Annotated in this window: 112 protein-coding genes and 1 tRNA gene (2 of these 113 cut by a window edge); 56 read left to right on the plus strand and 57 right to left on the minus strand. The window is 63.2% G+C overall.

What is annotated here, in order from left to right; genetic code table 11:
- From rplI to LB536_RS06415, 10 genes are all read left to right on the plus strand, one after another.
- Positions 1-210 carry the 3' portion of a 50S ribosomal protein L9 gene (rplI, locus tag LB536_RS06370; protein ID WP_140765429.1) on the plus strand. Its footprint begins 375 nt before the window's first position, so only the last 210 of its 585 coding nucleotides appear in the window; its start codon lies off the left edge, out of view; it ends in the stop codon at positions 208-210.
- A 152-nt stretch (positions 211-362) separates the two neighbouring features.
- Positions 363-1,673: an SAM-dependent methyltransferase gene (locus LB536_RS06375; RefSeq protein WP_140812535.1), complete on the plus strand. Its 1,311-nt coding sequence runs from the start codon at positions 363-365 to the stop codon at positions 1,671-1,673.
- A gap of 90 nt (positions 1,674-1,763) precedes the next feature.
- Positions 1,764-2,087 carry a YnfA family protein gene (locus tag LB536_RS06380; RefSeq protein WP_140509840.1) on the plus strand — a complete coding sequence of 108 codons (324 nt, stop codon included), beginning with the start codon at positions 1,764-1,766 and terminating at the stop codon, positions 2,085-2,087.
- Positions 2,088-2,090: 3 nt separating this feature from the next.
- Positions 2,091-3,056 (plus strand): small ribosomal subunit Rsm22 family protein, encoded by a 966-nt coding sequence (locus LB536_RS06385; protein WP_224590504.1) that lies wholly within the window; start codon positions 2,091-2,093, stop codon positions 3,054-3,056.
- A gap of 246 nt (positions 3,057-3,302) precedes the next feature.
- Entirely contained in the window at positions 3,303-4,793 is a 1,491-nt protein-coding gene (locus LB536_RS06390; protein WP_127871426.1) for a replicative DNA helicase, read from the plus strand.
- Between the two features lie 95 nt (positions 4,794-4,888).
- Positions 4,889-6,292 carry a DNA repair protein RadA gene (gene radA, locus LB536_RS06395; RefSeq protein WP_140812534.1) on the plus strand — a complete coding sequence of 468 codons (1,404 nt, stop codon included), beginning with the start codon at positions 4,889-4,891 and terminating at the stop codon, positions 6,290-6,292.
- A gap of 47 nt (positions 6,293-6,339) precedes the next feature.
- Positions 6,340-7,005 (plus strand): CvpA family protein, encoded by a 666-nt coding sequence (locus LB536_RS06400; protein ID WP_224590505.1) that lies wholly within the window; start codon positions 6,340-6,342, stop codon positions 7,003-7,005.
- A gap of 105 nt (positions 7,006-7,110) precedes the next feature.
- On the plus strand, positions 7,111-8,580 hold the full coding sequence (gene purF / locus LB536_RS06405) for an amidophosphoribosyltransferase (protein ID WP_140765443.1): 1,470 nt from the start codon (positions 7,111-7,113) through the stop codon (positions 8,578-8,580).
- Positions 8,581-8,628: 48 nt separating this feature from the next.
- On the plus strand, positions 8,629-9,369 hold the full coding sequence (locus tag LB536_RS06410; protein ID WP_140765445.1) for an SDR family NAD(P)-dependent oxidoreductase: 741 nt from the start codon (positions 8,629-8,631) through the stop codon (positions 9,367-9,369).
- 248 nt (positions 9,370-9,617) lie between these two features.
- Positions 9,618-9,836, plus strand: a complete 219-nt coding sequence (locus LB536_RS06415; protein WP_140765447.1) for a hypothetical protein — start codon at positions 9,618-9,620, stop codon at positions 9,834-9,836.
- Between the two features lie 50 nt (positions 9,837-9,886).
- Here the strand turns inward: LB536_RS06415 and LB536_RS06420 are convergent, their stop codons facing one another.
- Positions 9,887-10,390: an OsmC family protein gene (locus LB536_RS06420; protein ID WP_224590506.1), complete on the minus strand. Its 504-nt coding sequence runs from the start codon at positions 10,388-10,390 to the stop codon at positions 9,887-9,889.
- Between the two features lie 192 nt (positions 10,391-10,582).
- Between LB536_RS06420 and LB536_RS06425 the strand changes: the two genes are divergently transcribed.
- The 3 genes from LB536_RS06425 to LB536_RS06435 all read left to right on the plus strand — a co-directional run bounded on the left by LB536_RS06425 (position 10,583) and on the right by LB536_RS06435 (position 14,555).
- Positions 10,583-12,100, plus strand: coding sequence for a S10 family peptidase (locus LB536_RS06425; protein WP_224590507.1), 1,518 nt, complete (start codon positions 10,583-10,585; stop codon positions 12,098-12,100).
- A 182-nt stretch (positions 12,101-12,282) separates the two neighbouring features.
- Positions 12,283-13,389 carry an agmatine deiminase gene (aguA, locus tag LB536_RS06430; RefSeq protein WP_224590508.1) on the plus strand — a complete coding sequence of 369 codons (1,107 nt, stop codon included), beginning with the start codon at positions 12,283-12,285 and terminating at the stop codon, positions 13,387-13,389.
- Positions 13,390-13,451: 62 nt separating this feature from the next.
- Positions 13,452-14,555: a polyamine ABC transporter substrate-binding protein gene (locus LB536_RS06435; protein WP_224590509.1), complete on the plus strand. Its 1,104-nt coding sequence runs from the start codon at positions 13,452-13,454 to the stop codon at positions 14,553-14,555.
- A gap of 13 nt (positions 14,556-14,568) precedes the next feature.
- Here LB536_RS06435 and LB536_RS06440 read toward each other — a convergent pair whose 3' ends face one another.
- The 3 genes from LB536_RS06440 to LB536_RS06450 all read right to left on the minus strand — a co-directional run bounded on the left by LB536_RS06440 (position 14,569) and on the right by LB536_RS06450 (position 16,910).
- A complete protein-coding gene (locus LB536_RS06440; protein WP_224590510.1) occupies positions 14,569-15,276 on the minus strand; it encodes a response regulator transcription factor in 708 nt (235 codons plus the stop codon).
- 164 nt (positions 15,277-15,440) lie between these two features.
- Positions 15,441-16,301, minus strand: coding sequence for a glutathione S-transferase family protein (locus LB536_RS06445; protein WP_224590511.1), 861 nt, complete (start codon positions 16,299-16,301; stop codon positions 15,441-15,443).
- Between the two features lie 27 nt (positions 16,302-16,328).
- A complete protein-coding gene (locus LB536_RS06450) occupies positions 16,329-16,910 on the minus strand; it encodes a VOC family protein (protein WP_224590512.1) in 582 nt (193 codons plus the stop codon).
- Positions 16,911-17,248: 338 nt separating this feature from the next.
- Between LB536_RS06450 and LB536_RS06455 the strand changes: the two genes are divergently transcribed.
- Both LB536_RS06455 and LB536_RS06460 read left to right on the plus strand, forming a co-directional pair.
- The gene (locus LB536_RS06455; protein ID WP_224590513.1) at positions 17,249-18,136 is read left to right on the plus strand and encodes a DMT family transporter; all 888 of its coding nucleotides are present in this window, start codon (positions 17,249-17,251) and stop codon (positions 18,134-18,136) included.
- A 54-nt stretch (positions 18,137-18,190) separates the two neighbouring features.
- Positions 18,191-19,099 (plus strand): DMT family transporter, encoded by a 909-nt coding sequence (locus tag LB536_RS06460; RefSeq protein WP_224590514.1) that lies wholly within the window; start codon positions 18,191-18,193, stop codon positions 19,097-19,099.
- 240 nt (positions 19,100-19,339) lie between these two features.
- On the opposite strand, the gene LB536_RS06465 is transcribed toward LB536_RS06460, so the two are convergent.
- On the minus strand, positions 19,340-20,203 hold the full coding sequence (locus tag LB536_RS06465) for a LysR substrate-binding domain-containing protein (RefSeq protein WP_224590515.1): 864 nt from the start codon (positions 20,201-20,203) through the stop codon (positions 19,340-19,342).
- 112 nt (positions 20,204-20,315) lie between these two features.
- On the opposite strand from LB536_RS06465, the gene LB536_RS06470 reads away from it, so the two are divergent.
- From LB536_RS06470 to LB536_RS06485, 4 genes are all read left to right on the plus strand, one after another.
- On the plus strand, positions 20,316-20,723 hold the full coding sequence (locus tag LB536_RS06470; RefSeq protein WP_224590516.1) for a tautomerase family protein: 408 nt from the start codon (positions 20,316-20,318) through the stop codon (positions 20,721-20,723).
- Between the two features lie 101 nt (positions 20,724-20,824).
- Complete coding sequence (locus LB536_RS06475; RefSeq protein ID WP_224590517.1) at positions 20,825-23,047, plus strand: AMP-binding protein; 2,223 nt, start codon at positions 20,825-20,827, stop codon at positions 23,045-23,047.
- Between the two features lie 195 nt (positions 23,048-23,242).
- Positions 23,243-24,043 (plus strand): SDR family oxidoreductase, encoded by an 801-nt coding sequence (locus tag LB536_RS06480; protein ID WP_224590518.1) that lies wholly within the window; start codon positions 23,243-23,245, stop codon positions 24,041-24,043.
- A gap of 80 nt (positions 24,044-24,123) precedes the next feature.
- Positions 24,124-24,717 carry a TetR/AcrR family transcriptional regulator gene (locus tag LB536_RS06485; RefSeq protein ID WP_224590519.1) on the plus strand — a complete coding sequence of 198 codons (594 nt, stop codon included), beginning with the start codon at positions 24,124-24,126 and terminating at the stop codon, positions 24,715-24,717.
- On the opposite strand, the gene LB536_RS06490 is transcribed toward LB536_RS06485, so the two are convergent.
- A complete protein-coding gene (locus tag LB536_RS06490) occupies positions 24,714-25,532 on the minus strand; it encodes a CDP-alcohol phosphatidyltransferase family protein (protein ID WP_140759333.1) in 819 nt (272 codons plus the stop codon). The two genes, LB536_RS06485 and LB536_RS06490, sit on opposite strands and share 4 nt — an antisense overlap.
- A gap of 2 nt (positions 25,533-25,534) precedes the next feature.
- Complete coding sequence (locus LB536_RS06495; RefSeq protein WP_224590520.1) at positions 25,535-26,233, minus strand: phosphatidylserine decarboxylase; 699 nt, start codon at positions 26,231-26,233, stop codon at positions 25,535-25,537.
- 292 nt (positions 26,234-26,525) lie between these two features.
- Here LB536_RS06495 and LB536_RS06500 point away from each other — a divergent pair, with 292 nt between their 5' ends.
- On the plus strand, positions 26,526-27,392 hold the full coding sequence (locus LB536_RS06500; RefSeq protein WP_224590521.1) for an SMP-30/gluconolactonase/LRE family protein: 867 nt from the start codon (positions 26,526-26,528) through the stop codon (positions 27,390-27,392).
- 122 nt (positions 27,393-27,514) lie between these two features.
- Here the strand turns inward: LB536_RS06500 and LB536_RS06505 are convergent, their stop codons facing one another.
- The 4 genes from LB536_RS06505 to LB536_RS06520 all read right to left on the minus strand — a co-directional run bounded on the left by LB536_RS06505 (position 27,515) and on the right by LB536_RS06520 (position 31,709).
- Positions 27,515-27,868: an antibiotic biosynthesis monooxygenase gene (locus LB536_RS06505; RefSeq protein ID WP_181178640.1), complete on the minus strand. Its 354-nt coding sequence runs from the start codon at positions 27,866-27,868 to the stop codon at positions 27,515-27,517.
- An 89-nt stretch (positions 27,869-27,957) separates the two neighbouring features.
- Positions 27,958-29,841: an ABCB family ABC transporter ATP-binding protein/permease gene (locus LB536_RS06510; protein ID WP_140759327.1), complete on the minus strand. Its 1,884-nt coding sequence runs from the start codon at positions 29,839-29,841 to the stop codon at positions 27,958-27,960.
- Positions 29,842-29,866: 25 nt separating this feature from the next.
- A complete protein-coding gene (locus tag LB536_RS06515) occupies positions 29,867-30,214 on the minus strand; it encodes an ArsR/SmtB family transcription factor (protein WP_181178638.1) in 348 nt (115 codons plus the stop codon).
- 79 nt (positions 30,215-30,293) lie between these two features.
- On the minus strand, positions 30,294-31,709 hold the full coding sequence (locus LB536_RS06520) for a LysM peptidoglycan-binding domain-containing protein (RefSeq protein WP_140759325.1): 1,416 nt from the start codon (positions 31,707-31,709) through the stop codon (positions 30,294-30,296).
- Between the two features lie 128 nt (positions 31,710-31,837).
- On the opposite strand from LB536_RS06520, the gene LB536_RS06525 reads away from it, so the two are divergent.
- Positions 31,838-32,449 (plus strand): TIGR00730 family Rossman fold protein, encoded by a 612-nt coding sequence (locus LB536_RS06525; protein ID WP_140759323.1) that lies wholly within the window; start codon positions 31,838-31,840, stop codon positions 32,447-32,449.
- A gap of 53 nt (positions 32,450-32,502) precedes the next feature.
- Here the strand turns inward: LB536_RS06525 and LB536_RS06530 are convergent, their stop codons facing one another.
- Entirely contained in the window at positions 32,503-33,402 is a 900-nt protein-coding gene (locus LB536_RS06530) for a LysR substrate-binding domain-containing protein (RefSeq protein ID WP_224590522.1), read from the minus strand.
- Positions 33,403-33,519: 117 nt separating this feature from the next.
- Here LB536_RS06530 and LB536_RS06535 point away from each other — a divergent pair, with 117 nt between their 5' ends.
- The 3 genes from LB536_RS06535 to LB536_RS06545 all read left to right on the plus strand — a co-directional run bounded on the left by LB536_RS06535 (position 33,520) and on the right by LB536_RS06545 (position 35,859).
- Positions 33,520-33,810, plus strand: a complete 291-nt coding sequence (locus LB536_RS06535; RefSeq protein WP_224590523.1) for a muconolactone Delta-isomerase family protein — start codon at positions 33,520-33,522, stop codon at positions 33,808-33,810.
- A 159-nt stretch (positions 33,811-33,969) separates the two neighbouring features.
- Positions 33,970-34,752 carry a glucose 1-dehydrogenase gene (locus tag LB536_RS06540; RefSeq protein WP_224590524.1) on the plus strand — a complete coding sequence of 261 codons (783 nt, stop codon included), beginning with the start codon at positions 33,970-33,972 and terminating at the stop codon, positions 34,750-34,752.
- Between the two features lie 108 nt (positions 34,753-34,860).
- The gene (locus tag LB536_RS06545; protein WP_224590525.1) at positions 34,861-35,859 is read left to right on the plus strand and encodes a transporter; all 999 of its coding nucleotides are present in this window, start codon (positions 34,861-34,863) and stop codon (positions 35,857-35,859) included.
- Here LB536_RS06545 and rarD read toward each other — a convergent pair.
- The 8 genes from rarD to cysS form a co-directional block, all read right to left on the minus strand.
- Complete coding sequence (gene rarD / locus LB536_RS06550; RefSeq protein ID WP_224590526.1) at positions 35,837-36,763, minus strand: EamA family transporter RarD; 927 nt, start codon at positions 36,761-36,763, stop codon at positions 35,837-35,839. The two genes, LB536_RS06545 and rarD, sit on opposite strands and share 23 nt — an antisense overlap.
- An 83-nt stretch (positions 36,764-36,846) precedes the next feature.
- Positions 36,847-38,469, minus strand: coding sequence for a citramalate synthase (cimA, locus tag LB536_RS06555; protein WP_224590527.1), 1,623 nt, complete (start codon positions 38,467-38,469; stop codon positions 36,847-36,849).
- Entirely contained in the window at positions 38,466-39,416 is a 951-nt protein-coding gene (gene pip, locus LB536_RS06560) for a prolyl aminopeptidase (protein ID WP_224590528.1), read from the minus strand. The genes cimA and pip overlap by 4 nt, the downstream gene beginning before the upstream one ends.
- Complete coding sequence (locus tag LB536_RS06565; protein WP_140759309.1) at positions 39,413-39,889, minus strand: GFA family protein; 477 nt, start codon at positions 39,887-39,889, stop codon at positions 39,413-39,415. The genes pip and LB536_RS06565 overlap by 4 nt, the downstream gene beginning before the upstream one ends.
- Entirely contained in the window at positions 39,886-40,377 is a 492-nt protein-coding gene (locus LB536_RS06570; RefSeq protein WP_224590529.1) for a GFA family protein, read from the minus strand. The genes LB536_RS06565 and LB536_RS06570 overlap by 4 nt, the downstream gene beginning before the upstream one ends.
- A gap of 6 nt (positions 40,378-40,383) precedes the next feature.
- Positions 40,384-40,770 carry a VOC family protein gene (locus LB536_RS06575; protein ID WP_140759304.1) on the minus strand — a complete coding sequence of 129 codons (387 nt, stop codon included), beginning with the start codon at positions 40,768-40,770 and terminating at the stop codon, positions 40,384-40,386.
- Positions 40,767-41,117, minus strand: coding sequence for an endonuclease domain-containing protein (locus LB536_RS06580; protein ID WP_263488892.1), 351 nt, complete (start codon positions 41,115-41,117; stop codon positions 40,767-40,769). The genes LB536_RS06575 and LB536_RS06580 overlap by 4 nt, the downstream gene beginning before the upstream one ends.
- A gap of 259 nt (positions 41,118-41,376) precedes the next feature.
- The gene (gene cysS / locus LB536_RS06585) at positions 41,377-42,834 is read right to left on the minus strand and encodes a cysteine--tRNA ligase (protein WP_224590531.1); all 1,458 of its coding nucleotides are present in this window, start codon (positions 42,832-42,834) and stop codon (positions 41,377-41,379) included.
- A 415-nt stretch (positions 42,835-43,249) separates the two neighbouring features.
- On the opposite strand from cysS, the gene LB536_RS06590 reads away from it, so the two are divergent.
- Positions 43,250-43,405, plus strand: a complete 156-nt coding sequence (locus LB536_RS06590) for a hypothetical protein (protein WP_015318552.1) — start codon at positions 43,250-43,252, stop codon at positions 43,403-43,405.
- A 77-nt stretch (positions 43,406-43,482) separates the two neighbouring features.
- Here the strand turns inward: LB536_RS06590 and LB536_RS06595 are convergent, their stop codons facing one another.
- Positions 43,483-44,244, minus strand: coding sequence for an SOS response-associated peptidase (locus LB536_RS06595; RefSeq protein WP_224590532.1), 762 nt, complete (start codon positions 44,242-44,244; stop codon positions 43,483-43,485).
- 119 nt (positions 44,245-44,363) lie between these two features.
- On the opposite strand from LB536_RS06595, the gene LB536_RS06600 reads away from it, so the two are divergent.
- From LB536_RS06600 to LB536_RS06615, 4 genes are all read left to right on the plus strand, one after another.
- The gene (locus tag LB536_RS06600) at positions 44,364-44,786 is read left to right on the plus strand and encodes an NUDIX hydrolase (protein WP_224590533.1); all 423 of its coding nucleotides are present in this window, start codon (positions 44,364-44,366) and stop codon (positions 44,784-44,786) included.
- A gap of 111 nt (positions 44,787-44,897) precedes the next feature.
- Positions 44,898-45,275 (plus strand): TIGR02301 family protein, encoded by a 378-nt coding sequence (locus LB536_RS06605; RefSeq protein WP_140759298.1) that lies wholly within the window; start codon positions 44,898-44,900, stop codon positions 45,273-45,275.
- A gap of 352 nt (positions 45,276-45,627) precedes the next feature.
- Positions 45,628-45,885, plus strand: coding sequence for a hypothetical protein (locus LB536_RS06610; RefSeq protein ID WP_140759296.1), 258 nt, complete (start codon positions 45,628-45,630; stop codon positions 45,883-45,885).
- Positions 45,886-45,954: 69 nt separating this feature from the next.
- Entirely contained in the window at positions 45,955-46,743 is a 789-nt protein-coding gene (locus LB536_RS06615; RefSeq protein WP_181178634.1) for a hypothetical protein, read from the plus strand.
- A 50-nt stretch (positions 46,744-46,793) separates the two neighbouring features.
- Here LB536_RS06615 and LB536_RS06620 read toward each other — a convergent pair whose 3' ends face one another.
- The 3 genes from LB536_RS06620 to LB536_RS06630 form a co-directional block, all read right to left on the minus strand.
- A complete protein-coding gene (locus LB536_RS06620; protein WP_140759294.1) occupies positions 46,794-47,531 on the minus strand; it encodes a nucleotidyl transferase AbiEii/AbiGii toxin family protein in 738 nt (245 codons plus the stop codon).
- A gap of 61 nt (positions 47,532-47,592) precedes the next feature.
- The gene (locus tag LB536_RS06625; protein WP_140759292.1) at positions 47,593-47,820 is read right to left on the minus strand and encodes a hypothetical protein; all 228 of its coding nucleotides are present in this window, start codon (positions 47,818-47,820) and stop codon (positions 47,593-47,595) included.
- 63 nt (positions 47,821-47,883) lie between these two features.
- The gene (locus tag LB536_RS06630; protein WP_224590534.1) at positions 47,884-49,209 is read right to left on the minus strand and encodes a dihydroorotase; all 1,326 of its coding nucleotides are present in this window, start codon (positions 49,207-49,209) and stop codon (positions 47,884-47,886) included.
- An 81-nt stretch (positions 49,210-49,290) separates the two neighbouring features.
- Here LB536_RS06630 and LB536_RS06635 point away from each other — a divergent pair, with 81 nt between their 5' ends.
- The 3 genes from LB536_RS06635 to LB536_RS06645 are packed head-to-tail and all read left to right on the plus strand — an operon-like array spanning position 49,291 to position 52,987.
- Entirely contained in the window at positions 49,291-50,151 is an 861-nt protein-coding gene (locus LB536_RS06635) for a YgfZ/GcvT domain-containing protein (RefSeq protein WP_224590535.1), read from the plus strand.
- On the plus strand, positions 50,151-50,801 hold the full coding sequence (locus LB536_RS06640) for an HD family hydrolase (protein ID WP_224590536.1): 651 nt from the start codon (positions 50,151-50,153) through the stop codon (positions 50,799-50,801). Before LB536_RS06635 ends, LB536_RS06640 begins: the two co-directional genes overlap by 1 nt.
- A 50-nt stretch (positions 50,802-50,851) precedes the next feature.
- Positions 50,852-52,987 (plus strand): putative bifunctional diguanylate cyclase/phosphodiesterase, encoded by a 2,136-nt coding sequence (locus LB536_RS06645; RefSeq protein WP_224590537.1) that lies wholly within the window; start codon positions 50,852-50,854, stop codon positions 52,985-52,987.
- 16 nt (positions 52,988-53,003) lie between these two features.
- On the opposite strand, the gene LB536_RS06650 is transcribed toward LB536_RS06645, so the two are convergent.
- Positions 53,004-53,894, minus strand: a complete 891-nt coding sequence (locus tag LB536_RS06650) for a fatty acid desaturase family protein (RefSeq protein ID WP_224590538.1) — start codon at positions 53,892-53,894, stop codon at positions 53,004-53,006.
- Positions 53,895-54,007: 113 nt separating this feature from the next.
- Here LB536_RS06650 and LB536_RS06655 point away from each other — a divergent pair, with 113 nt between their 5' ends.
- Positions 54,008-54,922, plus strand: coding sequence for a LysR substrate-binding domain-containing protein (locus LB536_RS06655; protein WP_224590539.1), 915 nt, complete (start codon positions 54,008-54,010; stop codon positions 54,920-54,922).
- Between the two features lie 16 nt (positions 54,923-54,938).
- Here LB536_RS06655 and LB536_RS06660 read toward each other — a convergent pair whose 3' ends face one another.
- From LB536_RS06660 to rpoZ, 20 genes are all read right to left on the minus strand, one after another.
- Complete coding sequence (locus LB536_RS06660; RefSeq protein ID WP_263488893.1) at positions 54,939-55,085, minus strand: DUF3303 domain-containing protein; 147 nt, start codon at positions 55,083-55,085, stop codon at positions 54,939-54,941.
- Positions 55,082-55,216 (minus strand): hypothetical protein, encoded by a 135-nt coding sequence (locus tag LB536_RS31050; RefSeq protein WP_263488894.1) that lies wholly within the window; start codon positions 55,214-55,216, stop codon positions 55,082-55,084. The genes LB536_RS06660 and LB536_RS31050 overlap by 4 nt, the downstream gene beginning before the upstream one ends.
- A 17-nt stretch (positions 55,217-55,233) precedes the next feature.
- Positions 55,234-56,697, minus strand: coding sequence for a RimK family protein (locus tag LB536_RS06665; protein ID WP_224590541.1), 1,464 nt, complete (start codon positions 56,695-56,697; stop codon positions 55,234-55,236).
- The gene (locus LB536_RS06670) at positions 56,697-57,794 is read right to left on the minus strand and encodes a peptidase C39 family protein (RefSeq protein ID WP_140810241.1); all 1,098 of its coding nucleotides are present in this window, start codon (positions 57,792-57,794) and stop codon (positions 56,697-56,699) included. The genes LB536_RS06665 and LB536_RS06670 overlap by 1 nt, the downstream gene beginning before the upstream one ends.
- Before the next feature lie 207 nt (positions 57,795-58,001).
- Positions 58,002-58,793 (minus strand): anti-sigma factor family protein, encoded by a 792-nt coding sequence (locus LB536_RS06675; protein ID WP_140810211.1) that lies wholly within the window; start codon positions 58,791-58,793, stop codon positions 58,002-58,004.
- Positions 58,790-59,308: an RNA polymerase sigma factor gene (locus LB536_RS06680; RefSeq protein ID WP_224590542.1), complete on the minus strand. Its 519-nt coding sequence runs from the start codon at positions 59,306-59,308 to the stop codon at positions 58,790-58,792. The genes LB536_RS06675 and LB536_RS06680 overlap by 4 nt, the downstream gene beginning before the upstream one ends.
- A gap of 174 nt (positions 59,309-59,482) precedes the next feature.
- Positions 59,483-62,251, minus strand: coding sequence for a DUF2339 domain-containing protein (locus LB536_RS06685; RefSeq protein WP_224590543.1), 2,769 nt, complete (start codon positions 62,249-62,251; stop codon positions 59,483-59,485).
- 82 nt (positions 62,252-62,333) lie between these two features.
- A complete protein-coding gene (locus tag LB536_RS06690) occupies positions 62,334-62,852 on the minus strand; it encodes a PaaI family thioesterase (RefSeq protein ID WP_224590544.1) in 519 nt (172 codons plus the stop codon).
- On the minus strand, positions 62,849-63,625 hold the full coding sequence (gene recO, locus LB536_RS06695) for a DNA repair protein RecO (protein WP_224590545.1): 777 nt from the start codon (positions 63,623-63,625) through the stop codon (positions 62,849-62,851). The genes LB536_RS06690 and recO overlap by 4 nt, the downstream gene beginning before the upstream one ends.
- A 134-nt stretch (positions 63,626-63,759) precedes the next feature.
- Positions 63,760-64,932, minus strand: a complete 1,173-nt coding sequence (locus LB536_RS06700; RefSeq protein ID WP_224590546.1) for a porin — start codon at positions 64,930-64,932, stop codon at positions 63,760-63,762.
- 512 nt (positions 64,933-65,444) lie between these two features.
- Positions 65,445-66,335, minus strand: a complete 891-nt coding sequence (locus LB536_RS06705; RefSeq protein ID WP_224590547.1) for an aminoglycoside phosphotransferase family protein — start codon at positions 66,333-66,335, stop codon at positions 65,445-65,447.
- 40 nt (positions 66,336-66,375) lie between these two features.
- Positions 66,376-67,296 carry a GTPase Era gene (gene era / locus LB536_RS06710; RefSeq protein ID WP_224590548.1) on the minus strand — a complete coding sequence of 307 codons (921 nt, stop codon included), beginning with the start codon at positions 67,294-67,296 and terminating at the stop codon, positions 66,376-66,378.
- Positions 67,293-68,018 carry a ribonuclease III gene (gene rnc, locus LB536_RS06715; RefSeq protein WP_224590549.1) on the minus strand — a complete coding sequence of 242 codons (726 nt, stop codon included), beginning with the start codon at positions 68,016-68,018 and terminating at the stop codon, positions 67,293-67,295. The genes era and rnc overlap by 4 nt, the downstream gene beginning before the upstream one ends.
- Before the next feature lie 4 nt (positions 68,019-68,022).
- On the minus strand, positions 68,023-68,772 hold the full coding sequence (gene lepB, locus LB536_RS06720) for a signal peptidase I (protein ID WP_027144187.1): 750 nt from the start codon (positions 68,770-68,772) through the stop codon (positions 68,023-68,025).
- 78 nt (positions 68,773-68,850) lie between these two features.
- Complete coding sequence (gene acpS, locus LB536_RS06725; RefSeq protein WP_140810203.1) at positions 68,851-69,264, minus strand: holo-ACP synthase; 414 nt, start codon at positions 69,262-69,264, stop codon at positions 68,851-68,853.
- Positions 69,261-69,860: a DUF2062 domain-containing protein gene (locus LB536_RS06730; RefSeq protein WP_140810202.1), complete on the minus strand. Its 600-nt coding sequence runs from the start codon at positions 69,858-69,860 to the stop codon at positions 69,261-69,263. The genes acpS and LB536_RS06730 overlap by 4 nt, the downstream gene beginning before the upstream one ends.
- A gap of 254 nt (positions 69,861-70,114) precedes the next feature.
- Positions 70,115-70,495 (minus strand): VOC family protein, encoded by a 381-nt coding sequence (locus LB536_RS06735; RefSeq protein ID WP_224590550.1) that lies wholly within the window; start codon positions 70,493-70,495, stop codon positions 70,115-70,117.
- A gap of 13 nt (positions 70,496-70,508) precedes the next feature.
- Positions 70,509-71,087 carry an orotate phosphoribosyltransferase gene (pyrE, locus tag LB536_RS06740; protein ID WP_140759252.1) on the minus strand — a complete coding sequence of 193 codons (579 nt, stop codon included), beginning with the start codon at positions 71,085-71,087 and terminating at the stop codon, positions 70,509-70,511.
- A 24-nt stretch (positions 71,088-71,111) separates the two neighbouring features.
- Positions 71,112-73,340, minus strand: a complete 2,229-nt coding sequence (locus LB536_RS06745; RefSeq protein WP_140759250.1) for a RelA/SpoT family protein — start codon at positions 73,338-73,340, stop codon at positions 71,112-71,114.
- Between the two features lie 229 nt (positions 73,341-73,569).
- A complete protein-coding gene (rpoZ, locus tag LB536_RS06750) occupies positions 73,570-73,971 on the minus strand; it encodes a DNA-directed RNA polymerase subunit omega (RefSeq protein ID WP_224590551.1) in 402 nt (133 codons plus the stop codon).
- Positions 73,972-74,254: 283 nt separating this feature from the next.
- Here rpoZ and LB536_RS06755 point away from each other — a divergent pair, with 283 nt between their 5' ends.
- Both LB536_RS06755 and LB536_RS06760 read left to right on the plus strand, forming a co-directional pair.
- Positions 74,255-74,836, plus strand: a complete 582-nt coding sequence (locus tag LB536_RS06755) for an NYN domain-containing protein (RefSeq protein WP_027144193.1) — start codon at positions 74,255-74,257, stop codon at positions 74,834-74,836.
- Between the two features lie 11 nt (positions 74,837-74,847).
- Positions 74,848-75,504, plus strand: coding sequence for a uracil-DNA glycosylase (locus LB536_RS06760; RefSeq protein WP_224590552.1), 657 nt, complete (start codon positions 74,848-74,850; stop codon positions 75,502-75,504).
- A gap of 33 nt (positions 75,505-75,537) precedes the next feature.
- On the opposite strand, the gene LB536_RS06765 is transcribed toward LB536_RS06760, so the two are convergent.
- Entirely contained in the window at positions 75,538-76,011 is a 474-nt protein-coding gene (locus tag LB536_RS06765; RefSeq protein ID WP_140759246.1) for an Lrp/AsnC family transcriptional regulator, read from the minus strand.
- A gap of 146 nt (positions 76,012-76,157) precedes the next feature.
- Here LB536_RS06765 and LB536_RS06770 point away from each other — a divergent pair, with 146 nt between their 5' ends.
- Positions 76,158-77,081: a DMT family transporter gene (locus LB536_RS06770; RefSeq protein WP_224590553.1), complete on the plus strand. Its 924-nt coding sequence runs from the start codon at positions 76,158-76,160 to the stop codon at positions 77,079-77,081.
- A 63-nt stretch (positions 77,082-77,144) separates the two neighbouring features.
- Here the strand turns inward: LB536_RS06770 and LB536_RS06775 are convergent, their stop codons facing one another.
- The 3 genes from LB536_RS06775 to dapA form a co-directional block, all read right to left on the minus strand.
- Positions 77,145-77,855, minus strand: coding sequence for a GH25 family lysozyme (locus LB536_RS06775; RefSeq protein ID WP_224590554.1), 711 nt, complete (start codon positions 77,853-77,855; stop codon positions 77,145-77,147).
- A gap of 75 nt (positions 77,856-77,930) precedes the next feature.
- A complete protein-coding gene (gene smpB, locus LB536_RS06780) occupies positions 77,931-78,410 on the minus strand; it encodes an SsrA-binding protein SmpB (protein ID WP_027144197.1) in 480 nt (159 codons plus the stop codon).
- A 247-nt stretch (positions 78,411-78,657) separates the two neighbouring features.
- Positions 78,658-79,539 carry a 4-hydroxy-tetrahydrodipicolinate synthase gene (gene dapA / locus LB536_RS06785; RefSeq protein WP_224590631.1) on the minus strand — a complete coding sequence of 294 codons (882 nt, stop codon included), beginning with the start codon at positions 79,537-79,539 and terminating at the stop codon, positions 78,658-78,660.
- 290 nt (positions 79,540-79,829) lie between these two features.
- Here dapA and LB536_RS06790 point away from each other — a divergent pair, with 290 nt between their 5' ends.
- Together LB536_RS06790 and LB536_RS06795 are read left to right on the plus strand one after the other, a co-directional pair.
- Positions 79,830-81,860: a lytic transglycosylase domain-containing protein gene (locus tag LB536_RS06790; protein ID WP_224590555.1), complete on the plus strand. Its 2,031-nt coding sequence runs from the start codon at positions 79,830-79,832 to the stop codon at positions 81,858-81,860.
- Between the two features lie 100 nt (positions 81,861-81,960).
- Positions 81,961-82,860 carry an alpha/beta fold hydrolase gene (locus LB536_RS06795; RefSeq protein ID WP_224590556.1) on the plus strand — a complete coding sequence of 300 codons (900 nt, stop codon included), beginning with the start codon at positions 81,961-81,963 and terminating at the stop codon, positions 82,858-82,860.
- Between the two features lie 116 nt (positions 82,861-82,976).
- On the opposite strand, the gene LB536_RS06800 is transcribed toward LB536_RS06795, so the two are convergent.
- Positions 82,977-83,067, minus strand: a tRNA-Ser gene (locus tag LB536_RS06800).
- A gap of 447 nt (positions 83,068-83,514) precedes the next feature.
- Between LB536_RS06800 and LB536_RS06805 the strand changes: the two genes are divergently transcribed.
- The 8 genes from LB536_RS06805 (at position 83,515) to LB536_RS06840 (ending at position 91,728) form a co-directional block, all read left to right on the plus strand.
- Positions 83,515-84,627, plus strand: coding sequence for a pyridoxal phosphate-dependent aminotransferase (locus tag LB536_RS06805; RefSeq protein WP_140759233.1), 1,113 nt, complete (start codon positions 83,515-83,517; stop codon positions 84,625-84,627).
- Positions 84,628-84,922: 295 nt separating this feature from the next.
- A complete protein-coding gene (locus LB536_RS06810; RefSeq protein WP_224590557.1) occupies positions 84,923-85,207 on the plus strand; it encodes an acylphosphatase in 285 nt (94 codons plus the stop codon).
- A 66-nt stretch (positions 85,208-85,273) separates the two neighbouring features.
- Complete coding sequence (locus tag LB536_RS06815; protein ID WP_224590558.1) at positions 85,274-85,924, plus strand: TetR/AcrR family transcriptional regulator; 651 nt, start codon at positions 85,274-85,276, stop codon at positions 85,922-85,924.
- On the plus strand, positions 85,893-87,056 hold the full coding sequence (locus LB536_RS06820; RefSeq protein WP_224590559.1) for an isovaleryl-CoA dehydrogenase: 1,164 nt from the start codon (positions 85,893-85,895) through the stop codon (positions 87,054-87,056). The genes LB536_RS06815 and LB536_RS06820 overlap by 32 nt, the downstream gene beginning before the upstream one ends.
- 2 nt (positions 87,057-87,058) lie before the next feature.
- Positions 87,059-88,666 carry a carboxyl transferase domain-containing protein gene (locus LB536_RS06825; RefSeq protein WP_224590560.1) on the plus strand — a complete coding sequence of 536 codons (1,608 nt, stop codon included), beginning with the start codon at positions 87,059-87,061 and terminating at the stop codon, positions 88,664-88,666.
- Between the two features lies 1 nt (position 88,667).
- Positions 88,668-89,198: an O-acetyl-ADP-ribose deacetylase gene (locus LB536_RS06830; protein ID WP_224590561.1), complete on the plus strand. Its 531-nt coding sequence runs from the start codon at positions 88,668-88,670 to the stop codon at positions 89,196-89,198.
- A 120-nt stretch (positions 89,199-89,318) separates the two neighbouring features.
- Positions 89,319-89,693, plus strand: a complete 375-nt coding sequence (locus LB536_RS06835) for a hypothetical protein (RefSeq protein WP_224590562.1) — start codon at positions 89,319-89,321, stop codon at positions 89,691-89,693.
- A 49-nt stretch (positions 89,694-89,742) separates the two neighbouring features.
- Complete coding sequence (locus LB536_RS06840; protein ID WP_224590563.1) at positions 89,743-91,728, plus strand: acetyl/propionyl/methylcrotonyl-CoA carboxylase subunit alpha; 1,986 nt, start codon at positions 89,743-89,745, stop codon at positions 91,726-91,728.
- A gap of 81 nt (positions 91,729-91,809) precedes the next feature.
- On the opposite strand, the gene LB536_RS06845 is transcribed toward LB536_RS06840, so the two are convergent.
- Together LB536_RS06845 and LB536_RS06850 are read right to left on the minus strand one after the other, a co-directional pair.
- Positions 91,810-92,931: a branched-chain amino acid ABC transporter substrate-binding protein gene (locus LB536_RS06845; protein ID WP_224590564.1), complete on the minus strand. Its 1,122-nt coding sequence runs from the start codon at positions 92,929-92,931 to the stop codon at positions 91,810-91,812.
- Positions 92,932-93,361: 430 nt separating this feature from the next.
- Entirely contained in the window at positions 93,362-93,628 is a 267-nt protein-coding gene (locus LB536_RS06850) for an SEL1-like repeat protein (RefSeq protein ID WP_224590565.1), read from the minus strand.
- Positions 93,629-94,066: 438 nt separating this feature from the next.
- On the opposite strand from LB536_RS06850, the gene LB536_RS06855 reads away from it, so the two are divergent.
- The 5 genes from LB536_RS06855 to LB536_RS06875 all read left to right on the plus strand — a co-directional run bounded on the left by LB536_RS06855 (position 94,067) and on the right by LB536_RS06875 (position 97,741).
- Positions 94,067-94,408, plus strand: coding sequence for a DUF2147 domain-containing protein (locus LB536_RS06855; protein WP_140759217.1), 342 nt, complete (start codon positions 94,067-94,069; stop codon positions 94,406-94,408).
- 212 nt (positions 94,409-94,620) lie between these two features.
- The gene (locus LB536_RS06860; protein ID WP_181178630.1) at positions 94,621-94,776 is read left to right on the plus strand and encodes a hypothetical protein; all 156 of its coding nucleotides are present in this window, start codon (positions 94,621-94,623) and stop codon (positions 94,774-94,776) included.
- A 34-nt stretch (positions 94,777-94,810) separates the two neighbouring features.
- Complete coding sequence (locus LB536_RS06865) at positions 94,811-95,005, plus strand: hypothetical protein (protein ID WP_224590566.1); 195 nt, start codon at positions 94,811-94,813, stop codon at positions 95,003-95,005.
- Positions 95,006-95,122: 117 nt separating this feature from the next.
- Entirely contained in the window at positions 95,123-96,583 is a 1,461-nt protein-coding gene (locus LB536_RS06870) for an AMP nucleosidase (RefSeq protein WP_224590567.1), read from the plus strand.
- A gap of 147 nt (positions 96,584-96,730) precedes the next feature.
- Positions 96,731-97,741, plus strand: a complete 1,011-nt coding sequence (locus tag LB536_RS06875; RefSeq protein ID WP_224590632.1) for an endonuclease/exonuclease/phosphatase family protein — start codon at positions 96,731-96,733, stop codon at positions 97,739-97,741.
- Positions 97,742-97,776: 35 nt separating this feature from the next.
- Here the strand turns inward: LB536_RS06875 and LB536_RS06880 are convergent, their stop codons facing one another.
- Together LB536_RS06880 and LB536_RS06885 are read right to left on the minus strand one after the other, a co-directional pair.
- Positions 97,777-98,370 (minus strand): DUF922 domain-containing protein, encoded by a 594-nt coding sequence (locus LB536_RS06880; protein WP_224590568.1) that lies wholly within the window; start codon positions 98,368-98,370, stop codon positions 97,777-97,779.
- A gap of 161 nt (positions 98,371-98,531) precedes the next feature.
- A complete protein-coding gene (locus tag LB536_RS06885; protein WP_224590569.1) occupies positions 98,532-100,211 on the minus strand; it encodes an electron transfer flavoprotein-ubiquinone oxidoreductase in 1,680 nt (559 codons plus the stop codon).
- A gap of 221 nt (positions 100,212-100,432) precedes the next feature.
- On the opposite strand from LB536_RS06885, the gene LB536_RS06890 reads away from it, so the two are divergent.
- The 3 genes from LB536_RS06890 (at position 100,433) to LB536_RS06900 (ending at position 102,894) form a co-directional block, all read left to right on the plus strand.
- Entirely contained in the window at positions 100,433-101,077 is a 645-nt protein-coding gene (locus tag LB536_RS06890; protein WP_140759205.1) for a hypothetical protein, read from the plus strand.
- Positions 101,078-101,157: 80 nt separating this feature from the next.
- Positions 101,158-102,027: a uracil-DNA glycosylase family protein gene (locus tag LB536_RS06895; protein ID WP_224590570.1), complete on the plus strand. Its 870-nt coding sequence runs from the start codon at positions 101,158-101,160 to the stop codon at positions 102,025-102,027.
- A gap of 54 nt (positions 102,028-102,081) precedes the next feature.
- Entirely contained in the window at positions 102,082-102,894 is an 813-nt protein-coding gene (locus LB536_RS06900; protein ID WP_140759201.1) for a helix-turn-helix domain-containing protein, read from the plus strand.
- Here the strand turns inward: LB536_RS06900 and LB536_RS06905 are convergent, their stop codons facing one another.
- The gene (locus LB536_RS06905) at positions 102,895-103,860 is read right to left on the minus strand and encodes a DMT family transporter (protein ID WP_224590571.1); all 966 of its coding nucleotides are present in this window, start codon (positions 103,858-103,860) and stop codon (positions 102,895-102,897) included.
- A gap of 271 nt (positions 103,861-104,131) precedes the next feature.
- Between LB536_RS06905 and pepN the strand changes: the two genes are divergently transcribed.
- Together pepN and LB536_RS06915 are read left to right on the plus strand one after the other, a co-directional pair.
- The gene (gene pepN / locus LB536_RS06910; protein ID WP_224590572.1) at positions 104,132-106,777 is read left to right on the plus strand and encodes an aminopeptidase N; all 2,646 of its coding nucleotides are present in this window, start codon (positions 104,132-104,134) and stop codon (positions 106,775-106,777) included.
- Between the two features lie 203 nt (positions 106,778-106,980).
- Complete coding sequence (locus tag LB536_RS06915) at positions 106,981-109,302, plus strand: PAS domain-containing sensor histidine kinase (RefSeq protein ID WP_224590573.1); 2,322 nt, start codon at positions 106,981-106,983, stop codon at positions 109,300-109,302.
- Positions 109,303-109,347: 45 nt separating this feature from the next.
- Here the strand turns inward: LB536_RS06915 and LB536_RS06920 are convergent, their stop codons facing one another.
- Both LB536_RS06920 and LB536_RS06925 read right to left on the minus strand, forming a co-directional pair.
- The gene (locus tag LB536_RS06920; protein WP_140810174.1) at positions 109,348-109,821 is read right to left on the minus strand and encodes a hypothetical protein; all 474 of its coding nucleotides are present in this window, start codon (positions 109,819-109,821) and stop codon (positions 109,348-109,350) included.
- 50 nt (positions 109,822-109,871) lie between these two features.
- On the minus strand, positions 109,872-112,275 hold the 3' portion of the coding sequence (locus LB536_RS06925) for a bifunctional [glutamine synthetase] adenylyltransferase/[glutamine synthetase]-adenylyl-L-tyrosine phosphorylase (protein WP_224590574.1). Its footprint extends 557 nt past the window's final position; the window shows 2,404 of its 2,961 coding nt (coding positions 558-2,961); its start codon lies off the right edge, out of view; the stop codon is at positions 109,872-109,874.

Below are 112,275 nucleotides of genomic sequence, written 5' to 3' on the forward strand. Positions count from 1 at the left end.
ACCAATGTGGCGATCGCGCTGCATCCGGAAGTCGAAGTCACCATCACGCTCAACATCGCCCGCACGGCCGACGAGGCCGAACGCCAGGCCAAGGGCGAGACGCTGACCACTGCCGAAGCCATTTACGGCGAAGACATCAACGACAATGCGCGGCCGGAAAACTTCTTCGATCCGAACGCCGAGTTCGAAGGCGGCGAAGAAAACGCCTGATCGCACAGGTCCTCGGACCCGCTCTCCAGCCATTTCTGGACCAATGCCCGGGCCTCTCGCCCGGGCATTTTTGTGCCAAAAGGAACTTTTCGAAACCCTATATATTGATGCAGAGTAGGACAGTCTGTCTGACCGTGAGGGGACATCGGACCATGAATATTCTGTTGAAGCGCGTTCTCGACCGCCTGGTGCGCACGGGCAGTCTCAGTGTAACCGGGCCGAAAGGCTCGACATTCGTCTTCGGCGACGGCAGCGGCGAGCCGGTGCATATGCACATCAAGACCCGGCATGCCGAGCGCGCCATCGCCTTCGATCCGATGCTGGCGGTGCCAGAATCCTACATGGACGGCGAGCTCGACATTCTTGAAGGCGGCGTGCTCGGACTGATGCGCATTGCCTTCCAGAACATGGGCAGCGGCGGTATCGACGCCACCTGGTCGAAGGCGATCGAGGGCCTGCGCCATGCCTTCCGCCGCCTGCAGCAGATCAACACCGCCTCGCGCTCGCGCCGCAACGTGCAGCGTCACTACGATCTATCGGGCGAACTCTACCGGCTCTTCCTCGATGAGGACATGCAGTATTCCTGCGCCTATTTCGAGCAACCGGACATGACGCTGGACGAGGCTCAGGCAGCCAAGAAGCGCCATATCGCCGCCAAGCTCCGGCTGAAGGCCGGCCAGACGGTGCTCGACATCGGCTCCGGCTGGGGCGGGCTCGGCCTGTATCTCGCCAAGGCTTTCGACGTCGACGTGCAGGGCGTGACGCTGTCGACCGAACAGCATGGCGTCGCCACCGACCGGGCGCACGCGCAAGGGCTGGAAAACCACGTCCATTTCGAACTGAAGGATTATCGCGAACTCAACGAACGCTTCGACCGCATCGTCTCGGTCGGCATGTTCGAGCATGTCGGCGTCAACCATTACCGCACCTTCTTCGACAAGGCGGCGACATTGCTCAAACCTGACGGCGTCATGCTTCTGCACACGATCGGCCGTTCCGGCGTGCCGTGGGCGACCAGCGCCTTCATCCGCAAGTATATTTTCCCGGGCGGCTACATCCCGGCGATGTCAGAGGTGCTGCCGGCGATCGAGAAATCCGGCCTCGTTGTCACCGACGTCGAGATCCTGAGGCTCCACTATGCCGACACGCTGAAGCACTGGGGCCAGCGCTTCGCCGCCAACCGCGACAAGGCCAAGGCTATCTATGACGAACGCTTCTGCCGCATGTGGGAGTTCTATCTGGCCGCCTCGGAAGCCGCCTTCCGTTGGCAGGACCTGGTGATTTTCCAGTTTCAGATCGCCAAGAAGAACGACACGCTGCCGGTGGCGCGCGACTATATGGCCAAATGCGAAAAGGCGCTGGAAATGCGCGACATGGCGCACCGTGAAGATATGGGCCATCGCGAGGCGGCTCCGGTCGAGAAGCCCGCCAAGGCCGCCCGCCGACGCAAGGTGGCGGAATAGGAACGGCGCTGTCAGGACGCATTATTGGCGCTTGCCATTGCAGGCTCCTGCCCCGAAAAAGGCCTCGTGAATCGTCGCGAGGCTTTTTTCATGACCTATCTCCTCTACACAGCCGCGGCGCTGGCCGAGATCGCCGGCTGCTTTTCGGTGTGGGCGTGGTGGCGGCTGGAGAAGTCGCCGCTCTGGCTGCTGCCGGGCTTTGCCTCGCTGCTTGTGTTCGCCTGGCTTCTGGCATTGGTCGACATCAGTGCGGCCGGCCGCGCCTATGCCGCTTATGGCGGTATCTACATCGCTGCCTCGCTCGCCTGGTTGTGGCTGGTTGAGGGTGTGCGGCCCGATCGCTGGGACCTTGCCGGCGCGGCGCTCTGCATGGCCGGCGCCTCGATCATCCTGCTTGCGCCGAGAGGGGCATAGGCCGTGGAACTGCCGGCCACACTTCGACAGGCTGTCGATCGTATTTTGGAAAGGGTGCCGCTGCCGGACCTGAAGCAGGCCGCGAAAATCCTGTCCGACCGCTACCGCGCCGAACTGCGCGACGGCCGCCTGCACATGGCGCAGGACATGGCGGTCAAAGCCTATCTGACGACACGGATGCCTGCGACCTATGCGGCGGTCCGCGCCAGCCTCGATGCGCTCGCCGAAGCCCGGCCGGATTTCACGCCCGCGACCTTGCTCGACGTTGGCGCCGGCCCTGGTACGGTACTTTGGGCCACCAGCGGCCTCTGGCCCGAACTGGAATTGGCCACATTGCTGGAGGCGAGTGCCGCGGTGCGCAAGATCGGCGAGACGCTTGCCGCCAATGCAATCGCGGCCCGGACCGTCTGGCGGGCCGGCGATGTCACGACAGACCTTGGCGACCTGCAACCGGCCGATCTCGTCACATGTGCCTATGTGCTGGACGAGATCGTGCCGGCATCCCTGCCCAAAATGGTCGACCGGCTGTGGCAACTCACGACCGACACGTTGCTGGTCGTCGAGCCGGGCACGCCGGCGGGCTGGCTGCGAATTCTGGCGGTGCGCCAGCAGTTGATCGATGCCGGCGCGCATGTGCTGGCGCCTTGTCCGCACGAAGCACCCTGCCCGCTCAATCCGCCCGACTGGTGCCACTTTTCCCGCCGCGTCGCCCGCTCGCGCCTGCACCGGCTAGCCAAAGAGGCGGAGGTACCGTGGGAGGACGAGAAATTCATCTATGTCGCCGCTTCGCGCCAGCCGGCAGCCTCCCGCGCCGCACGGGTGATCGCGCCGCCGAAGTCAGGCTCCGGCAAGATTGCGCTGAAACTCTGCGAGGCAGACGGCAGCGCCGACGAAAAGCTCTTCACCAAACGCGACGGCGAGGCCTTCAAGGTGGCGCGGCGACTGGACTGGGGCGATACGCTGGCGTGAGATGAAACTAATACGCTCGCTCTGCAAACCGGTGTCCACCGTAGCTCCAGTTTCCTGTTTTGTTCTCTTTCGAGAAACGCTAAACTCGCAACCCTCGATTCGAGTCAATTGCGATTCTTTCCACGGAAAAATTTTGGCTGTGAATCGCGAGTATCAAAGTCGCTTCGACACGGGCTGTTGCAGATAAGTCAGCACCGACTTGTCCAGTTCTGATATCCAAAGGCCGGGATTTAAATCGGGGACATCATGGCAGAGGCAGCGCGAAAATTCGGCGTCGCGGAGCAACCGCTCTATCGCGAATCGCCCAACAACATCGAGGCCGAGCAGGCGCTGCTTGGCGCCATCCTCGTCAACAACGATGCCTTCTACCGAGTGTCCGACTTCCTGAAGTCCGGCCATTTCCACGAACCCCTGCACCGCAAGATCTTCGACGTCGCAGCCGAGTTGATCCGCATGGGCAAGGCGGCGACGCCGATCACGCTGAAGACCTTCCTGCCGGCCGACGAAAAGGTCGGCGACATGACGGTGGCGCAATATGTCGTGCGGCTGGCGGTGGAAGCCGTCACCGTCGTCAACGCCACCGATTACGGCCGCGCCATCTATGACCTGGCGACGCGCCGGGCGTTGATCACGGTCGGCGAGGACATGGTCAACATCGCCTATGACGCACCTGTCGACATGTCGCCTTCCGAACAGATCGAGGACGCCGAGCGCCGCCTGTTCGAACTGGCCGAAACCGGGCGCTATGACGGCGGCTTCGAGAGCTTCACCGACGCGGTCAAGACTGCGGTCGACATGGCCAATGCCGCCTATATGCGCGACGGCGGTCTGTCGGGCCTCGCCACCGGCATGCGCGATCTCGACCGCCGCATGGGCGGCCTGCAGCCCTCCGATCTGATCGTGCTTGCCGGCCGTCCGGGCATGGGCAAAACCTCGCTCGCCACCAACATCGCCTTCAACGTCGCCGAGGCCTATGTGCCGGCACAACAAGCCGACGGCTCGTTCAAGGCGGCCAATGGCGGCGTCGTCGGGTTTTTCTCGCTCGAAATGTCGTCCGAACAGCTCGCGACCCGTATCATTTCCGAACAGACGGAAATCTCCTCATCGAAGATCCGCCGCGGCGAAATCAGCGAAATGGATTTCGAAAAACTGGTCGCCTGTTCGCAGACCATGCAGAAGATCCCGCTGTTCATCGACCAGACCGGCGGTATTTCCATTGCTCAGTTGTCTGCCCGCGCGCGTCGCCTGAAGCGCCAGCGTGGCCTCGACCTGATCGTCATCGACTATATCCAGCTGATGCAGGGCTCATCTGCCAAGTCCTCGCAGAACCGCGTGCAGGAAATCACCGAGATCACCACGGGCCTGAAAGCACTGGCCAAGGAACTGACCGTGCCGATCATCGCGCTGTCGCAGCTCTCGCGTCAGGTCGAAAGCCGGGACGACAAGCGCCCGCAGCTCTCCGATCTGCGCGAATCTGGTTCGATCGAGCAGGACGCCGACGTCGTCATCTTCGTCTACCGCGAGGAATATTACCTCAAGAACCGCGAGCCGAAGCTCGGCACCGAGGAATACGTCAAGTGGGAAAACGAGATGAACGAGATGCGCGGCAAGGCCGAGGTGATCGTGGCCAAGCAACGCCACGGGCCGACGGGCACGGTCACGCTTGCCTTCCACGGCGAGTTCACCCGCTTCTCGGATCTTGCGGAAGAGCACCACATCGCGGAGAGGTTTGAGTAGCCTCTTGCCAGCGGTCGCAACAGAAATACGGAAGCAAGGCGCTCTACGGCGCCCGAAGGATCGCGGCGCCCGCAGGCGGACTGGAAGGTAGAAGCGTGGCCAAATCCCGCGTCCAGTTCATCTGCCAGAATTGCGGTTCGGTGCACCAGCGCTGGGCCGGCAAATGCGACGCCTGCGGCGAGTGGAACACGCTGGTCGAGGAAGGCACATCAGGAGGCATCGGTTCGGGGCCGGCCAACACGCGCAATGCCCGCAAGGGCCGGGCCGTGGTGCTGACCACGCTTTCGGGCGACATCGAGGACGCACCGCGCATCGTCTCGGGCATCGGCGAACTCGACCGCGCCACCGGTGGCGGTTTCGTGCGCGGCTCTGCACTTCTGGTCGGCGGCGATCCCGGCATCGGCAAGTCGACGCTGCTCACACAGGCGGCGGCCGCTCTTGCCTCCAAGGGCCATCGCATCGTCTATGTCTCGGGCGAAGAGGCGGTTGCCCAGATCAGGTTGCGTGCGCAGAGGCTCGGCGTCGCGTCGTCGCCCGTGGAACTGGCGGCCGAGACCAATGTCGAGGATATCCTCGCCACGATCGCCGACGGCAAGCGGCCGGATCTGGTCATCCTCGATTCGATCCAGACGCTGTGGACGGATCTTGCCGATTCGGCGCCGGGCACGGTGACCCAGGTACGCGCCGCCGCCCAGGCGATGATCCGCTATGCGAAATCCACGGGTGCCGCGATCGTGCTGGTCGGCCACGTCACCAAGGAAGGCCAGATCGCGGGTCCGCGCGTGGTCGAGCACATGGTCGACGGCGTGCTCTATTTCGAGGGCGAAGGCGGCCACCACTTCCGCATCCTGCGCACGGTGAAGAACCGCTTCGGACCGACGGACGAGATCGGCGTCTTCGAAATGTCGGACAAGGGTCTGCGCGAGGTCTCCAACCCGTCCGAACTTTTTCTTGGCGAACGGCACGCGAAATCGCCGGGAGCGGCGGTTTTCGCCGGCATGGAAGGCACAAGGCCCGTTCTGGTCGAGATCCAGGCATTGGTCGCACCCTCCTCGCTCGGCACGCCGCGCCGGGCGGTGGTCGGCTGGGACGGCGCGCGGCTGTCGATGGTGCTGGCGGTGCTGGAGGCGCATTGCGGTGTCCGTTTCGGGCAGCATGACGTCTATCTCAACGTCGCCGGTGGCTATCGCATCAGCGAGCCGGCGGCCGATCTCGCGGTCGCCGCCGCACTGGTTTCGTCGCTCACCGGCCTTGCCCTTCCCGCCGATTGCGTCTATTTCGGCGAAATCAGCCTTTCGGGCGCGGTGAGGCCGGTTGCGCATGCGCAGCAGCGCCTCAAGGAAGCCGAAAAGCTGGGTTTTGGTAGCGCGGTTCTGCCCTTGGGCAGCGAGGAACTTGCTGGGGGGATCGGGGCCGGCGCTTTCCAGCCCACCGAGCTTGCCGACCTCGTGGCGCGCATAGCCGGCTCACGGCGCAGCCGTGCCGACGATGAAGAATGACGCGGCTCGCCGAGCCGTGAAGATGAGATCGGAGTGGGGCCAAAGACATGCCGATTACGCTGCTTGACGGAATTCTCGTCGGCTTCACCCTGGTCTCGGCGATGCTCGCCATGGTTCGCGGCTTTTCACGCGAGGTGCTTTCGGTCGTTTCGTGGGCGGCGGCAGCGGCGGCGGCCTTCTTCTTCTACAAACCGGTCCTGCCCTACCTGAAGCCCTATATCGACAATGAGAAGATCGCCATGGCGGCTGCCGCCGGCGTGGTCTTCATCATCGCGCTGATCGTCGTCTCGGTCATCACCATGAAGCTCGCCGACTGGATCATCGATTCGCGCATCGGCGCGCTCGACCGCACGCTCGGCTTCCTCTACGGCGCCGCGCGCGGCATCCTGGTCGTCGCTGTGGCGCTGCTGTTCTTCAACTGGCTGGCCGGCGCCAAGGCCCCGGCCTGGGTGACGGAAGCCAAGTCGCGGCCGCTACTGGAACAGATCGGCGCCAAGATTGAGAGTCTGCTGCCCGCCGACACCGAGAACGCAATCCTCAAGAAGCTCAGCCCGAAAACAGGCGCCGAAACCCCGGCTGCCCCGGATGCGCCAGCGGCGGATACGCCGGCAACGGGTGACGATGCCAATGCGCCGGCGCCTGACGACAACGAAACGGCGCCGGCCGACAACGCCCCGGCTCCAGCCAATCCGGCGCCGGCGCCGGCGAACTGAGGCAGCAAACTGGGCGTCGGACGGTCGATCCATGTGAACGATCGCACGCAGTGCGTTGCTTTCGACGCGCGACAGCCTTATATGGCGATTTTAGCGGAGCTTAAAATGGCAGACGCAGACGACGTGCTTTCCGCTGAGGCTGACGATCATTTCCATGACGAATGCGGCGTCTTCGGCATCTTTGGCCGGCAGGATGCGGCAGCCATCGTCACACTCGGCCTGCATGCGCTGCAGCATCGCGGCCAGGAAGCGGCCGGCATCGTCTCCTACGACGGCACCCAGTTCCATGTCGAACGCCATGTCGGCCTGATCGGCGACACCTTCACCAAGCAACGCGTCATCGATAGCCTGCAAGGCAACCGCGCGATCGGCCACACGCGTTACGCCACCACTGGCGGCGCCGGCATGCGCAACATCCAGCCCTTCTTCGCCGAATTGGCCGATGGCGGCTTCGCCGTCGCCCACAACGGCAACCTCACCAACGCGATGACCGTGCAACGGGCCTTGCAGAAGCAGGGCGCGATCTTCTCCTCCACCTCCGACACCGAGACGCTTTTGCATCTGGTCGCGACCAGCAAGGAGCGCGACCTCAATTCGCGCTTCATCGATGCCGTGCGTCAGGTCGAGGGCGCCTTCTCGCTGGTGGCGATGACGGCCAAGAAGATGATCGGCTGCCGCGATCCGCTCGGCATCCGCCCGCTGGTGCTGGGCGATCTCGACGGCGCCTGGATCCTGGCCTCCGAGACCTGCGCGCTCGACATCATCGGCGCCCGTTTCGTGCGCGACCTGAAGCCCGGCGAGATGGTCGTCGTCACTTCCAAGGGCATCGAGAGCCTGTTCCCGTTCGAACCGCAGAAGACCCGCTTCTGCATCTTCGAATATGTCTATTTTGCCCGGCCCGACTCTTCGGTCGAGGGCCGCAATGTCTATGAGGTGCGCAAGCGCATCGGCGCCGAACTGGCGCAGGAGAATCCGGTCGAGGCCGACATCGTCGTGCCGGTGCCGGACTCGGGCACGCCGGCGGCAATCGGCTTCAGCCAGGCGGCGGGCATTCCCTTCGAACTCGGCATCATCCGCAACCACTATGTCGGCCGCACCTTCATCCAGCCCGGCGATTCGATCCGCCACATGGGCGTCAAGCTCAAGCACAACGCCAATCGCCGCATGATCGAGGGCAAGCGCGTGGTGCTGGTCGACGATTCCATCGTGCGCGGCACCACCAGCCAGAAGATCGTGCAGATGGTGCGCGACGCCGGCGCCAAGGAAGTGCACATGCGCATCGCCTCGCCGCCGACCAGCGCGTCGTGCTTCTACGGCGTCGACACGCCGGAGAAGTCGAAGCTGCTGGCATCGCGCATGTCGGTGGAAGAAATGGCCGAGTTCATCCGCGTCGATTCGCTCGGCTTCCTGTCGATCAACGGGCTCTACCGAGCCGTCGGCGAGGCCAGCCGCGACGACGAACAGCCGCAGTTCTGCGATGCGTGCTTCACCGGCCAGTACCCGACCCGCCTGCTCGACTTCGAAGGCCACGACAATGTGCGCACGCTGTCGCTGCTGGCGACGAGCGGGGCGTAGGATTGCCGGACCGTCACCAGCGCTAGTTAGATTTCCGGAAGCCATCGCATGACCCTCGATCTTACCGGCCGCGTTGCGGTCGTCACCGGCGCCTCGCGCGGCATCGGCTATTTCATCGCCAGGGAACTGGCGGCCGCCGGTGCGCACGTCATCGCGGTTGCCCGCACCGTCGGTGGACTGGAAGAGCTCGACGACCAGATCAAGGCGGCCGGCGGCCAGGCGACGCTGGTCCCGCTCGATCTCGCAGACATGGCCGGCATCGACCGGCTGGGCGGCGCCATCCATGAGCGCTGGGGCAAGCTCGACATCCTCGTCGCCAATGCCGGCGTGCTCGGCGTCATCTCGCCGATCGGCCATGTCGAGGCCAAGACCTTCGAAAAGGTGATGACCATCAACGTCACCTCGACCTGGCGGCTGATCCGCTCCGTCGACCCGCTGCTGCGGCTTTCGGATGCCGGCCGGGCGATTATTCTGTCTTCGAACGTCGCGCATTCGGCGCGCGCCTTCTGGGGGCCTTACGCTGCATCGAAGGCGGCAGTGGAGACCATGATGCGCTCCTGGGCGCATGAGACGCAAAACCTGCCGCTGCGCGTCAATGCCGCCGACCCCGGCGCCACCCGCACCGCGATGCGCGCGCAAGCCGTGCCCGGTGAAGATCCCGAGACGTTGCCGCACCCCTCCGAGATCGCCAAACGCATCGTGCCGCTGGCCAGCCCGGACCTTAAAGAGACCGGGCTGATCTTCCAGGCCAAGCACAACCGCTTCGTCGCCTACCGGCAACCGGAATAAAACTCGAGCCTTTGACGGTGCCGAAGAGGCGGCCATGATGTGTCATCACGACCGCACCGTTCTCGATGTTCCATTGCTTTGCGACCGATTGAATTGTGGCGGTTGCAACACGCCCGGCCCGAAAACCTGCCGAATCATGACGCGCCTGTGATCTAAGGCGGTGGTCATGCTTTCGTCATTTCCGAGGAGTTGTTAGCATTGGACGACTCCCACACCAAGCGCCCTGCTGGGCAGACAAGGAAAACTCCATGGCTACGACCGCAGCATTGGTCTGGTATCTGGTAATCGCCGGCCCGCAGGGCGGCATGGTCGTGCTGCCCAGCACCTTCGACAAGCGCGAACAATGCACCGCCGCCATCACCGAGTATCAGAAGCAGCCGACACCCGCCGGCTGGTCCGTGCAGTGCGTGCCGAGCGCCTCGCCCTTCACCGACGAAGGCGACGCCGAAGCACCGTCAGCTCAGTAAGCATCAGGAATCACAAGGCCCGCGGCCTCCGCCGCGGGCCTTGTGATTCATCACCGCGCGCTCACCGTCAGGTCAGGCTTCTGGTTGATGGTCTGGAACACCACGCAATAGCGCTCGGTCAGCTTCAGCAGCGAATCGATCCGCTCCTGCGGCTCATCCGTGTCGAGATCGAAATTGAGCCGGATGGCGCGAAAGCCTACCGGCGCGTCCCTGGCGACGCCGAGCGTGCCGCGAAAATCAAGGTCGCCTTCGGCCTCAACGGTCGCGGCGCCGAGCTTGAATTCGAGTGCCGTCGCCACCGCTTTCAACGTCACCCCGGCGCACGCCACCAACGCCTCGAGCAGCATGTCGCCGGAGCACAGTTCGAGCCCCGAACCGCCTGTTGCCGGATGCAGGCCGGCGAATGCCAACGCCCTGCCCGTCTCGACCTTGCAGGCCACCGACTGTTCGTCGATCGAGCCCTTCGCCCTCAGCGTGATCAGTGCTTGCGCGGCGTCGTCGCGGTAGGCCTGCTTCAGCGGCGCCTGGATGGCCTTGAGCTCGGTTGCGTCCATTTTCGTTCCTTTCGAACGGCTTTCTGCCTTGATAGCACGGTCGTGCAAGACGTGTGAGCCAATCCGAGCAGGGCGACCCGAGCTATCAGTAACTGGTGTCGGCGGGACAGCAGAGGGCTCGCCATCCCTATTCTTTTTTGACTTCATTCGCCTCGGCCATACCTATGCGGGAGTCGTTCCCGCGGAGGCCTCATGCATTCCAAGCTGAAACTCGTCCCCCTTGTCCTCTTCCTGCTTGCCAGCTTCGTGCAGCCACTCTTGGCCGAAACGCCAGAGCGGTCGGCGCCCGCGGGCGGCGTGCTGTCGCTGCTGCCCTCGCCCGGGATCACCGACCATTCGATCACCATTGCCGGGCGCAGTCTGCAGTACCAGGCAAAGGCCGGCACGCTTCCGCTGCTCTCCGGCAAGGGCGAGGTCACGGCGGAGATATTCTATGTTGCCTATACGCTGAAACCGCGGGAGAGCGTCGCGACGGAAGCGCCGCGGCCAATCACCTTCGTGTTCAACGGCGGCCCGGGTGCCGCTTCAGCCTATCTGCATCTCGGCGCGCTCGGACCGCGCATCGTGGCGACCGGAGCCGACGGGGAATTCCTCCCGTCGCCGCAAAAGCTCATCGACAATCCCGACAGCTGGCTCGACATGACCGATCTCGTCTTCGTTGACCCGGTGGGAACCGGCTACAGTCGCGAGGCGCCTGGCCAAGATACGCACGACTTCTGGGGCGTCAGCCAGGACGCCAGTTCGATCGGCGCCTTCATCCGGCTCTATCTCGCGCAAAACGGCCGCACGGGATCTCCGCTGTTCCTCGCCGGTGAGAGCTATGGGGGGTTCCGGGCGGCGCTGCTTGCCAGGACGCTGCAGGAAGATATCGGCATCAGCCCGAGCGGCATCGTGCTGATCTCGCCGGCGCTGGAATTCACCCTCGTCCAGCCCGACGAATTCGAGCCGCTTCATTGGGCTCTCGAACTCCCCTCGCTCGCGGCGGTCCGCCTGCACAGCGAGGGTGTCAGCGGCGATACACTGCGGGAAAAGCTCGCCGGGATCGAGCATTATGCACTTGGCGAGTACCTCACCGCGCTCAGCAGTGGGCTGGAGCAAGGGGGGCGGCTGGCGAGCGATCGCGTCGCCGAGATCACCGGTCTGCCGCCCGACCTCGTTCACCGCAACTTCGCCCGCGTCCCGACCTCGCTCTTCGCAAGGGAGTTTGCCCGTGCCACGGGCAAGGTGCTCAGCCCCTATGACGGCATGATCGCGACGGCGGACATCGCTCCCCAGAGCCCCCGCATCGCCGGTCCCGATCCGGTGCTGGACCGCAGTGTGCCGGCGCTGACCTCGGCCTTTGTCGGCTACGCGCGCGATGAGCTGAACTTTCGCACCGACATCAGCTACCGCTTGCTGAACGGCGATATCAGCCATAACTGGGACTATGGCACGAGCGCCTCGCGCCAAGGCTATGCCGGCGTGATGGACGATTTGCAACGGGCGCGGTCCTTGAATCCTTCCCTGGGCGTCGTCATCGTCAACGGCTACACCGATCTCGTCACTCCCTACCTGGCGTCGCGTTATCTGATCAGCCAGATCCCGTCGCTCGCCGGCGCCAGGCCGATCCGCCTCGACGTCGTTGAAGGTGGGCACATGATGTATCTGAGGCCGGACGGACGGCGCGCGCTGAAAGAGGCCGCTTCGGACCTTTATCAGGCGACGCAGTAAACGATAGCGCATCGAACTTGCGGGCAACCAAGGCCGGCGCCAATGGTGCTCGCCCCCAGCCGAACGCAGGTCCAGTGGCTGGCGCAGTGATCAAGCTATCCCAAATGGGACATTGACGGACAAGGCCCCAAAACCGTCTGATCCGGGAAAGTTTCGTCGTTCCATTTTTCCGGCAGTTCACAATGTCACACACGCTCTCGACCACACCGAGACAGGATGGGTTTCGCGCCCCTGGCGAATTCGAACCCAAATCAGGCTGTTGGCTGATCTGGCCGGAACGGCCGGACACCTGGCGTCTGGGCGCCAAGCCGGCGCAGAAGCTATTCGCCAACGTCGCCGCCGCGATCGCACAAAGCGAGCCGGTGACGGTGGCGGCATCCAGCCGCCAGTGGCAGAACGCAAGAGCGCGATTGCCCAGCCATGTGCGCGTCGTGGAGATGTCCACCAACGATTCCTGGCTCCGCGACAGTGGCCCCAATTTCGTCGTCAATGATCGAGGCGAAGTGCGCGGCGTCGATTGGATCTTCAACGCTTATGGCGGTTTCGACGGCGGCCTCTATTCGCCCTGGGATCTGGACGACCTCGCTGCACAAAAAGTACTCGAGGTCGAGAGAATGGATCGCTACCGCGCGCCGCTGATCGCCGAAGGTGGTGGTTTGCAATGCGATGGCCAAGGTACGCTCATCACGACCGAGCAGTGCCTACTCAATCGCAATCGTAATGCCCATCTCGGCAAGGCTGAGGTGGAAAGCCGGCTTGGCGACTATCTCGGCGTCGATCACGTCATCTGGCTGCCGCGTGGTTTTGCCTTCGACGAGACGGATGGCCATGTCGACGACCTCTGCTGCTTCGTGCGCCCTGGCGTGGTCGCGCTGAGCTGGACCGAAGACCGGGACGACCCGCAATATGAGATCGTGCGCGAAGCCGAAGAGGTGCTGCGTTCGGCCCGTGATGCGCGGGACCGCAGCCTGGAGGTGCATCGGCTGCATCATCCCCTGCCGATCGAGACGACGATGGAAGAGAGCGAGAGCGTGGACCGCGTCGATTCGACCTGGGCGCGGCCGGCCGGCAACAGGATCGCGGCGAGTTACATCAACTATTATCCAGGCAACAGCGTCGTGGTCGTGCCGGAGTTCGGCTGCGATCTCGACCGGCAGGCAAAGCAGCAGCTGGCCACGCTGTTCCCCGACCACAAGGTGGTCGGCATCGAGAACTCCCGCGAAATCCTGCTCGGCGGCGGCAACGTCGCCTGTATCACCTTACCCGTTTATGCGCCGCAACGGCGTTGAGCGGCAAGCGTGCCGAAGTTGAAATTGGAACGGTGCGCCGCACCTGCGAAAGGAGGATACCCATGCGCTCTCTGCCCTTCCCAATCCTGACTGTCGCGCTTGCCTGCGACATCTGCTTCGGCGTCGCTCGGGCGGACGATGAGAAGGTGGTCAACGTCTACAACTGGTCCGACTATATCGCGCCGGACACGGCCGAGAAATTCGAGAAGGAGACAGGTATCAAGGTCCGCTACGATGTCTATGACGGCAACGAGGTCCTTGAGACGAAGCTGCTCACCGGCGGCTCGGGATATGACGTGGTCTATCCCTCGGCCTTCCCGTTCCTGAAGAACCAGGTGAAGGCGGGCGTTTTCCTGCAGCTCGACGGATCGAAGCTTTCAAACCACTCGAAAATCGATCCGCAAGCCTTGTCGCTGATCGCGGGCGCGGATCCGCAGAACCTGCACGCCGTGCCTTACATGGCCGTCACGGACGGCATCGGCTACAATGTCGCTGCCGTCAAGCAACGGATGCCGGACGCGCCGACAGATTCCTTCGCCATGGTCTTCGACGTCGACGTCGTCAAAAAATTCTCCGATTGCGGCGTCGCCATGATCGATGCTCCGGCGGAGATCATTCCAATGGCTATGAACTATCTCCACATCGATCCCAGGTCGACCAGTCCGGGCGACCTCGCCAAGGTCGAGGACTTGATGGGCAAGGTGCGGCCCTATATCCGTTACTTCCACTCGTCGAAATACATCAACGACCTGGCGAATGGCGACATCTGTGTCGTGCTGGGGTGGTCGGGCGACATATTGCAGGCCAAGACCCGTGCGGCGGAATCCGCGAAGAAGCTGGAAATTGCCTATTCCATTCCCAGGGAAGGCACGCTGATAAACTTCGACACGATGGCGGTGCCGAAGGATGCGCCGCATCCGGAGAATGCCCAGGCCTGGATCGATTTCAACTTGCGGCCCGATATCGCAGCGGCCAATTCCAGTTATGTTTCCTATGCCAATGCGATCCCGGAATCCCTGCCGCTGATGGATCAGGCCGTCGCCAAGGATCCCGGCGTTTTCCCGCCCGATGACGTGAAGGCCAGGCTGTTCGTGGTCGAGAACAACGACGCAAAGTTGCTGCGACTGCAAAACCGCATGTGGACACGCGTGGTGACGGGACAGTGAAGCTGGCGAAACGTCAGTCGCGCGGAGCCTCCCAGCCGGCGGCCAGCAACTCGACCTGGGAGTGCACGCCGAGCTTGCGGTAGACCTGCTTGATGTGGTTGCGCACGGTGCCGGGTGAAATCGACAGGTTTCGCGAAATCGTCTTGGCGCTGCCGCCCTCGACCAAGAGCCGTGCGATCTGCCTTTCCCGGCCGCTGAGTTGCGACCCTGCGGCTTCGATTGCGGGCCCCTTGTCTCGAAGACGGCACAAATGAAGCAGCCTTTGCAGAATGAGCTTTGTCGCGCTGCTCGCCGCGCCGGCCACCGCCAGATCATGCTCGCCAAAACGCGGCGCGCCGTCGCGGCGCAGAAAGGTCACATAGCCGGCGGTCAGTCCGTCGAGGTTGAACACGCCGGTTATTTCATCGAAGCTGCCGGAAGGCCCATAGAATTCGCGATAATACGGAGTGCCCTGGAAATCGGCGTGGCTGAGAGCCGACAACGGCAGCAGGAAATCCTGTCTGGTGCTGGCGAACCTCTGAAAGAAGGGATCCTGGCGATAGATGCGTGCATCATAGTCGCGGTTCCAGCGATCGGGTCCGGCATCGTCGATGGTCACGGACGTTATATCGCGACGATAGAATCCAACATAGACACGATCCGAGCCAAGCAGCATGCTTGCCGCCGCGCTGAAGCGGGCCGACAAGTCTTCGGGCGTTGCCGCCAGGGCCGCGGCGGCCACGCCACCGCTCCAACGTTCAAGCCGGTCGAGAGAAAAATTCGACTGCATCCGCGCCCAGACTAACGCAAGCCCCGCCAACTTCAAGCTGGCGGGGAACCGCGACGCCACCGGTGAAATCAGTCCTGCGGCCGCCTCCGCGGCTCATGGCCCATCGATGGTTGGAATCACGCCTTGGCCTGCGACCTCACATGGGCGATGTAACCGCGCACGTCGCCGGCAGGGCCGGCATAGGCCTTGCCGAGCTTCTTCTCCATTGCCGCCATGTATTCGCTCGCCCATTTGGGCAACGCATAGTCGATGACGGCGAGGAACTCGAGGGTCGCTGCCAGGCGGATGTCAGCGATCGACGGGGTCTTGCCGCCGATGAACGGCTTGCCGTCGCGGAAGAAGGAATGGAAGACCTCGAGCGGTTCGGCAATGGCGGCGACCGCCGCCTTCTGCGCCTCCGATTTCCTGTCCGGGTGGGCGTCACTGTGACCAACCTCGCCGGCATATTGCGGGAAGCCGAGCGCCGGATAGGTGGCGCGCGCCACATAGGGATAGAGCGTGCCGATCAGATAGAACATGGCGCTGTCTATCATCGCCCGCTTGGCTGGCGCCTTGGGGTAGAATTTCTCCAACCCATGTTTGTTGGAAAGATATTGCATGATGGCGCAGCTCTCCCAAAGCACGCCGCGCGGCAGGCCCTTGTCCTCGATCATCGGCGTCAGATGGGCCGGATTGCGCGCCATGTATTCCGGCGAGCGCGTGTGTCCCCACGCATCGGTCTCGGCATGGTCGAGCCCGGCGGCGCGGGCAAAGACGCGAACGGTCATGTTGTTGACGCTCGGCTTCAGCATGCTGATGGTCAGTGCCGGTTTCTTTGCCGGTCTCGCCTTGGCCTTGGCCGCGGTCTTGCCGGCGGCTGCCTTCGACGCCGTCTTGGCCGCTGGTTTGGCCGCTGCTTTCGCTGCCGGCTTCGCGGCGGCTTTTGACGCTGGTTTGGCCGCCGGTTTCCTTGCGCTCTTCATCACTGCCTTTGCCACGTATTCCTCCCCTTGCCTGTTCAGTCTTCAGTATGGATTTTTGGGTGCCCGGTCGGCCGACAATGTCGCCCGCGCGCGTTCCACCAGCGCCTGGATGGCGTCAGCCAGATGCACTTCGGCGATGTTATAGTCGCCACGCGACACGCGAAGCTTATGCGCCTCCGTCAGGACGTCGGCATGGGTGAAGCCGGCAGGCGGCTCGAAACGGTAGGAGGCAAGCTCGATCAGCAGGCCGAGCGGATCCTCGAAATAGATCGAATCCATGAAGCCGCGATCCTTGACGCCGCTGTGCTTGATGGCGCGCTCGTCGAGCCGGGCGACCGCCTGCAGGAAGGTGACGCGCGACACCGCAAAGGCGATGTGATGAACGCAGCCCGGCTCGGTCGGGGTGCGACGCTTCTCGGCCGTGCGGGTCTCGTCGGTGAAGATGGTGATCAGGCGGCCGTCGCCCGGATCGAAATACAGATGGCTTTCGGTCGGCTTGTCGAGGTTGGGCTGCTCGAAGATGAAAGGCATGCCCAGCACACCTTCCCAGAAATCGATCGAGGTCTGGCGGCCGGCACCGACCAGCGTGATGTGATGGACGCCTTGCGACTGCAGTTTCTGCATCGGCCTTCTCCCCCGAAATATCCGCTCTGGCAGAGGCGGCCGGTCAGGCCGCGCCTGCGCATGCTACATCTGGCATGAGCTGAGCGCCAACTCCCTGTCCGTTCCCCGGCGTCTGCGCGCCTGCCCTTCGGTTTCCGCTTTATGAGACGATGCTAAACCAATCAGCCGTGCCGCGCCAGAAGCCGCATCCGGGACAGGCTGTATTTCGCGCCGCCGTTCCCTGTCCCAAACGCAAGCACGGCGCTGGAGCAGCGCCGTGCGGGATTTCGCCCGTATAGCTGGCAGGAGCGGAGCCGACTGGGGCTGGAGCCGCCTTCACTCAAGCAGGCGCACGCCTTATGGCCGATATCGCCATTCTCGACACACGCGAAAGGGTTCTCGCCGGCATCTTTTTGACCGGCGCCGCCTACTTGTTGTTTTCGACGCAGGATGCCTCGATCAAGCTGCTGGTCACCGGCATGACCGTCTGGCAGATCATGTTTTTCCGCAGCATCACCATTCTTGGTGCCTGCGCGGCCATCGGTGGGCGGGCGCTGTTCGCCGACACGGTGTGCTCGCCGATCGTGCGGCCGATGCTGGTGCGCAGTGCCTTCACGCTTGCCGCATGGCTTTGCTATTACAATGCCGCCCGCAGCCTGCAGCTCGCCGAACTGACCACCGTCTATTACGCGGCCCCGATCATCGTCACCGTACTTTCGGTGGCCCTGCTCGGCGAAAAGGTGCCTGTTCTGCGCTGGCTGGCCGTTCTGATCGGCTTTGCCGGCGTCTTCGTCGCCTGCGACCCCGCCCATCTCGGCCTGTCGGTACCCGTGTTGTTGGTGCTGACGGCGGCCTTCCTGTGGGGCATCGCCATCGTGCTCCTGCGCAAGACCGCGCTTGCCGAGCGCTCGATGATCCAGCTGCTCCTCAACAATTTCTATTTCCTGATGTTTTCGGCGGTGCCGGCCCTGTTGTGGTGGCATACGCCGGACCCGACGCAATTGCTGCTTCTTGCCGGCGTCGGTGCACTCGGCGGCTTGGCGCAATATCTTCTCTTCGAAGGCATGAAGCGCACGCCGGCATCGATCCTGGCGCCACTCGAATACACCTCACTGTTGTGGGCGTTCGCGCTCGGCTTCGCGATCTGGGGCGACGTGCCGCGCCGCGAGGTCTTTCTGGGTGCTGCCCTTATCGTCGCCGCCGGCCTGCTGATCGTCGGCGGAGAGCATTTCCGCAAGCGGCTTTGATGTTCGTTATTGCTGACGCTACGATGTCAGGATGGAGTGGCGTAGTCTTGCGGCATGACTGATCTGACAGCCACCACCGACACTGTCGCCGAGCGCACGCTGGGTATCATTCTCGTGTCATCCTCGGCGGCTGTATTCGGCCTGACCGGCGTGCTGACCAAGTCGATCCATGCCGATCCGCTGACGATCACCTGCTGGCGCGGCTTTGTCGGCGCGATCCTGATCAGCCTCTACGTGCTGTGGCGCCGCCGCCGTGCCGGCAACCGCGAACCGCTGCGGCTTGGCTGGCGCGGCTGGCTGCTGGCGGTAGAAGGCGCGCTGGCCAGCATCGCCTTCATTTCGGCATTCAAGTTTACTTTCGTCGCCAATGTCGCGGTGATCTACGCGACCTCGCCCTTCATTGCCGCCGTACTCGCCTGGATGCTGGTGCGCGAGGCTTTCCGCCTGCAAACGATGGTGGCCGCGGCCGTGTCGCTGTGCGGGGTCGCCATCATGGTGTGGTCGGGTTTCGGCACCGGCAACCTGTTCGGCGACGGGCTGGCGCTGCTGATGACGGCCGGCAGTGCGCTCTACATGATCATGGTGCGCGCCTTCCGCGACACGCCCGTGGTGTGGGCCGGCGCGGTTTCGGCCTTCCTGTTGTTCATACTCGGCTGGTTCGTCACCGATCCCTTGGCGGTCTCAGCAAGGGACTCGGTTCTGCTTGCCACGTTCGGCGCGTCCTTCGCGCTGGCTTCCATCCTGTGGACGGAAGGCTCGCGGCTTATCCCGGCGCCTGAATCCGGCCTGCTCGGCTCGGCGGAAGTTCCGTTCGCGATCTTGTTTGCATTTCTGTTCCTGGCCGAAATACCGCCGATGGCCAGCATGGTCGGCGGTGCGATCGTGCTCTGCGCGGTCTTTGCCCACGCCGGCCGCGACTGGCTGATGGCACGCTCTCGGCAAGCGTCGTCAGATATTTCTTAAAAAATTTCGGAAGTCACGGAACCATCACCTTGCCCGGACATTGTTGGTGCGACGGGCCACCCCCCAAGTCCCCCCAAACCCCTCGGCCCGTCCTACCTCCAAGCCGACCGCAAGGTCGGCTTTTTCTTTGCGAAGACCGGCCCGACCGAAAGGTCGGCTTTTTCTTTGCGAAGACCGGCTCGACCGCAGGTCGGCTTTTCCTTGCCAACAGGCTGATAGCGGAATGCGGCCTCGCTGAAATCAACCAGGCGATCCGGAGAGAGCCAGGTTGGCAGCCAGCAACGCCGCCAGATCGTTCGCGGACGCATCGGCGCCGACGCGCAGCCGGATGGCGAACTCAGCCATCGGAACAGGCGGCAGGCCAAGTTCGCGGGGCGCCTCGACAATGCCGGAATGGGCAAAGCGGGGGGTTCGCAAGGTCAGCGCCACGCCGGCATTCACCGCGGTGCGCAGGCCGGCCAGGCTGGCACTGCCGGCGGCGATGCGATAGCGGCGGCCCGCGGCATCGAGCGCGGCGAGTGCCGCCTCGCGAAACCCGCAATAGGGATCGAGCAGCGCCAGCGGCAATTCTTCCTGCCGCGAGGCCAGCCCCTTGCTCGAACACAGCCATATCATCGGCTCGCGCAGCACGCCGACCTCGTCCGGCGCCGCCGTCCGCCGCATGACGATCGCCAGATCGAGGCTACCGGCCTGCAGCGCCTGCGCCAGTTCGGCGGAGCGGCCGACACGCAGTTCGAGCCTGACGCGCGGATGGCTGGTGGCGAATGCACGCAACAGGTCCGGCAGGCCGCTATCGGCGAAATCCTGTGTCGTGCCGATGGCGACGCGCCCGGCAGCGCGTGCGCCTTTCAGCGCGAGCCAAGCGTCGCGATGTACCGCAAGAATGCGCCTGGCGTGGCCTATGAGGTCCTCGCCTGCGGGCGTCAGGCCGCGACCCCTGCCCTGCGGCGCCAGCAGCGGCTCGCCGACAATCTCCTCCAGACGCTGCATCTGGGCCGTTACCGCCGACGGTGAGCGGCCGACATTGGCCGCCGCCTGCGCCAGCGAACCGCTGTCGACGAACGCAAGGAAGGTTCTGAGCAGGTCGGGATCGAGTGTTTCCATAATTCGATATTATCGAATCTTAAGTTGAAAACAATTCGATTTTTTTGATTCTGGAATGATGGCACGGTCTCTCCAACGGCGACCGACGCCGGTCAAACAAAGGAGAAGAAAAATGCCCATCATCAATGTCAGCGTCACCGGCAAGCCGGACGCCACCCTGTCCGCCGAGATCGCCAGAGAAATAACCGAGATCACCGCCGCGCATCTGCGCAAGGACCCGACGCTCACCGCGGTTGCCGTTTCCTATCTCGACCCACAGCACTGGTTCGCCGGCGGCAAGTCGCTCGCCGAGCACGGCACCAACACATTCTGGCTCGACATCAAGGTGGTCGACGGCACCAACACCAAGCTCGAACTGGAAGCCTATCTCAAGGCGATCTTCGACGCCTTTGGCCGCCTGCTGGGCGGCGCGCACCAGGAAAGCTATGCTTTCGTGCACGAGGTCCCGGCAGCCGCCTATGGCTATGGCGGCAAGACGCAGGAGTTCCGTTTCATCAGCGGGCGGCTGAAGGCCGTGTGAGGGCGCCCCTTCCGCATTGACCTTGCCCCGACTTCCGCTAGGCTCTGCCCCGGAAGCGGCCGTACAAGAGCCGCAATGAAAATCGTTGGGAGAGACGCGGCATGATCCTGACACTGGCGCTGCTTGCGGGTCTGGTTGCGGCCTTGCTGCTGATCGGGGCGGTGGAGAAATTCCGCCTCGGCCTGCGCTTCACCCAGGCGCTGCTCTACGTGCCGTTCAAGCTCGCCTACCGGATCAGCGACAGTCGCATCAGGATCGCCCGCAAGGCGCAGGTGCCGGTCATCTATGTCATCTCACACCAGTCGCGCTTCGAGCCGGCGCTGATGCTGTCGCTGCTGCCCGACGACACGCTGCACATACTCGACGAGGTGTCGGCGCGCTCGCCATGGCTCGAACCCTGGCGCGAACTTGGCCGCACCATTGCCTTCAACGCCGAACATGTCTTCGTCAGCCGCCGGCTGGTGCGCGTGCTGAAGGGCAAGGGCCGGCTGGCCGTCTACCTGCCGGACGCGGTCGAGCCCGACGTCAAGACGTTTCGGCTGTTTCGCGCCGTCACCCGCATAGCCATGCAGGCCGATGCCCGCATCGTGCCGATTTTCGTCGCCGGCGCACGCAGCCTGCCGGTCTCGCTGACACCTAGGGACAAGGCACCGCGTCGCTGGTTTCCACGGCTGTCGATCAGTGTTCTGGAGCCGATGACGATCGCCGAACTGGTGGCGCGCAACCCGGACCAGGCCTCGAATACCAATGCGCTGTTCGACCGCGTCGCCGAGGCCCGGCTTTTCGGCACCTACCTCGATCGCGGCCTGTTCCTGGCCATGCGCGATGCCGCTGACCGTGTCGGCGCCTCGCACACCATCATCGAAGATGTTATCTCGGGGGCCTTGAGCTACCGCAAGATGTTCATCGGCGCTCGCGTGCTTGGCAGGCGCTTCGAGGCGGTGACGGCGCCGGGCGAAGCGGTGGGAGTGATGCTGCCCAACGCCAACGGCGTCGTATTGTCGTTCGTCGGCCTTCTGTCGGCGGGCCGAGTGGCCGCGATGATCAACTACACGGCCGGGCCGGCGAGCGTCACCGCGGCGGTCCGCACGGCCGTCATCCGCACCGTCGTCTCTTCACGCGCCTTCGTCGAGAAGGCCGATCTCGCCGATGTCGTCGCGGCGGTCGAAAAGGGCGGCGCCAGGCTGCTGTGGCTGGAGGATCTGCGGACCAGCGTCACCACGCTGGACAAGCTTGCGGCCGCCTTGCTGTGGCGCCTGCCGCTGCAGCGGCAGGATGCGGCCAAGCCGGGCGTGATCCTGTTCACCTCGGGCTCCGAGGGCACGCCGAAGGCGGTCGTCCTGTCGCAAAAGAACCTTCTCGCCAATGCCATGCAGGCCGAGGCGCGCATCACCATCTCGCCGGCGGACACCCTGCTCAACGTGCTGCCGGTGTTCCATTCGTTCGGCCTGACGGGCGGCACCATCCTGCCGCTGGTCACCGGGGTAAAACTGTTCCTCTATCCCTCGCCTCTCCATTACAAGATCATCCCCGAGATCGCGCGCAAGGTGAAACCGACCATCATGTTCGGCACCGACACGTTCCTCGCCAACTATGCGCGCACCGCCAAGGACGGGGATTTCTCCAGCCTGCGCTTCGTCGTCGCCGGCGCCGAGGCGGTGAAGCCGGATACCCGCCGCGTCTATCGCGAACGCTTCCAGGCCGAGATCATCGAAGGCTTCGGACTGACCGAGGCCGCACCCGTGGTTGCCGTCAACACCGCGATCCATGGGCGCGACGGCACGGTCGGGCGGTTGCTGCCGGCCATCCGCATGAAGCTGGAGCCGGTCGAAGGCATCAATGATGCCGGCCAGTTGTGGCTCGAAGGACCGAACATGATGATGGGCTACATGACCGCGGATCGCCCCGGCGAGCTACAGCCCCTGACCGGCTGGCACGACACGGGCGACATCGTCGCCGTCGACCGCGAAGGCTTCATCAGCATTCGCGGACGCGCTAAGCGCTTCGCCAAGATCGCCGGCGAGATGGTGTCGCTGGGCGCGGTCGAGATGCTGGTGCAGTCGCTTTGGCCGGAAGAACGCCACGCGGCGGTGGCGGTGCCGGACAAGAGGCGCGGCGAGCGCATCGTGCTGGTCACCACCGCTGACGATGCGAGCGCAGAGGAGTTGCGACAGTTCGGCAAAAAGGCCGGAGCGGCCGAACTGATGGTGCCAAACGACATCGTCAAGGTCGAAGAAATCCCGGTGCTCGGTTCGGGCAAGACCGATTATGTGTCGACCAGGAAGCTTGCGATCGACCGGCTGGGGTTTGGCGTGGCAGCTTAGTGATCACCCACGCCAGACTCGTATAAACGCCCCCTTTCGGGATCGCCTGACCGAGACTGCGCCGTCGTGACGCAGCGATTCAGATGGACAAATCACCGGTGAGGGATTACTCACTCACCGAGCCAAGAGACGCTGGGCATGCCTGTTTCAGCCAGCGCGACATGACACCTCCTTTGCACGGCAAGGAGATCCCGAATGGCAAAAGTCCTCGTCACCGGCGGCACCGGACATCTCGGACACGATCTCATGCCGGCACTGACTGCGTCCGGGCACGCCGTCAGGTTGCTGGCCAGGAAAGCCGGGCCGGACCGCTCCGTGGAATGGGCGCTCGGCGATCTCGCAACGGGCGAAGGCGTCGAAGAGGCCCTTGGTGGCATCGATACGGTCATCCATGCAGCGACGCTGTCGCCGATCGCAAGGCGCGGTATGCGGCCGATCGATTTCTTATCCAGTCCGTCGGATGTCGACGTCGAGGGCACGCGGCGGCTGCTTGCCGCATCGCAGCGCGCCGATGTCTCGCATTTCATCTTCGTGTCGATCGTCGGCCTCGACTTCAGCACCCTGCCCTATAGCCGCGTGAAGCTGGCGGGCGAGCAGCTTGTGCGGACGTCGCCGCTTTCGTGGTCGGTCATCCGCGCGACCCCATTCTTTTACCTTCTGGCGCAGATGCTGGCCGGGCTGAGATGGCTGCCGGTCTGGCCGCTGCCGACCTCGCCCTCAAATCCCGTCGATACGCGCGACGTCGCCAGCTATCTGGCCCAGGCTGTCAGCGATGGGGAACGCGGCGTCCGCCCGCAGATTGGCGGACCCGAAGTGATGCCGTTTTCGACATTCGCTCGACAATACCGCGATGTGCTCGGGCTGCGGCGTCTCATTCTGCCGTTTCCGGTCAGTCGAAAGATAAGCCTTGCCCTGGGCCTTGTCGAAACCAGCGAGCGGCTGGGAGAAAGAACATGGAAGGCATGGCTTTCCGAGCAGGGCGGAAGCGCGCCGTGAGCGATCCTTGATTTCGCACGGGGATGTTATTGTCAGACGCCGAATCCCCGCCACCAGGATCGGAGTGAACAGGAACAGCCATGAAGCCGCCATCCGCAGGACGCGAGCGCATTCTACGCGAAGCCATCCGCCTGTTCGCCGAGCGCGGTTATGACCGGACCAGCGTTCCCGAAATTCAGGAGGCCGCCGGCCTGTCGCGTGGCTCGGGTGCGCTCTACAAGCACTTTCCCTCGAAGGAAGCATTGCTTGCCGCGGCTATCGACCGGTTTGTCGGAACGGCACGGGAGGGACGGGCCGAGCTTGGCGAACAGGCGCTTCCTGTCGATCAGGGGGCGCGCCGGGTCGTGGAGAGCATGCTGGAAAAACTCGGCGCGAATCGCGACATGCTCCGAATCCTGTGGCGCGATCTCGAGCACTTCCCGGAATTGAAGGCCTCGGCGCGTGGCGAGATCATGCAGAGCACCTACCACGCAGTCGCCGAATGGCTGCGGGAGCGTCAGCGACAGGGCGAACTGCGCCCCCATGACAGCGACGCGGTCGCCGCCGTCATCGTCGGCAGCGTCGCCATGTTCCGCGTCTTCGAAGCGATCTGGACCGAGCGCTCGATCGAGGTCAGCGACGAACGCTTCGCGTCCGCCTGGACCGATTTGCTGATCCGGGGCCTGCGGCCCTAACCTATATCCGAAGGCGGCACCTTCTCGCCCTCCAGCCTGGCGCGCTTGGAATAGGCGCGCACGGAAAACGGCAGGAAGATCAGGTAGCCCGCCACCGATGCCGTCAGCGTGTACCAGGGGTAGGTCATCAGCAGTAAGATGTAGAGCACGACGGCGAGGATGACCGGCAGCACCCTGTCGCCCGGGATCTTGATGCTCTTGCCGGAATAGACCGGCAACCGGCTGACCAGCAGGAAAGCGACCAGGATTGTGAAGCCGGTGGCAACGAAGGCGGCCGGCCGGCTGGGCTCCACCCCAAGGCGCAGGAAATAGAGGTAGAGCGGCAGCATCACCAGCACGGCGCCCGCCGGCGCCGGCACACCGACGAAATATTCGGACTGCCATATCGGGCGTTCGGTCTTCTCGTCGTCGAGCACGTTGAAGCGCGCGAGCCTAAGCCCGCAGGCGATCGCAAACAGCAGTGCCGCGATCCAGCCCGGCGAGCCGGCACGGTCGAGCAAGAAGGCATAGAGCACCAGGGCCGGCGCGACACCGAAATTGACGATGTCGGCCAGCGAATCCATCTGCGCGCCGAATTTGGAGGTCGCCTTCAGCATGCGAGCCAGGCGCCCATCGATGCCGTCGAGAAAAGCGGCCAGCAGCACCATCACCACCGCAGTTTCAAAGCGATTTTCGAAAGCGAAACGGATACCCGACAAGCCGGCGCAGATGGCAAGCACGGTGACGAGATTAGGCAGCACCATGCGCATCGGGATCTCGCGGATGCGCGGACCGCCGCTGGCATGGGCTTCGAATTTTTTATACTGCGTGCCCACCGTCAGGAAATCCGCACGAGGGGCGTGCCGGCGATCCCGCCGAATTCGGCCAGCACCGTTTCGCCGCCGACCGCGGTCTGGCCAACGGCAACGCGCGGCGTGGCGGTCAAAGGCAGGAATACGTCGACGCGCGAGCCGAAACGGATCAGGCCGAAACGCTCGCCTGTGCCGATCGAAGCGCCGGCCTCGGTCCAGCAGACAATGCGGCGCGCCACCAGCCCGGCGATCTGGACTGCCGCCACCGTGCCGTTGGGGCTCTCGATGACAAGGCCGTTGCGCTCATTTTCGGTGCTCGCCTTGTCCAGCTCGGCATTGAGGAACTTTCCGGGGCGATGCTCGATCTTGGCAATGCGGCCGCGCACCGGAGAGCGGTTCACGTGGCAGGAAAAGACGTTCATGAACACGGAGATGCGGGTCATCTCGACATTGCCGAGGCCAAGCTCGCGCGGTGGCACGGCAGGTCCCACCGCCGAGATGATGCCATCGGCGGGGCTCACCACGAGACGGTCATCGACGGGCGTGACGCGCTCGGGATCGCGGAAGAAATAGACGCACCAAGCGGTCAGGATCAGGCCGATCCAGAAGAGGATCGAGGAGAAATAGCCGAGGAACAGCGTCGCCGCGCCAAAGACGGCGATGAAGGGATAACCTTCGCGATGGATCGGTACGAACGCGTTCTTGACCGTGTCGACAAGGCTCATGGGCCGGTCCCTGTTTCAGGTCCGGCCTCAATAGCCGAAACACCCCCTGCCCGCAACGCGACAATGGGCGGCGCGGGTTTGTCTTCAGCTTCCGCCGCGATGGCGAGGCGCTTGTCATCAAGGATGGTAATTGAGACCCGCCATCATGCGGCGCCAACGGTCACGCCGATGGAGTGTTTCTTCATGAGCGAAAAACATTAAGCCCGCTGTCGGCAAATCGTCTTCTCGCCCGTCCTTGGTGAGAAGCGCCTCATCACAGGGCTGATGACGCGCGCAACGGAGGTTCCTGATCATGCGAATATCATCCGGCAACAGAGCGCATATCGTCATGGAAGGTCTCGCCTTCGGCGAATCGCCGCGTTGGCATGATGGACGCCTGTGGGTCTGCAACTGGGGCACCGGCGAGATCATTGCCTTCGATGCGCACGGCAACAGCGAGATCATGCTCAGGGTTCCGGCTGTGCTGCCCTACTCCATCGACTGGCTGCCGGATGGTCGTCTGCTGGTTGTCTCAGGCCGCGAGGGCCTGCTGTTGCGGCGGGAAGCCGATGGCTCGCTCGTCACCCACGCCGATCTGCGCGGCCTGTCGAAGAGTCCATGGAACGAGATCGTCGTCGATGGGCGGGGCAACATCTATGTCAATGGCGGCGGGCCGGCTCCTGCGGCCGGCCAGCATTTCGGCCCCGGCACCATCGTCTTGGTCACACCAGATGGAAAGGTCAGGCAAGTGGCGGACACCATCGCCTTCGCCAACGGCATGGCTGTGACCCCTGACAACAAGACGCTGATCATCGCCGAATCCCACGCCAACAGGCTGACCGCTTTCGACATCGCCGCCGACGGCTCCTTGTCCAACCGACGCATCTGGGCTGAACTCGACGGATATCCCGACGGCATCTGCCTCGATGCCGAAGGGACTGTCTGGTACGCGGATGTTCCCAACAAGCACTGCGTGCGGGTGCGCGAAGGCGGTGACGTCTTGCAGACCGTCATCGCCGATCGCGGCTGCTTTGCCTGCATGCTGGGCGGTGCGGGCAGGAAAACGCTGTTCATCACCGTCGCCGAGTGGCGCGGCTTCGAGCATATGACAAGCGACGCCCGCACCGGCCAGGTGCTCGCCATTGAAGCGCCGGCACTGGGCGTGGGCTGGCCTGGCTAGGGCAATTCCAGGAAAAGTGCGCAGCGGTTTTCCCGGGAAAAGCGCGTAGCGCTTTCCCTAGGGAATTGCGTGAAAACAAAGAGCTAGAGCGGTTCGGCGACTCTATCAGACACTGAACCGCTCTAGAGTCCAGGCACGCGCTGATAGTTGGCGATATCAGCCCGCACTCCGAGCCGGGCGATCGTCTCCTGCGGGTTGAAGGCTATGCGCTCGTGCGCCGCCTTGACGATCGGCACCACATTGTCGACGGCGGCCTGGCTTTCCCATTCGACGATGGTGACGAGGTTGAATTCCCCCGGTCCGGAGAATTGCTCGAGCAGGAAATCCTGGACGAAGCCTTGCTGCAGACGCAGCAACTCATGCGTCATCTTCACCTTTGCGAGGATCTCATCGCGAGCATTGGCGGGTACGACGAACTTGTCGACCCTAAACACGCTTCCGCCATTAACACTTTGATCCGTAACGCTGATATCCATTTGATTCCGTCCTCGAGGATGCTGTTTTTCGGCTCTCGGGCACGGTCTACAATCTCAACTTAAGTTGAGGTCAAGAGGTTTTTTTCGAGCTACGACATCTCCGACGTGCGCCGGCGCACTACGACACCCAGTTCGTCGCTTTCCCGGGCAATGCGCAGCCGCTCCTCGGCTTCGGTCGCCTCGCGCTGGCGGTCCCACATCGAGGCGTAGAGGCCGTGCTTTCGCATCAGCTCGACATGGGTGCCGCGCTCGGCGATCTGACCATCCTTGAGCACGATGATCTCGTCGGCCGAAATCACCGTCGACAGGCGGTGGGCGATGACGATGGTGGTGCGGCCCTTGCTGACCAGGTCGAGCGCGGCCTGGATCTCCTGCTCGGTGTGGCTGTCGAGCGCCGAAGTGGCTTCGTCGAGCATCAGGATCGGCGGCGCCTTCAGGATGGTGCGGGCGATCGCCACGCGTTGCTTCTCGCCACCGGAGAGCTTCAGCCCGCGCTCGCCGACCATCGACTTGTAGCCGTCGGGCAGCTTCTCGATGAACGGTCCGATCTGGGCGAGTTCGGCGGCCTTGCGCACCTCTTCCTCGCCGGCGCTGACACGGCCGTAGCGGATGTTGTAGGCGATGGTATCGTTGAACAGCACTGTGTCCTGCGGCACCATGCCGAGTACCGCGCGCAGGCTGTCCTGCGTCACATCCCTGATATCCTGGCCGTCGATCAGCACCTGACCACCCTGTACGTCGTAGAAGCGGAACAGCAGCCGCGAGATGGTCGACTTGCCCGCGCCCGACGGCCCGACAATGGCAACCGTCTTGCCGGCCGGCACTTCGAAGGAGACGCCCTTCAGGATCTTGCGGTTCGGATCATAGGAAAAGTGGACGTCTCGGAACTCGACCTTGCCGGCACCGACGGACAGCGGCTTGGCGCTGGGCTTGTCGATGATCTCCTGCGGCACGTCGAGCAGGTCGAACATGTGCTCGATGTCGGTCAACCCTTGCCGGATTTCGCGATAGATGAAGCCGATGAAGTTGAGCGGCACGGAAAGCTGCACCAGCATGGCATTGATGAAAACGAAATCGCCGACGCTCTGGGTGCCGGCCTGCACCTCCAGCGCCGACATGCACATGACGACGACCGTGCCGACACCGAAGATGAAGCCCTGGCCAAAGTTCAGCCAGCCGAGCGAGGTCCAGGTCTTGGTGGCGGCGATCTCGTAACGCGCCATAGAGCGGTCGAAGCGCTCGGCCTCCATGCGCTCATTGGTGAAATATTTGACCGTCTCGAAATTGAGCAGCGAGTCGATCGCCTTGGTGTTGGCGTCGGTGTCGCTGTCGTTCATGTCGCGGCGGATCGAGATGCGCCAGTCGCTCGCCTTGACGGTGAACCAGACGTAGACGCAGACGGTGATCGCCACCACGGCCACATATTTCCAGCCATAGGTGAAGCCGAATATGCCGGCGGTCAGCGCGAATTCGAGGATCGTCGGCGCCGTGTTGAGCATGATGAAGCGCACGATCGTCTCGATGCCCTTGGTGCCGCGCTCAATGATGCGCGACAGGCCGCCGGTGCGGCGCTCCAGGTGGAAGCGCAACGACAGCTGATGCATGTGCACGAACGTGCGGAAGGCAAGCTGACGCACCGCATGCTGGCCGACGCGGGCAAACAGCGCGTCGCGCAGCTGGTTGAAGCCGAGCTGGACGAGCCTCAGTACATTATAGGCAATGACCAGCATCACCGGGGCAAGCATGAACGACGGCAGCGGCGGGGGCGTTTTGAAACCTCCCGCCAGCGCATCGGTTGCCCATTTGAAGAAATAGGGACCGGCGACCAGCGTCACCTTGGCCACGACCAGCAGCAGCGTCGCCCAGGTCACCCGTGCCCTCAGGTCGGCGCGGTCGGCCGGCCACATATAGGGCCAGAGATTGCGCAATGTCGTGAGTGTCGAGGTGTCGGCGGATACGGTTTTTTCGGCCACTTTTCTTGCCTTTTGGATGAGAGGGTCAGCGGCCGGAGCAGCAGGAATTGATGAGTGCGCTCAGTGATGCCGATACATCGGCAAGTGCCGCGCGATCGACAGCATAGCGCGATCGTTGACGATCGGGCTCGAACCGAACCAGGCCGGCCTCGACCAATATCTTCAGATGCTGGGAGATGGTCGACTGCGCCAGATCGAAATGGTCGACGACCTCACGGCAGCAGCAGGAATTGCTGGCGGACAGATGCTTCAGTATCTCGATCCGCGCCGGATGCGAAAGTGCTGCGAACCGCGCCGCGACAGCGCGGCTGTCCGGCATGCAGACGGACAGTGCCGAGACGGCGTGGTCTGGTATGGGGATGCACTCTGTCATCGTTCATCGGCGATAGACGATGACCGATGACAGGGCAAGCTAGGCCGATGGGTAGATCGCCGGAATTGCCGGTCTCTCTCTATTCCGTCTTCGTGGTCGCGTGTTCACCCATCGCCTTGAAGTCGGCGGCTTCGCCTTCCTTCGACTTTTCCGGGACTTTGAACACCTGCCCCGGCCAGATGCGGTTCGGATTCCTGATCTGGTCCTGGTTGGCGAGGTATATGGTGGAGTAGCGCGTGCCGTGACCATAGACGCGCCGTGAAATCCGCCACAACGTATCATTGCGACGAATAATGACCGCGCCGTCGGCATGTTCGAGCTTGGGCGACACGATTTCAGGCACGTCGCTTGGCGGCGTGGCTGCCGCGACGACGGCCGAGGCATCGGCGGCCGGTGCGGTCCCCGCCGGAGCAGCGGCGGCCGCAGGCTTGGTCTCGGCCGGCTTGGTCCCGGCGGGTGCAACGGCGGCGACCGCCTCGCCCGCCTCGCGCTCGAAGGGCACTGCGGCGCGAGCCACCACCTTCACGCCGTCGGCATCGAGGCCGTCGACGTGGATGGTGTAGCTGCCGACCGGAATGTCGCGCGTCGCCTCGACCAGGAAATGGCCGTCCGACGACGTCTGTGCGTCGCCGAGCGGAATGTCGTTGGCATAGGCGCGCACCTTGCGGCCCGGATCGGCGAGGCCGGCGACAAAGATCTTGTTGCCTTCGATCTCGACCGCCTCGACGACGATCTTGGGTTCGGTCACAGCGGGCGCGGCCGGTGCCGCCGGAGCTGGCTTTGCTTCAACCACGCCTGGCGCGGTCGCCGCCGGCACGGCGGGCGCTGGAGCGGCAGCCTGGTCGCCGGTTGCCGGCGCAGGCTTTGTCTCGGGCGCCGGGACCGTCAGCAGTTCGGCCGGTTTGCCTGGCTCCTCGACCATGGCCAGCACCTGGCCAGCCGCATTCGCCGGCACCGAGACCACGGCGGTCTGCGCCGAGGCGGTCACGACCGTGCCGACCGTCGAACGCAAGGCGATTGTATAGTCGCCGGGCTTCAGCGGATCGTCGAGCACGATGACAAAGGCGCCATCGGGACCAGCCACCGTGGAGCCGATCACCGTCGTGCCGTTGAGGATTTCGACCTTCGAGTTGGGCGCCGCGTTGCCGGCAATGACGATCGAGCCGTTGCCCTCGACGCGCACGACGTCGAAAGTCGGGGCGATCGGACCCGCCGTCGCGGGCGCCGCAGGCGCCGCCGCATCGGTTGCGGGCGCTGCCGGGGCTGTTGCCTGGGGTGCCGTGGCCGGAGCGGCCGGCACCGCCGGAGCCGGCAGGCGCCCTTCCGTGCCCGGATCGGCCGGCTTCGGCGTCGCGGGCGGCGTCAACGCCGCGACTTCCGCCGGCGGCGTGCGATGAAGATACGGGTCGAGTGCGCCCGATACATAGGCGGTTCCCGCGGCCGCGACGATCCCACCCGCCGCGAACAAGAACGCCTTCAATGGATTGATCGCCATGTACTTCCCTGCCCCTTAGCCACCTAACGCCGGTCTAGCGTGTTTTGCCATGACCGACAAGAAAAAGCCCGGCCTTCTCAGCCCTTGGGGCTTGACCGCGCTTTCAGACCCAATCACCAATCATCGGTATGAACACGATTCGATCCGTCTGCGTCTATTGCGGCTCGTCTCCGGGCCGCGATGAAATCTATGTCAAGGCCGGTCACCTGCTTGGACGCTCAATTGCCAAGTCAGGACTGCGGCTGGTCTATGGCGGCGGCACCAAAGGCATCATGGGCGCCGTCGCCGAAGGCGCGCTCAAGGCCGGCGGCAAGGTGACGGGCATCATCCCGCGCTTCCTCATCAACAAGGAAGCAACCGAAACCGCGCTTGACCGGCTCGACGAGTTGCTGATCACCGACAACATGCACGAGCGCAAACACAAGATGTTCGAGAAATCCGACGCCTTTGTGGCGCTGCCCGGTGGCATCGGCACAGTCGAGGAGATCGTCGAGATCATGACCTGGGCGCAACTCGGCCATCACCGCAAGCCGATCGTCTTCGGCAATATCAACGGATTCTGGGACCCGATGACGGCGATGCTTGACCACATGGCGGCGGAGGGCTTCATTCACACGGCGCAACGGGTCAAGCCGCTGGTCGTCAACGATCCGGAGGCAATCGTCGCCGCCATCATGGTGGCCGGGTCCTCGGTCGACGCGCCGACGGAAGGCGTCCAGTCGGTGATCGACAAGATGTAGAGTTACGGGAGTATGGTAGTAGGTTTGCAGTCTCCGGCGTGTACACTTTTCCCCTACTCCCCTACTCCCTCCCTCCGGGCAGCCTCCCGCAGGTCGGCGATCACCGCGCGCCGGTCCTGTCGCCGCCAGGCGAGGTGGATGGAAACCATGCGCCCAAACCATGGCATGTCGCGGAACAGGATCGAAGGCGGCGCGGCAGTGCGCAGGCTTGCCTGCACGGTGGCGAGACCAAGGCCGGCGCTGACAAGCCCGAGCGAGGTCAGCGGGTCCGCCGTCTCGTAAGCGATATCGGGCGTAAAGCCAGCCTCTGCGCAGGCTGCTAGGAACTGGCCACGATTGGTATCGTCGGGCTGGCGCACCACGGTGATCCAGACGCGGCCGTCGAGATGACGTGGCTGGATATCGGCCACATCGGCGAGCGGATCGCCTTCGGGAATGGCCAGCACCAGCGGCTCGTGGCGTAGCGGCGTGCTGGCGATATCAGGATCGTCGGCCGCCGCGGGGGCGTACACCAAACCGAGATCCAGCGACCGCTGCCGAAGCCCCTCCATCTGCACCGCCGAGCGCATGCTTCTCAACTGCAGATGAAAATCCGGCCGGTCGCGGCGGAACTGACGCAGCATGCCGGCGACAAGCCCGGCATGGACCGCACCCTCGACATAGCCGATGGCAAGACGCCCCGTGGCACCGCTGGCCAGATTGCGGCCAAGTTCCTCCAGCCGGCGCGCATTCGACAGCAAGGCACGGGCTTCGGTCAGGAAGGCGCGACCCTCGGCATTGAGATGAACACGCTGCTTTGCCCGCTCGAACAGAGGGACACCAAGCTGTTGCTCCAGTTGCATGATCTGCCGGCTGAGCGGCGATTGCGAGATATGCAGCAGTTCGGCGGCTCGACCGACATTGCCGGTTTCGGCGACAGTGACGAAATATCTGATCTGGCGTAGGTCGAACATTTTTAGCTCCTCGACACCCAAGTCCTCTCAGGTCTCAACTTTAGCCTAATCAGTCTTGGACAGTCTTACCAGTCGGCGCGATACCTCCTGTCATCCCCCCCACGACAGGAGACCGAAATGCAGTTCCTTGCCCTTCTCACCCGCAACACCGAAAAGTTCACCGACGCCGACTTCACACCCCTCCTGCCTGGCGAGGCCGAGCAGCGTCGCACCCTCTATGCCGAAGGCGCCGTGCGCCAAATCTGGAATCGCGGCGACATTCCCGGCAGCGGCATGATGTTCGAGGCCGGCAGCGATGCCGATGTGCGCGGCCATCTAGCCACCTTGCCCCTGGTCAAGGCCGGCATGATGGACATTGCCGCGATCGTGCCGCTCAATCCCTATCCGGGGTTTGGGCCGAAGCGCTGAGGCCGACGGCCGCGAGCATCGAGGCCATCAGCCCGGCGCCAAGGCGACAAAGCGCCTTGCATGTCATCAAGCCACGCGGCACGCTGGTGGTGCCGCGTGCCAAGGATCAGACGAGCCTTCGCGCTGGCGGCAACAAATCGCAAGCGATGAAGGTGCAAATTGCATTCGACTTACTATCTCGGCCGCCTGTTCGGCCTCGAGGGCAAGCATGCCTTCATCACCGGCGCCAGCCGCGGCCTGGGTCTGGCCTTCGCGGAGGCGCTTGCGAGCGCCGGCGCGCGCGTCACGATCGGCGGCCGCAAGGCCGACGATCTGAAAGCGGCCGCAGACAGGCTGCGCGCCGCGGGCCATTCGATCGCTGAAGCGGTGATCGACGTGACCGACACGCAGTCGGTCGACAGCGCGATCGCGGCGGCGGAAACCGGCACCGCACCGATCGACATCCTGGTCAACAATGCCGGCGTCCAGCGACGAGCACCGCTGGAGACCTTCAGCGACGCCGACTGGGACACGCTTATGGCCACCAACCTGGACGGCGTGTTCAAGGTGAGCCGGGCCGTCGTGAAGGGTATGATCGCTCGCCAAAGGGGGGCGATCATCAATGTCTCCTCGGTGCAGAGCGTGCTCGCGCGGCCCTCGATCGCGCCTTACGCGGCGAGCAAGGGCGCCATCACCATGCTGACCAAGTCGATGGCCGGCGAATGGGGCCAGCACGGCGTGCGCGTCAACGCCATCGCGCCGGGCTATTTCAAGACCGAACTCAACTCTGCGCTGGTCGCCGACGAGACATTCTCCGCCTGGCTGACCGGCCGCACGCCGATGCGGCGCTGGGGCGAGGTGCGGGAGCTCGCGGGCGCCGCCGTGTTCCTGGCGTCCGACGCCGCCAGTTTCGTGAGCGGACAGACACTGCTGGTGGATGGCGGGATCACCAGCGTCCTTTAGGAAGGCGTGCCGTCACGAAACAGTCACACTAAATCGGGGATGCCATGCTAGAAATCGCGCTTGGCCGCTCCCGCGACCCCTACTGCATCAGTGACCGGCGAAGCCACCATGAACATCGCCCTCCCGTTCGAAGGCACTGACCTGTCGCCTTACCTGCCCGATGAGCACGGGCTGTTCTTCACCTACCACTTTACCACTGAGGGCGCGCGCACCAGGGATGCCGCCGCCGCGCACTGGACATGGCGCAGCTACCAGCTTTCCGACATGCGCGCCCGCCACGAGATCGGCGCCGATCAGGCCTTGCCGGCGCCGGTGCGCGAAGCTTTCCTGAGCGCCAGCCATGGCTGCCACATCGACCTCGAGGATGACTGGCTCTATGGCGATCTGCCGGACCTGCGCCACGACTATTCGGCGGAAGCCGGCGGGCTTGGTCATTTCCGCTTCGCCCTCAACGATACGATGCTGGTCGGCGCCCGCAAGCAACCGCTGCAATCGGTCGACAACATCCGCAAGGCGATCGAGAACGGATCGCGCAAATTCCGCTCTCCGGCCGAACTGATCGAGGCTGTCGTCGGCCAGTCGTTCGACGGAATGGCGGCGGAACTCGCGACACTCAGCGACAGTCTCGACGGCATCGAGGACCGTATCGTCTGCGACGCATGGCACAATGAGCGGCAGGCGCTGGTCGATGCACGCCGGCACCTGGTGGTCATCCATCGGCAGATGGCGACGCTGACCAATCTGTTTCGCCATCTCGACCATTCACACCGCAACGACTTGCCGGATTCGATCAACGACATGGCGGCGCGGCTGTCACACCGCGCCCAGACGCTGCACTATGATGGCGAGCAGTTGCAGGCGCGCACGCGGCTGCTGCAGGACGAGCTGATGGCCAAGCTGACGACGCAGTCGAACCGGCTGCTTTACGTGCTGTCGGTGATGACGGCGGTGCTGTTGCCGATGACCATCATCTCCGGCCTATTCGGCATGAATGTCGGCGGATTGCCGCTGGTCAACACCCCTTTGGGCTTCTGGGTGGTCACAGCCGTATCGTTGCTGATCGCGGGCGTGACCTATCTTTTCGTCAGGCGGCTCGGACAGATGTAGCCCGGCGCGCCGTCGCCAGCATGGACCAGGAATAGACCGCAAGCGCCGCCCAGATCAGGGCAAAGGCGATGGCCTGCGTGGTGCCGAACGGCTCGTCGAAGATCAGCACGGCAATCAGGAACACCATGGTCGGCGCTATGTACTGCATGATGCCGATGGTCGAGAGGCGCAGCAGCTTGGCGCCGAAGGCGAACAGCAGCAGCGGCACGGCGGTCACCGGCCCGCAGCCGATGAGCAGCGCGGTGTCGCTGCCGTTGCTGGAGACGAAATGGTCCTGTCCGGTGGCGATCAGGAAGGTGATGTAGCCCAGCGCCGGCACCGACAGCAAAAGCACTTCGAGCAGGAAACCCTGGCTGGGACCGATCGGCAGCGTCTTGCGGAAGAAGCCGTAGGCGGCGAAGGAAAACGCCAACGCCAGCGACACCCAGGGCAGCTTGCCGCCCTCGATCGTCAGCACGGCGACGGCGACTGCCGCAAGCGCCACCGCCGCGATCTGCAGCCGGTCGAGCCGCTCGCCGAGCAACAGCGCGCCGACGACGACGCTGACCAGCGGGTTGATGTAATAGCCCAGCGCGGTCTCGACCGTGCGATCGACGGCGATCGCCCAGACATAGATGCCCCAGTTGACCGAGATCAGCGCCGCCGTCAGCGCCGCCATGGCGATGGTGCGGGGCGAACGGATTGCCGCCTTGAAGTCCGCCGTGCGGCCGGCCCAGATCAGGACCGCCGCGGCAATCGGCACCGACCAGACGATGCGATGTGCGATGACCTCGGCGAGCGGCAGATGCGCCACCGCCTTCATGTAGAAGGGCAGCAACCCCCACAAGAGATAGGCACCCAGCGCCAGCAGGAAGCCGCGGCGGGCTTTGGAATCTGCATCGGAGATAATTGCTTCAGCGGCCATGGCCCAACGCTATGGCCCAGTAACCTTGGCAAGACCATCGCAAAGTTCTGATGGATCAATGGACTTTCGCTGATGGTTCAAGCTTACTCCGCCGCCACCAGCCCCGCCATCTCGCGATTCTTCATCAGCTTGTAGATGATCGAATCCATCAGCGCCTGAAACGAGGCGTCGATGATGTTTTCGGAGACGCCGACCGTCCACCAGCGGGCGCCGGTACCGTCATGCGATTCGATGAGAACGCGGGTGATCGCCTCGGTACCGCCATTGAGAATACGCACCTTGAAGTCGGCGAGTTCGAGATCGGAGATCTCGTTCTGGTATCTGCCGAGATCCTTGCGCAGCGCGATGTCGAGCGCGTTGACGGGGCCATGGCCCTCGGCCACCGACATCTTCTCCTCGCCCTCGACCAGCACCTTGACCACCGCTTCCGACACCGTCTTCAACTGGCCATTGGCATCGAAGCGGCGCTCGATCATGCAGCGGAACGAGGTGACGTGGAAGAACTCGGGCAAGCCATGCAACATCTTGCGCGCCAGGAGTTCGAAGGAGGCGTCGGCGCCCTCATAGGCATAGCCCGACGCCTCGCGCTCCTTGACCACGGATATCAGGGCATCGAGCCGGTGATCGTCTTTCGGCACATCGATGCCGCGCCGCTTCAACTCGGCGAGGAAATTGGCCTTGCCGCCCTGGTCGGAGACCATGACGCGGCGGCGATTGCCGACCGATTCCGGCGGCACGTGCTCATAGGTCGCCGGCTCCTTGGCCAGCGCCGAAGCATGGATGCCGGCCTTGGTGGCAAAGGCGGAAGAACCGACATAGGGCGCCTGCGCTTCCGGGGCGCGGTTCAGCAATTCGTCGAAGGCGCGGGACAGCCTGGAGATGCCGGTTAGCACTTCGGCTGAAATTCCAGTCTCGAAGCGGTCGGCGAAAGCCGGCTTCAGCGCCAGTGTCGGCACGATCGAGATCAGATTGGCGTTGCCGCAACGTTCGCCGATGCCGTTCAGCGTGCCCTGGATCTGGCGTACGCCAGCCTCGACGGCGGCAAGGGAATTGGCCACCGCCTGGCCGGTGTCATCATGGGCGTGGATGCCGAGATGCCCGCCCGGAATGCCCGCGGCGATGACCTTTTCAACAACTGCCCGCACTTCCGAGGGCTGCGTGCCGCCATTCGTGTCGCAAAGCACAACCCAGCGCGCGCCCGCATCATAGGCGGTCTTGGCGCAGGCCACCGCATAGTCCGGGTTGGCCTTGAAGCCGTCGAAGAAATGCTCGCAGTCGACCATTGCTTCCTTGCCCGAAGCGACGGATTCCTCGACGGAAGCCTTTATAGACTCGAGGTTCTCCTCGTTGGTACAGCCGAGCGCCACACGGACATGATAGTCCCAGCTCTTGGCGACAAAGCAGATGGCGTCCGACTTCGACTGGACGAGTGCCGCCAGCCCCGGATCGTTGGAGGCAGAAACCCCAGCCCGCTTGGTCATGCCGAAGGCGACGAATTTCGCGCGTGCCGTGCGTTTCTGCTGGAAGAAGGCGGTATCGGTCGGATTGGCGCCGGGATAACCGCCTTCGACATAGTCGAAGCCGAACTCGTCGAGCAGTTTGGCAATCGCGATCTTGTCCTCGACCGAAAAGTCGATGCCCGGCGTCTGCTGGCCATCGCGGAGCGTGGTGTCGAAGAGGAACAGGCGCTCACGGGTCATCGTCATTTTCCCGCAAACTTGTCCGTAGCCCGGATCAGTTGGTCGAGGATGCCGGGCTCGGAATAGGCGTGGCCAGCGCCTTCGATCAGATGAAAGTCCGCCTTCGGCCACGCCTTGTGCAGCGCCCAGGCGTAGCGCGCCGGGCACGGCATGTCGTAACGGCCGTGGACGATGGTGCCGGGGATGTCCTTGAGCTTCCCCGCATCGCGCAGCAACTGCCCCTCCTCCAGCCAGCCGGCATGGACGAAATAGTGGTTTTCGATGCGGGCGAAGGCGACGGCGTAGTCGTCCTCGCCAAACGGACCGCTGGTTTCAGGCTCCGGCAGCAGGGTGATCGTCTCGCCTTCCCACAGGCTCCAGGCGCGGGCGGCCTCTATCTGAGCCTTGCGATCGGACCCGACCAGCCGCTTGCGGTAGGCGGCCATCATGTCGCCGCGCTCGGCCTCGGGAATCGGTGCCAGGAAACGCTCCCATTTGTCGGGAAACATCTCGGAGACGCCGAACTGATAGTACCATTCGAGCTCCGCACGGGTCAGTGTGTAGATGCCGCGCACCATCAGTTCGCTGACGCGATCAGGGTGTGTCTCGGCATAGGCGAGCGCCAGCGTCGAGCCCCAGGAGCCGCCGAACACCAGCCATTTATCGAAGCCGGCCATTTCGCGCAGGCGTTCGATGTCGGCAACGAGATGCCAGGTCGTGTTGGCCTCCAGCGAGGCGTTCGGCGTCGACTTTCCGCAACCGCGCTGATCGAACAGGATGACGTCGTAACGCTTGGGGTCGAACAGCCGCCGGTGTTTTGGCGAGATGGTGCCGCCCGGCCCGCCATGCAGGAACACGGCCGGCTTGGCGCCCTTGGTGCCGGACCGCTCCCAATAGACCCTATGGCCGTCACCGACATCAAGCATGCCCGAGTCGAACGGTTCGATTTCCGGGTAGAGGGTGCGCAAGCTCATAGTTTCAGGCCCTGTTGCGGCCAGTTGGCCGTTTCGTGATCGGGATGCTGGAAGGAGATGATCTGCTCCTGCCGCGCGTAATAGTCGGGATCCTGGTGGACGGGCTGGTCAAAGATCGTCTCCACCCAAGGTAGCCGTGCCGCATAGTTGACCTGGATCCGCGGCGCCAGATCGGAGCGGTCGTCGAAGGCGCCGATGGCGATCTCGAGCCCGCCGGGCTGGCGGTAGGTCAGCGGCGTGCCGCACCGGGCGCAGAAGCCGCGATCGATGTTGACCGACGACTGGAAATAGCTCGGCTCCTCATGGGTCCATTCGACACCATCCTTGGGCACCGTCACCAGCGCGCCAAAGAAGGAGCCGAACTGTTTCTGACACATGCGGCAATGGCAGATGGACGGGCGTCCCAGCGCCCCCTTTATGCGGAAGCGCACGGCGCCGCATTGGCAGCCGCCGGTTCGGACGGTCTCGGTCATGGTCTTTCCTCCGGCGGCCATTGGTCGGTGTCGTGGTCAGGGTGCTGATAGGAGACGAGTTCGGCGAGATAGGGGGCCGAGCCCATATCCGCCATCGTGTCCTCGCCCGGCAATCGCGGAATGGAATCCACATAGGGCAGTTTTGCTTCCGTGCCCCATTGGATGGTCGGCGCGATACCAGCAGGGTCGTCGAAGGCGGCGATCGCCAGCGCCATGCCGTCGGGCGCCTCGAAGGTCAGCGGCGTGCCGCAGTCGGCGCAGAAGCCGCGCCGGGCGGCATTGGAGGACCGGAACCGCTTGGGCTCGCCGCGCGTCCAGTCGAGCTTGGCGCCGCGCACCGAGACCAGCGGCAGGTAGAAATTGCCGCTGGCCTTCTGGCACATGCGGCAGTGGCAGACCGAGGCGTCGCCAAGCGCGCCTTCGACGCGGAAGCGCACAGCGCCGCACTGGCAGCCGCCGGTGTAGACCGGCCGGTTGTCGAGGCTCATCGGTTTTCACTCCGGATCATGGCAGACCGCCTCGACATTGTTGCCATCGGGATCGAAGACGAAGGCGCCGTAGTAGTTGGGGTGATAGTGCGGACGCAGGCCCGGCCCACCATTGTCCATGCCGCCGGCTGCAAGGGCGGCGGCATGGAAGGCGTCGACCTCGGCGCGGCTGCGCGCGGTGAAGGCGACGTGCTGGTGATCCCGGGGCTTTTCCCTGGCCGCGCTCAGCCAGAACACCGGCCGGTCGCGGCCATAGCCACCGACCTTGGCGCCACCGGTGTATTCCTGCGGGACCATGTAAAGCAGCGAGGCGCCCAGCGGCGCCATCGCCTTGTCGTAGAAGGCCTTGGACGCATCGAAATCGGAAACGGCGATGCCAAGATGGTCGATCATGGAACGAGCTCCTCCGTTGCTGGTTCGCCCGGCGACATTTCGGCATTGGTCAGGCCAACCGAGATGACAATGTGCTGGCAGACATTGTCGATATCGCGAATGATGTCGTCGTTCCAGAAGCGCAGGATGGTCCAGCCCAGCGCCTTAAGCTTCGCGGTACGCGCCGCATCCATTTCCGAGGCTTTGGCCGTTGCGTGTTGGGAGCCGTCAATCTCGACGATCAGTTTTTTGGTCGGGCAAGCAAAGTCGACGATGTAGCCACCGATCGGCATCTGGCGCCTGAAAGCCAAGCCCATAAGGCGATGCGCTCTGATCTCATTCCAAAGTTTGAGTTCGGCATCGGTCATTGCCTTGCGCATCTTGCGCGCATTGCCGCGATTGATGGCGGACACTGGATAATGCGTCACGGCAGTTCGCCCCCCTCTGCCCTGCCGGGCACCTCCCCCTCAAGGGGGGAGATCGGCAGCTTCATCGATAGCGCCGAACCTTCAACGTCGACGATTGGCGAAAGCTGAAGCGGCATCCAATCTCCCCCCTTGAGGGGGAGATGTCCGGCAGGACAGAGGGGGGCGCCTCGCGAAGACCTCTCCATTCCCGCCATCATCCTCACCGCTTGATCTCCCACGTCGTTACGCGCTCGCCGGTGACCGGGTCCTTGCCGTCCTTCAACTGTACACCTTGCGCCAGAAGTTCATCGCGGATGCGGTCGGCCTCGGCCCAGTTCCTGGCGGCGATGAACTGTAAGCGCCTGGCGATGGCTGCAGCAATCGCGGCCTCGTCGACCTTGGCCGCGCCCACGTCGAAACCGAGGAATGCGAGCGAGGTTTTCAAGGAAGCCGCAGCGCCATTCTCGCCAGCGCCGCTGCCATCAAAGTCGGTCGCCTCGCCGGCAAGCTGGGTGAGCTGCTGGAAGGCCGCGTAGGTCGCGAGATCATCCGACAGCGCCTCCACGACCTCCACCGGCAACTGACTTCCCGCCGCCGGCGCCAGGTCCGCCGCGCGTTTCCATTTGCGCAGCGTGTTTTCCGCCTCCTCCAGCTTGCGCACGGAAAAGTCGATCGGCTCGCGATAATGCGTCATCAGCATCGCCAGCCGCAGCACATCGCCGGGCCATTTGCGACCACCAAAAGTGTCGGTCTCCAGCAACTCGTGGATCGAATAGAAATTGCCGAGGCTCTTCGACATCTTCTGGCCCTCGACCTGCAGGAAGCCATTGTGCATCCACACATTGGCCATGACCGACGTGCCGTGGGCGCAGCGCGACTGGGCGATCTCGTTCTCATGGTGCGGGAAGATCAGATCGAGGCCGCCGCCATGGATGTCGAAGACCTCGCCGAGATAGGCAGCCGACATGGCCGAGCATTCGATATGCCAGCCGGGCCGGCCCCTGCCCCATGGACTTTGCCAGCCAGGCTCCTCCGGCGATGACAGTTTCCACAGCACGAAATCGCCGGGGTTCCTCTTGTGCGCGTCGACGGCGATACGGGCGCCAGCCTGCTGCTCGTCGAGATTGCGTTTCGACAATTGCCCATAGTCCGGCATCGACGCCGTATCGAACAGAACTTCGCCTGCCGCGACATAGGCATGGCCGCGTCCGATCAGGCTTTGAATCAAGGTGATCATGTCGGCCTTGCCGTCGGCGCGTGGCTCGACGAATTCGGTCGCGCGCGGCTCGACCGTCGGCTCCAGGCAGCCAAGCGTGGCGACATCCCTGTGGAACTGATCGGCCGTTTTTTCGGTCACCCGCCGGATCGCTTCGTTGAGCGACAGTGTGCCGGCTGATATCTCGCCGCCGAAATCACGCAGCGCGCGCGCGTTGATCTTGTCGTCGACATCGGTGATGTTGCGCACATAGGTGACGTGCGTCTCGCCATAGAGATGGCGCAGCAGACGGAACAGCACGTCGAAGACGATCACCGGCCTGGCGTTGCCGATATGGGCGAAGTCGTAGACGGTGGGGCCGCAGACATACATGCGCACATTTCTCGGATCGATCGGCACGAAGTCCTCTTTCGTGCGCGTCAGCGTGTTGTAGAGGCGCAGGCCCTGTGATGCGTCAGACATTCCATGCTTCCCGTTCAGAACTTCTTGTCTGGATGGAGCCGGTCCAGCGCCGAGGCGCAAATCAGGCTCCAGCCTGCTGGCCGGGGCGTTTGTCCAATCTGGGGAAGATGAGGCGAAAACGTCCGGACCAGCGCGAGGCTAGCCAATAATGCAAATGCCACAAATGGCGAAAGACGTTTTCATGCGCGGCTTTATCGCCTTGACCAGTGTTGCCGTCAAGTCGCTGATCCCGGGAAAAACATCGCGAGTGCCGGCAAACGTATCGCCCGATCACACGGAATCAGCCAATGAAACATTTTATTAAACATGTCGGCACAGTCATGAAACATTCGCCGGCTAGATCACCAAGCGTCACGATTTGGTCTGATTCAGCAACCAGATCGCATACACGAAAACGTTACCTGGGAAGAGAAACATGCCTCGAAGCAAGCAGGAAGCCAACCGCGCCAAGCAACCGGCGCTGGCCAACCACTATCGTGCCATCGGACCGGCAGCCATTGTCGCCGCCCTTCTTCACACAGCGAAGAAGAAGAAGCCGGCGCAGAAGATCGTATCGCCCCGCGCCGCCTGAAGCGGCGCTCCAGCCGACGCAATCGCCGGCACTGAGGGCGCGAACAGGCGCCCTGGACATGAAGACCACGGGCTTCGCTAGAACAGCGTCAGTTGACTATTGTCCGCGCTGGGCTTCTGGCGCCTGACTTTCTCGGGTTCCGGCCCGATCTCGCCCCTCTCCTGAATTTCGGGTCCGGTGTTGGCGACCTTGTTGACGAGGTCGGAGACAGGAATCGCCTCGAAGAAATCGCGCTGTGCCGGCCGCAGTAGGTCGGCGACATCGCGCGGTTCGCGCGTGCGGCAATCCAGCCAGCGGGCAAAGTCGGAGATATCGATCACCACCGGCATCCGGTCATGGATATGGGCGATATCGGCGTTGGCGTTGACGGTCAGGATGGCGCCGGTATCCATCTCCGATCCGCCCGGCTCGGCATAGGTTTCGATCAGGCCGGCAAAGGCGACCAGCCCGCCATGCCTGGGGCGGATCCAATAGGGCTGCCCCTTCTTGCCTCCGGTCTGCCGCCACTCGTAAAAGCCGGATGCCGGCACCAGCGCGCGGCGGTGGCGCATGGCGGCCTTGAACGAGGCCTTTTCGATCGCACCTTCGGAGCGCGCGTTGAACAGCAGTGGAAACTCCCTGGTGTCCTTGACCCAGGCGGGAAGTAGGCCCCAGCGCACCAGCATCGGCTGCCGGTCCGGCAGGTTGGAGCCGGGCGCGCGGGGGGCGCCGGCGATCGCCATCAACACAGGCTGCGTCGGCGCGATATTGTAACGCGCCGGAAATTCCTCCAACTCGGCAAGGCCCAGAAAGGCAGCGGTCTGGCCCGGCGTGGCGGTCAAGGCAAAGCGTCCGCACATGATGGAGCCTTTCGAATGGTTCGGCTTTGAAAGTGGCTATGGAATGGGGGGCGCGCAACCGGTAATGCTTCCTTCTACCGGGCGATCCACAACAGACCGGTCCTCGAATGAGCCTGATCATGAACGAAGCGCGCAAGACACTCCCCGCCGTCTCGGTCGCCGTCGTGCGGGGGGACAGCGTGCTCCTCGTGAAACGGGCAAAGCCGCCTTCGCAAGGGCTCTACGCCTTTCCCGGCGGCAAGGTCGAAGGCGACGAGACACTGGAGGACGCGGCACGGCGTGAACTGATGGAAGAGACCGGCTTGCGCGCCACCGGCTTTCGCCCGCTTCGGGAAATCCACATCGACGGCAGGGACGACAGCCACCCGGTCGATTATCTCCTCACGGTCTTCGGCGCCGCCTATGCCGGTGGCGAGGCCGTGGCCAGCGACGACGCCGAGACAGCGGCCTTCTATACACTCAAAGAGATGACCCTGTTGCCGCTTGCCGGCTCGGTGTTGGCGGTCGCCGAGGAACTCCTCGGTCACATTCAAACACGCTGACGCCGCACTCAAAAATCGCCTTGCAGGCGACAAATTGTTTCGCCACAAGGCTCATGTTGTCTCGCCAGCCACGACTTGGGCCGTTCGGCAGGCCAAAACGGCTTTGGGCTTATGAACCGTCCGTCGATACTCCTCGCCATTTGCCTTGCCGTCAGCGCGGCCGTCCCGGTACGGCCCGCGTTCAGTGCCGAGTCGCCGTTCGAGCCGGGGCTGATGCGGTTGGCGGAGGTTCTGGGATCGCTGCATTTCCTGCGCAATTTGTGCGGGGAGAAGGGCGACCGGTGGCGGGGCGAGATGGAAAAACTGCTCGATTCGGAAAATCCCGATCCAGAACGCCGCGCCCGCTTCATCGCCAGCTTCAATCGCGGCTACCGCTCCTTCGGCGGCACCTACAGCCGGTGTACCGCTTCGGCCACCGAAGCCATCAGCCGTTATATGAAGGAAGGTGAGACGCTGTCGCGCGACATCGCTTCGCGCTATGGCAACTGAGCATCCATCAAGAGATATAGGCCAGTAGCCAGGGGATCATCCATATATCCGGCTTGTGCCTGTCTATATCTTGGTGCAATCCTGATGTTGCACTTCTGCAACAGCATTAATCAAACGTTACCACGCGAATGCGGAATTAACTCAAACTGAAGGTTTTCGCCCCGCAGGCCGGCCTAATCGGCTAAGTTTGATCCGGGTTGAAACGCAGCTTCGCCGAACACAGTTGGCCCCTGTAAAAGACGATCAAAAAAATGTCGTATTTACAGATACTTACTTGAAGTTGCCTATGAATGGAACAGATCAAGCCTGATCCACACTGATGGGTTGCCGCTTGAAAGGGTGGACATCGCTTATGGAACATGCTGCCAACGATATCGACGCGCTGGTCAGGGAAGAGAAGCGCCTGACGGCGGTTGAGAGCCACAGCGAAGCCTGGGCGGAAGGCCTTTCGGCCGGCATCGAGCCCGAGATCATTGCCGAGGCGGCGCTCGAAACGGCATTCGGCGAAATGCTGCGCGCCAATGGCGAGACCTCGGCCCTTGCCCTGCTGGACCGTATGCGTGAAAAGGTGATTGGTGGCGCCTTCGAACCCGATCGGCTGCGGCACTGAACCAATATCAGGTTCTTTGACGATTGGATGCCGACCGGGCACCATGCCCGGAGCAGGGAGATACGGGCAGTGAATTTTCCGATGTCGGGCAGGTCGAAGGGCCTCGTCCTCTACATCCGCCTCGCCGCTTGCTGCGGTGCGATTGCCTTGGTGACGTGCCTGGCCAGCAGCCCTGCCCATGCGCTGAGCGAGATCAAAAATGAAGAACTCCCCTCCCCGGTCACACCGGCAACGGATGGCGATAGTTCGACGCCCGGAAGCACGGTTCCCATGCCTGCCCCGGTGGGAACGGCGCCTTCGAGCAGCCAGCCGGCCGCCCCGGACGCCGCGGAGCCGGACAGCCCATCGGATGGCGGCAGCAACAGGCCGCGTGTCGATCCCGAGGCGCCCCTGCCGGAAGTCGTCTACGACCTCGGCAAGCTACCCGAGCCCGTGCGGCGCATGCATGACCTGATCATCGAAGGCTGCAAGAGCGGCGACATCGAGAAGCTCAGGCCCTTGATCGGCAAGGGCGACAGTATGACCCAGTTGTCGTTGGCCGACATCGATGGCGACGCCATCGCCTTTCTCAAGGGGCTGTCGGGCGACCCTGACGGCCAGGAGATCCTGGCCATTCTGGAGGAGGTGCTCAGCGCCGGCTACGTCCATGTCGATGCGGGCACGCCACAGGAACTCTATGTCTGGCCGTATTTCTTCGCGCTGCCGCTCGACAAGCTCGACGCCAAGCAGCGGGTCGAGCTGTTCAAGATCGTCACCGCCGGCGATTTCGATGACATGAAGCAGTTCGGCGCCTACATCTTCTACCGCGTCGGCATCACGCCCGCCGGGCAATGGACCTTCTTCGTCGCCGGCGATTGAAGGTGCAGCCTGCTTGCGGCAGGATGCGAGCAGCATCGTAGACAATGTTGCTATTTGAGCGGGCTGGCGGATTCTGCACCGATGCCAGCATCCGGCCAAATGCGAATGCTCTCGTTTCGAAGAACCGAAATGGCACCGCTAGCCTTGTCAGCCTCCATCTGCAGTATCTCGGCTGCGTAACTCAGCTCTACCGTATCCCGAAGCTTGTTGACCACCCACGCAACCTTGTGCCGGACATCCTGTCCATATGCACCCTGGGCCTTCGCTACGGCGTCGCTCGGGATCTCCTGATAGGCGCTGACCAACATTCCAAGGTCAATAGCATCGCGATAGCCGACAGCACGGTCTTGGCATCGGTCGGCATTCGCCAATAACTTCTCGGCGAACATGTCCGAGGGGATCAAAGAAGGAACGTTTAGATCGTCATCGAAACGACCTTGCAATGGGATGCGGGCTTCACGAACGATTTCAAACTTGATCAATTGTCCCTTCAACCGCACCACGGTCCTCAGGCCATACTGATCAATCCGAAAATCTCGAGCAGCTTCGACTGGTTCGGGAAAGAATGCCCTTACCCCGCGTTCGACCGCCGACGTTCGCAATTGGCGATAGCCGTCGGCATCCGCGCACAGAAAATCGACATCCAACGACCGCCGATACTCGCCCAATTTCAACACAATCGCCGTCCCGCCACCGAACCAGCATTGGGTTGCCGTCAGGAAGTCACGGTCCATAAGCGCGAGGGCTTCCGAGATAATCATGTGCTCGGGCTTCCTGAATTTCTTCATGACTTTCGCTCGCACTGTGTCCGGTTGATGTTGCAGATGCGACACGAAGATAGGAAGAGATTTAGCCGGTGGTCAGAAGGATGCCGTGACCGAATTCGCTGGCAAGATTCTGGATAAGCAGCTTTTCGCGCGCCGTAAGCCGTGTTTGATCGACAAAGCGCCAATTGCGCTCGTACAACGCAAATGCTTCGTTGGCCGGGATCAGTCGTGCGACATCGCGATTCCACAAGAGCGCTTGCAGCTCTGGAAACTCGGCGGGGTCAATCATAGGCTCGAGTTGTGCCTTCATGGTGCTCTGAACATAGTGCAGAGCGCTTAAAAATCAAAGACGTGACGCGTCGGCAATGGCCGTCTAACCGGGCAGCGCCTCGGAGAACTCCACCGCCCTGCCCTGGCTAGGTGTAGCGATCTCGCCCTCCCACATGACGCGCGTGCCGCGAATGACGGCGCCGATCGGCCACCCGGTCACCTGCTTGCCGTCATAAGGGCTCCAGCCGGCTTTCGAGCCGGCCTGCGCGTTGGTGATGGTTTCGCGCCGCTTCATGTCGACAATGGTGAAGTCGGCATCATACCCGGCGGCGATGCGGCCTTTCCTCGCCATGCCGAAGATGCGCTGCGGGCCATGGCTGGAGAGATCGACGAAACGCTGCAGGGTCAGCCGGCCGGCATTGACGTGGTCGAGCATGATCGGCACCAGCGTCTGCACGCCGGTCATGCCCGAGGGCGAAGCCGGATAGGACTTTGCCTTCTCGGCCAATGTGTGCGGTGCGTGGTCGGAGCCGAGCACGTCGACAACGCCCTGCGCAATGCCGTGCCAGACGCCGTCGCGATGGCGCTTGTCCCGCACCGGCGGGTTCATCTGGATCAGCGTACCGAGCCGCGCATAGTCGTCGGCGCTCAGCGTCAGATGGTGCGGCGTAGCCTCGCAAGTCGCGACGTCCTTATGATGCTCGAGGAACAGGATCTCCTCGGCGGTCGAGATGTGCAGGACATGGATGCGGGCGCGAACGTCGCGCGCGATGCGGACCAGCCGTTCGGTGCAGCGCAAGGCGGCGATCTCGTCACGCCAGACCGGATGCGATGACGGGTCGCCCTCGATGCGCTCGCCCAGGCGCTCGCGCAGCCGGAACTCGTCCTCCGAATGAAAAGCGGCGCGGCGGCGCGTGTTTCGCAGGATCGAGGCGACACCTTCATCGTCCTCGACCAGCAGGTCGCCGGTGGACGATCCCATGAAGACCTTTATTCCCGCAGCCCCCGGTAAGCGCTCGAGGTCGCCGACGTCCCTGGCGTTGTCACGGGTGCCGCCAACCCAGAAAGCGAAATCGCAATGCATGCGGCCGCTGCCGCGCCGGACCTTGTCGGCAAGCGCTGCCTCGCTGGTGGTCAGCGGGTTGGTGTTGGGCATCTCGAAGACGGCGGTGACACCGCCGAGCACGGCAGCCCGCGATCCCGTTTCCAGATCTTCCTTGTGCTCCAGTCCCGGCTCGCGGAAATGCACCTGGCTGTCGACCACACCGGGCAGGATATGCAGGCCCCGGCAGTCGATCGTCTCGCCAGCCGAGGCCTGGCGTAGATCGCCGATCAAGGCGATGCGCCCGCCCTTCACGCCGATGTCGCGCAGCCCCTCGCCGTCATGATTGACCACTGTGCCGCCTGTCAGGATGAGGTCGTAGGTCATGGTGATGCTCTCTTGCGGGGGGAGTGTCAGCGGCTTACGTAATGGCCAACCGTTTTGCAAGATCAGGCTTTTATCCGCCCCATGTCCTTTGCCCCGCTGAAAGACCGCGCGCTCATCTCCGTCTCCGGCCCGGATGCCGAACACTTTCTGCAAAACATCCTGACCACCGATCTCGATATGCTTGGCAATGGTGAGGCAAAGCCGGGCGCGCTGTTGACGCCGCAAGGCAAGATCCTGTTCGACTTCCTGATCTCACGGGCAGGAGAAAGCGCCTTCAGCATCGAATGCCGTGCCGACGTTTTAGATGATTTCATTCGCCGGCTGATGCTCTACAAGCTTCGCGCCAAGGTCGAGATTGCCAAGTCGGAACAAACGCTTGTCACTGTCGCGTGGGGAAAGGAATCAATCGCCTCAGAAAGTGATTCAACCGCGGTCGCCGACAGGCGCTTTGGCGACGGAGGCGTCACGCGCGTCTATGCCGGTACCGGGGATACCGGCGACATCGCCGCGTGGCAGGCCTTTCGCATCGCCCGCGGCATTGCCGAGAGCGGTGCCGATTATGCACTCGGCGATGCGTTTCCTCATGACGTGCTGCTCGACGAGATGGGCGGTGTCGGCTTCAAGAAGGGCTGCTATGTCGGCCAGGAGGTCGTGTCGCGCATGCAGCATCGGGGCACGGCCCGGCGGCGCGTGCTGATTGTCGAGGCCAGGCTTCCCTTGCCCGCCGTCGGCACCGAACTGACTGTCGAGGGGCGGTCGGTCGGCACGCTCGGCTCGAGTGCCGGCACATCAGGGCTTGCCGTTGCCCGCATCGACAGGGTCAAGGCGGCGTTGGACTTCGGCCAACCGATCCTGGCGGGCGATGTGCCAGTAACGCTCACCATCCCCGCCTGGGCCAAATTCAGTTTCCCGCAGGAAACCGCCGGCGCGGAGGAAGCCTGATGGCGGCGGACCGCGCCGGTGCGCCGCCACGCGCCTGGCAGCGCATGCTGTCCGGCCGCCGGCTCGACCTGCTCGATCCCTCGCCGCTCGACATCGAGATTTCGGACATCGCGCATGGGCTCGCCCGCGTCGCGCGCTGGAACGGCCAGACCAGCGGTGAGCACGCTTTTTCGGTGGCCCAGCATTCACTGCTGGTCGAGGCGCTGTTCAACGAACTGGTGCCGCAGGCTTCGGCCGACGACCAATTGGCGGCGCTGCTGCACGATGCGCCCGAATATGTCATCGGCGACATGATCTCGCCATTCAAGTCGGTGATGGGCGGCAGCTACAAGGACTGCGAATTGCGCCTGCAACGCGCCATCCATCTGCGTTTCTCGCTGCCTCCCGAACCGGCCGCCTTACTGCGCAAGGAGATCAAACGCGCCGACCAGATCGCCGCCTATTTCGAGGCAACGCTGCTCGCCGGGTTTTCGACCGCCGAGGCGACCGAATTCTTCGGCCGCCCGCGCGGTTTTTCCGCTGAGCGCTTCGACTTCGCGCCACGCTCGGTAACCTGGGCACAGACCGCGTTCCTGAAGCGGTTTTCGGCGATTGAGACATCAAGACATCACGTTGCGACATCCGCGCTAGGCCAGAAAACGCTAAATTAACCGAAAGTGTCAACAGTGTGGTGTTCGATCAAGCACCGCAGGGGCACCTCATGCCCGTCGTAAAGGATGGTTCGATCGTCCCGGAACGGGTGGCCGGAGACATGGAGGGGTCGCGCCGCATGCAAGATGAGCTGCGCGAGCAGAACGAACGCTTTTCAGCCGCTGTCGAAAACATGTCGCATGGCCTGTGCATGTTCGACGCCGATGAACGCATGATCATCTGCAACAGCAACTACGTCGACATCTTCCACCTCGACGCCAAGGTGGTGCTGCCAGGCATCCGCTTCATCGACATCCTGCGGCACAGCGTCGAGCTCGGCGTCGCCTCGCAAAGCGCCGACGAGCTCTATGCGATCCGCAAGCCCTATATCGACCAGGCGAAGCCTTCGACCTACGAAGAAATCCTGTCGGACGGCCGTATCATCCTTATCTCGCACCGGCCGCTGGCTTCGGGCGGCTGGGTCTCGATCTACGAGGATATCACCGAACAGCGGCGCGCCGAGCAGGACCTCAAGGAGCAGCATCGCCGCTTCGACGCAGCGCTCGCCAACATGTCGCAAGGCCTGCTGATGTACGACGCCGACGGCAAGATGATCGTGCGCAACGGGCGCTTTCTGGAATTGTACAACGTCACGGCGGCCGACTTCCCGCTTGGAACAACGCATCGCGACGCGCTCGAGCGACTGCTGGAACTCGGTATCTACACGAAGATCGACGTCGACAGCGAAGTCGCCAAGACCGAAGCCTGCCGGCGGGTGGGAAAAATGCATTCGACGTATCGCCATCTTGCCGACGGCAGGACGTTTCTGGTGGTGCGCCAGCCGATGAGTGGCGGCGGTTGGGTGGCGACGTTCGACGACGTCACGGAACGCCGTCTGGCCGAAGAGCGCATGACCCATCTTGCGCATCACGACATGCTGACCGGACTGCCCAACCGATCGATGTTCCGCGAGCGGCTCGATTTTGCGCTGGAGGATGCAGCCGCTACGCCGCTCGCGATCTTCTCGCTCGACCTCGACCGTTTCAAGGCGGTCAACGACACCTGGGGGCATCCCGCCGGTGACTGGCTGTTGAAGAGTGTGGCCGAAAGACTGCAGCGTTGCCTGCGCAATGATGCAGATATGGTCGCCCGCTTCGGCGGTGATGAGTTCGTCGTCATCCAATCCAACTCGGTGGGCATTGCCGATGCCGAGAAACTGGCGAAACGCATCGTCGAGGCAATCGCAAAACCGTTTCGCGACAAGGGCCGGGACATGCATGTCGGCGTCAGCCTGGGCATCGCCGTTTTCCCCGCCGATGGCCGCGACGCCGACACGCTGCTGAAGAACGCCGATACGGCGCTCTATCGGGCAAAGAACGATGGGCGAAACCTCTATCGCTTCTTCGAACCTGGAATGGACGCCGTGGTGCAGGCCCGCCGGGGGCTTGAAGTAGACCTGGAGGCGGCGCTGTCGCGCCAGGAATTCGATCTCGATTTCCAGCCCATCATGAACATCGCCTCCGGCGAGATCATCGGCGCGGAAGCCTTGATGCGCTGGCATTCACCAGCGCGCGGCGGGGTGGAGCCGGATCAATTCATCCCGGTCGCCGAAGAGACCGGACTGATCGTGCCGCTTGGCGAGTGGGCGCTGAGGAAAGCCTGCGCGGTGGCGGCTGGCTGGCCGCCGGGTTTGCGCATTGCGGTCAATGTCTCGGCGGTGCAGCTCAAAAGCAGCGGGTTTGCCCGCATCGTCATCTCGGCTCTGGCCTTTTCCGGCGTGCCGGCCGGACAGCTCGAACTGGAAATCACCGAAACCGTGCTGATGGACGAGAGCAAAGCCGTGCTGAAAACGCTGCGCCAGCTGCGTGAGCTCGGCATCCGCATCGCGCTGGACGATTTCGGCACCGGCTATTCCTCGCTGGGCTACCTCAGGCGTTTTCCGGTCGACAAGATCAAGATCGACCGATCATTCATTCACGACATGGGCAATCGCGACACGGCGGCGATCGTTCGCACCATCATCGGTCTCGGCACCGAGCTTGGCATCGTCGTCACGGCCGAGGGCGTCGAAACCGGGAGGCAACTCGACATGCTGCGCGACAATGGTTGTGTCGAGGCGCAAGGCTATCTGATCGGCGTGCCGTCGAAGGCGGCCGACATCCAGCGTCTGTTGCAATCACGCGCGCGGCGCAGCCAGACCGGCTGACGGCATCGGGACAAGCTCAGCTCAGTGTTTCCAGGTATTTCTCGTGGAAGCTGACGTAGCCGGGCTCGACCACGTTCAGATGCCGCTCGATCAGCGCGTGAAACCGCGGCAATTGGTGAAACGGCACGCCGGGATAGGCATGATGCTCGGCATGGAACGGCATGTTCCAGGCCAGCCTGCGCACCGCCCAGTTGGTCAGCGTCGTCCTGGTGTTTTCCAGCATGTTGGCGACGAATGGACAGCGGCCGTGCTCGGCCAGCAGATAGAGGCGCAGGAACGGCTGCCCGAGCAGAGCGGGAATGATCCAGACATAGAGCAGCACCGTCGCCTTGAACCAGACGGCAAGCGCGAGGACCACGATATAGAACCCGATCATCGCACGTGCCTCGGCACGCACTTTGGGCAGGCCCTTTGGCGGCACATAACCGTCGCGGCAGCTCCCACGCGCATTGGTGTACAGCGTCTTGAAATGCCCCAACCACACCGGCAGGCCCGAGACGTGGACAATGTATTGCCGCAAGGTCTCCGGTTTCTGGAAGGCGAGCTCGGGATCGTTTTCCGGATCCTGCGTGTATCGGTGGTGAGCGAAATGGAAGTAGCGGAACCAGTCGGCCGGCAGCGCGATCGCCAGGCTGCACAGCCGCGCCACGCCATCGTTCAGCCGCTGTGTTTCGAAAGCCGTGCGGTGAACCGTCTCGTGCAACAGCGTGAACAGGAACACGATCAGGATGCCTTGCGGCAGCATCAGCAATGGCCAGAACGGCGCCCTGGCCGCGATCAACGATCCAATGATGACAATCGCACCCAAGTGAGCGCCGAGCTGGAACAGGCCCGCGACATCGGATTTGGCCGTCAGCCGATTGCGCTCTTCCGGTGTCAGTGACGCGATGATGTCGCGATGGTCCATTAGGCTTCGATCCAGGCTGGAGATTGACGAAGACCATTCTAGTTGGCGAAAAAGCTTTCCAAAAACGACGATTCCTGCGATTTGGATAAGGCAAGCTTATCTATCGGGCGGCCATGGTCACATCTCCATCCCTGAAAGGGCTTCAAGCTTTCGAGGCCGCGGCACGTGCCGGCAGCTTTGCCGCAGCGGCGGAAGAGCTCTCGGTCTCGGCCGCCGCCGTCAGCCAGCTTATCCGCACCTTGGAGGAGCAGATGGGCCGCAAGCTGTTTCAGCGGGTCAACCGGCGCGTTGTCCTCACCGAGGCCGGTGCGGAAATGCTGCCGCGACTGACAGTGGCCTTCCAGGAGATCGGCAGCGTCTCGCGCGAGCTGGGCGGCGATGCATTCCGCCCGCGCCTGGTCGTCTCGGTGCCGCCATCCATGGCCATGGGCTGGCTTTCGCAGCGTCTGGCCGGCTTCGTCGCAAGCCATGGCGCCGCAGACATATCGCTGCGAGGCGAGGACGATCCGGTGCCGTTCCGCGAACTGATCGACATCAGGCTCTCCTACGGCCCGCACTATCGCGAGCATCCGACCGAGGACATTGCCAGGGACGCAGTCTACCCCGTCTGCGCGCCAAAGCTTGCCGGCCTGATCAAGGCGGGCGGCGAGCCGCTCGCCGGGCTGCCGCTCATCCACACGGATTGGGGACCGACCGGCGCATCATTTCCGTCCTGGCGCAACTGGTTCGAGGCGACGGGTGCCCAACCTGGCCGAGCGGTGCGGCGCGGCCTGTCGGCCAATTCGTCGCGCGCGGCCCTCGACCTCGCCATTTCGGGGCTGGGCGTGGCGCTGGCGCAAGGGATCTACTGTGCCGAGGCGGTGGAGGATGGCCGGCTGGTCCGGCCCGCCGCGAGCGCGATAGCATTGCGCCAGCCCTATTGCCTGGCCATCCCGGAGCGGAGCGCAAGGCGCGATGTCGTGGCCGCGTTCCGCGATTGGCTGATCGACGAATGCCAGCGCGCCGTCGGCTCGCGGGCGCTGCGCTGAACTGGAGGGGCGATGATCAGAGGTGCCCGCTCAAGGTCGCCGCCATGTCCTTGTTGGGCGCCACGGGCACGATCTCGAACTCGACCAGGTCAGACCATTCGATGACCCAGCGCTGCAGCAGCGTGACGTCATCAGTCTCCCCCAGCAGGAAACAGCGGCTCATATCGGCCGCGATCCAGCTATGATGCACGACAGCTCTTCCGGCTTCAGGCGGCCACGGTCACGGTCACGGAACCGGCGATAGATTTCCTTGCGGTCGCAGCCGGTGAAATCCTCGATGACGATGAACAGCATCTTTTGCCTCGGTTGAGTTACCGTCCCGGCCTGTCCAGCCGCTCCAGGAACCACTGCGTTAGCCGCACCCAGACCTCGTCCTTCTCGCCGGAATCCTCCCAGCCATGATCGAGGTTGGGGTTGTCGTTGACCTCGATGACGAAGACGCCGTCCTTCGTCTCCTTGAGGTCGACGCCATAGAGGCCGTCGCCGATACAGCGCGCCGCCTTCACCGCCGTTTCGACGACATGAGGCGGTGTCTCCTTCAGCGTGAAGGTCTTGATGCCGCCCTGGTCGGGCTTGCCATTGGCCTTGTGGTTGACGATCTGCCAGTGCTTCTTGGCCATCAGATAGTGCACGGCAAACAGCGGCTGGCCACCGAGCACGCCGACACGCCAGTCATATTCGGTCGGGATGAATTTCTGCGCAATCAGAAGATCGGAATCCTCTAGCCATTCGGTGGCAAGCGTCTTCAACTCCTCGAAATTGGCGCATTTCTTGACACCGCGCGAGAACGACGAATCCGGGATCTTCAACACCAGGGGAAAGCCCAGCGTCTGCGCCGCGAGTTCGAGATCAGAGGCGCCGGCGATCATCACCGTAGGCGGCACCGGCACCTTGTTGTAGGCCATCAGTTCGTTGAGATAGACCTTGTTGGTGCAGCGGATCATCGACAGCGGGTCGTCGATGACAGGCATGCCTTCCTGCTGGGCGCGGCGGGCGAAACGATAGGTGTGATTGGAAATCGAGGTGGTCTCGCGGATGAACAGCGCATCGTAATTCGCGAGCTTGGCGAGATCTTTCCTGGTGATGGGCTCGATTTCGACCCCCATCTTCTCGGCGATCTTGGCCCAGTAGCGCAGCGACGATATCTCCGACGGCGGCAATTCCTCATGCGGATCGACCAGCGTGGCGAAGGTGTAGCGCGCCGGGGTGCGGCCCTTGGTGTCGCGCCACTCGCGATTGGTGTAAGTCTCCAGGCACTGGATGAAGCTTTTTTCCTCGTCCTCGGTCATGCGCGCCAGCGGGTGGAGGCCGATCTTGCGGATCGAAGCCCATTCGGCGCTGTCCTTGAGGTGGACCTCAAGCGCCGGCGCGCGGAACCAGTCGAACAACAGCTTTGCGAAACGGTCCCAGACCTTGGATGGGCCGATGCCGAAGAAGATGCAGACCTTCGCCGGGAATACGCCGCCGAGATCCTTGCGGCATTTGTTGAGCGCCAGTTCCAGTTCCGGCAACGCATGCTCGTAGAGCTTGCGTTCCGACAGGTCGATCATCGTCTCGACGGTCGGGATGACCTTGTGGCCGCGCGAACCTGCCAGCAGCGACGCATAATAGCCGCGGCTCTGGTAGCCGTAATTGTTCGACAGGTTGATGACCTTCGGCCGCTGGCCGCGAAACAGCGAGGGATGCGCGAGATAGTCACGATTGGTGATGATCTTGTGCGGTGTCGCCACCTGGTCGAGATCGCTCTGCCTGCCGGTAAGAATGACCCAGGTCATTATCTCTTTCCCAAAGTGATGGCGGCACGCAGTCCGTCGCGGCCGAACTGCGCCATGTTCATGAAGATGCCGTAAGGCACGGGAATGTTGGCGGCATCAAGGATGGTTTCCTGCCTTTCATCCTCGACCCACGGATCGTGGATCAGAATATGATCGCCATCATCGCCGATGGCCAGCACCCAGTGCGGCACCTTCTTGCCAAACATCAGGAAGCCGCTGATCAGCACCAGCACCAGTTTGCCCGCGGCGAGAGCCGCCCTGATATCGTCGATGGTGAACGAACGGTAATTCACCGGGATGCCGTAAAGTTCCGCGCGGCGGCGAAAGTCGACCTGTGCCAATTCCATGATCCGGCGCTTGTCCTCGCTACGCACCGATTGCAGGAACAATGCGCCGTAGAAGGAAACGTAGATCTCCGCCGCAAGCCCGCTTTCGTACCCCGAAACGGCCAGACCGAATGGTTCGCAGCCGCCTGGCCCAGACATCATGAAGACGGTCGTCGCCTCGCGCCAGAGTCGGATTTCCATCACCGGATCGGGCACGAAGCCGCCATCGAAATTGGCCATGGCCATCATCAGGCAGCACGGACCGCAGGTGAACTCGCAGGTCTGCTGATAGAATGGCACCCTGGTGGCGACCGGTAGGTCGCCGCGCAAGGTTTTTTCGTAACGCAGCGCCGTCGCGCCGTCCTCGTAGTACCCCGGCTCGCGGCCGATCTTGCGGTAGCCGGCCTGCTCGTAGATACCGATGGCACGGCCATTGTCCTCGCGCACTTCGAGACGCAGCATCATGCGGTCGTGTTCGAAGGCCGCCTCTTCGGCCGCGGACAGTAATTGGCGTCCCATGCCGAGCCCGCCGAAAAACGGGCCGACGGCTATGGAATAGAGCCGTGCCACCCCACTGCCCTTGCGAAACAGCACGATCGCATAACCCCCGACGCGGCCATCGATTTCGGCGACCAGCGTCTCGGCGGTCTCGCGCTCGATGAACAGTCGGAAGGAACGACGGGAAATGCGGTCGCTCGAGAACACAGCTTTCTCGATGGCGGCGAGATCATCGACGTCGGACGCGCGGGCCTTGCGGATCTCGGCAGGCATGCGGCTTGAGAAAACCTCGATTGCGTTGCGGAAACGGCCCCGGTCAAAAGCGTCGCGAACACCGGCCGAAGCGCCGGTATTCATCAAGCGCTATCGCTCCTTGATTAGGGCCGAATTGTGACAGTTTCCGCCTCGGCAGGGAAGCTGGCAAGCTTTGAACGGAATCGCTGTTTTCAAGCCAGCCGGCCGCGCAAGATCGCAACCGGCTCAGCTGGCGAGACCGGCCAGAAGCTGGCCATACGCACTCTTGGCCACGACCGCCAATTGCTCGCGCGGCAGCGAACCGACGACGGCACAGCCATAGCCCTTGTCCAGCCAGTAGACGGCCTGCGGACCATTCTGCGCCGAAGCGTAGGTGCCCTTGGCATTCTCGGTCGATTCCGCCGTCACGAAGAGGGATATGCGCTCGCCCTTGTCATCTTCGTAGAGCAGCATTGCCGCCTTGCTTTCACCGGCCGGCAGCAGCCGGCCACCGACCAGTTGAAAGCCGTTCGCACTCAAGTCCGGCGCCACCAGCTTCAAGCCGATCTGGTTGGACAGCCAGGTCTGCAGATGATCCTTGTCGCTGGCCGGCACTTCCACCGCATGCCGCTTCTCGGCGGCATAGATGACATGGGCGGCGATCGCCTGTTCAGCGAGTTGATCCTTCGCCTGATCCTCCTGCCCGAGGCCGTCGATGCCGGCAAAGTAGCCGCCAAATCCGCCCGTAGCCAAAAGCACGGCCGCGGCGGCGGCAAGCCACCAGCGCGAGCGTGGCACCGCAACCTTAACAGGCGCTTCGCCGAGCACCACCTTGCGCAAACGCGCAGGAACCGGCTCATCCAGCACGCCGGCAAAGGCTGAGCGCAATGCCTCCCGGTCGGCCGTGAAGCGGGCGCTCCTGGCCTTCATCTCGGGATTGGAGTCGAGCCAGGCATCGTAGGCGGCACGTTCATCTGCCGGCAGTTCGCCGTCCAGCGCCATGTGGATGTCCCGTTCGGAAAAATCTCGGCGGATCATTTCTCGACGATCCTTATGGCACGGCGGCGCGCTGTGTCGTCCAGCAACCCACGCAGTTCCTCACGTCCTCGCGCGATTCGCGACATCAGCGTGCCCGCGGGCACACCCAGAATGTTGGCGGCCTCGGCATAGGAAAAGCCCTCGATGGCAACCATGACCAGCGCTGCGCGGCGATCGGGGCTGATCGCCTGCAATGCGTCGATGATCTCGCGCGAAGCGATGCCCTCCAGCTGTTCGGGCGGCTGGGCAACCGCCTCGCCCGCCTCCAGCGGCAGAATCGCCGCTTCGCCGCGGCGGTTCACCTTGCGCATCTGGTCGATGAACAAATGATGCATGATCGTAAACAGCCACCTCCGAGGGCTTTCTCCTGTCTGCCAGTTGTCGAGCCGCAACAGCGCACGCTCGAGGCAGTCCTGAACGAGATCGTCGGCAGCATCGCGGTCGCGCAAAAGCGAGCGTGCGTAGCGGCGCAGGCGCGGTATCTCGCCAAGGATTGCTGCCTTCTTTTCGTTCATGACCGCTAGTTCTGAGGTCGCCCTTGTTGATCTCGATTGAACGCGCCTTCCCGGCACGGCGCAAGCGGCCAGCGCGAAGCGGTCCACCGCTCCGGTCACCCAAGCAAGGAGATAACGCCGGCGGGTGCCGGTTTATTCCCGACCCGACAAAGAAAACCAATGATTCGCAGGCGACTATCCCTTTTCCTTCGCCGCCCGCGTCAAGAGCCGCTGGTAAAACAGACCAATGCCGATCAGCACCGCGCCCAGACCGATGAAGGACAGCGCCCTGAGCACACCCTCCAGTTCCGACATGTCGAAGAGGAAGACTTTCAGGACGGCAACCGCGATCAGCCCGGCCGAAGCAATGCGCAGCACCTGCGATTTCAGCCAGACGCCAGCCGTGAGCAGTACCACGCCGATCACCAGCCAGAGTGCCGAATAGGTGTAGGTCTCCAACTGGCCAAGGCCGCTCCACAAGCCGATGAACTCGCCCTTGAACAGACGCCTCACCGAGAGCGTGGCATAGCCGAAGGCAAGCAGCGCCGCCACCAGCGCCAGCATGGCCGAATACCATTTCGGCCGCTTGCCCCTGCTATAGAGCGCCAGGCCGCCGGCGGCGGCGGCCGGCAGGAGATAGGCCAGGAACAAAAGATTGAAGACCGGAATCCGACCGGTCGATTCGTCGGTGAACAACGGATTGAGCACCAGGAAATGCTGGACGGCGACGAAGGCGACCGAGACCACGCCCACCGCCATCGAACCATAGCGCAGCACCGAGCTTGGCGAGCGCCTGTCGATGGCGATCAGGATGGCGCCGGCACCGATGGCGATCAGCGTGTAGATCGCCTGCTCGGCGAGCGTTGGCGCATCGCTGTTGATGACGCCGCCGTGCATGGCGTGGCGCACCAGCATGGCGAGCGTCAGCAGCGCAAACAGTGCCGCCGCGGCTTCCATGGCGAGGCGCGGTCGGCCATCGGTGGTGCGGGCGAGTTGCCAGGCCGCGAAGCCGAAGCCGAGCGCCGGCACACCATAGCCCGGCAGCAACCAGTTGAAGACCGGTGTTGTCGACAGGAACCCGGCCCCCACGATCGTCGGGTCGAAGGCGACGCGGCCAAGCACCGCGATGACGGCGGCGACTGAAATCCAGCCGAGCACAGGATAAGAGCGCCAGCGCGTGGCGAGCGCCGGCACGATTGCCGCTGCACCGAGCAGGATGGTGGTCCAGCCGGAATCAAAAGCCATATGCAGCATCAGGAGACCCGCGACTGCCGCGCCGGCCAAAACAAACGACACTGCCACGCCGCCCTTGAGCGGCGGTTCCTCAGCCCGCGCGATCCACTCGCCACCGGCGGCGAAAACCACGACCAGCAGGGCCGCGACGGCGGCGTATGCAAAGTCACGGTCGAGATTGCCGAAGGTGAGCCAGAGCGCCAGCAGGATGACCAGAGGCACGATGACGCCCCATGCGGCCCACGAGGCTGCTCGGATCTGCGCCGAGGCGGCGAACGTTCGCGCGGCCCAGAGACCGGCGGCAATGAAGACAAGGCCGAGGCCAATGCCGAGGCGCAAGCTCAGCGCGTTAGCAGTGACCAAAGGCACCCCATCAACACCCAAAGCGCCGCTCGAAAAATCGGAACCGATAGAGGTCGGCGGGATGATGCCGAGATAGATCACCACCGTCGCCAGTCCGGCGGCATAAAGCAGTGGCAGCGCCAGCGGGCGGTAGAGCGCCACTGCTACCATCGCCATCAGCAGCACCGCGCCCGGCAAGGCGTCATCGGCAGCTGCGAAGACCGGGTCAACCGAGAGGCCCAGCGCCGAGAAGGCGACGAACAGTCCAGGCACGATGGACGGCCAGTCAAAGATTCTTGCTGGTCCGGTCTCGCCGCCACGACTGCTCAGCCAGACAAAAGCCAGCACGGCCAGCGTCACAGTGTCGATGAACAGGATGGTGGACAGGTTCGCGCCCGGTGCGTCGGTCATGTAAAGGATGGTCCAGATGCCGGTGCCGAAAAAGGCGGCCGCCATCAGCGCTTTCCAGTCGCGCATGCGGGCGATGACGCCGGTGGCGGCGAGCACGATGGCGAGATAGCCGAACAACGCCCAGGGATTGGGCGCTTGCGAAGCGATCAGCACCGGCGTCACCATGGCGCCGACGAGACCGATGCCAGCCAGCGCCTGGCCGTGGACGAGAGCGGCGGCGATGGTCGCAATGCCGATCGCACCGAGCAGCGTGAAGGCAAGCGCCGGGCCGATGAAGCCGTAAACGCCATGGGCGGCATAGACGGTGCCGAACAGGATGAAGGCGCCGGCCGCGGTCAGGATCGCCGGAATATAGGCGCCGGCAACACCTTGCACCGGCACCTTGAAGCCGGTGCGGCGGATGAACTCGCCGCCGGCGACCAGCACCAACCCGAGCACGGCCGCCATGGTGAGCCGCACGCCGGGGCCGAAAATGCCGGCCTCGATGGTGTAGCGGATCAGGAACAAGCCGCCCAGAGCCAGCGCAATGCCGCCGACCCAGACCGCCCAACGCGTGCCGAGCGCGGTTTCGACGTCGGACTGGCCAGCGGCTTTGGCGGCCGCGGCCGGTGCGGCCTCTGGCGTCTTCGGTGTTGCCTCGGGTGTGCTCCAAGGACCGGGCACTCTCTCCGTAGCCGGGATTTCCGCCTCCGTGGCCTGTACCAGCGCGGGCTCGCTGATTGCTGCTGGGGCGATATCGGCCGCGGGCACGGCTGCCGGAGCCGTGTCGGCCTTGCCCTCGGCTGCCGGAGCCGTGTCGGCCTTGCCCTCGGCCGCTTCCTGTTCCGATGGCCTGGCCGCGGGCGGCACCGCGCCCGAAAGCACGAGACTGCGCAGCGCGCCAAGTTCGCGCTCGATCAGGCCGATGCGGCTCTGCTGGCGCGAAATGATGACGAACAAGGCGATGATGGCGACAAGGCCGATCAGGCTTTCAAACATGGCGGTTCCCCCAAACCAGGCCAGTTTTCACTGACGTTTCGTCTCACTGACACTCAAATACGGCGGCCAGACGGCTGAAAACTCAACGTGCCGCCAGATTGGCGGCTGGAAATATCGAACATGTCTCGGTGCCGAAAGCCAGCAGTTTGCCGCCGGCGTCCTTCAGCGTTGCTTCCGAAACGGCAAGCGTGCGGCCCTTGTGGACCACCTTGCCTTCGCAGACGACCTCGCCGGTCCTGGGCGTGATCGGCCGCGTGAGGTTCACCTTGAACTCCGCCGTCGTGTAGCCCTCGCCCTTGTCGAGCAACGTCTGCACGGCGCAAGCCAAGGCCGAATCGAGCAGCGTCGCCGCCCAGCCGCCATGAACGCCACCCAGCGGGTTGAGGTGGCGTTCGTTCGGTACGCCGCGAAATACGGCGCGACCTTCCGATACTTCGGTCAACGCGAAGCTGAGATGGAAGGAGATCGGCGGTGCCGGATATTTGCCGTCGATGATTCGCTGAAGCAATTCGAGGCCGGTGTATTTCAGGATGTCGGCATGAGGAATGGTGCCAAGGCCGAGCGGCGAGACCCGGCCCGGATAGAGTTCGACTTCGCTCATCTGATGATTTCTCTGGCCGCGTTCTCTCCGGCGATGGGCTTGTGCGCTGCGTGGTGCTTGCGCAGCGCTGCAAGAAAGCCGGCGCGCGCGTCGGGCTGATCGATGCCGCGCGGCTCGTAGACATGGCGAGCGAAGAAGAAACCGGTCAAGCGGAAGGCGTCCGCGATCGCCGCCTGATTCGCACGCATGCCGGAGCCGCGCTCCAGAAATGCGGGCAATACCAGCATCTTGTCGTGCCATGGCGCCCCGGCTTCACGCGACACCGCGCGTCCCGATTTCGGCGAGACATAGGCAAGATCCTGTTTGGTGCCGGTGGCGGCGCATTGACTGAGATCGAGGCCAAAGCCGAGTTCATCGAGGATCAGAAGCTCGAAACGCGCCACCAACTCGCCGGCGGCGTCGGCATCGTCCAGGTGGACGATCATCACCGAAAGCGCCTCGTAGAGGCCGCCATGGGCATCACGCTCGGGCAGCAGGCGCAGGTGCGCCGCCATCGTCTGAAGACCGTAGACGGCGATGGCACTGTCCATCAGCCGGGCGGCATTCATTTCGATCGCTTCGGCCTGGAAGGTACCCAGATGCTCGTCGAGGCGCGCACGCCACAAGAGATCGACGCGATTGCCGGGCTGGAGAACGGGCTGCTGCTTGCGGGAGCGGCCGCCGCGCACGAGGCCAAGATGCCGGCCATGGGCACGTGTCATCACCTCGAGAATGGCGCTGGTTTCGCCATGCTTGCGGGTGCCGAGAATGATTCCCTCGTCGCGCCATTCCATATCAGGAGCTTTTCACCGATCGGGTGGCGAAATCAAGATGAGGCCTAGGTGCCTGGCAAAACAGCACCTTACCGGCAAACAAAAAACCGCCCGCAGCAATACGCTGCGGGCGGCTGGTGAGGTCGGTCTATGCCTTAGAACGAGCGCTGGAAGCGGAGAATGCCGCCGACGCTGCTCTTCTTGTTGGCCTTGGTCCAGTTGTTGAAGTCGACGTCGTCGAATTTGCCTGCATTGAGGTAATCGACTTCCGCCGTGACCACAAAGCCGGGCACAACGGTATAGGCGATGTTGGCGGCGATGCCGAGGTTCTTCCAATCGTCATAGGAGACCTGGGCGTTGAACGAAGTCTTGGCGTTGAACTTGTAGGTACCGCCGCCCCAGACTGCCCAGTTGCCGCCCCACTGCTTGTAGAAGCCGCGGCCTTTGGCGTTGACGAAGTTGGTTGTGTCCGTGAGGTTGTTATCCGAACCGTAACCGCCCATGACGAACAGCGACAGTTCCTTGGTGACGTTGACGTCCAGACGAACCTTGCCAGCGACTTCTTCATAGTTGCTGTCATAAGCAACGACGCCGGTGAGCGCACCCCAGTCGGCCTTGTACTTCAAGCCGCCGACGACATGGGGGACGTAGCTGTCGATGGTGCCGGTTTTGCCAGCGCCTTCTTCGAGCGAGACCAGCCCGGAGAAGCCGTTGCCCGCGTCGAAGTAGTATTGAACGACGTTGCTCTCCTGCCCACCATACGGAACCAGCGTATCCTGGATGACGTTGCCGGCGTAGCCGATGAACGTATCGAAAGCCGTGTCGTCCTTGCCGACGCGCAGACCGCCGAGTTGGATATACGCGAAGCGCAGCGAAAGCGACTTGTTACGGCCCTGCCAGTCGTCCCTGCTCGTATTAGAGTCTCGTTGATCAAGGTAGTCCCCGCTGCTGTTGCCGTAGTTGAAGCGGGTCTCGGTGTAGGTCTTCAAGGTACCGAGTTCGGTTTCCTGACCGGTCCAGGTCTTCAGCGTGAAGCGGGTGTTCTTGTAGTATGTCGAATGAGCGCTGCCGTCCTGACGATCCGGGACGTGGTTGACACCATCGAGCGAGCCGGCATCGCCGACGCCGATATCATAGCGGACATAGCCGCCGATGCGCAGGCAGGTCTCGGTGCCTGGGATATAGAAGTAGCCGGCGCCGTAGACGTCGCAGATCTTGACGTATTCGGCCGGTTCCGGTTCGGCGACGACAACCGCGTCCGCGGCGCGCGCGCCGGATACCGCGATCAGGGCCGCGGCTGAGCCGAGAAGGAGGCTCTTGATGTTCATTTTCTGACCTCTCCAGTCAAGTTAATAAGATGGCTTCTGAATTGTGGCTGGCGGATATGTTTTCCCGCCTCACCCCCACAATGAAAAAGGCTCGCACCGCGTCCCCTTTTCGCGGCGAACATACCCACCAATCTTCCGCCTTCAATGACAATTCCGCAAATATGCCGGATTCACGCCACAGATTAAATCAGTGTTGCACAAATAACACTAAACCTGTCGGGCTGATTTCCAAATTGGCACAAACGGCACGTCGTCATCATTGTGTAATAATTTCATATACCTTTTATGATAAGATTTACTCTACCATATTATTCTATTGCTTTTCAAATCAGTCGCGTGCATCGTCTAACAAATATCAATAAGATACTTTTTAAAACATCGTATTCTCAAGTCAAAGCTGGTCAACTTCTCGTGCACTCAGCCGACGATAGAGGGCCATGCGAAAGGCTGCCGGCGACAGCGGCTTTTTTCATCCATCATCGCCGTCCGATGACCGGGCCAGGTATTTCGCCTCACGCCTGACGTTCGCGATCGATCAGCACCGCATCTATCACTCGCCACGATTCTTCGATCTCGGCCGGGGCGACGTCTATATGGCCGGCGGCTGTGATGAGTGCCTTCCACAGCACCCAGCCACGCCCGCGCGCCCAGGTCGCTTCATCTGCCGCGATGCAGGCGCGAAACGTGTCCCGGCTTTCGCCTTCGAACAGCGTCCAGGCAATTGCCAGATCGCAGGATGGATCACCGACACCGGAGGTGCCGAAATCGATCACGGCGCGCAACCTGCCGTTTTCGACCAGGAGGTTCCCCCGGCTGACATCGCCATGGAACCAGACGGGCGGACTTTCCCAGGCCGCGGCAAGGGCTGCCTCCCAGACGGCGGTGGCGGCGCCGGCATCGATGCGGTTGCCGAGTGCCGAGATCGCTTGCCTTGTCTCGCCGTCATAGACCGTCAGCGGTCCGCCGCGAAAGAAATTGTGCTGCCCAGGCGCTGGCCCATCGGTCGCGTCCACGTGTTTCAACGCAACCAGGAACCGAGCCAGCTCCGTCGCGAATTCCGACAGATCCGCGATACGTTCCCGTTTCGCGGTCTCGCCCTCGATCCAGCCATAGACGGACCAATGCCAGGGATAGGCTTCGGCCGGGACGCCCATCGCCAGCGGCACGGGGATGGGCAGCGGCAATAGCGGCGCCAACCTCGGCAGCCAGCGGTGTTCCTTTTCCACTTGCAGGGCGTAGGCGGCGGCGCTCGGCAACCGCACGGTCATCTCGTCGCCGAGATGAAAGGTCCTGTTGTCCCAGCCGCCAAAATCGACCGGCCTGACAGGAAGATGCCGCCAATGCGAGAATTGCAAGGCAATCAGCCGGCGCACCAAGGCGGCATCGATCGCTACCTCGAGCATGATCCTTCCCGAAAACGGCGCTCACTTCTCGGGATCATACCTAATGCGGAAACTCCAGCCCCATCTCGCGGTAGCGCTCGGGGTCATCGCCCCAGTTCTCGCGTACTTTCACGAACAGGAACAGGTGCACCTTCTGCTCCAATATGCCTGAAATTTCCATCCGCGCGGCCTGCCCGATGGCGCGGATGGTCTCGCCCTTGTGGCCGAGCACGATCTTTTTCTGGCTGTCGCGCTCGACAAAGATGGTCTGGTCGATGTGCACCGAGCCATCCGGTTTCTCTTCCCATTTCTCGGTCTCGATATGCGAGGAATAGGGAAGCTCCTGATGCAACCGGAGATAAAGCTTCTCGCGGGTGATCTCGGCCGCCAGCTGGCGCATCGGCAAGTCCGAGATCTGGTCTTCCGGATAGTACCACGGGCCGACCGGCAGCGCTTGAGCCAGATAATCGAGCAGGTCCTTGCAGCCGGAGCCGGTCAACGCCGAGACCATGAAGGTGCGTTGGAACGGCACTTTCTCGTTCGCCGCCGCGGACAGAGCCAGCAACGCTTCCGGCTTGACGCGGTCGACCTTGTTGAGGATCAGAGCCATCGGCTGGCGCACATCCTTCAGCCGTTCGAGGATGGCATCGGCGTCGCCCCTGATGCCGCGTTCGGCGTCGATCAGCAGCAAAACGATATCGGCGTCCTTGGCCCCACCCCAGGCGGTGGTCACCATTGCCGTGTCCAGCCGCCGCTTGGGCTTGAAGATGCCCGGTGTGTCGACAAAGACGATCTGCGCGTTGTCATGGGTGGCGATGCCGCGCACGATGGCGCGCGTCGTCTGCACCTTATGGGTGACGATCGAGACCTTGGCGCCGACCAGTTGGTTGACCAGCGTCGACTTGCCGGCATTGGGCGCGCCGATCAGCGCGACGAAGCCGGAATGCGTGACAGGAGCCGCTGCGGTGTCTTCGGCGGTCATGCCGCATTCCCTTCATGAACCCAGACGCCCTCGCGAAGCAGAAGGGCAGCAGCGGCGGCCTGTTCGGCCTCGCGCTTGGAGCGGCCGCTGCCGGTCGCCGGCTGAAACGCGCCGACCTTGACGGTGACGGTAAACAGCGGATCGTGATCGGGGCCTTCCCGGCCGTCGATCTGATAGGCTGGAACAGCACTCGCCGCCTGATGCGCCCATTCCTGCAATTCGGTCTTGGCGTCGCGGCGCGCGGCACCCGATGCCAGCGAACGCGGCTGCCAGTATTTGTGGATGAACGCGCGGGCTGCTTCCAAGCCACCGTCGAGATAAAGCACTGCGATCAGCGATTCCAATGCGTCGGCGCGCAGGTTGACGCGCTTGCGTCCATCGAGCCCGCGCACGTCCGACCCGGCACGGATCAGGTCCGGCAGCCCGATATGCTCGGCGATATCAGACAGCGCCTCGGCATTGACCAACGCATTGAGCCGCAGCGACAACTCCCCTTCCGCGGCATTGGGAAAGGCAGCCAGCAGCATATCGGCGACCACAAGGCCAAGAACCCGGTCGCCGAGAAACTCGAACCGCTCATAATCGGCGCCGGCATTGGCGCCCCGCGCACTGGCATGGGTAAGCGCTCGCTGCAGCCGCTGGCGGTCGGCAAAGGCATGACCCGTGCGTTGCGCAAGCGCTTCGGCGAGCGCATCGGCGGTCAACCTTTTTGGTGCCGCCATGACCCTAGTTGACGAAATGGAACAGGCGCGAAGCGCGCATCAGCGACGGCCATTTCCAGATTTCGAGCGGGCTTGCCTTGCCGGCGATCGAGAAGAAGACAAGGTTGGCGCGACCGACAAGGTTCTCGGCCGGAACATAGCCGACGGTGAAGCGGCTGTCGGCGGAATTGTCCCTGTTGTCGCCCATCATGAAATAGTGGCCGGGGGGCACGTCGAATTCGCGCGTGTTGTCGCCGATCGAGTTCGGCGACAGGTCGAGCGTATCATAGCTGACGCCATCGGGCAGCGTCTCGCGATAGACATCGATCGGATAATCCTTTTCCGTGATGTCGGGATTGTCGATCTGGCCGGTCTTGACGCGGGGCACGCCGACGCCATTGATGAAGACTTGGCCATCCTTCATCTGGATCTTGTCGCCGGGCAGGCCAATGACGCGCTTGATGTAGTCGACGGACGGATCCGGCGGGAACTTGAACACCACCACGTCGCCACGCTTGGGCTCGGAGCCCCAGATGCGGCCCGAGAAAATGTCCGGTCCAAAAGGCAGCGAATAGCGTGAATAGCCGTAGGACCATTTGGTGACGAACAGATAGTCGCCTTCCAAAAGCGTCGGCCGCATCGAGCCCGACGGGATCGAGAACGGCTGGAACAGCAGCGTGCGAATGACCAGGGCGAGCAAAAGCGCCTGCACGATGACGCTGACGGTTTCGCCAAGCCCGCCGGATTTCTTCTGGGATTTTTCAGCCACGCTCATGTCGTCCTCGATTGTGCGTTGGATGGTATAGAGTCTCGGCGCGCGCTGGGCAACGTCAATGCCGGTCGTCAGATGCAATCAATGTGGCGCTTCTTCGACCGGTAACGCTTCTATGATCACAAAGGCTTGAGCGAGCGGGAAATCATCCGTGATGGTGAGGTGAATCGCTGCCCGATGACCTCGAGGCAGGATCTTCTCCAGCCGCGCCAGCGCTCCGCCGGTCAGCGCCATCGTCGGCGCACCGCTGGGCAGGTTGACGACACCCATGTCGCGCCAGAAGACCCCCTGCGCCAGACCGGTGCCCAATGCCTTGGCGCAAGCCTCCTTGGCGGCAAAGCGCTTGGCGTAGGAAGCCGCGCGGGCGCGCCGGTTCTCCGAACGCGCCTGCTCCACCTCGGTGTAGATCCTCTGGATGAAGCGCTGGCCGTGACGCTCAAGCGATTTCTCGATGCGTGTGATGTCGATCAGGTCGCTGCCGATGCCGATGATCATTGGGTGGCTGAACCGACGCTTCCGCCGGGATGAGGCGAATGCTCATGGCGTCTCGCGCGCTCGGCCAGCCGCTTGCGCCTCTGTTCGCGGAAGACATTCATGCCCCAGCGCGTGACGCCGTAGAACACCAGGCCGAACCCCAGCCCGAGCGGCACGGCGCCGATCAACATCGGCTCCAGGACTGGATGCCATAGTTTGGCGAAGGAAAGCGTGTGCATCATCTCGCCCAGATGCGCCGGCGGGCCGTGCGACGGAAAGCGATCGTGCAGGATGAGCTTGCCGGTTTCCCAGGATGCGCCCCACAAGAGCGGAAAGGTCAGCGGATTGCCGAAAAACACGGCCCCTAGAGCCGCGGCCACCAGATTGCCGGCGATCACCCAACACAGAACGGCGGCAATGATGAAGTGGAAACCGACGGGGAAGAACGAAGCAAAAACACCTGCCGCGACGCCCGCCGCCACCGCATGCGGGGTGGCCTTCAGCCGCAGAATGCGCTTGGAGAAATATTGAAGCGAGCGCGAAAACGAACGGCGCGGCCACAGATAGGTGCGCACCCGCTCGAAAAGACCATCAGGTTTGCGGCGACGAAAAAGCACTCTCTTCCTATTCCCGACAATTCACAGCTTACACGCCCGCTGTTTCCAGCCGGGCTTCGACCACCATATCTTGCGCTTTACGGTCGCCAGAAGGCAATCGCGACTTTGATATAGCCATCCGCAACCTCCACAACAACCGAGGTCCACCTGCACAGCGGCCATAATTTTTGGTAAGGTTCGTTTCTCCACACCGGACAATCGCGGCGAATTTGAGAAGTGGTTTCGGCTAATTGTCGCAGCCAAATAATCGATATCTACCGCAGGTACTGGCTGACTTCGACAAGGTTGCCATCCGGGTCTCGGAAATAGACCGACATCATCGGCCCCTGCGCGCCGATGCGGTCGACCGGCCCGAGTTCCAGCGTCACGTGATTGGCTTCGAGGCCGGCAAGGAATTCATCGAGCGGCCGGTCGGTGATCAGGCAGAAGTCACTGGATCCTGGCGTCGGCGACTTCGCCTTCGGCTCGAAGGTGCGGCTGATCTCGTGGACATTGATCTTCTGATTGCCGAAGGCGAGTGCCGTCGGCCGGCCCGGCGTATCGACGCGTTCAAAACCCAGCACGCGTTGATAAAAGGCGCAGGTCGCCTCGAGCGACGCCACCGTCAGCACGAAATGATCGATGCCGACGATCAATGCGACCTCCTCGTCAGATGTTACGGCTGCCGGGCTTGACGGCCGGAATGGCGGCAAGCTCCGGCGGCAACCTGTCCGGCGGGTAGGCTGGAACCTCATATTCGGCAAGCGCGATCAGCGGCACGCCGACATGGGTCTTGCCGGCCGAACGGTCGATGATGCAGGCGGCTGCGACCACCTCCGCGCCAAGGTCGCGCAGGCAATCGATGGTTTCGCGGATCGACAATCCGGTGGTGACGATGTCCTCGACGATGACGACGCGGGCGCCTCGGTCGATCTCGAAGCGCCGCAAGCGGAACTCGCCCCCTTCCCGCTCCACCCAGATCGCCGGCACGCCAAGGTGGCGCGAGGTTTCGTAGGCCGGGATCAGCCCGCCGATCGCCGGCCCGACGACATAGTCGATCTTGCCTGGCACCGCGGCGCGGATCTTCTGCGCCAGCGCCTTGCACAGCCGCTCGGTCTTGTCGGCATGCATGAACACCCGTGCCTTCTGCAGGAAGATTGGACTGCGCAGGCCCGACGTCAGGATGAAATGCCCCTCCAGAACAGCGCCAGCCTCACGGAATATGCCCAGCACTTCGTCGGTGTTCATCTCGTCCCCCATGGTCGGCTATCGCTAGCCATTGACGCGCCGCGCATCGCTGACGCTCGAATTGTCCTTGAGCTGCGACAGCAGCCGGTTGAGATGCTTCAGGTCCCATACTTCGAGATCGATAAGCATTTCGGTGAAATCGGGCGCGGTGCGCACCATCGACAGCGTATGGATGTTGGCGTCGTTGGAGGCAACGACCTGGGCGATATCGGCAAGCGAGCCCGGCGCGTTGATGGCGGTGACCGAGACCCGCGCGGGAAACCGTTCCTTGGTGCGTTCGTCGATGTCCCAACGCACGTCGATCCAGCGCTCCGGCTGGTCGTCGAAAGCCTGCAGCGCCGGCGACTGGATCGGATAGATAGTGATGCCTGTACCCGGCTGGACGATGCCGACGATACGGTCGCCAGGCACGGCCCCTTCCGGCGCGAAGCGCACCGGCAGGTCGCCGCGCACGCCGCGGATCGGCACGGCGCCGGCGCCTGGCTGGTCCTTGTCCTTGCGCGCGGCCCGGCCCGGAATCTGGAACAGCATGCCGGCGGCGTTGCGGATCTTCGACCAGCCCTCCTCGCGCTGCTTGGGAGCCGCAGGGGTGACGCGCTCGTCCTTGTAGTCGGGGAAGACCGCCTTCATGACATCGGTGGAAGCCAGTTCGCCACGACCGACGGAGGCCAGTACATCCTCGATGTCCTTGCGCGCCAACCGGTGTAGGACGGGCTTCAGGCTTTCCTTGGTGAAGGTCTTGCCGGCTCGTTCGAAGGCACGCTCCAGGATACGCGCGCCAAGGCCGGAATACTGCTTGCGGATCGCATTCTTGGTGGCGCGGCGGATGGCGGCGCGCGCCTTGCCGGTGACGACAACCGATTCCCACGCCGCTGGCGGCACCTGCGCCTTGGAGCGGATGATCTCGACCTCGTCGCCATTCTTCAGTTCCGTCATCAGCGGCATGATGCGGCCATTGACCTTGGCGCCGACGCAGGTGTCGCCGACATCGGTGTGGACGGCATAGGCGAAATCGATCGGCGTGGCGCCGCGCGGCAGGGCAATCAGCATGCCCTTCGGCGTGAAGCAGAACACCTGGTCCTGGAACAGCTCCAGCTTGGTGTTCTCGAGGAAATCTTCCGGGTTGTCGCCTTCGGCCAGCTGCTCGATGGTGCGCCGCAGCCAGGCATAGGCATTGGTCTCCTTCGAGATCGCGTGCACGGCTCCATTCGTCTTGCCGCCAGTGTCCTTGTAGATCGAATGGGCGGCGACACCGTATTCGGCGATCTTGTTCATCTCGCGGGTGCGGATCTGCAGCTCGACGCGCTGGCGCGAAGGGCCGACGATGGTGGTGTGGATCGAACGGTAGTCGTTCTGTTTCGGCGTAGAGATGTAATCCTTGAAACGGCCGGGCACCATCGACCATGTGGTGTGGATTGCACCCAGCGCGCGATAGCAGTCCTCGACACTGTCGACGACGACGCGGAAGCCGAAAATGTCGGACAATTGCTCGAAGGACAGCGCCTTGGCCTCCATCTTGCGGAACACCGACCACGGCTTCTTCTGGCGGCTCTTCACACCGGCCTTGATGGCGTGTTTCTCGAACAGGCCCGAAAGAGCCTTCTCGATCTCGGACAACACATCCTTATTGCGCTCGAAGATTTCGGCGAGCCGAGCGGTAACGGCGCGATGGGCTTCCGGATTGATGAAGCGGAAGGCGATCTCCTCCAGTTCCTCGCGCATGCCCTGCATGCCCATGCGCCCGGCCAGCGGCGCGTAGATGTCCATCGTCTCCTCGGCGATGCGCAGGCGTTTGGCCTCCGGCATATGGTCGAGGGTGCGCATGTTGTGCAGCCGGTCGGCGAGCTTGACCAGGAGCACGCGGACATCTTCCGAGATCGCGAGCAGAAGCTTGCGCAGGTTTTCCGCCTGCTCCGCCTTCTTCGACACGAGATCGAGCTTCTTCAGCTTGGTCAGCCCTTCGACCAGCTTGCCCATTTCGGGTCCGAACAGCTCATCGATCTCGGCCCTGGTCGCCGTGGTGTCCTCGATGGTGTCATGCAGCAGGGCGACGGCGATCGTCGCCTCATCCATATGCATTTCGGTAAGGATGGCGGCAACTTCGAGCGGATGCGAGAAATAGGGATCGCCGGAAGCGCGCTTCTGGTGGCCATGCTTCTGCATGGCGTAGACATAGGCCTTGTTGAGCAATGCCTCGTTGACGTCAGGCTTGTAGCGCTGGACGCGCTCGACAAGCTCATACTGACGCATCATGGGCGGAATCTCTCGGCGATGAAATGAATCATGCGCCGCACTACCGTACGGCGCATGTCATAGATAGCCACGAAACCGCCGGGACGGAAGTGCCGGAAGATTGTTCCAGCCAATTCCAAAGGGCTTTTCAGAATTCGCTCAGCCGGGTCGGATAGCGTAGTTTTCGAGAGGCACCGGAAGCGCAGAAAACTGCGCTAGGCGACCGGCTGAATAGAACCATCAAAAGCTCTTAGTAGTCGTCGCTCTTTTCCGGGGGAACCAGGCCCTCGATGCCGGCCAACAGGTCTTCCTCGGTCATGCGATCGAAGGTGATGTTGTCCTCGGCGTCGTCGGTGTCGGCGGCGGCAACGGCAGCGCCAGTCTGGTCGGCGATCACTTCGCCATCGGCTTCGGGCTCGTCGACCTCGACATGCTTCTGCAACGAATGGATCAGATCTTCCTTGAGGTCGTCGGGCGACAGCGTCTCGTCGGCAATCTCGCGCAGCGCGATGACCGGGTTCTTGTCGTTGTCGCGCGGCACGGTGATCTGCGCGCCCTGGCTGATCTGACGGGCGCGGTGGCCGGCCAGAAGCACCAGCTCGAAGCGGTTGTCGACCTTGTCGATGCAATCTTCAACGGTTACGCGGGCCATGGATTGCCCCTTTCATGCCTGGATGTAATGGAAAACAGGCGCGGTCCATAACCCGAACGGCGCCAAAATACAAGCATCATGGCAATGCGGGCCCACAGGGCAGTCCGCGTCCACGGTTCGGCGCCACGATCACAATTGCTTGCAGTGCGCCACCTGCCCTTGGATTGCCACCAAACTGGCGTTATCTCAGTTGGTTCAAGGTCAGCCGGTTTATTATGAGCTGACCGCCAGTCGCTACCGCATTTCGTTTAGACGGCCGTTTATTTCGAAAAGGACTATTTCCATGTTCGATCCCCGCGAAAAAATCGCCCTGTTCATCGACGGAGCCAATCTCTACGCCACCTCGCGCGCGCTCGGGTTCGACATCGACTATCGCAAGCTTTTGGCGAGCTTCCACAAGCGTGGTTACCTGCTGCGCGCCTACTATTACACCGCGCTGGTCGAGGACCAGGAATACTCCTCGATCCGGCCGCTGATCGACTGGCTCGACTATAACGGCTTCAAGGTGGTGACCAAGCCGGCCAAGGAATTCACTGACTCGACCGGCCGCCGCAAGATCAAGGGCAATATGGACATCGAGCTGACCGTCGATGCGCTGGAACTCGCTGACGTCGTCGACCACTATGTCATATTCTCCGGAGACGGCGATTTCCGCACGCTGGTCGAGGCGCTGCAACGGCGTGGCCGCAAGGTGTCGATCGTCTCGACCATGGCCTCGCAGCCGCCGATGATCTCGGATGACCTGCGCCGCCAGGCCGACCATTTCATCGACCTCGCGACACTGAAGAACGAAGTCGGCCGCGATCCCTCCGAGCGGCCCGTACGGCGGCCCGAACCGGCTGAAGTCGACGAGGACGACTACTGAGGCCGGTCGACTTGACCGCCCTCTCCGCTTCCGAACCCAGCCGCGACTGCCCACTCTGCCCGCGGTTGCATGACTTCATCGCCGAATGGCGGCAGCGCGAGCCGTCCTGGTTCAACGCGCCGGTGCCGACCTTCCTGCCACCGGGCGGCGAAGATACCGTCCGGCTTCTGATCGTCGGCCTGGCGCCCGGCCTGCGCGGGGCCAACCGCACCGGGCGCCCGTTCACCGGCGACTATGCCGGCGACCTGCTCTATTCGACACTGATTGCCCACGGTTTTGCACGCGGCGAATTCAAGGCTCGGCCCGATGACGGGCTGGAGCTCGTCGGCACGGCGATCACCAATGCGGTGCGCTGCGTGCCGCCGGAGAACAAGCCGGTGGGTGCCGAGATCGCCACCTGCCGGACATTCCTGGTGCCGACGATCGCTCGCTTTCCCAACCTGCGCGCCGTGCTGGCGCTGGGATCGATCGCACACCAGTCGACGGTGCGGGCACTGGGCGAGCGCGTCGCCACCTATCCGTTCAAACATGGCGGGCAAGTGCCGGCCGGCGGCATTACGCTGTTTTCGAGCTATCATTGCTCGCGCTACAACACCAATACCGGTGTGTTGACCGAAGACATGTTCGTCAGGGTGTTCAGCGAGATCGCGGCATTCCTGAAGAATTGAGGTATCGGACACCGTACGGTCTCCGATGCCTGCTCACACTGGCAGCAGGGCATCCGGTTTCACGTCGCCGATGGACGCATAGGTATGTGTTTCCTTCACTCCCGGCAGCGGCAGGATGACGCGTTTGAGAAAGTCCTGATAGTCGGCCATCTCGGCAATGCGCGCCTTCACGAGATAGTCGAAGCCGCCGACGACCATGTGGCATTCCAGAACCTCGGGCGCCTTTGCGACCGCCTCGGCGAAGCGGTCAAAGATATGCGGGGCCGTGTGATCGAGCCGCACCTCGATGAAGACAAGCATGCCGCGGCCAATCTTTGCCGGATTGAGCACCGCCCTGATGGCGGTGATGAAGCCGTCGCGAAACAGGCGCTTCACGCGCTGGCTGGCGCCGGTCGGCGACAGGCCGACCCGCGTTGCCAGATCGAGCGTCGTGCGGCGTCCGTCTTCCTGCAGCAGCCGCAGAAGAGTACGGTCGACGGCGTCCAGGTCGCCTGATTCAGGATTCACGTTCAAGCCACCTCATTTGCGTGAATTACACTTCAGATCGCGAAAACCAGAGTATTTTGTCGCAGCCATTTCGGCAATAGGCTGCGCTTCATCGCAGAGCCGGAGCTGTCTCCGCCTGGCGACATGAATATGGCGGCAGAACTGACATGGCGGACGGACGAGACACGGGAAACACAAGACCGGCGGTGATCGCCGGTCTCGTCATGATCGCCATCTATGCCGCGCAGTTCGTGGCCGCCCGCTTCAGCCTCAGGGAGCATCTGACGGCCACCGACATGGCCGCCTTGCGCTTTGCCGGTGCCGGCGCGGTGTTCCTGCCGATCGTTTGGAGGCGCGGCCTGGCGACCATGACGGCGCTGGGCTGGCGGCGTGGATCGACATTGGCGGCGCTGGCCGGATTGCCCTATCCGCTGATCATCAACTGGGGCTTGACCCATGCTCCCGCCGCCCATGCCGCGGCGCTCTGCCCCGCGTCGATCGTCTTCTTCTCGTTCCTGTTGTCGCTGTTCAGGGAAAGCGCGTCGCGCCGGCGGATCATTGGCGTCGTCACGATCATCGCCGGCTTGTTGCTGTTCATAGCGCCGGCGCGCACCGGTGCCAATAATGTCCTGTTCGGGGATCTGCTGTTTATCGGATCGGGTGCGATGTTTTCCGCCTATGCGGCTCTTGTGCAGCGATGGCGCGTCGAACCGGTCACGGCGACCGCGAGCGTCGTGCTTTTGTCCTGCCTGCCGCTGCCACTTCTCTACCTCTTTGCACCAAGCGGCCTTCATGCGGCCGCAGGCGCCGAGATCGTCAGCCAGATCGTCATTCAAGGTTTTCTCGCGGGCGCTGCGGCAATGTTCCTCTACACTTACATTGTCGACCGATTGGGCTCGCAGGTGGCATCGCTATTCCTGCCGGGTGTGCCGATCGCCACCGTGATCGTCGGTATGGTCGTGCTTGGCGAGACCCCGCTGGCGATCCAATGCGTGGCCATCGCCATAATGGCCGCCGGGATGGGTTATTCGGCGATGGGTCGACGCATCACCAGGGAAAATCTGGCTGTCCCGACATCAGCTGGATCGTGAATGGTTCAGCAGCATGGCAAAGGCTTTTGAAGAAACGGACCGACATCGGATCGGGGCTGTTCATCAAGGTTTGGAGGCAAGCAGCGCCGCCAGCTTCTCCGGCCCGCCCTGCAAGACGTTCAGGTCGACATCTCCCTCGATGCCGTCCACGCGCCCCCGATTGTGGTACTGCCAGTAGATCCAGTCACGGCGGTCCGGCTCCTTGAGCAGTGAGCGCAGCCAGAGTGGGCGAGCGGCGATTTGCCCGGCATAGGCCGCCTCGGCTTCATCCGTCAGATAGACGATCGCCGGCTTGCCGAACGCCGCCTCGACGGGTCCGAGGAAAGCCTCGAGTTCGGCGTTTAGTTGCTCGGGTGACGGGCGCTGCGGACAGTTGCCGCCGAACTCGATGTCGACGACCGGCGGCAGCAATGGCTGATCGTGCGGCACCACCGAGATAAAATTCCTGGCCTGGTCGGCGCCCGGCCGGCAGAAGGTGAAGAAATGATAGGCGCCGACGGCGAGCCCGGCGGCGCGGGCCTCGCGCAGATTGCCGGCGAAAGCATCGTCGACATGGTCGCCGCCTTCAGTCGCCTTGATGACGGCGAAAGCCACATCATCGGCGGCAACACGGCGCCAGTCGATCTTGCCCTGATGATGGGAGACGTCGATGCCCCGGACCGGATATCTGCCGCGGTCGGGGGAGTAGGTGTGGAAATAGACCACGGCGCCCACCACAACGACACACGCCAGGGTAAGACTGGCCAAGCCCCGGAGAACAATCCGCTTCTTCAAGACCATCCCCCTGTTGGACTTGCCGATTGTTCGACCTTGAAGCCCGACTGTTGGCTCTATCGGGCTGTCACCTGATCACCCGCGTTCCTTGAGCAGCCGGCCCTTTTCGCGCGACCAGTCGCGTTGCTTCTCGGTCTCGCGCTTGTCGTGCAGTTTCTTGCCACGGCCAACGGCAAGCAGCAGCTTGGCGCGTCCTTGGTCGTTGAAATAGATTTTCAGCGGCACCAGCGTCATGCCTTCGCGGTCGACGCTCTGCGACAGTTTTGCCATCTCGCGCTTGTTGAGCAGCAGTTTGCGGCGCCGGCGCGGCTCGTGGTTGAAGCGATTGGCCTGCAGGTATTCCGGCAGATAGGAATTGATCAGCCAGATCTCGCCGCCTTCGACCGAGGCATAGCTGTCCTGGATGTTGGCCTGGCCCTGGCGCAGCGATTTCACCTCGGTGCCAGTCAGCACCAAGCCGGTCTCGATCGTATCGAGCACCTCATAGGAAAACCGCGCCTTGCGGTTTTCCGCAACGGTCTTGTTGTTGGGATCGGCTTTTCTGACTTGGTTCATAACGTCCGGAATCCGTTTCGAAACTCGCTCCTGCGAGTCAGATGATGGTGCTACTAGAGCGCCGCGCGTTTTTTAACGCGCAAAGGACGCTCTAGAAATCCGACTTTGCGCATGGTCCTTTCCGAAAGCGAAGTGCTTTCGGGGCCATGCGCGGAACCGGAGCGGAGCGTACATATAGTACGCGAGCACCGGAAGCGCAGGTGGCGCCTTGAGATGGCCGCAGGAGTAGAGGTTCCAAACGGGCTCGTTAATTAATCAAGCCGGCGTGCTTCATGGCCGCATCGATCTTTTCGGCCGTGGACTGCTCGACGGTGACCAGCGGCGAGCGCAGCACGTTCTCGACCTTGCCCAGCTTCGACAGCGCGTATTTGGCGCCGGACACGCCGGGCTCGATGAAGATCGCCTTGTGCAGCGGCAGCAGGCGATCCTGCAGTTCCAGCGCCTTGGCGCTGTCGCCGGAGAGCGTAGCTTCCTGGAATTCGGCGCACAGCCGCGGCGCGACGTTCGAGGTCACCGAAATGCAGCCGACGCCGCCATGCGCGTTGAAGCCGAGCGCGGAGGCATCCTCGCCGGAAAGCTGGATGAAATCCTTGCCGCAGGTCATGCGCTGCTCGGACACGCGCTCGACCTTGCCTGTCGCGTCCTTGACGCCGACGATGTTCTTGAAGTCGTGCGCCAGCCGGCCCATCGTTTCCGGCATCATGTCGATCACCGAGCGCGGCGGGATGTTGTAGATGATGATCGGCAACTTGGTCGCCCTGGCGACGGCGGCGAAATGCTCGTACAGGCCGCGCTGCGTCGGCTTGTTGTAGTAGGGCGTGACGACCAGGGCTGCATCGGCACCGGCCTTCTCGGCATATTGCACAAGCCCAACAGCTTCCTCGGTATTGTTGGAACCGGCACCGGCAACCACGGGGGCGCGACCCTTGGCCACCTCGATGCAGACCTTGACGACATGGCGATGCTCGTCATGCGACAGCGTCGGCGACTCGCCGGTGGTGCCTACCGGGACGAGGCCCGTGGTGCCTTCGCCAAGCTGCCATTCGATGAACGCGCGAAAGGCTTTCTCGTCGAAACGCCCGCTCTTTTCGAACGGTGTCACGAGCGCGGTAAGCGAGCCTCTCAGCATGTCGTCCAACTCCTTGGGACTTCTTGGTTCATGCATGTCGTGGCCCCAAACCGGTATCCACTTTTGGGCGACATGCATCGGTGTTTTGTCGTGCGCGCCTTCTAACCGAAAGCGAAGCCGCGCACCATAGTCTCGACATTGTTGCGCGGCAAGCATTGCCATGGTGCCAGCAAACGTAATTCGAACGGCCTCGATAACCCTTTGTTTACGAGCCCTTCACGACCTAAGTTTAGGCTTCTAGGCTTCTTCGCCTGCTGGTAAAATGCTGGATTAAGGAGAGATACGAGATCATGCCGAGGGGTCGGCCCCATCTGTTCGCGCTTCTTGGCGCCATCGCCGCGCTGGTGCCCGGCGTGGCGATCAGCGGCAGCGTCGATGTGCGGGTCACCTCGGCCATTCCGATGCCTGGTGTAGAGGACAAGGCGCAACCGGCGCCCTCACCCGGCGTCACGCTCTTGAAAAGCGGTCTGGATGCGCTGGCGGCCGGCGATATTCCCGGCGCGCGCGGTGTGCGCGACGCGCTGCCCGCACAATCGCTCGACCAGCACATATTGGCCTGGGCGATCGCGCTCTACGGGGGCGACAAGGTGCCGAGCGGCGACATCGCAGCAGCCGCGAAGATGCTGCCCAACTGGCCGGGCACCGTTGCATTGCGCAAGAACAGCGAGCGCGCACTCTATCGCGAGAATCCGGCGGCGGACATCGTCGTCAAGGCATTCGGCGGCAGCCAGCCGCAGACATTCGAAGGCGTGATGGTTCTCGCGCGCGCCTATGTGTCGTCCGGCAACGCCAAGGCGGCGCGATCGGTGCTGTCGCCGTTCTGGCGCACCGCGATCCTGGACGCCAAGGACGAGACGGCTCTGATAAAGGAGTTCGGCAGCCTCGTTCCCGCCGCCGATCACCGTTTTCGCATGGAGCGCATGTTCTATGCCGACCGGGTGAATTCCGCCTTGCGTGTCGCCGGCCTCGCCGGCGCCCAGCCGCTTGCCGACGTCTGGGCGGCGGCTGACAGAGGCGACAAGAACACGGCCAAACTGCTGAAGGCCGTGCCGGCGGCGCAGCGCTCGGCCGGCTATTTCTTCGCGCAGGCCGAATATCTGCGCAAGCAGAAGGATTTCGCGGGCGCCGCGGCTATTGTCATGAAAGCGCCGGCGGACCGTGAATCCCTGGTCGATCCGGATGCCTGGTGGGTCGAACGTCGGGTGCTGTCGCGCGAACTGGTCGACCAGGGCGACATGAAGACCGCCTACAAGATAGTCGCCACGCATGCCGCCGAAAGCGCGGCCAATGCGGCGGAAGCCGAATTCCATGCCGGCTGGTACGCGCTGCGCGGCCTGAACGATCCCAAGCTGGCGGCGACGCATTTCGCGCGCATCGCCGACCTTGCCCAAGGGCCGATGACCCTGTCGCGCGCCTATTACTGGCTCGGCCGCGCGGCGGAAGTCGGCGGCCCCGGCAATGCCAAGGACTATTTTGGACGTGCGGCGACCTACGGCACGACGTTTTACGGCCAGTTGGCCGCAGAACGCGTCGGCCGGCAGGCGCTCAACATCGTCTATCCCCAGCCGAGTGCCGCCGACCGGCAGAACTTTGCCGGCCGCGAGGCCGTCTCCGCCATCAAGCGCCTGCAGGAGGCAGGCTACGACCGTTATGCCGAAACGCTCTACCGCGACCTTGCCGGGCAGTTGACCAGCCCGGGTGAACTGGCGCTGCTCGCTGTCCTTGCCGAAAAGCAGGACAACCATTTCATGGCGCTGAAAATCGGCAAGATCGCCGGGGCGCGCGGCATCGATGTCGGCGCGCTGTCGCATCCGCTCGGCGTCATCCCCGATTCGGCCAATATTTCAGGTTCGGGCAAGGCGCTGGCCTATGCGATCGCCCGCCAGGAAAGCGAATTCAATATCGGCGCCGTATCCAGTGCCGGCGCACGCGGGCTGCTGCAGCTGATGCCGGGAACCGCCAAGCAATTGGCGAAGAAGGCCGGATTGCAGTTTTCGCAGACTAGGCTGACAACCGACGCCGGCTACAATGCAACGCTTGGTTCGGCGTTCCTCGGCGAACAGCTCGATCGCTTCAACGGCTCGTACGTATTGACCTTCGCGGGCTATAATGCCGGCCCGACCCGGGCCAGCCAGTGGGTGGCTAAATACGGTGACCCGCGCGGCAAGGACATCGATGCGGTGGTGGACTGGATCGAGCGGATTCCCTACACGGAAACAAGAAGTTACGTGCAGCGCGTGATGGAGAATTACGAGGTCTACAAGATGCGTATTTCGGGCAAATACGACATCGTCGGCGATCTCGTGAACGGGCGCAGCTGAGGCACTTTTTCCTCCTCCCCTTGTGGATAAGGGAAGAGTGTTTGACGATCTCCACCCTCGCCTGTAGCAGTCGGTCACTTAAACAAGGACTGGCACTCAGATGGCGAGCGACGGCGGATTCTTCGACTTCTTCTATGCCGCGCCAGATGGGCTGAGACTTCATGCGCGCGTCTATGGCGAAGCGAATTCCGCGCATTGGCCGGCCGTCTGTCTGCCCGGCTTGACGCGTAACGCGCGGGATTTTCACGAGCTTGCGTTCCATCTCTCGACGCGATCCGCCCTTGCACGCAAGGTCGTCGCCTTTGACTACCGCGGACGCGGGCAGTCGGCCTACGATCCCGATGTCAGCCACTATAATGTCGGCATCGAAGCCGGCGACGTCGTTGCCGGGCTGGCCGCACTTGGCATCGAACAGGCGGCCTTCATCGGCACCTCGCGCGGCGGACTGATCATCCATGTGCTTGGCGCGATGCAGCCGGCGGTGCTGAAAGCCATCGTGCTCAACGACATCGGGCCAGTGATCGAGCCTGCGGGCCTCGCTCACATCCAGTCCTATCTCGAACGCACGCCAAAGCCCAAAACCCTCGCCGAGGCGATGGATGCCCAGTACAACGTTCATAGCCAGGATTTTCCAGCGCTTGCCGAGAGCGACTGGGAGCGAATGGTGCGCGCGATCTATCGCGAGACGAATCAGGGGCTGCTGCCCGATTTCGATTCGAAGCTGGTCGACACGGTTGCCAATCTCGACCTGTCACAGCCATTGCCGCCTCTTTGGCAGCAGTTCGATGCGTTGGCGACCATTCCACTGCTCGTCATACGCGGTGCCAATTCGAGGCTATTGTCGCCTGAAACGCTGGAGGAAATGCGAAAGCGTCATCTCGGCACCAAGACAATCACCGTTCCGGATCAGGGTCACGCCCCCTTCCTGGAGACCGCCAACCTGCCTACCGACATCGCCCTCTTTCTGGATCGAGCAGAGGCGCGGAAAAACCAGAGATAAGCCCAAGACCAACCGTCGGCCCACTTGGCTTTTGAGTTTTTCCGAGGCGCCTTCGGCGGCATCTTCTCCGCGTCGATGCCGCCCATTGTGAGCTAGCACAGCAGCGCGAAGCAGGATGGCGGAGAGGATGGGATTCGAACCCACGAGAAGCTTTTGACCTCTACTCCCTTAGCAGGGGAGCGCCTTCGACCACTCGGCCACCTCTCCGTTGAGCCGCTGGATAAAGAAAAGCGGCGGCACAATCAACAAGCCCGCATCATTAATATGGAAAAATAGGAGCGTATCGGATCGCGGCTTTGCGCGATGCGGCGTTTCTGCGGCAATTCCCTGGCTCGTGCCTCACGGCCTCGCCATGATTCCGTCTGCCAATACCGGGTTCTGCTGGAAATAAGCGGCTGCGGAGGGCAGCGCGTCGTCAGCTTGCGCCTGCGATAGCGGATTCGCTTTCGGTTGCGCGATTTTTGGCTGCGGGATTTTCGGCCCGGATGAAGTTTTAAGATGCTTGGACCAAGCGGGTGGGAATCGACTGCTCATCATGTCCGGCTAGCAAAAAGAGGTGGCCGAATCCAGCATGACAAATTGCTGGCTGGGAGCAACTTGCGCCAACCATCCGGTCACGTTAGCAAGAAAGCCCCTTGCAAGCGAGCTTCCGACATGCGTCAGCGCCCTCTCCTCACACCCGTCATCGCCGCGCTTCCGTCTACCGTGCCGTTTGTCGGCCCCGAAGCGCAGGAGCGTGAGCGCGGGCGCGCTTTCCGTGCCCGCATCGGCGCCAATGAGAGCAGCTTTGGCCCCTCGCCGCGCGTCATCGCCCGCATGGAGAGCGTCGCGCGCGACCAGTGGATGTATTGCGATCCCGACAATTTCGACCTGAAAGTCGCGGCCGCTGCGCATCACAACGTGGCTGTCGAGAACGTCGTTGTCGGCGAAGGCATCGACGGCCTGCTCAGCCTGGTGGCGCGCATGTATGTGGCGCCAGGCGATGCGGTGGTCACCTCGCTCGGCGCCTATCCGACCTTCAACTTCCACATTGCCGGTGTCGGCGGCCGACTGGTGACCGTCCCTTACGAGAACAACAGGGAAAGCCTGGACGGTCTGCTCGCGGCGGTCGTCAGGGAGAAGGCGCCGCTGGTCTATCTGTCCAATCCGGACAATCCGATGGGCAGCTGGTGGGAAGCCGACGAGGTCATCCGCTTCATGCAAGCCTTGCCGGAAACCACCATGCTGGTGCTCGACGAGGCCTATGGCGAATTGGGGCCGGCCTCGGCCCTGCCGCCGATCGATATCTCGCGGCCAAACGTCATCCGCATGCGAACCTTTTCGAAGGCCTACGGACTTGCCGGCATACGGTGCGGCTATGCGTTGGCCGAGACGCAGGTGATCAGCGACTTCGAGAAGATCCGCAACCATTACGGCGTCAGCCGCATGGCGCAGATCGCCGGCGTCGAGGCGCTCGCCGACCAGGCCTATCTCGAGACGGTGGTGGCCCGGGTGGCCGCCGGACGGCGGCGCATCACCAATATCGCCGAACAGAACGGGTTGAAGCCGCTCGCCTCGGCGACCAATTTCGTCACCATCGACTGCGGCCATGACGGTGCTTTCGCTCTGAAAGTGCTTCAGGGACTTTTGTCGCGCGACGTCTTCATCCGCAAGCCGATGGCGCCAGGGCTCGACCGCTGCATCCGCGTCAGTGTCGGTCTCGACCATGAACTGGATATCTTCGCCGAGGAATTGCCCGGCGCGTTGGCAGCGGCGCGCGGAAACTAGGGTAGTTCGCGGCGCTCGGGAGTCGTCGCTGCGCCGAGCAGATGCCTGACACGCGTCAGCACATCCGACAACTCCGCGGCTTGCCTGTCGTTCAGGCCCGCGGTCAGGCGCCCGAGATCACGATTAGTGGCGCGGAGAATTTGCGAAGGATTCTCCGACCGCGTAAGCCGCCGGTTCGAAATTGGATGAAATTATCCATCTTCCGCAGGAATCCCAAGCTTTTCGGGCTGGATAGCGCCTCAAGCCAATTGCCTTCGTTCGGTGCTGCGCCAGACTCTATGCAAGGGAGCGAGCCATGAGTGATCGGAAAAGGGCAGTGCAGGCGCGCATATACGGCACGGTCCAAGGTGTCGGCTATCGGATCTGGGCGCGAGGCGAAGCGACGAGGTACGGGCTGCTGGGCTGGGTGCGCAACGAACGAGACGGCTCGGTTACGGCATGGCTTACCGGCGCCGACGCAGCCATCGCGGCCATGATCGAACGGCTTCGGCAAGGCCCGCCCGGCGCGGCTGTCTCTCGGATCGATCTGGAGGAGCTGGAGACCTCGATCACGCCTGAAGATTTCAGGATCATAGCATAGGCAGGTCCCGCCTCCTCTTGAATTAATTGAACGTTCGTTTTATTATTGCCATCCAACGAGGCGACGATGGCACGAACCACAGGATCGGACGGCGAGCGAACCGAAGCGGCAGTCCGCGACGCGGCGGTCACCCTGATAGCGCGCCACGGCTATGAAGCGATGTCGATGCGCCAGTTGGCCGCCGAGGTCGGCGTGCAGGCAGCCGCGCTCTACCGCTATTTCCCGACCAAGGAAGACCTGCTGTTCACGCTGATGCGCGAGCATATGCAAGGGCTTCGCGAGGCCTGGAAGCAGGCTAGGCCAGCCGGCGCGGATCCGGCGTGGCAGCTTGCCGCCTACGTGCGCAACCACATCGCCTTTCATATCGAACGCCGCCACGCCACACATGTCTCGAACATGGAATTGCGCAGCCTATCGCCCGACAGGCTGACACAGATCCTGCGCATGCGCACGGCTTACGAAAAGGAACTGCGTTCCATCCTGCGCGATGGCGCCGAGGCCGGAGTCTTTCAGATCGAGGACACCGGCCTGACGGCCATGGCGCTGATCCAGATGATGACCGGCGTCATCGTCTGGTTCCGGCCAGGCGAGCGATTGTCGATCGCCGAGGTCACGGCGACATATCTCTCGATGACAATGCGCCTGGTCGGCGCGAACGTCGGCATTGGTACCGGGGAGGAACGGCATGTACACGAACACGCTCGGCTTCGGGCATGACGAGGATATCGAGGCGCTGCGCGACATGGTCCGGCGCTTCGCGCAGGAAAGGATCGCGCCGATCGCCGCAGACATCGATCGCGACAACGAATTCCCGGCGCATCTGTGGCGCGAACTCGGCGCGCTCGGCCTGCTCGGCATAACCGCCGATCCCGATTTCGGCGGCAGCGGCATGGGCTATCTCGCCCATGTGATCGCGGTCGAGGAGATTTCGCGCGCCTCGGCATCGGTCGGCCTCTCCTATGGCGCCCACTCCAATCTCTGCGTCAACCAGATCAACCGCTGGGCAACGCCGGCACAGAAGGAAAAATACCTGCCGCCGCTGTGTTCGGGCGAGCACGTCGGCGCGCTTGCCATGTCGGAGCCCGGCGCCGGCTCCGACGTGGTCTCGCTCAAGCTGCGCGCCGAAAAGCGCAATGACCGCTATGTGCTCAACGGCACCAAGATGTGGATCACCAACGGCCCGGACGCCGAAACGCTGGTCGTCTACGCCAAGACCGACCCGGTAAGGGAATCGCGCGGCATCACCGCCTTCATCGTCGAAAAGGCGATGCCTGGGTTTTCGGTGGCGCAGAAACTCGACAAACTCGGCATGCGGGGATCCAACACCGGCGAACTGGTTTTTCGCGATGTCGAGGTGCCGTTCGACAATGTGCTGCACGAAGAAGGACGCGGCGTCGAGGTGCTGATGTCCGGCCTCGACTATGAGCGCACCGTGCTTGCCGGTGGCCCGATCGGCCTGATGGCGGCATGCCTCGACGTGGCGATCCCCTATGTTCACGAGCGCAAACAGTTCGGCCGGCCGATCGGGGAATTCCAGCTGGTGCAAGGCAAGCTTGCCGACATGTACACGGCGATGAGCGCCGCCCGCGCCTACGTCTACGCCGTCGCCGCCGCCTGCGACGGCGGCCAGACCACCCGCAAGGATGCCGCCGGCTGCGTGCTGTTTGCCGCCGAGAGAGCGACGCAGATGGCGCTCGACGCCATCCAGCTGCTTGGCGGCAACGGCTATATCAACGACTATCCGACCGGCCGGCTTTTGCGCGACGCCAAGCTCTACGAGATCGGCGCCGGCACCAGCGAAATCCGCCGCTGGCTGATTGGGCGGGAAATCATGGCGGAGGGGGTGTGAGCATGGCCACGCTGCAAACCCAGATCTCGCCCTCCTCCGAAACCTTCCGCGCCAATGCCGAGCGCATGCGGGCTCTGGTTGCCGACATCGCTGAAAAAGCCACGGCCGTCGAGCGCGGCGGCTCGGATGAGGCACGTGAGCGCCATGTCGGTCGTGGCAAGCTGTTGCCGCGCGAACGCCTGGCGCAATTGCTGGACACCGGTTCGCCCTTCCTCGAGATCGGCCAGTTCGCGGCGTGGTCCATGTATGGCGAGGAGATTTCGTCGGCCGGCCTGATCGCCGGCATCGGCCGCGTCGAGGGCATCGAGGTGATGGTCGTCGTCAACGACGCCACGGTGAAGGGCGGCACCTACTATCCGCTGACGGTGAAGAAGCATCTGCGCGCGCAGGAGATCGCGCTGCAGAACAACCTGCCTTGCGTCTATCTGGTCGACAGCGGCGGCGCCAATCTGCCCAACCAGGACGAGGTCTTTCCCGACCGCGAGCATTTCGGCCGCATCTTCTACAACCAGGCCAATATGTCGGCTGCCGGCATTCCGCAGATCGCCTGCGTCATGGGTTCCTGCACCGCTGGCGGCGCCTATGTGCCGGCGATGTCGGACGAGACGATCATGGTGCGCAACCAGGCGACCATCTTCCTCGGCGGACCGCCGCTGGTGAAAGCGGCCACCGGCGAGGATGTCAGCGCCGAGGAGTTGGGCGGCGCGGATGTGCACACCAGGCTTTCCGGCGTCGCCGATCACTATGCGTTGGACGACGAACACGCGCTCGCCATTTGCCGGCGCATCATCAAGAACCTGAATCGGAACAAGGCTGTAAGCCTGAGCTCTAGGAAACCTCATCCGCCGCTTCATCCTGCGGATGAGCTTTACGGCATCGTCCCGACCGATCTGCGCCAGCCCTATGACGTGCGCGAAGTCATCGCGCGCGTTGTCGATGGCTCCGAATTCGATGAGTTCAAGCAGAACTACGGCACGACGCTGATCACCGGCTTCGCCCATCTCCACGGCATGCCGGTCGGCATCATCGCGAACAATGGCGTGCTGTTTTCCGAGAGCGCGCTGAAGGGGGCGCACTTCATCGAATTGTGCTGTCAGCGCAAGATTCCGCTGGTTTTCCTGCAGAACATCACCGGCTTCATGGTCGGCAGGAAATACGAGGCGGGCGGCATCGCCAAGGATGGCGCCAAACTGGTGATGGCGGTGGCGACCGCCAGGGTGCCGAAGGTGACCGTCATCATCGGCGGTTCGTTCGGCGCCGGCAATTACGGCATGTGCGGCCGAGCCTACTCGCCGCGCTTCCTGTGGATGTGGCCGAACGCCCGCATCTCGGTGATGGGCGGCGAGCAAGCGGCAACTGTGCTCGCGATGGTCAAGCGCGAAGGCATCGAGCGCAAGGGCGGGGAATGGAGCGCCGAGGAGGAGGCGAAATTCAAGAAGCCGATCCTGATGAAATACGAGCATGAAGGCCATCCGCTCTATTCCTCGGCAAGGCTTTGGGATGACGGCATCATCGATCCGGCCAGGACACGCGAGGTGCTGGCGCTCAGCCTGTCGGCCGCGCTCAACGCCGAGATCGAGGAGACACGCTTCGGCGTGTTCCGGATGTAAGATGAGGAAGGCCCAAGGCAGGATCCAAGTACACACCGGGGACATCACGAAGCTCGATGTCGACGCTATCGTCAATGCCGCCAACACTTCGCTTCTTGGTGGTGGTGGCGTCGATGGCGCCATCCATCGCGCGGCAGGCCGCGAGCTTGAGTTCGAATGCCGGATGCTGAATGGCTGCAGGGTCGGCGACGCCAAGATCACCAAGGGTTATAAACTACCCGCTCGACACATCATCCATACTGTCGGGCCCGTCTGGCAGGGCGGCGGCAAGGGCGAAGCCGAATTGCTGGCCTCCTGTTACCGGCGTTCGCTTGAACTAGCAGTCGCCAATGATTGCCGCTCGGTGGCATTCCCGGCCATCTCGACCGGAGTATACCGCTATCCGAAAGAGGACGCGGCCAAAGTCGCCGTCGAGGAGGTCAATGATTTCATCGGGCAGAACGCGCTTCCCGAAACCGTTGTTTTCTGCTGCTTCGACGAAGCCATGGCGGAACTATACCGGGGTATTCTTGAAACATTTGGTGAATATTGAGCTTTATAGGCCAGATCATTAATTCGCTCACGAAATCGCGATCCTGCCCTGCAGGTCTGGCGGCACTGAAGAATATTCGCTATTGCTCATCATGCACTTTGCAATGTGGATGGGGTAAAAATGAAACTGCAATTTTCGCGGAATGTGTCTACTCTACTACTTTCCGCATTGCTGCTAACCGCGGCGCATGGCGCGAGCACGGCCGGGTCGCTGGCGGGAAGCGAGGGAGACAAGCGTTTCCCACCCTATTTGCCGCGAAACCCGAAGGATCCATGCACCAAGACCTACAAGGCCTATGTCGCGGCCAGCGGCCATTCGGCCTACGCCACCACGCCTTATGCCCGGATCATGTCATCATACATAATCTGCGGCGGGCACCTGAACGCGCCATCGCAAAAGGCGGCGGAAGAACTGGCAATGAAATCCTGCCTGGGCACGCGCGCGCACTACAAGGTAACCACGGGCGGCGCCTGCGAGATCGCCGCGTCCAAATAAGCGGGCGTCTGCCGGAATGGCGCCGCCCGACGCAAATCCGGGAGGCTCCATGTTCACGAAAATCCTGATCGCCAATCGGGGCGAGATCGCTTGCCGCGTCATCCGCACCGCCCGCAAGCTTGGCGTGCACACCGTCGCCGTCTATTCGGATGCCGATGCGAGATCCCTGCATGCCGAGATGGCCGACGAGGCGGTCCATATCGGTCCCTCGCCTGTCGGCGAGAGCTATCTGCGCGGCGACAGGATTGTCGCGGCGGCGCTGGGAACGGGCGCGCAAGCCATTCATCCCGGTTACGGATTCCTGTCGGAGAACCCCGATTTCGTCGACCAGGTGGTGGCGGCGGGCCTCATTTTCATCGGCCCGTCGGCGGCCTCGATCCGCGCCATGGGGCTGAAGGACGCCGCCAAGCGGCTGATGGAGAAGGCCGGCGTTCCGGTGGTTCCAGGCTATCATGGCGAGGCGCAGGAGATCGTGCTGCTTGCCTCAAAGGCCCGCGAGATCGGCTATCCCGTGCTGATCAAGGCGCGTGCCGGCGGCGGCGGCAAGGGCATGCGCCACGTCGAGCATCCCGATGATTTTTCCGAGGCGCTGTCCAGCGCCAGGCGCGAGGCCAAGGCCGCCTTCGGCGACGACCGCGTCCTGGTCGAGAAATATGTCGACAAGCCACGGCACATCGAGGTGCAGGTATTCGGCGACAATTTCGGAAATGCCGTGCATCTCTATGAGCGCGACTGCTCGGCGCAACGCCGCCACCAGAAGGTGATCGAGGAGGCCCCCGCCCCCGGCATGACGCCGGCTTTGCGCAAGGCAATGACGGAGGCGGCGGTAAAGGCCGCCAAGGCAATCAACTATTCCGGCGCCGGCACCATCGAATTCATCGTCGACGCCTCGCAAGGCCTCAAGCCCGACCGCTTCTGGTTCATGGAAATGAACACCCGCCTGCAGGTCGAGCATCCGGTTACAGAGATGGTCACCGGCACCGATCTGGTCGAGTGGCAATTGCGGGTCGCCAGCGGCGAAAAACTGCCGAAGTCACAAAGCGAGATCGCGCTTTCCGGCCATGCTTTCGAGGCGCGCATCTATGCCGAGGACGCGGCCAAGGGATTTCTGCCGGCGACGGGCACGCTGCACCACCTGAAATTTCCGGGCGTCGCCCCCGAAGGCGCCGCGATGCGCATCGAGACCGGCGTGCGGGCCGGCGATGCCATCTCGCCCTATTACGACCCCATGATCGCGAAGCTGGTCGTCCATGCCGGGGACAGACAGGCGGCGCTGGAAGCGCTCCGCACAGCACTCGCGCAAACCGAGATTGCCGGCTCCACCGTCAACACCGCTTTTCTCGCCACTCTTGCGGCCGATCCGGATTTTGCAGCAGGCGACGTCGATACCGGCTTGATCGGGAGACACCAGGAAGCGCTGACGGCGATAGCGCCGCCGACCGGCGAAATCATCTCGGCCGCCGTCCTGGCGGCCTCGGGTGCCGGAGCATTGCCGTGGTCGGACGATCCGTGGTCGTCGCTTGCCGGCTATGCGCATTTTCAGGCCCTGGTGCGGCGCATGCGGCTGAAGTTCGGCGACGAGGCAATTCAGGCAAAGGTTTCAATGCGGCCGGACGGACGCTTTCAGGTGGCGCTCGATGCGCCTTACGACAGCATCAATTCGCATGACCTTCGCGCCGTTCCCCGCCTTGCCCGCTGGCCTGACCACATCACGGTGTTCGAAGGCGCCGTCGGCTATACTTTCACCGTGCCGGATTCCCTGGCGAGGAGCGATGATGCGGCTGCCGCCTCCGGCAGCCTGCGCGCGCCGATGCCAGGTCTCGTCAAGCTTGTGCGCGTGGCGAAAGGCGACGCTGTGATCAAAGGGCAAATTCTGCTGATCCTCGAGGCGATGAAGATGGAGCACACCATCGCCGCCCCGCATGACGGGGTGATTGCCGAGATCGCCGGGGAAGGGTCACAGGTCAACGACGGCACGGTGCTGGTGCGGTTCGTCGAGGAACAGGGCGCATCGACCACCGCAACCGGCCGATAGAAGGAGCGCATCGCGAGCCGCAAACAGAAATGGCCGGGACGAACCCGGCCATTTCCTTAGATTATCTGATCGCCAGAGCGGTTACTGCGCGATCGGTGCGTATTTGCCGTTGTGCCACTGGTTGATGTCGTAGCTGGCATTCTTGAGGTCGCCCTTCTCGTCGAAGGTGACGTCGCCGACAACGGTGCTGATCGGCGTGCCGTTCTTCAACGCTTCGGCAACCTTGGCCGGATCGTCGCTGCCGGCACGCTTGATGCCTTCGGCGAAAGCCTGGACCACGGCGTAGGAGAACAGCGTGAAGCCTTCCGGGATGAAGCCGCCGGCCTTGATCTTCTCGACGGCGGCCTTGGCTTCCGGCTTTGCCTGCGGATCCGACGGGAACACGAACATGGTGCCCTCGCCGGCCGGGCCGGCAACCTGCCAGAACTCCGGCGAGGCGATCGAATCCGGCATGATCAGCTGGAACTTCAGGTTCTGCTCCGCCGCCTGACGCAGGATCAGGCCGGCCTCAGGATGGTAGCCACCGAAATAGACGACATCGGCCTTGAGATCCTTCAGCTTGGTGACAAGTGCCGAATAGTCCTTCTCGCCGGGGTTGATGGCATCGTAGTAGACTTCCTTGAGGCCGCCAGCGTTCATGGTCGCCCTGACGGCGTCCGCCACGCCCTGACCGTAGGCGCTCTTGTCGTGCAGGATCACGACATTCTTGCCGGCATACTTCTTGGCGATCCACGGACCGATGAAGGCGCCCTGCGCGTCGTCACGCGTATAGAGGCGCATGATCGTCGACCAGCCGTTCTTGGCCGCCGCATCGGTCAGCACCGGGTTCGAGGACGCCGGGCTCATCATCAGCGCGCCGGCTTCGGCATAGACCGCCGAGGCCGGAATGCTCGAACCCGAGCAGGCATGGCCGTCGATGAACTTGACGCCGTTGGCAACGATGCGGTTGGCGACCGACACGGCTTGCTTGGGATCGCACTGGTCGTCCTCAATGTCGAGCTTGATCATCGAGCCGTTGACGCCGCCCGCGGCGTTGATGGCATCGGCCGCGGCCTGTGCGCCTTGCTTGAACTGATCGCCGATGGTCGCGAGCTGTCCGGTCATCGGGCCGACCACCGAGACGGTGATGTCGTCGGCGAATGCGACCGGCCCACTCATCATCAGGCCGAAAATGGCCGCGCTCAAAATCCTCATTTTCTTCATGACAATAGAACTCCTCCACTCACGCGCGGCCGCCCGGCCGCGCTTCTTCCAGAGAGGCGGGACAATTTCATCCTTCATCGGGCCTGTCTAGGCGCATTGACGCCGCTCGATTGGGCCTGCGCGGCCTCATCCACGCAAAAAAGCCACGCCAGCCTTGTTTCGGCTGGTCGTGGCTTTTTTGCCTGTCAGGCTGTTTCCCCGGCGCCCCCGCGCTGTGAACCCAACCCACCTTCCCTGTCTTCCTGTTGGCCATGATCTTGCCGAAGCCCCGATCCACTTCGGGATCATGGTCCGTCGCGCGGCTTGGACCTGCCGGCCTGCCGCATTCTTTTCATTGTTGGCCTGTGGCCTGGCTGTCTGCGCAGCCTTATCCCTGTTGGCCCGACCGTCTTTCAGCGGCCTTGGCCGGAGCGTCCCCGCCTGACGGAACTCAGTGCATGGTCATCCATTCGCGAGCTTCGCGCAGGGCCTTGGCGATCTCGACCTTCGACATCGCCGCCGAGAGTTCCGAGCGCAACTCCGCGGCGCGGCCCGAACCCTTGATGGCGGCGATGTTGAACCATTTGTGGGCGGCAACGACGTCGGTCTCGCAATCGCGACCGGTCGCATACATCATGCCCAGTTCGAAAAGAATGTCGGCCTGGGCAGTTGCCCCCATGGCGCCGAAGCCTGCTTCAAGCATTTCAAAACGTGCCATTTTAGTCCCCTGTCTGGCTCCCGAGAGCTGCCTCCGTTTGTCTTGTCCGGGCCGCTCTTTCGATGCTTTCGAGAATGCCGCGCAGGCTTGAATCCGTCGTTAAATGGCGTGCTTAATTTGAGGAAAACAAAGCTAAAACAAGAGGTAAACGCGGAAATTCGTTAAGGATACGAAGCCAGCAATTCGGCTGGTTTTCGTCAAATTTGACGAAAGTTTTCGGGGCCGCAATCAACACTCCGCTAACCACGGGAAGCAAACGCGACGCGCCGATCGTTTTCATTTCCGCGCCGACAAGGCGAATTCAGGCGCTTTCAAAATGCCGAAGTCTTCCGTCGCGGCACCGCTTTTGTTTTGACGGAAGCTGGATTAGCTTACGTTTGCGTAAGCGGCAGACCGGCGAGGCGGAGCATCCGGCCGGCCATCCAAAGGGAGGAAGACATGTTTCGAAAAGTGAGCCTGGCCCTGGCGGCCACTTTGATGCTGGGCGGCGCGGCATGGGCCGATCCGATCGAGGGCAACTGGAAAACGCAGGCGGGCGACACCGCGGCCATTTCAGGCGGCGGTTCATTTTCCATCACGCTCAAGTCCGGTAAATATGCCGGCAAGACCATCGGCTCGCTCACGGCGGCCGGCGATAACAAATATACCGGCAACATCACCGATCCGGCAAACGACAAGACCTATTCCGGCAAGGCGACATTATCGGGTGCCTCGCTCAAGATGAGCGGTTGCGTGCTCGGCGGACTGATCTGCAAGAGCCAGATCTGGCACAAGCTCTGATCGTCAATCCCCTTGTGATCTCAAAACGGGGCCTGGCGGTCCCCGTTTTCGTTTTATCGAGGCGCAGGCAGTGGCGCTCGATCGGCATTCGGGTAGCCGGCAAGCCAGCCAATATCCCGTCAATCAATTTGAACCGCGGATGAACGCTGGCATCAGGGCCGGTTCAGAGGCGTCAGCGCATTCTCCGGCGTGTTGAAGGAGACACGGACCCAATGCTTGCTCGCCGCTTCACCATCGTCTGCCTGCTGATGAGCCTGTTTGGAATGTTCTTCGCCATCCTCGTCGCCGAAGCGGGCCGTTCCCCCCGCTCGTGGGACGAAGCCACCAGAATGTGCCGCCTCGCCTGCCCGACCAACCTTCGCCACTGAAACAGAGAACCTCGAAAAGAAAAGCACAGACATCATGAACCGCATCGCCGCCAATCTCTCCAGGATCCTCCGGCTGCTGCCGCGGGCGGCGCTTATCCTGATGCTCCTGGCCGCTCCGGTCCTGGCAGTGCCGATGATGCGCGCCGATGCCGGCTCGACGATCGAGGCGCCGGGGCTCAGAAAGTCCGGCGTCGGGTTCGTGCTGCTGGTCAGCCTGCAGCGCGGATAAAGAAAAAATGGCGCTTTGAGCGCCTTCGGCGGCGAGCCCCCTCCCAACCGCCCGTCCAAGTCTCTATATTGAGCCATGGAAAAGCGAATCTACCCCCAAGCCATCGAATCGGTTGTCATGCCCGAGCCTTTTGGCCGGCAAAGCTTCGACAACGCCAAAAAGGCCGTTGCCGCGCTCGAGGTGCTCTACGACCGCAACACCAAGTTCCTGCGCGACTCCTTTGCGGCACTTGCCGCGGGCGGCGACAGCAGCAAACGTTACCGGGCCTTCTATCCTCAGATCGGCGTCACCACGAGTTCGTTCACCCAGGTCGACTCGCGCCAGGCCTATGGCCACATGCCGACACCAGGTCATTTCGCTACCACGGTCACCCAGCCGATCCTGTTCGAAGCCTATCTCACCGAGCAACTTCGGCTGATCATGCGCAATCACGGGGTGTCGGTGACGGTCTCTGAATCGACCACGCCGATCCCGCTGCATTTTGCTTTCCTGGAAGGCACCTATGTCGACGGCGCCGCTGCCGAACGTATCGAGCGGCCGATCCGCGACCTGTTCGACGTGCCGGACCTCGACGGCACCGACGACCAGATCGCCAACGGTACGTTCGAGGCCGCCTTCGGCGAGCCCCGGCCGCTGGCGCCGTTCACGGCGCAGCGCATCGATTATTCACTGCACCGCATGACGCATTACACCGCAACCAGCCCGCAGCATTTCCAGAACTTCGTGTTGTTCACCAACTATCAGTTCTACATCGACGAGTTCGTCGCCCGCGCCCGCGACCTGATGGAAAAAGGTGGTGACGGCTACGCGGAATTTGTCGAACCTGGCAACGTTATCACCCGGGCCGGGCAGCGCGCGCCCAGCGAGGGCGTAGCGCCGCAGCGCCTGCCGCAGATGCCGGCCTATCATCTGAAGAAGCCGAACCATGGCGGCATCACCATGGTCAATATCGGCGTGGGCCCTTCCAACGCCAAGACCATCACCGACCATATCGCGGTGCTTCGGCCGCATGCCTGGGTGATGCTTGGTCACTGCGCCGGCCTGCGCAACACCCAGGCGCTGGGTGACTATGTGCTGGCGCATGCCTATGTGCGCGAGGACCACGTGCTGGACGACGATCTGCCGGTCTGGGTGCCGATTCCGCCGCTGGCCGAGATCCAGGTTGCGCTGCAGGAAGCGGTCGCCGAGGTCACCGGCCTGTCGGGCTATGATTTGAAGCGCATCATGCGCACCGGCACCGTCGCCACTATCGACAACCGCAACTGGGAACTGCGCGACCAGCGCGGACCGGTGCAGCGCCTGTCGCAGTCGCGCGCGATCGCGCTCGATATGGAATCGGCGACGATCGCGGCCAATGGCTTCCGCTTTCGCGTCCCCTACGGCACGCTGCTGTGCGTTTCCGACAAGCCGCTGCATGGCGAACTGAAATTGCCTGGGATGGCGACCGAGTTCTACAAACGCCAGGTGGCGCAGCACCTGACCATCGGCATCAGGGCGATGGAGAAGCTGGCCGAGATGCCGATGGAGCGGCTGCATTCACGCAAGCTCCGGAGCTTTTCGGAGACAGCATTCCAGTAGGCGTCGCGCGAAGCCTCGGCGAGGCAATTCGTCGTCTTGCTCAGGCCGCAATTTGGCCGATAAGCAAATCGAACGGATCGACAGGTGGCATTCAGCGGACACGACCTCGCAGACACGACCTCAATGACAACAGGCGCGCGCTTGAACATGACGGCTGGGCTGGCATTCCTGGCGATGACGGCATTGTCGGCGGCTTTGTTGGCCGGGTTCTTCGGCGCGCTGCACCCCGCTTTCGATTCCTTCTCGCATTTCCGCATTCACCTCAGCGTGCTGATGGCGCTTTTGGCGCTGCCCCTGCTTGCGAGTTCCTACCGGCTGCAGGCGGCCGCGGCACTGCTCTTCGCCATCGGCTGCCTAGCCACGACGGCAAGCGCGTTGCCCAGGCCGTGGCCGCAGCCGGCGGTTGCCAAGCCCGCCGACCAGATCGTCTACAGCCTGCTGCAGATGAACCTGCGCTTCAACAACCCAACGCCGAAGAAAGTGCTGTCGCTGATCGGCCGCACCAATCCGGACGTGATCACGCTCGACGAAGTGTCGGCGATGTGGTCGACCGAGCTTGGCTACATCGCCAGCGCCTACCCCTATCGGATCCTCTGCCCCTACCCGAACGGCATGTTCGGCGTGGCGCTGCTGTCGCGCCGGCCGTTTGCCGCCAATACCGCGCCGCGTTGCGAGCCGCGCGGCGCGATGGCGACCGCCACCATCGACTTTGGCGGGAGCGATGTCGATGTCGCCGCGATCCATTTGAGCTGGCCCTGGCCGAAGGAGCAATACTGGCAAATCGGCGAACTGGCGCAGCCACTGGCGGCGCTCGGCGAGACCGCGATCATGGCCGGGGATTGCAACGCCGTGCCATGGAGTGCGGCGGTGCGGCGGGTCGCGGCTCTCGGCGGGCTGAAACTCATGCCTTCAGCCGGTCCGACCTGGATCCACCGGACACTGCCCGACTTCCTGCGCCGCTATGCAGGCCTGCCGATCGACCAGGTGTTCAGCAAGGGCGGGCTGACCATCCTGTCTTCGACGCGGCTGGAGGATACCGGCTCGGATCATCTGCCGGTGCTGGTCGAGTTCTCCGTCCGCACGAGCGACAAGCAACCCCATGACGAGCATGAGAGCGCGCTCGCGGCACGCGACGTTCCAAACAGGCCGCGCGGCTGATCCGAAACGGAGCCAACGCTCGCAGTGCGCACCAGTCAAGGCTTGGTCAGCGCGTCGACAAGGTGCTCGACATGGCCGCCGCCACGATGCTCGCGCGCGTCGAAAGCGTTCTGCTTGGCTTCGTATTCGGCATAGATGGTGTTGATGCGCCGCCTCGCCTCGAGGTGTGTGCCCGTGCAGAACCAGTTGTCCGGACGCTCCAGGCCGGCAAGCGCAGTCTCGGTGGCCCGCATCATGCCTTTCGCAATCCGGCCATGGGTGTGCTCGTGCTTGCGGACGCCGGCCATGAAACGGTCCCAGCGCTTGCGCAGACCTTGGCTTGTCGGCGAGAGCCGCGGGAAGGTGTAGGTCAGGTCGAGTGTGCCGTTGGCCTGTCGCAAATGACAGGCCCCATCCTGGCGGCTGATGTCGAGATCCCAATGTACGGTGTAGCCGGTTTCGGCGATAGCGCGCGTCATATAGCCGTGCTTGGGCCCCTGCCGGTCCATGGCCTCGATAAGGTCGGCCCCGGTCTTTCCGGCAACGTCATAGCTACGGACGTGAACGACGAGTTTTGTGCCCGCCGATGCGGCTGACACGCCGAACAGTACACAGGCCGCGGTGAGCATAGTCAGGCTGGTCAGGCGCATGTCCGCCTCCGTTGTCGGTGGGCAAGCAGACCACACTCGGCGCGGCGCTTCAACGGGCTTGAGCGAAGCCGCCCGTTTCGCGACGGCGAGAAACAGATCCGCTGCCGCTCGCATGGCCGGCATTTCTTCCGCCGGGTCGAGACGGCCTGCCGGCGCTCGGCTCACATACCTTGGTAGACCGGTCCTTCACCGCCTTGCGGCGGCACCCAGTCGATGTTCTGGTTCGGGTCCTTGATATCGCAGGTCTTGCAGTGGACGCAATTCTGCGCGTTGATGACGAAGCGCACGTCCTTGGCTTGCGGATCGGCGGCGGCGTTGCCATCCTTGTCCACCCACTCATAGACGCCCGCCGGGCAATAGCGCGTGGAAGGTCCGGCGAAGACATCGTGCTCGGAGCGTTGCTGCAGAGCCATGTCGCCGACGATCAGGTGCACCGGCTCGTTTTCCTCGTGATTGGTGTTGGACAGGAACACCGAGGAGAGCCGGTCGAAGGTGAGCACGCCATCCGGCTTCGGATAGGCGATCTTCTTGTGCTGGGCGGCAGGCTCGAGCGTGGCATAATCGGCCTTGCCATGCTTCAGCGTGCCGAAGGGCGAGACGCCGAACAGCGTGTTCAGCCACATATCGAGGCCGCCGAGGCCGACGCCGATGATGGTGCCGAAGCGCGACCAGAGCGGCTTGACGTTGCGCACCTTCTTCAGGTCCTTGCCGATGTCGGTCGCCCGCCAGGCTTCCTCGTAGGCGGAAAGCTCGTCATTGGCACGGCCGGCGCCAATCGCCTCGGCAACATGATCGGCCGCCAGCATCCCCGACAGCACCGCATTGTGGGAGCCCTTGATGCGCGGCACGTTGACGAAACCCGCCGCGCATCCCATCAGCGCGCCGCCCGGGAACGACAATTTCGGCACCGACTGCCAGCCACCCTCGGTTATGGCGCGCGCGCCATAGCCCAACCGCTTGGCGCCTTCGAAGGTACCCTTGATCGCGGGATGCGTCTTGAAACGCTGGAACTCCTCGAAAGGCGATAGATACGGGTTCTTGTAGTTGAGGTGGACGACGAAACCGACCGCCACCTGATTGTCCTCGAGGTGGTAGAGGAAAGATCCGCCGCCGGTCTTCATGTCGAGCGGCCAGCCGAAGGAATGCTGCACCAGACCCGGCCGATGGTTCTCCGGCTTGACCTGCCAGAGTTCCTTGAGGCCGATGCCGTATTTGCCCGGCTCGCGGCCATCGGAGAGTTTGTATTGGGCGATCAGCTGCTTGGCGAGCGAACCGCGCGCGCCCTCGCCGATGAGCACATACTTGCCCATCAGCGCCATGCCCGGTGCGAAGCCCGGACCGTGCGTGCCGTCCTTCTCGACGCCCATGTCGCCGGTGACGACGCCGGTGACGGCGCCCGCCTCGTTGTAGAGCAGGCCGGTCGCGGCAAAGCCTGGATAGATCTCGACGCCAAGCGCCTCGGCCTTGCCGGCCAGCCAGCGGCAGACGTTACCCAGCGAGACGATGTAGTTGCCGTGGTTGTTCATCAGCGGCGGCATCAGGATGTTGGGCAGGCGGAACGAGCCGGCGGGGCCGAGCACCAGGAAATGGTCCGCCGTGACCGGCGTCTTGAAGGGATGACCATCCTCCTCGCGCCAGCCGGGCAGCAGCCGGTCGATGCCGATCGGATCGACGACGGCACCCGACAGGATATGGGCGCCGACCTCGCCGCCCTTTTCCAGCACGACGACGGAAAGCTCGGGATTGACCTGCTTGAGGCGGATGGCCGCGGCAAGGCCGGCCGGACCGGCACCGACGATGACCACGTCGAATTCCATGCTCTCGCGTTCGATATCGCTCATCAACCCCTCCGCACTGGCTTGCCGCAGTTGGCGTATCTTGCTGGCTCCCGCGCTGCATAGCGCATCAATTGGCGACAGGAAACCGGCGCATACGTGACAATGCGGATTTGGCCAAAAAGTCGCGCATTCCGCGGCACCCAAGCCGTTTCCGTGCAGCGTGGCACGCCCAAGCTTGCGTTTTCTATTGTTCGACGGCTTGCTTATCGGCCATACTTCCCGCCATGCGCATTCCCGGGCCAGGCGGCTTCTCTTCGACGCGCTTTCCATCAACGCCCGGCCGGGCCTGCCGGGCGATTACTTTGGCCCTTCTTGCTTTGGCGCCGGGTCATGCCGTCGCGGATGAAGTGAAGGTCTGGGCAACAGGCGCGTACTCGTTCTCCGACGAGCTTGGCGGTTTCCGCATCACCGGAGCCTCCGGCATCGGAACCAAGGACGATCCGCTGGTGATCACCGAAGAGCTGAATTCGGCGACACCCGTGACGCTGACCATCCGCACCACAAAGCCGATCCAGACATTCGGCAAGGCGGGTGAGTTCGCCAACGGTATCATGTATATGCGCCTTGACGTGCTCAACAACAGCGGCCAGGCCTGGATCGAATTCCAGTTCGAGCTGCAGGAAATACTGGACCAGCCGAGCGTGTTCGGAGACGGGCTTTCGTTCGACCAGCGCAACAAGACGCCCGACAATATCTGGTCGAGCAATTTCGCCGATTTCGATCGCGAGTTCGAACCCTATGACCGGCTGCTGTTCAAGAACGGCAAGGTCGATCCTATGAGGACCGCCAGCTTCGAGTTCCTGATGACCGACTACACGCCGCGATGGACCTTCTATCTCGTGCAGGATCCACGCATACCCACCGGCTGAACCGCGGCCTCGCCTTGGGATTGGCTGTCGCCACGCCTTCCGAGGTTGCAAATCGACGCCGCCCGGACAATGGTGCGGCCATGACTGCCGCCTCTCCCAACAATCCGGTCGATTTCACCGATCTGCTCGCCTTCTATGCCAGCGCCGGCGTGGACGAGGCTTTGGAGGATGCGCCGGTCGACCGGTTCGCGGAGGCCGCGCCGAAACCGGCGGAACGCATGCCGACGGCGACGCCACGCGAAAGCGGCGCACCGGAGTCGCCCGTGGCTCCGCCGCGCCTCGATAGGCGCGCGGTACCGGATGCTCCGGCCCCGCGCCCGTCGACCTCGGCCGTGCCCGACGAGGCGCAGGCGGCGCTGGCGCGCCAGTTGGCGACCGCGGCAGTGTCCCTCGACGAGCTGCGCCAGCACATGGCCGCTTTCGAGGGCTGCAATCTCAAGGCCACCGCCAAGAACCTCGTATTCGCCGACGGCAACCCGCAAGCCGCTGTGATGCTGGTCGGTGAAGCCCCCGGCCGTGACGAGGACATTGAAGGCCTGCCCTTCGTCGGCCGCTCGGGCCGCCTGCTCGACCGCATGCTGGCTGCGATCGGCCTCGACCGAGGCTCGGTCTACATAGCCAATGTCATTCCCTGGCGGCCACCCGGCAACCGCACGCCGACGCCGCACGAGACCGAGATTTGCCGGCCGTTCATCGAGCGTCAGATCGAGCTGGTCAATCCCAAGGTGCTGATCAATCTCGGCGGTCCGTCGGCCAAGACCTTGCTCAACACCTCGGAAGGTATCCTGCGCCTGCGCGGCAACTGGCGCGTCCACACCACGGCGTCCGGCATCGCCATTCCGGCCATGCCGACATTGCACCCGGCCTATCTCTTGCGGACGCCCGCGCACAAGAAGCTCGCATGGCGGGATTTTCTCGAGGTGAAGGCGAAGCTGCGGGCGCTCTCCTAGCGATGACTTCGCAGGTAATTGAAATGCTTTGGCCCGCAGCCTAACCATTCTCCCATGACAACGCCTCAAACCTCCGCCGGCAGTCTCATCCGCGAATGGCGTACGCGCCGCCGCATGAGCCAGCTCGATCTCGCCATGGAAGCGGAAATTTCGCAGCGGCATCTCTCCTTCGTCGAAAGCGGTCGCGCCGCACCTTCGCGCGACATGGTGCTGCATCTGGCCGAGCAGCTTGCGATCCCGCTGCGGCAACGCAATCAATTGCTGCTGGCCGCGGGCTTTGCGCCCAGCTTCAGCGAACGGCCGCTCACCGACACGACGCTGGCACCGGCGATGGAGGCGGTCGAGATGGTGCTCAAGGGACATGAGCCGTTTCCGGCATTGGCGGTGGACCGGCACTGGAACCTGGTTAAGGCCAACGCGGCAATCGGGCCATTCCTGGCCGATATTTCCGAGCCCTCATTGCTCCAGCCACCCGTCAATGTGCTGCGGCTCAGCCTGCACCCGGGTGGTGTCGCGCCGCGTATCGTCAACCTCCAGGAATGGCGCACTCACCTGCTCGAACGGCTGAAGCATCAGAACGATGCCGCCGGCGACCCGGTGCTGGTCGCATTGGAGCAAGAGCTTCGCGGCTACCCCTCCGGCCTGAAGAGCGGCCGGCCGGCGCCGGTCGAGCCGAATGCCATCGTGCACCCGCTCCGGCTTGCCCATGGCGACACGGTGCTTTCCTTCATCAGCACCATTACCGTGTTTGGCACGCCGCTGGATGTCACGCTGTCGGAACTGGCGATCGAGTCGTTCTTCCCGGCCGACGAACAGACACGGGCGGTGTTGGTGCGGTTGGCGAAAGAACGGACGGAACGGTCGTGATCACCCCTGTGGCAGGGCCGCCTTGCGGGTCCTCGTGCGTTCCAGACCCAGCTGCCGTTCGCGCCAGATGATGAAAATGCCGGCTGCCACCACGATCGCACCACCGACCAGCGTGCCGGACGAGGTCACGTCGCCGAAAACGAAATAGCCGACGACGACACCGAGGATCATCGAGGTATATTCGAAAGGCGCCACCACCGAGGCTTCGGCATGGCGATAGGCCGCGGTCATGAGAATCTGGCCGAGGCCGCCACAAAAGCCGGCCATGATGAGCAGTGCTGCTTGCGCCGGCGCCAGCGATTGCCAGCCGAAGGGCAGCGTCAGCAGCGAGAGCACGCTCGCGGTCGACGAGAACCACAGCACGATGGTGGCCGTCTTCTCCGTCTGCACGAGATTGCGCACCAGCAGCATGGCGACAGCCGAGATTGCCGCGGCCGCCAGCGCGGCCATGACGCCCAGGACCTCCTGGTCGTCTAGCCCTTGATCCGAATTGAGCAGCGTCAGTTCCGGCCAGGAAATGATGAGCACGCCAATGAGGCCGATCGCGACGGCGCTCCAGCGATAGACGCGGATCGTCTCGCCGAGGAACACCGAGGAGAACACCACGACCAGCAGCGGCTGTGCATAGTTCAGGGTGATCGCCTCCGGCAACGGCAGCCTGGTGAGCGCGAAAAAGCCAAGCCCCATGGCGCCGACGCCGACGACGCCACGCGCGACGTGGTTGAAAGGACGTTTCGTGGCGAATGCGGTGGCCAGATGTCCTTTAAATGCCAGGAAGGCAATGATTGGGAAGATGGCGAAGAAGGAACGGAAGAAGACGATCTGCCCGGCAGGCACATCGCCTGCCGCCTTGATACAGGTTTGCATGCCGACAAAAACCGCCACGGAGACGATCTTCAGCACGATGCCCCTCAGCGTACCGTGGCCGCCGGTGGTTTCTGGCCGCGCCTCCGCCCCTGATGTCACTTTGGCCGCGCGTCTCTGCCCGCCGTCGAGGGGACGTTGCAGGTCTCGAAATCGCAGAACGGGACATCGTCGGCGCGCCGAACGGAAGCGCCCATCCCGAATTTCGGTGTGACGGCGGTCATGACTGCCTCGCGACGATGAAAGGATGACCTGAATTAGGCTCTGGCGCAGTTTTGTCGAGGGTGTGTTTCGTGTAAAGAGCGCGGACTTTGAATTTTTTGGACCAGTCAAACCATGTCCGGTCCCCGGAAAAGACAGGAAAAGCCAGGGAATGCGCACTGACACAGGCCAGGTCTTCAAACTCGAGGACTATCGCCCCAGCGACTACCTCATTCCGGAAACCAACCTTGACTTCCGTCTTTCGCCGCAGGCCACAGTGGTCACCGCGATACTGACGGTCGAGCGCCGCGAGGGCATATCCACGTCGGCTCCGCTGGTGCTCGACGGCGATGGATTGACGCTCAAACGCGTCGAGATCGACGGCAAGACGGTGAGACCGGCCGATCTGCTGGCGAGCCCCGACCAACTGACCCTGCGCAAGCCGCCGGCCGCACGTCGTTTCCAACTGCTCATCGAAACCGAACTGGCGCCGGCCGGCAATGAAGCCCTGATGGGCCTTTACCGTTCGAACAACGTCTACTGCACGCAGTGCGAGGCGGAGGGCTTTCGCCGCATCACCTATTTTCTTGATCGCCCCGATATCCTGTCCGTCTACACGGTGCGGATCGAGGCGCGGCGCGACGAGGCGCCGCTGCTCCTGTCCAACGGCAATCCGGTCGAGAACGGCGATCTCGCCGATGGCTGGCACTACGCCAGCTGGCACGACCCCTTCCCCAAGCCGTCCTACCTGTTCGCACTGGTGGCCGGCAATCTCGGCCGGATCGCCGACAGTTTCGTGACCATGTCCGGCCGCAAGGTCGAGCTCGGCATCTATGTCGAGCCCGGCAAGGAGGCGCTCGCCGGTTACGCGATGGACGCGCTGAAGCGGTCGATGCAATGGGACGAGGAGGCCTTTGGCCGCGAGTACGACCTCGACGTCTTCAACATCGTCGCCGTGTCGGATTTCAACATGGGCGCGATGGAGAACAAGGGCCTCAACATCTTCAACGACAAATACGTGCTGGCCGACCAGGAGACGGCGACGGACGCCGATTTCGCCAATATCGAGGCGATCATCGCGCATGAGTACTTCCACAATTGGACAGGCAACAGAATCACTTGCCGCGACTGGTTCCAGCTTTGCCTGAAGGAAGGGCTGACGGTTTTCCGCGATCATGAATTCTCCGCCGACCAGCGCTCTCGCGCGGTCAAGCGCATCGCCGAAGTGCGCACGCTGCGTGCCCATCAGTTTCCCGAGGACCAAGGGCCGCTGGCGCATCCGGTGCGGCCGCGCCGCTACCGCGAGATCAACAATTTCTACACGGCTACGGTGTACGAAAAAGGCTCCGAAGTGGTGCGTATGATCCGCACCATTCTCGGGGCTGAGGCCTTTCGCGCCGGCATGGATCTTTATTTCGAACGCCACGACGGCGAAGCCGCGACCATCGAGGACTTCATCAAGGTGTTCGAGGAGGCGTCCGGCCGTGATCTTTCGCAGTTCGCGCTCTGGTACCATCAGGCGGGCACACCCAACCTGACCGTGAGTTCGACGCACAATCCGGCCGCACAGGAATTCACGCTCGAGATCGAGCAGTCGGTGCCGCCGACACCGTCGGAAAGCCGCAAGCGGCTGATGCACATCCCGCTCGCCTTCGGCCTGATCGGCGCCGGCGGCGAGCCGGTTCGATACAGCGGCGTCGAGGGCGCCAGCGTCGAGGACGGCGTCATCCATATTCGCAAGCGCCGTCACATGGTGCGCTTTTCCGGCGTTGCCGAACGACCGGCGGTGTCACTCAACCGCGGCTTTTCGGCGCCGGTGACGCTGTCGGTCGAGCAGAAGGCGGCCGACCAGTTTTTCCTCGCCCGCCATGACAGCGACGCCTTCTCGCGCTGGCAGGCCTTCAACACGCTGCTCACCGATGCGCTGATCGCTGCCTTCCGCCAGATCCTTGGCGGCAAACAGCCGGACTTCGCCCCGCGGCTGACGGAGCTTGCCGGCAGCATCGCCAGCGACGAGACACTCGAGCCAGCCTATCGAGCTCTGGCTCTGGCGCTGCCCGGCGACGCCGACATCGCGCGTGACATCGGCAAGAACATCGATCCGGACGCCATCCATTCGGCTCGCCAGGCGCTTGCGCTGGCGATCAGCACGGTCAATGGCGAGGCATTTTCCCGCCTCTACGACAGCCTTGCCGACCAGACCGCCTTCAGCCCCGACGCGGCAAGCGCGGGACGACGCGCCTTGCGCAACATTCTGCTGGATTATCTCTCGCTGCTGCCCGGTGGAACGGCATTGGCGGCCGGGCATTTCCAGTCCGCGACGAACATGACCGACCGCGCGGCCGCATTGGCCGTGCTCGCGCATCGTCACCACGGATCGCCGGAGGCGAAAAAAGCGCTGGCGGCTTTCGAAAAGACATATGCGTCCGACCCGCTGGTCATGGACAAATGGTTCCAGATCCAGGCCAGCGTGCCGGGGCCACAGGCGGTGGACACCGTTCGCGCCCTGACCGCTCATCCGGGTTTCTCGATGGGCAACCCGAACCGGGTGCGCTCGCTGATCGGCACATTCTCCAGCGCCAATCAGACCGGCTTTCACCGCGCCGACGGAGAAGGCTACCGTTTCTTCACGCAGACTGTGCTCGAGGTCGAAAAGCGCAACCCGCAAGTGGCGGCAAGGCTAGCGACCGCGCTCAGGTCCTGGCGTTCGCTCGAACCGGGCCGGCAAGCCAAGGCCAGGGAAGCGCTGGTTTCGATCGCCAATGCCGAAGACCTGTCGGCGGACCTGCGCGACATCGTCGAGCGCACGCTGGCGTAGGCGCCCTTTCCTTCCCGGCGGGGCAAGGCCGAGCCGCCGCACTTCCAAAAGCCCGCTATTTTAGTCGATTTTTAATCTTTTTTCGCCGGACCACTGGACAAGGCGAATCACCTTTGATTCTTTAATGGCGATTCGGACGTGCGGTGTTGCCGGATCACCAGCACATAGAAATGCGGCATACTGGAAATCGGGGAGTGCCATTTATGGCGAAGGCGGACGCGTGGGGCGCGCCCGGAGGGATGGCTTTTGCGCGTCGTGAGACGCGCGGCGACGGCCTTGCCGGGAATACGCGGCTCATTGCCGAACCGGCCTACAAGCGGCTTCTGGCGGCCGAACCGCTGCTGCGCCGGTCGATACCGGCCCTCATCATCATCTTCCTGATCGTCATCGCGGCGCTGCGTGTGCTCTCGCTGATGAACGAGCGTGACGATGTCGAGCGCGACGCCAAGGCGGTCCTGACGCTGGCCGCCGCGCAGCTCGCCAGTTCGCTCGCCACCACGTCGGACACGCTGCCGGGCGCCACCCAGGACCTGCTGGAGACCACCAGCCGCCAGGGAGCGATGGGCCGCAGCCATGTGCTTGTCATCACCGACAGCGCCTTCAGGATCACCGCGGTGACGCCGCGTTCGGTGCCCTGGCAAGGCCATTCGCTCGACAGCCTCGTCCAGGGCGGCCAACCGCTGTTCATGTTCGGCGATCGCGCCGGTGTCATGGAGGTCAACATCGGCGGGCAGGACTGGTATGCGGCGGTCAGCCTGTCCAGGGACAGGAAGGGAGCCGCCGCGGCGCTTGTGCCGCAGGAAGCGGTCTTCGACACGTGGCGCAAGACCGTCTCGTTGAATGTCACGCTGTTCGTGCTGACGGGCGGCGTGCTGATCATCATCCTCTATGCCTATTTCGGGCAGGCGGCGCGCGCGCAGGCAGCCGACCGCATCTATCTCGAAGCACATCAGCGTATCGACATGGCGCTGGTTCGCGGCCGTTGCGGCCTGTGGGACTGGGACATGGTGCGCGGCAAGATGTACTGGTCGCGCTCGATGTACGACATGCTCGGCTACGAACCCTGCGAGACGATGCTGTCCTTCGGCGAGGTCGACGAGATCATCCATCCCGAGGACGGCGACCTGTTCGAGCTCGCCAACAGGATCGTAGCGCGCGAGATCGACCACATCGACCAGGTGTTCCGGATGCGGCATGCCGATGGCCAATGGGTGTGGATGCGCGCCCGGGCACAGGTCATGGATCCGGAAGCGCCGGAGATCCAGCTGATCGGCATCGCGGTCGACGTCACCGAGCAACGGCATCTGGCGCTGCGCTCCGAAGCGGCCGATCTTCGCCTCAGGACCGCGATCGAGAACATCAATGAATCTTTCGTGCTGTGGGATTCGGCTCAGCACCTGATCATGTGCAATTCCAAATACCAGCAGGACAACGGGCTCTCGGATCGCGACGTGATGCCAGGTGTGACGCGCGCGTCCCTGGAAGAGCGGATGCTGGCCTTTGCTTCGGAGCGCCGGCTTGCAAACAGCAATGGTCCGCAGGGCGGCGCCACGTTCGAGCGGCAGCTGTCCGACGGCCGCTGGCTGCAGGTCAACGAACTCAGAACCAGGGATGGCGGCACCGTCTCGGTCGGATCCGACATCACCCAGATCAAGCTGCACCAGGAAAAGCTGGTCGACAGCGAGCGCCGGCTGATGGCGACGATCCATGATCTCAGCCTCGCACGGCGGGCCGAAGAGGAACGGTCGCGCGAACTGGTCGACCTCAACCGCAAATACATGAAGGAAACCGAGCGCGCCGAAGCGGCGAACCGGGCCAAATCGGAATTCCTGGCCAACATGTCGCATGAATTGCGCACGCCGCTGAATGCCATCATCGGCTTCTCGGAACTGATGGAACAGGGGCTGTTCGGCCCTCTGGGCTCGGAGCGCTACGAGGAGTACGCCACCGACATCAACAGCAGCGGCAAATACCTGCTCGGCGTCATCAACGACATTCTCGACATGTCCAAGATCGAGGCCGGCCAGTTCTCGCTGGACCAGGAGCAGATCGACCTCGGTCCGCTGATCAGTGAGACGGTGCGTGTCGTCTCGCTGCAGGCGGCGCAGAAGGCGATCACCGTGGAGACGCGTATCGCCGACGCGCTGACGCTGTTCGCCGATCGCCGGGCGATCAAGCAGATCGTCATCAACCTTCTGTCCAACGCGGTGAAATTCACCGGCCAGGGCGGCCACATATCGGTCAGGGCCCGCAACACGTCGGGCGCGCTGGTGCTGACGATCGAGGACAATGGCTGCGGAATCCCGAAGGAAGCGCTCGGCAAGCTGGGGCGTCCCTTCGAGCAGGTGCAGAACCAGTTCTCCAAGAACCATGCAGGCTCCGGCCTCGGCCTTGCCATTTCGCGCTCGCTGGCCGAGTTGCAAGGAGGCGCACTGAAGATCCGTTCCACCGAAGGCGTCGGCACGATCGTGTCGGTGCGCATTCCGCTGAAGAAGGCAACATCGACGATCAAGGTTGCGGCCTGAGCGGCAGGCCTCGGCTGACGGCGCCGGAGCCTGCGTCAGCCAGCCTCACTGCATGCCGTTTTCGTCGTCGCCTCCTTGACGATGGCGGCCAAAGCGCCCGCTCTTCGGCAGCTCGCGGTTCTCGATCTTTCCGTCGTTGTTCTTGTCGAGTATCGCGAAAAGCTTCTTTTCGCGGCCCGTGATGTCGTCTGATGTCAACGTGCCGTCGCCCTTGCTATCGTACCGGGCGATGATGCGCCTGGCCATGCGTTCGAAGCGCGCCTTCTCCAGTGCGTCGGCGAGTTGGGCGACAGTCAGCTTGCCGCCATTGTCGGCGACAAGCTTCTTGAGCCGCGCGTCCACGACATTGGAGAACTGGTCGAACGTGATGGTCCCGCCATTGTCCTTCATTGCCTTGTCGAGCCGCATCATGGTGCGCTCACGCATGTTCGCGCTGTCGACATTCTCGGCATAGGCACCGCCGCCAACGGCTCCGGCCAGGGCGATGAAGGCAAGTGCGAGCTTGGTTGTCTTTCTCATGGTTTTCTCCTGTTGCATCGTCACCCCCGATGCGGCCGAACGCTCGTTGATCACGAACCCCCGGCACGAAGCAAAAGGTCGAAATCCTTCCTGACCTTTTGCGACGTCTCCTTGAGGTGTGCCTCCAGCACACCGAAATCCGGCAGGTCGGTGACCGCTAGAAGCAGATCCGAAAGCCCCGGCGGAACGTCGTCACGTTCGAAGGGTCCGGTAAGGCACAGCCGCGTCATCTGGGTCAGCGCCAGATACAGGGCGTAAGCATGGCCAAGGTCCTGCCTGATCCCGGCATTGGCGAAACGGGGCGTCAGGCGAGACAGGATCTCGGCCGTGCCGGTGACGCGCGGCCCGGCCTCGACCTGTCCGGTGATGACAGCCACCTGTGCTATGAATTCGAGATCGATCAGACCGCCGGGAATCAGCTTGATGTCCCACAGGTCGCGGGGCGGCTTTTCCTGCTCGATCATGGCACGCATGTCCGACGCCTCGGCCCTCACCTTTGCCGCATCGCGCGCTTGGCTCAGCACCGCGGCAACTTCCGCCTCGACCTCGCCGCACAGGCTGGCGTCACCAGCAATCGGCCGCGCCCGCGACAGGGCCATGTGTTCCCACGTCCAGGCCTCCTGGCGCTGGTATTTCTTGAAGGCATCGATGTGGGTGGCGACCGGTCCCTTGTTGCCGGAAGGCCGCAGCCGCAGGTCGAGTTCGTAGAGCACTCCTTCCGCCGTCGGCGCCGACACGGCCGATATCAGCCGCTGCGTCATGCGGGAATAATAGTGCGACGGCGCCAGCGGCTTGTCGCCGTCGGAGTCCTCGGCATCCGCATCGTGGTCGTAGAGCAGAATGAGATCGACATCCGATCCGGCGGTCAATTCGCGGCTGCCGAGCTTGCCCATGCCGAGCAGCGAAACCACGCCGCCGGCGATCGTGCCATGGCGCACCGCGAATTCGGCGGTCACCGCTTGCAGCGCAGCCGCGATGGTCAGGTCCGCCAGATCGGAGAAAGCGCGGCCGGCGCGGGCCGGATCGATCGAGCCCGCGAGCAGCCGCACACCGATCAGGAATTTCTGTTCGGAAGCAAATATGCGCAGCCTGTCGAGCACCTCCTCATAGGCCCTTTCGCCTTCGAGGAAGGCGGAAAGCCGTGCCGAGAGATAGGCGCGGTCGGGAAGCTCGGTCAGCAATGCCGGGTCGAGCAAGCCGTCGAAGACATGCGGCCGGCGGGTGATGATCGCCGCCAGCCGGGGCGCCGCGCCCATGATCGTCGCCATCAGCCTGAGCAGTGCGGGGTTCGACTGCAGCAATGAGAACAGCTGGATGCCGGCCGGCAGGCCAGCAAGGAACTCGTCGAAACGGACCAGCGCCTCATCGGCCCGGCGCGTCTGGCCAAAAGCCTTGAGCAGTGCCGGCGTCAGTTCCGTCAGCCGCTCGCGCGCCTCCGCCGACCGGGTGACGCGATAGCGGCCGAAATGCCAGCCGCGGATGACACGGCAGATATCGCTTGGCCGCTGAAAGCCGAGACCGTGCAGGGTCCGCAGCGTGTCCGGGTCGTCGACGTCACCGGTGAAGACCAGGTTGCCGATGCCGGCCGAAAGCTCGGGCGCGGTTTCGAACAGCGCGGCATAGTGGCGCTCGACCTGCTGTAGCGAGGCACGGAACACCCCGGCAAACGCGGCCGCGTCGGCAAAGCCCAGCATGCGGGCGATGCGCTCCAGCCCTTCATCGTCTTCCGGCAGCATGTGCGTCTGCTCGTCGGCCACCATCTGGATGGCATGTTCGACCCGACGCAGGAACCAGTACTGGCGGGCGAGCGCGTCACGCGCATCCGATGTGATCCAGCCCCGAGCCGCGAGCTGACCGAGCATCGGCACGGTTTCGCGGCCGCGCAGCTCCGGGAAGCGGCCGCCGGCGATGAGCTGCTGGGTCTGGACGAAGAACTCGATCTCTCGGATGCCGCCGCGCCCAAGCTTGACGTTGTGCCCTTTCACGGCGATCTCGCCATGGCCCTTATGGGCATGAATCTGGCGCTTGATCGAATGGACGTCGGCAATAGCCGCGTAGTCCATGTATTTGCGCCAGATATAGGGCTGGAGCTCCTTGAGAAAGGCATCGCCCGCGGCGAGATCGCCGGCGACCGGGCGCGCCTTGATCATCGCGGCACGCTCCCAGTTCTGGCCGCGCGCCTCGTAGTAGCGAAGCGCGGCTTCAACCGGAATCGCCAGCGGGGTCGAACCGGGGTCGGGACGCAATCTCAGGTCGGTGCGGAAGACATAGCCGTGCTCGGTGCGATCCTGCAGGATGCGCACCAGCCGGCGCGTCAGGCGCGAGAACAGGTCGGTAGCGTCGAGAGGATCGACCACGGCGGGCGCCTCCGGATCGAAGAACACGACGAGGTCGATGTCGGAGGAGAAATTCAGCTCGTGCGCGCCGAGCTTGCCCATGCCGAGCAGGATCCAG

The sequence above is a fragment of the Mesorhizobium sp. ES1-3 genome (assembly GCF_020164795.1).
In the GTDB taxonomy this organism is placed as follows: Bacteria; Pseudomonadota; Alphaproteobacteria; order Rhizobiales; family Rhizobiaceae; genus Mesorhizobium.

Excerpts from the sequence above, each read along its gene's own strand:
- LB536_RS06375 (WP_140812535.1), top strand. The coding sequence starts at position 363 with ATGAATATTCTGTTGAAGCGCGTTCTCGACCGCCTGGTGCGCACGGGC.
- LB536_RS06380 (WP_140509840.1), top strand. The coding sequence starts at position 1,764 with ATGACCTATCTCCTCTACACAGCCGCGGCGCTGGCCGAGATCGCCGGC.
- LB536_RS06390 (WP_127871426.1), top strand. The coding sequence starts at position 3,303 with ATGGCAGAGGCAGCGCGAAAATTCGGCGTCGCGGAGCAACCGCTCTAT.
- LB536_RS06400 (WP_224590505.1), top strand. The coding sequence starts at position 6,340 with ATGCCGATTACGCTGCTTGACGGAATTCTCGTCGGCTTCACCCTGGTC.
- purF (WP_140765443.1), top strand. The coding sequence starts at position 7,111 with ATGGCAGACGCAGACGACGTGCTTTCCGCTGAGGCTGACGATCATTTC.
- LB536_RS06410 (WP_140765445.1), top strand. The coding sequence starts at position 8,629 with ATGACCCTCGATCTTACCGGCCGCGTTGCGGTCGTCACCGGCGCCTCG.
- LB536_RS06415 (WP_140765447.1), top strand. The coding sequence starts at position 9,618 with ATGGCTACGACCGCAGCATTGGTCTGGTATCTGGTAATCGCCGGCCCG.
- LB536_RS06420 (WP_224590506.1), bottom strand. The coding sequence starts at position 10,390 with ATGGACGCAACCGAGCTCAAGGCCATCCAGGCGCCGCTGAAGCAGGCC.
- LB536_RS06425 (WP_224590507.1), top strand. The coding sequence starts at position 10,583 with ATGCATTCCAAGCTGAAACTCGTCCCCCTTGTCCTCTTCCTGCTTGCC.
- aguA (WP_224590508.1), top strand. The coding sequence starts at position 12,283 with ATGTCACACACGCTCTCGACCACACCGAGACAGGATGGGTTTCGCGCC.
- LB536_RS06435 (WP_224590509.1), top strand. The coding sequence starts at position 13,452 with ATGCGCTCTCTGCCCTTCCCAATCCTGACTGTCGCGCTTGCCTGCGAC.
- LB536_RS06450 (WP_224590512.1), bottom strand. The coding sequence starts at position 16,910 with ATGCAGAAACTGCAGTCGCAAGGCGTCCATCACATCACGCTGGTCGGT.
- LB536_RS06455 (WP_224590513.1), top strand. The coding sequence starts at position 17,249 with ATGGCCGATATCGCCATTCTCGACACACGCGAAAGGGTTCTCGCCGGC.
- LB536_RS06460 (WP_224590514.1), top strand. The coding sequence starts at position 18,191 with ATGACTGATCTGACAGCCACCACCGACACTGTCGCCGAGCGCACGCTG.
- LB536_RS06465 (WP_224590515.1), bottom strand. The coding sequence starts at position 20,203 with ATGGAAACACTCGATCCCGACCTGCTCAGAACCTTCCTTGCGTTCGTC.
- LB536_RS06470 (WP_224590516.1), top strand. The coding sequence starts at position 20,316 with ATGCCCATCATCAATGTCAGCGTCACCGGCAAGCCGGACGCCACCCTG.
- LB536_RS06475 (WP_224590517.1), top strand. The coding sequence starts at position 20,825 with ATGATCCTGACACTGGCGCTGCTTGCGGGTCTGGTTGCGGCCTTGCTG.
- LB536_RS06480 (WP_224590518.1), top strand. The coding sequence starts at position 23,243 with ATGGCAAAAGTCCTCGTCACCGGCGGCACCGGACATCTCGGACACGAT.
- LB536_RS06485 (WP_224590519.1), top strand. The coding sequence starts at position 24,124 with ATGAAGCCGCCATCCGCAGGACGCGAGCGCATTCTACGCGAAGCCATC.
- LB536_RS06495 (WP_224590520.1), bottom strand. The coding sequence starts at position 26,233 with ATGAGCCTTGTCGACACGGTCAAGAACGCGTTCGTACCGATCCATCGC.
- LB536_RS06500 (WP_224590521.1), top strand. The coding sequence starts at position 26,526 with ATGCGAATATCATCCGGCAACAGAGCGCATATCGTCATGGAAGGTCTC.
- LB536_RS06505 (WP_181178640.1), bottom strand. The coding sequence starts at position 27,868 with ATGGATATCAGCGTTACGGATCAAAGTGTTAATGGCGGAAGCGTGTTT.
- LB536_RS06515 (WP_181178638.1), bottom strand. The coding sequence starts at position 30,214 with ATGACAGAGTGCATCCCCATACCAGACCACGCCGTCTCGGCACTGTCC.
- LB536_RS06520 (WP_140759325.1), bottom strand. The coding sequence starts at position 31,709 with ATGGCGATCAATCCATTGAAGGCGTTCTTGTTCGCGGCGGGTGGGATC.
- LB536_RS06525 (WP_140759323.1), top strand. The coding sequence starts at position 31,838 with ATGAACACGATTCGATCCGTCTGCGTCTATTGCGGCTCGTCTCCGGGC.
- LB536_RS06530 (WP_224590522.1), bottom strand. The coding sequence starts at position 33,402 with ATGTTCGACCTACGCCAGATCAGATATTTCGTCACTGTCGCCGAAACC.
- LB536_RS06535 (WP_224590523.1), top strand. The coding sequence starts at position 33,520 with ATGCAGTTCCTTGCCCTTCTCACCCGCAACACCGAAAAGTTCACCGAC.
- LB536_RS06545 (WP_224590525.1), top strand. The coding sequence starts at position 34,861 with ATGAACATCGCCCTCCCGTTCGAAGGCACTGACCTGTCGCCTTACCTG.
- rarD (WP_224590526.1), bottom strand. The coding sequence starts at position 36,763 with ATGGCCGCTGAAGCAATTATCTCCGATGCAGATTCCAAAGCCCGCCGC.
- cimA (WP_224590527.1), bottom strand. The coding sequence starts at position 38,469 with ATGACGATGACCCGTGAGCGCCTGTTCCTCTTCGACACCACGCTCCGC.
- pip (WP_224590528.1), bottom strand. The coding sequence starts at position 39,416 with ATGAGCTTGCGCACCCTCTACCCGGAAATCGAACCGTTCGACTCGGGC.
- LB536_RS06565 (WP_140759309.1), bottom strand. The coding sequence starts at position 39,889 with ATGACCGAGACCGTCCGAACCGGCGGCTGCCAATGCGGCGCCGTGCGC.
- LB536_RS06570 (WP_224590529.1), bottom strand. The coding sequence starts at position 40,377 with ATGAGCCTCGACAACCGGCCGGTCTACACCGGCGGCTGCCAGTGCGGC.
- LB536_RS06575 (WP_140759304.1), bottom strand. The coding sequence starts at position 40,770 with ATGATCGACCATCTTGGCATCGCCGTTTCCGATTTCGATGCGTCCAAG.
- LB536_RS06580 (WP_263488892.1), bottom strand. The coding sequence starts at position 41,117 with ATGACCGATGCCGAACTCAAACTTTGGAATGAGATCAGAGCGCATCGC.
- cysS (WP_224590531.1), bottom strand. The coding sequence starts at position 42,834 with ATGTCTGACGCATCACAGGGCCTGCGCCTCTACAACACGCTGACGCGC.
- LB536_RS06590 (WP_015318552.1), top strand. The coding sequence starts at position 43,250 with ATGCCTCGAAGCAAGCAGGAAGCCAACCGCGCCAAGCAACCGGCGCTG.
- LB536_RS06595 (WP_224590532.1), bottom strand. The coding sequence starts at position 44,244 with ATGTGCGGACGCTTTGCCTTGACCGCCACGCCGGGCCAGACCGCTGCC.
- LB536_RS06600 (WP_224590533.1), top strand. The coding sequence starts at position 44,364 with ATGAACGAAGCGCGCAAGACACTCCCCGCCGTCTCGGTCGCCGTCGTG.
- LB536_RS06605 (WP_140759298.1), top strand. The coding sequence starts at position 44,898 with ATGAACCGTCCGTCGATACTCCTCGCCATTTGCCTTGCCGTCAGCGCG.
- LB536_RS06610 (WP_140759296.1), top strand. The coding sequence starts at position 45,628 with ATGGAACATGCTGCCAACGATATCGACGCGCTGGTCAGGGAAGAGAAG.
- LB536_RS06620 (WP_140759294.1), bottom strand. The coding sequence starts at position 47,531 with ATGAAGAAATTCAGGAAGCCCGAGCACATGATTATCTCGGAAGCCCTC.
- LB536_RS06625 (WP_140759292.1), bottom strand. The coding sequence starts at position 47,820 with ATGAAGGCACAACTCGAGCCTATGATTGACCCCGCCGAGTTTCCAGAG.
- LB536_RS06630 (WP_224590534.1), bottom strand. The coding sequence starts at position 49,209 with ATGACCTACGACCTCATCCTGACAGGCGGCACAGTGGTCAATCATGAC.
- LB536_RS06635 (WP_224590535.1), top strand. The coding sequence starts at position 49,291 with ATGTCCTTTGCCCCGCTGAAAGACCGCGCGCTCATCTCCGTCTCCGGC.
- LB536_RS06640 (WP_224590536.1), top strand. The coding sequence starts at position 50,151 with ATGGCGGCGGACCGCGCCGGTGCGCCGCCACGCGCCTGGCAGCGCATG.
- LB536_RS06645 (WP_224590537.1), top strand. The coding sequence starts at position 50,852 with ATGCCCGTCGTAAAGGATGGTTCGATCGTCCCGGAACGGGTGGCCGGA.
- LB536_RS06650 (WP_224590538.1), bottom strand. The coding sequence starts at position 53,894 with ATGGACCATCGCGACATCATCGCGTCACTGACACCGGAAGAGCGCAAT.
- LB536_RS06655 (WP_224590539.1), top strand. The coding sequence starts at position 54,008 with ATGGTCACATCTCCATCCCTGAAAGGGCTTCAAGCTTTCGAGGCCGCG.
- LB536_RS06660 (WP_263488893.1), bottom strand. The coding sequence starts at position 55,085 with ATGAGCCGCTGTTTCCTGCTGGGGGAGACTGATGACGTCACGCTGCTG.
- LB536_RS31050 (WP_263488894.1), bottom strand. The coding sequence starts at position 55,216 with ATGCTGTTCATCGTCATCGAGGATTTCACCGGCTGCGACCGCAAGGAA.
- LB536_RS06665 (WP_224590541.1), bottom strand. The coding sequence starts at position 56,697 with ATGACCTGGGTCATTCTTACCGGCAGGCAGAGCGATCTCGACCAGGTG.
- LB536_RS06670 (WP_140810241.1), bottom strand. The coding sequence starts at position 57,794 with ATGCCTGCCGAGATCCGCAAGGCCCGCGCGTCCGACGTCGATGATCTC.
- LB536_RS06675 (WP_140810211.1), bottom strand. The coding sequence starts at position 58,793 with ATGATCCGCCGAGATTTTTCCGAACGGGACATCCACATGGCGCTGGAC.
- LB536_RS06680 (WP_224590542.1), bottom strand. The coding sequence starts at position 59,308 with ATGAACGAAAAGAAGGCAGCAATCCTTGGCGAGATACCGCGCCTGCGC.
- LB536_RS06685 (WP_224590543.1), bottom strand. The coding sequence starts at position 62,251 with ATGTTTGAAAGCCTGATCGGCCTTGTCGCCATCATCGCCTTGTTCGTC.
- LB536_RS06690 (WP_224590544.1), bottom strand. The coding sequence starts at position 62,852 with ATGAGCGAAGTCGAACTCTATCCGGGCCGGGTCTCGCCGCTCGGCCTT.
- recO (WP_224590545.1), bottom strand. The coding sequence starts at position 63,625 with ATGGAATGGCGCGACGAGGGAATCATTCTCGGCACCCGCAAGCATGGC.
- LB536_RS06700 (WP_224590546.1), bottom strand. The coding sequence starts at position 64,932 with ATGAACATCAAGAGCCTCCTTCTCGGCTCAGCCGCGGCCCTGATCGCG.
- LB536_RS06705 (WP_224590547.1), bottom strand. The coding sequence starts at position 66,335 with ATGCTCGAGGTAGCGATCGATGCCGCCTTGGTGCGCCGGCTGATTGCC.
- era (WP_224590548.1), bottom strand. The coding sequence starts at position 67,296 with ATGACCGCCGAAGACACCGCAGCGGCTCCTGTCACGCATTCCGGCTTC.
- rnc (WP_224590549.1), bottom strand. The coding sequence starts at position 68,018 with ATGGCGGCACCAAAAAGGTTGACCGCCGATGCGCTCGCCGAAGCGCTT.
- lepB (WP_027144187.1), bottom strand. The coding sequence starts at position 68,772 with ATGAGCGTGGCTGAAAAATCCCAGAAGAAATCCGGCGGGCTTGGCGAA.
- acpS (WP_140810203.1), bottom strand. The coding sequence starts at position 69,264 with ATGATCATCGGCATCGGCAGCGACCTGATCGACATCACACGCATCGAG.
- pyrE (WP_140759252.1), bottom strand. The coding sequence starts at position 71,087 with ATGAACACCGACGAAGTGCTGGGCATATTCCGTGAGGCTGGCGCTGTT.
- LB536_RS06745 (WP_140759250.1), bottom strand. The coding sequence starts at position 73,340 with ATGATGCGTCAGTATGAGCTTGTCGAGCGCGTCCAGCGCTACAAGCCT.
- rpoZ (WP_224590551.1), bottom strand. The coding sequence starts at position 73,971 with ATGGCCCGCGTAACCGTTGAAGATTGCATCGACAAGGTCGACAACCGC.
- LB536_RS06755 (WP_027144193.1), top strand. The coding sequence starts at position 74,255 with ATGTTCGATCCCCGCGAAAAAATCGCCCTGTTCATCGACGGAGCCAAT.
- LB536_RS06770 (WP_224590553.1), top strand. The coding sequence starts at position 76,158 with ATGGCGGACGGACGAGACACGGGAAACACAAGACCGGCGGTGATCGCC.
- smpB (WP_027144197.1), bottom strand. The coding sequence starts at position 78,410 with ATGAACCAAGTCAGAAAAGCCGATCCCAACAACAAGACCGTTGCGGAA.
- dapA (WP_224590631.1), bottom strand. The coding sequence starts at position 79,539 with ATGCTGAGAGGCTCGCTTACCGCGCTCGTGACACCGTTCGAAAAGAGC.
- LB536_RS06790 (WP_224590555.1), top strand. The coding sequence starts at position 79,830 with ATGCCGAGGGGTCGGCCCCATCTGTTCGCGCTTCTTGGCGCCATCGCC.
- LB536_RS06795 (WP_224590556.1), top strand. The coding sequence starts at position 81,961 with ATGGCGAGCGACGGCGGATTCTTCGACTTCTTCTATGCCGCGCCAGAT.
- LB536_RS06805 (WP_140759233.1), top strand. The coding sequence starts at position 83,515 with ATGCGTCAGCGCCCTCTCCTCACACCCGTCATCGCCGCGCTTCCGTCT.
- LB536_RS06810 (WP_224590557.1), top strand. The coding sequence starts at position 84,923 with ATGAGTGATCGGAAAAGGGCAGTGCAGGCGCGCATATACGGCACGGTC.
- LB536_RS06815 (WP_224590558.1), top strand. The coding sequence starts at position 85,274 with ATGGCACGAACCACAGGATCGGACGGCGAGCGAACCGAAGCGGCAGTC.
- LB536_RS06820 (WP_224590559.1), top strand. The coding sequence starts at position 85,893 with ATGTACACGAACACGCTCGGCTTCGGGCATGACGAGGATATCGAGGCG.
- LB536_RS06825 (WP_224590560.1), top strand. The coding sequence starts at position 87,059 with ATGGCCACGCTGCAAACCCAGATCTCGCCCTCCTCCGAAACCTTCCGC.
- LB536_RS06830 (WP_224590561.1), top strand. The coding sequence starts at position 88,668 with ATGAGGAAGGCCCAAGGCAGGATCCAAGTACACACCGGGGACATCACG.
- LB536_RS06835 (WP_224590562.1), top strand. The coding sequence starts at position 89,319 with ATGAAACTGCAATTTTCGCGGAATGTGTCTACTCTACTACTTTCCGCA.
- LB536_RS06840 (WP_224590563.1), top strand. The coding sequence starts at position 89,743 with ATGTTCACGAAAATCCTGATCGCCAATCGGGGCGAGATCGCTTGCCGC.
- LB536_RS06845 (WP_224590564.1), bottom strand. The coding sequence starts at position 92,931 with ATGAAGAAAATGAGGATTTTGAGCGCGGCCATTTTCGGCCTGATGATG.
- LB536_RS06850 (WP_224590565.1), bottom strand. The coding sequence starts at position 93,628 with ATGGCACGTTTTGAAATGCTTGAAGCAGGCTTCGGCGCCATGGGGGCA.
- LB536_RS06855 (WP_140759217.1), top strand. The coding sequence starts at position 94,067 with ATGTTTCGAAAAGTGAGCCTGGCCCTGGCGGCCACTTTGATGCTGGGC.
- LB536_RS06860 (WP_181178630.1), top strand. The coding sequence starts at position 94,621 with ATGCTTGCTCGCCGCTTCACCATCGTCTGCCTGCTGATGAGCCTGTTT.
- LB536_RS06865 (WP_224590566.1), top strand. The coding sequence starts at position 94,811 with ATGAACCGCATCGCCGCCAATCTCTCCAGGATCCTCCGGCTGCTGCCG.
- LB536_RS06870 (WP_224590567.1), top strand. The coding sequence starts at position 95,123 with ATGCCCGAGCCTTTTGGCCGGCAAAGCTTCGACAACGCCAAAAAGGCC.
- LB536_RS06875 (WP_224590632.1), top strand. The coding sequence starts at position 96,731 with ATGACGGCTGGGCTGGCATTCCTGGCGATGACGGCATTGTCGGCGGCT.
- LB536_RS06880 (WP_224590568.1), bottom strand. The coding sequence starts at position 98,370 with ATGCGCCTGACCAGCCTGACTATGCTCACCGCGGCCTGTGTACTGTTC.
- LB536_RS06885 (WP_224590569.1), bottom strand. The coding sequence starts at position 100,211 with ATGAGCGATATCGAACGCGAGAGCATGGAATTCGACGTGGTCATCGTC.
- LB536_RS06890 (WP_140759205.1), top strand. The coding sequence starts at position 100,433 with ATGCGCATTCCCGGGCCAGGCGGCTTCTCTTCGACGCGCTTTCCATCA.
- LB536_RS06895 (WP_224590570.1), top strand. The coding sequence starts at position 101,158 with ATGACTGCCGCCTCTCCCAACAATCCGGTCGATTTCACCGATCTGCTC.
- LB536_RS06900 (WP_140759201.1), top strand. The coding sequence starts at position 102,082 with ATGACAACGCCTCAAACCTCCGCCGGCAGTCTCATCCGCGAATGGCGT.
- pepN (WP_224590572.1), top strand. The coding sequence starts at position 104,132 with ATGCGCACTGACACAGGCCAGGTCTTCAAACTCGAGGACTATCGCCCC.
- LB536_RS06915 (WP_224590573.1), top strand. The coding sequence starts at position 106,981 with ATGGCGAAGGCGGACGCGTGGGGCGCGCCCGGAGGGATGGCTTTTGCG.
- LB536_RS06920 (WP_140810174.1), bottom strand. The coding sequence starts at position 109,821 with ATGAGAAAGACAACCAAGCTCGCACTTGCCTTCATCGCCCTGGCCGGA.